The organism is Pandoraea sp. XY-2 (genome assembly GCF_004193915.1).
Lineage (GTDB): Bacteria > Pseudomonadota > Gammaproteobacteria > Burkholderiales > Burkholderiaceae > Pandoraea > Pandoraea cepalis.
This window is the reverse complement of the sequence record NZ_CP030849.1, coordinates 288,358-403,700: the sequence shown is the minus strand read 5'-3', so window position 1 is coordinate 403,700 and position 115,343 is coordinate 288,358. Positions and strand designations below refer to the sequence as shown.

Genomic DNA, 115,343 nt, shown 5'->3' with positions numbered 1-115,343 from the left:
TTTCGCTTTCACATCAAGGCATTTCGGGCGTTCACCGGCCATACGACGCCGCGCGCGGCACTGCCGCGCGATATCGCGCAGGCGCTGGGTGCGGGGGACGACGCAAGCGCAGGGCCAGATGGCCCGCTTGCGTCGCTTGGATCGCTCGCGCCGCACGACCTCCCCGCGGAACTTCGCGACGAACTCTGGCGACGCTATCTCGAAGCCATCGAGCCGTTGCGTCAGTGCGGGAGACTGGCGGCCATTCACTTCCAGTTCTCCCCGCGCGTGCAGAACGACCGCGCAGGGCGCGCGCAGGTCTTCGAGACCGCGCGTCGGCTCGATGGCGAACGGCACGCCGTCGAGTTTCGTCACCGTAGCTGGTTCGACACGCCGTCGCGCGAAGCCGCCACGCTGGCCATGTTGCGCGAGACAGGGGCGGCCCACACCATCGTCGACAGCCCCGGCGGATTCGACAACACCGTGCCTGCGGTCTGGGCGACAACGCGCGACGATCTGTGCGTCGTCCGCCTGCATGGCCGCAATGCCGCCGCCTGGAACCGACGGGGCGTCGCCGCCTCCTCGGGACGCTTCGTCTACGAGTACAGCGCGAGCGAGTTGATCGACATCTCGGCGCGCGTCCAGCGACTGGCCGCGACCGTCGACGACACGCACGTCCTCTTCAATACGAACCACGAAGATCAGGGGATGAAGAACGCGTCGGCGTTCGCGCGCACGCTCACGACGCTTGCGAGCGGCAACCTTTAGGGGTGCTGCGCGTCGTCGGTCGGCCGGGCGCTTGCCTTGAGCGACTTGCGCCATGCGGGCAGGTCGCCGAGTCGCGCGCCCTCCGGTACGGCACCGTGCTTGCCGGACCCGACGCGTTGTGCGCGATAGATGCCCGTGTGCCCCGAGCACAGATACGCCAGTACGCACGCAATCGCGGCATAGCCGCCGATCTGCGGGCCGAAGATTTCGATGGCCATCAACGTCGAGGCGATGGGCGTGTTGGCCGCGCCCGCGAACACGGCGACAAAACCGACGCCCGCGAGCACCGCCGCCGGCAACGTCAACACATGCGATAACGCGTTGCCCAGCGTCGCGCCGATATAGAACAGCGGCGTGACTTCCCCGCCCTTGAAGCCCGAGCCGAGCGTGACGACGGTGAAGACCGCCTTGCCGAGGAAGTCATACCACGGCAACGACGTATGAAACGCGTCGACGATGGTCGGGATGCCCAACCCGAGGTACTGCGGCGTGCCCAGCACTGTGGCCGCCACGGCGACCAGCAGCCCGCCGGCGAATGGGCGCAGCGGGGCGTAGGCGATACGCCGCTTCATGTAGGCCGACGTGGCGTGCGTCGCCTGTGCGAACGCCATCCCGGCGAGTCCGCACAACACCCCAGCGGCGGCGGCACTCAGCGCCCCGGTGATCGACATCGACGCGGCGAACGCGCCCGGCGCAATCGTGTACGCGGTGTGATGCACGCCCCAGGCGCGCGTAACAGCATCGCCCACGAGCGCCGCGACGAGGCACGGCAACAGGGCGTCGTAGCGCAGGCGTCCGATGGCGAGCACCTCCAGGCCGAACACGGCGCCGGCGAGCGGCGTGCCGAAAACCGAGGCGAAGCCTGCGGCGATGCCCGACATCAGCAGCACACGACGCTGCTCACCGGACAGACGGAAGACATGCGTGAGCTGGTCGGCCAGCGCGCCGCCCATCTGCACGGCCGTGCCCTCGCGCCCGGCGGACCCGCCGACCAGATGCGTGACAACCGTGCCGAACAACACCAGCGGCGCCATGCGCAACGGCACGACACGCCGCGGATCGTGAATCTCGTCGATCAGCAGATTGTTGCCGGCTTCGACGCTCGCGCCGAGCCGCAGATAGAGCCAGCCCACTGCGAAGCCGGCCACAGGCAGCAACCCGACCAGCCAGGGTGGACCAAGCGGGTCTCGGTCGCGAGATCCAGCGCGACAAGAAACAGGGCCGACGCACTGCCGGCCATGATGCCGACGAGCGCCGCGAGCGAACTGGCGCGTGCCGCGCGCGGCAACACGCCGAACAAGTCGCGCAAGGGAGAGTCTTGAAACATCTTCATGGTGTCCAACAGGGGGACGAGCGACGCCGTCGACAAATTGCCTGAACACTGCCGAGAATGAGAGAAACGCTCGCGCGCATAACCCGCAATCTCCCGGCACGCCAGGATCTTGCAGGCATCATCAGCCCCGGGGAGGGGCGGTTTGCGAAACGAACGCCGGAGGTATGCCATCTCCGTGAAGCAGCCGACATGCTATCAGGAAGCGCAAGCCCTAACAACGCGTGACATTCGATGCGCCGAAACGCCGGAGATATTCACGGCAGTCTTTGGCGAGCGTGCGACCGATTTCCTGCACTTGATGGGCAGCTACGACCCCGAGCGGGCGGTCGTCAAAGCCGGCACCGCAGTGCCCGATATCATCGCCAATCTCAACGACGCCACCCGTGCGTTGCGTCGCGCAACGCCCACGGCGCAGCGGATCCTTGCGCGCAATGCCAAACTCGACGTCGAGCCCTACATGCGTGAAAACGATTGGGACGCTGCCTGGCACCGTGACCCGCCGCAGCCGACAGGGTCGTACTGAATCGCCGAGCGCTGCGCCCGCGTCACTACCGGTACGATCCCTACCCTCAGGCGGCCAATGCCCGGCACTGACCGACGACACGCTCGAAGCACGCCGTCGCGAAATCGACCGACGCTTCGGTCGTAAAGCGCCCGAGGCTCACACGCACCGTGCGGCTCGCGGCGTCGTTGTCGAGACCCATGGCACTCAGCACGTGAGACGGCTGCCCCGACGCCGAGTTGCAGGCCGACGTCGACGACACGGCCAGGTTGCCGTTGAGCATGAAGGTGGCGAAACCCGGATGCCGCACCGTCAGGCTCAACGTATGAGGGATACGCTGCGCCGCCGCGGCGTTGTGCACGATGCCGTCGAGCCGCAGTACGCCATCGAGCAGGCGGCGACTCAGTTGCGCGATGCGCGCGTTATCGGTCGTCATGGCCTGCATGGCAAGCTCGCATGCCGTGCCCATGCCGACGATCTGATGCGTCGCCAGCGTGCCGGAGCGCAGGCCTCGCTCGTGACCGCCGCCATGCATCTGCGGGGCGATGCGCGTCATGACCTCCTGGCGCACGTATAGGGCACCGATACCCTTGGGGCCGTAGACCTTGTGCGCCGACATCGACATCAGGTCGATGCCCATCGCCTTGACGTCGATGGGGGTCTTGCCAAGCGCCTGCGCCGCATCGACATGCAACAACGCCCCGGCCGCATGCACCACCTTCGCGACGGCCGCCACGTCCGTCAGCGTGCCGAGTTCGTTATTGACGAGCATGACCGACACCAGTCCGGTGTCGGGCCGCAGCGCCGCCGCCACGGCATCGGCGGTGATCTCGCCCGTGGCCGACGGCGTCAGATACGTGACGGATGCGCCGCGCGATGCCAGACACGCCATCGTGTCGAGAATCGCCTTGTGTTCAAGCGCGCTCGTCACGAAATGTGCGCGCGACTGCCCGCGTTCCGCATAGCCTTTGAGGGCGAGATTGTTCGACTCGGTCGCGCCGGACGTCCACACGATCTCGGCCGCCTCGGCCCCAATGAGCGCCGCCACCTGGGCCCGCGAGTGCTCCACCAGACGGCGCGCCCTCACGCCCGCCGCATGCGAACTCGAAGCCGGGTTGCCGAAGACGCCGTCCACCCCGAGACAATCGGCCATGGCGGCAATCACGGCGGCATCCGCCGGCGTCGTGGCCGCGTAATCGAAGTAATGGAGTGGTTCTCTCTCGCGCATGATCGGCCCCGGATAAAAAGTGCACCGATCGTACGCGCCGCGAACGAGAAAAGGCTTGCGAAATCCCCCGTTGGCCGGACGATTCAGGCAAATTTCTTCCCAAAATTCAACGAAATCAGGAATTTTCTTCCAGGCGTGATTGAGCACCGTCGCTGGCTGGGAATCGCACCGTCACCTCGAGTCCGCCACCGGGCGCATCGCCGAGCGACACATCGGCACGATGCATCCGAACGATTTCCCTGACGATGGCGAGTCCCAGCCCGGAACCATCCGCAGTCTGGACCGCTTGCGGGGCCGAACCATCGTGCTCGCGGCGATAGAAACGCTCGAACACCGCCTCACGCTCGCACTCGGGAATGCCGGGGCCGTTGTCGATGACTTGCAGCACCGGCACATCGCCATCACACCAGGTGCGCACCGTGATGACAGCACCGTCGCCGGCATAACGAATGGCGTTATCTATGAGATTGCCGCACAACTCGGACAGCAACTCGCGCTGCGCCACCACCGGCACCGGCCCGTCATGCTCAAAGCCCAGATCGATCCCGCGCGAGCGCGCCACCGGCGACCAGTCGAGGGCCACGCTGCGCGCCAAATCGTCCAGCCGTAGCCGCACCATCGCCACCGGCGGGCCGCCTTCCGCCTCCAGACGCGACAGCGACAGCAATTGCCGAACGCTCTTCGCGGCCTGCTTCACCGCATGGTTGAGTCGCTCCACACGCTCACGCGCCCCGGCATTGAGCGATTCCCTGAGTGTGAGTTCAGACTCTGCCTGAATGATCGCGAGCGGTGTTTTCAACTGGTGCGCCGCGTCGGCGAAAAACCGTTGCCGCGAGGCCTGCATGCGGCCCACACGGCCCACATACTGATTGATGGATTCGACGAGCGGCTTGACCTCGGTCGGCAGATCGACATTGTCGAGCGGTGTCGTGTCGTCTTCATCGCGCGCCGCCACCTTGGCGGACAGCCGATTCAGCGGCCGCAGCCCACGCGTCACGCCCAGCCAGACGATGGCAAGCGCCAACACAACGAGCAGCACCTCCTGCTGCAGCGCGCCCGTAAGAATCTGACGCGCCAGTTCGTGGCGAGACTCCGTCGTCTCACCCACGACGATCCACACGACACGCGTCTGCGCGTTCGGCACGTCATGCACGGGCAGTTGCAGCGCTCCCATGCGCAGCGTCTCGCCGCGATACGTGGCGTCGTAGAACACCGCGTGGTACGGCCCGGGCACGAGTCGTACGGGGGGCATCGGCAGGTCGTGATAACCCGTCACCGCGCGGCCGCCCGCTTCACGAATCACGTAATAGATCTTGCCGCCGCGATCCGATTCGAACATCTCCAACGCCAGGTACGGCAGATTGACCTGCACCTCACCGTCGATCAGTTGCGTGCCCTCGCGAATCGACTTGATCGAAAACTCCAGCGACCGGTCGAACGCCGAATTGGCCGCTCTCATCGCGCGCTGATAGGTCAGCCAGGTGTCAAGCGCGAGCAACCCGAGCAGCGGGAACAATAGCCAGAGCGCCAGTTGGCGACGAAGATTAGGTTGCGACATGCAGGGCGACGTCAGACGCGCGGATCAGGCCGCAGGCGGTGCCACGCCCGCCTTCGCTTCGAGCAGATAGCCCAATCCGCGCAGCGTGACGATCGCCACACCGCTGCCTTCGAGCTTCTTTCTCAAGCGATAAACGTAAATTTCGATGGCGTCCGGATTCACGGATTCATCGATGCCGAAGAGCTTCTCCGAGAGCGCTTCCTTGTTGATCGCACGTCCGCCACGCACGATCAGCACTTCGAGCACGGCTCGCTCGCGCTTGGTGAGCGCCAGCAGTTCGCCGTCGAGACGGAAGCTGCGCTCGACGCCGTCGAACACCAGCGGTCCGCACGCCACATCGGCGCTCTCGTGATGCTGGGCACGACGGATCAACGCGCGAGCGCGTGCTTCCAGCTCATCGAGTTCGAACGGTTTCGAAAGATAATCGTCGGCCCCGAGGTTGAGGCCCTTCACGCGATCCTCTAGCGAGCCGTGCGCCGTGAGAATCAGCACGGGTACGCGGTTACGGCGCGCACGCAGTCGTCGCAGAATTTCGAGGCCATCCAGACGCGGCAGCCCCAGATCGAGAATCACGAGCGAATACTCCTGCGTGCGCAACACGTGGTCGGCAGCCTCGCCGTCGTGCATGCAATCGACGGCGAAGTGCGCCTGCGTCAACGCCTCGGAGAGCGATTTGGCCAGACTCGGATTGTCTTCGACAAGCAGGATGCGCATGAGACCTAGGGAAATCCATGACCCAAAAAAGGGGGCTTGGGCCCGCTTCGATACGAAATCGAAAGCGAATTGAAAGTTTCGGCAAATTACCATGCGCCACACGAAAACGACAAACCCATTCAAGGGGTCTTCCGGAGGATGACATGAAGCAACAGCAATCGCTTGGCGCGATGGTCGCGACCGCAGCGCTCTTCGCAGCCGCCATGCCCGCAGCCCATGCGCAGGTGCCCGCAGGCTATCCGGCGAACTATCAGGCCACGATCGACGCGGCCAGGAAGGAAGGCAAGCTCATCGTGTATTCGGTGACGGATACGGCGCTCGTGCGTCCGCTCATCAAGGACTTCGAGTCGCTGTACGGTGTGAAGGTCGAATACAACGACATGAACAGCACCGAGCTGTACAACCGCTACATCAGCGAGAGCGCGGCCGACAGTACCAGCGCCGACGTGCTCTGGAGTTCCGCGATGGACCTCCAGGTCAAGCTGGTGAACGACGGCATGACGGCGAGCTACGAATCGCCGGAATCCACTCACATTCCGCAATGGGCGCAGTACCAGAAGCAGGCCTACGGCACGACGTACGAGCCACTCGCCATCGTCTACAACAAGCGCTTGTTGCCGGCGAACGAAGTGCCGCAGACGCGCATGGAACTGATCAAGCTGCTGCACGCGAATCCGGCAAAGTTCAAGGGCAAGGTGACGACCTACGACATCGAGAAGTCAGGCGTGGGCTTTAACTATCTGACGCAGGACGCCCGCGTGAACCCGGAGGTCACATGGGAACTGGTGGCCGCATTCGGCGCGCTCAACCCGAAGCTGCAATCGAGCACCGGCGCGATGATGGAGCGCATCTCGTCGGGCGAGAACCTGATCGGCTACAACATCCTCGGTTCGTACGCGTTTGCCAAAGCGAAGAAGGACCCGTCCATCGGCTACGTTTATCCGCGCGATTACACGCAGGTGGTGAGCCGTCTCGTCATGATTTCGAAGAAGGCCAGGCATTCGAACGCGGCCAGGCTCTGGGTCGACTACCTGCTCTCGAAGCGTGGCCAGACCCTGCTCGCCAATCAGGCCAACCTGTTCTCGATTCGAGCGGACGTCGACGGCGAGACGTCGATGGCGAACCTCACGCAACAACTCGGCTCGGCGCTCAAACCGATTCCGATCGGTGCGGGCTTGCTTGTCTATCTCGATCAGTCCAAGCGTCTTGAATTCCTCAAGCGCTGGCAGCAGTCCATCAAGCGCTGAGCGGCACGCCGTCGCATGCGCTTCATGACTGACTTGAGCCGACGGGGCGCCCCCGCCCCGCGGTCATCGCGTCACCGGCAACACCCTTAAGTCCGGCGGCCGCATCGGCGGCCTGCCTCTCCCCAAGCCTTTCTCGATATGCGCCCCGCGGGGTGCAGGGAGACCCTCATGCTGTCATCTTCTACCGCTGAGCGCTCTGCGATGCCTGCGGGTCGTCCCGCTGCCGGGGCGGCACCTAACGTCGCGAAGCCCTGGCGCGCGCTCGCGGCCACTTCGCGCTGGCTGGTCATCGCCGTGCTCACCCTCGCCGTGCTGCTGCCGTTGTCGTTCATCGTCGTGCAGAGCCTGCTCTCGGCCCCATTCTTCGATGCCAACCGCACGTTCGGCATCGACAGTTACCGCTTCGTCTTCGCCGATCCCGACTTCTGGTCGGCGGTGAAGAACTCATTCATCATCGCGTTCGGGATGCTGTTCATCTCGATCCCGCTCGGCGGCATTCTCGCCTTTCTCATGGTCCGCACCGACCTGCCGGGCCGCCGCTGGCTCGAACCGCTGCTGCTCACGCCGGTATTCGTCTCGCCGATGGTGCTCGCCTTCGGCTACGTCGTGGCCGCCGGCCCCGTCGGGTTCTACGCCGTGTGGTTCCGCGAACTCACCGGCCTCGACGCCCCTGGTCGATTTACTCGATCTTCGCGATCACCGTGATCGTCGGGCTCACGCACGTGCCGCACGTGTACCTCTACTCATCGGCCGCACTCCGCAATCTTGGCTCCGACGTAGAAGAAGCGGCCCGCGTGGCAGGCGCACGACCGTTCCGGGTGGCACTTGACGTTAGCTTGCCGATGACCTTGCCCGCCCTGCTCTTCGCCGGCGTGCTCGTGTTCTTCCTCGGCTTCGAGGTCTTCGGTCTGCCGCTCGTGCTGGGCGATCCCGAAGGTCACCTCGTGCTGGCGACGTACCTGTACAAGCTCACCAACAAGCTCGGTGTGCCGTCGTATCACCTGATGGCAGCGGTGGCGATGTGCATCGTCGCGATCACGTTTCCGCTCGTGCTGCTGCAACGCCACCTGCTCAAACGCGCGAACAAGTACGTCACAGTCAAAGGCAAGGCGGGACGTCAGACCGTGCTGCCGCTGGGCGTGTGGCGTTGGGTCGCGCTGGCGATTGTCGGTGCCTGGCTGCTGGTGACGGTCTTCGTGCCGATCACGGGCATCGTGCTGCGCTCGTTCGTCACGCATTGGGGCGAAGGCGTGGTCTTGAGCGATGTGCTCACGCTCGCAAACTTCACCGAACTCTTCGAGCAAGACAATCTGGTGCGCGCCATCCTCAACACGCTGGGCATCGGTGTGATCGGCGGCGCCATCGCGGTCGGCTTCTACTCGCTCGTGGCATTCGCCGGACACCGACGCAACGACTGGGCCACGAAGCTGCTCGACTATCTCGTGCTGCTGCCGCGCGCCGTGCCGGGTCTGCTCGCCGGTCTGGCCTTCCTGTGGATCTTTCTGTTCGTGCCCGGACTGCGCGAACTCAAGAATTCGATGTGGAGCATCTGGGTGGCCTATACGGTCGTGTGGCTCGCCTACGGCATGCGTCTGATCCAAAGTGCGCTGCTCCAGGTCGGGCCAGAGCTGGAGGAGGCCGGACGCAGCGTCGGCGCCACGCGCAGCCGCGTGAGCCTCGACGTCACCCTACCGCTCGTGCGCTTCGGTCTGCTCGCCGCGTGGTTGCTCATCTTCATGATCTTCGAGCGCGAGTATTCGACCGCCGTCTATTTGCTCTCGCCCGGCACGGAAGTCATCGGCTCGCTGCTCGTGTCGCTGTGGGCGACCGGCGCGGTCGATCAGGTCGCCGCGCTCTCTGTCATCAACATCGCGATGGTCGGCGCCGGTCTGGGCGTGGCGTTGCGCTTCGGAGTCAAATTGCATGGATAAGCTCATCGTCGACAACCTCTTCCTGAGCTACGGCGCCAACCCCATCCTCAAGGGCGTGTCGTTCGAGCTCAAGGCCGGTGAAGTCGTGTGCCTGCTCGGCGCGTCGGGCAGCGGCAAGACCACATTGCTGCGCGCGGTGGCCGGGCTCGAACAGCCGTCGCAAGGCCGCATCGCCCTCGACGATCAGGTCTTCTTCGATGGCGCTCTGGGCATCGACTGCCCTGTCGAGCAACGCTCGCTCGGCCTGGTGTTCCAGTCGTACGCGCTGTGGCCGCATCGCACCGTCGCCGACAACGTCGGTTACGGCCTGAAGCTGCGCAAGGTCGGTGCGGCGGAGCGGCGCGAGCGCGTGCAGAACGCACTCGACCAGCTCGGTCTCGGTCATCTGGCAGCGCGCTTTCCGTTCCAGCTCTCGGGCGGTCAGCAGCAACGTGTGGCGATTGCGCGCGCGCTGGTCTATAACCCGCCCGTCATTCTGCTCGACGAGCCGCTCTCGAACCTCGACGCCAAGTTGCGCGAAGAAGCGCGTGCGTGGCTGCGCGAGCTGATCGTCTCGCTCGGCTTGTCGGCGCTGTGCGTTACGCACGATCAGACAGAGGCCATGGCGATGTCGGATCGCATCCTGCTGCTGCGCAACGGACGCATCGAGCAGGAAGGCTCGCCCGCCGAACTTTACGGCGCGCCGCGCTCGCTGTACACGGCGGAATTCATGGGAAGCAACAACCGGATCGATGCGACGGTGAGCGCCGTCGACGGCGATCTCGTCACCCTCGCGGGCGATGGCTTCGCCCTGCAAGCCCGGGCGCGCGACACGCTCGCACCGGGACAGGACGCGCAGGCTGTCATTCGCCTGGAGCGCGTACAGGTGGCGGACGGCCCGGGCCAAAACCGCGTGAGCGCACAGCTCGTCACGTCGATGTATCTCGGCGACCGCTGGGAGTACCTGTTCCATTGCGGATCGCTGCGCTTCCGGGCGTTCGGCCAGGTGGCACGCGAGCCTGGCCATCACTGGGTGGAATTTCCGGCGAACGATTGTTGGGCCTTCGCGCAGGCGCAAGCCTGACACGGGCACGCCGCCGCGTCGGCGCGCCCCCTGCTTTTCACGCGACGCGCGGGCGCTCTCCCGCGCAACACCACGAGAAACATAAGAGAGGAGACAACAATGAAACGAAGCAGTATCGGCCTGGCCGCGTTGAGCGCATTTGGCATGCTCAATGCCGGCCTGGCGCAAGCGGCATCGAACGTGACGATCTACGGGATCATGGACGCCGGGGTGGAATATGTGAATCACGCCAGCGACGCCGGTGGCGCGGCACGCGCCGTTTCCGGCGGCAAGAATACGTCGCGCTTCGGCTTCAAGGGCAGCGAAGACCTTGGCGGCGACCTCAAGGCCATCTTCCAGCTCGAGAGCGGCATCAGCCTCGTCAACGGTCAGTTCGACGATGGCCCCGGCGCGATCTTCGATCGTCGTGCGGTGGTTGGGCTCAAGCACAAGCAATGGGGCCAGGTCACGCTCGGTCGTACGTTCACGTCGACGTACGACTACATGCTTCAGTTCGATCCGATGGGCTACGCGCCGAACTACTCGTGGGCAACCAGTGCCACGGCCACCGGCGCACGCAAGGACGGACTGTTCTCGCGCTCGGCCAACGCCGTGCGATACGACGGCAATTTCAACGGGTTCAAGTTCGGCGCGTTGTATGGCTTCGGCAATGTGGCCGGCAGTACGAAGACCTCATCGAAGTACGACTTCGCTGTCGGCTACGAGAGCGGCCCGCTTGCGCTCGTCGCCACGTACGACCGGCAGAACGGCGCGGGCAGCAGCGTCGCGCCGGCCGACACGACCGACTACATCCAGGGAATTCATGCCGGCGCGAGCTACCGATTGGGTCATGCGAAAGTGATGGCGGGCTACCGGAACTACAAGAAGACGTTTGTGACGGCAGGCACCGCATCGCTGCGCAGCGACATGTACTGGCTGGGCGGGTCCTACGACTTCACGCCGGCATTTACGTTGTACGGCGCGATCTACCATCAGAACATCAAGGATGCGAGCGACGCGGATCCGACGCTGATCTCGCTGCGCGCGCAATACGCGATGTCCAAGCGCACCGCGCTGTACCTGTCTGGCGGTTACGCGTTCGCCAAACATGGTCAGAACGTGAGCCTGTCGCGCGACCTGACCGGTGCGGCCGATACGCAGGTCGGCGTCACCGCCGGCATCCAGCATCGCTTCTAACGCTTTTCCTCAACGACGGCCCGGCGCCAGTGGCGGGTAAGCCGCTTGCCGGGTCGTCGCCATTTTTTTCGTGAGGCGATCCCTCTCTTGCGTCAGGAGAGGGATTCGATATGCGTCGAGTGTGCGTAGACCTGGCCGAACCGATTGGCCAGGAAATCCGACAGGGCAATCTGTTCCTGACGCACAAAGCCGCGCTGCGGCAACTGCCCACCGAAGAACATGTCGAGCGCCGCGCAGATAGCCGATGCCGTGGTGATCTGAATCGCGCTGGCGCTGTGGCCGTTGTTGCGCTCGGCGAAGATTTTCCGCGCAAAGACTTCCTGCGTCAGCACCCCGCCGCGCAGACCGCTCACCACCACGAAGATCAGCACCACGTCCTGTAGCGTGCTCGGCACCGCGCGCCGGAGAATGCGCTTGATGGATTCCTGATCGTCCTTCAGGCGCAGTTCGTTGAGCAGCACCTTCATTAACGCCCCGTGGCCCGGATAGCGCACGGACTTGTAATCGAGATCGCGCACGCGTCCGCTGAGGGTTTCGCATAACGTTCCCAATCCGCCCGACGTGTTGAACGCTTCGTACTCCACGCCATCCAGTGAGAAGTGTTCCAGATCTTCCAGAGGCTGAACGCTCAGCCTGACCCCGTCGCGAATCGCTTCGCACGGCTGGCAGTACTCGTTGATGAGCCCGTCGACGCTCCACGTCAGGTTGTACTTCAGCGAATTGGTGGGGAATGCCGGCAACGCGCCGACGCGCATCTTCACGGAGTCGACCTGTTCGAAGGTGGCCGCGAGATGATGTGCCGCGATGGCGATGAAGCCCGGGGCCAAGCCGCATTGCGGCATCAACACGGTCGATGCGCCCTCGGCCAGTTGCTGAATCGCGTGCGTCGCCGCCACGTCCTCGGTCAGATCGAAGTAGTGGCACCCTGCTGCGACCGCGGCGGTCGCGGCGCTCGTGGCCATGGTGTAGGGCAGCGCGTTGACGACGGCGTCGTGCCCCGAGATGGCCTGTTGCAGCGTGCCAGCGTCGCAGTCGGTCAATTCGACGAACGCATGGGCATAGTCGCGCACCACCGTCGCCGCCTGTGCATTGCGGTCGAAAACCGTCACCCGATAGTCGCCGCTATCGTGCAACAGGCGCGCAATGGTCTGGCCGATGTGTCCCGCGCCAAGCAAGGCGATCTTCTTCATGGTCTTCCCCTCGAATGGAAACGTCGAACGGCAGGGCTGGCCAGCACCACGCCGAATCGATGGCTTCGACGTTTGTGCAAGCACCGCCACATCCATTCTAGGGAGAGTGTCGGATGATATGTAGCGTCATTTCGTCGAAATCTGTGATTTATCTGCCGAAATGACGAACATCATGACGAACTACGATTCTGTGGGCTGCCCGCCATAAGCAACGTCGGCCGGCTCGGCCTTGACGCAATGTGCTGCTCGGAGGAATGGGGAAGGAGGGGACGCGGTCGGGCACGATGCCCGCCGATCGCCAAAACGCGGTGTGTCAGTGAGTCGCTGTCGCCAAGCCGAGATACCCCTGGTAGCCCACATACAAGCCGACCATTACGATCAGGGCGCTGGAGAAATAGGGCGCCTTGCGCGCGAACTCACCGAAGCCGCTCCAACGTCTGGACACGTGTTTGACGCTGAGCGCGGCGAGCGTGCCGGAGGCCACCATGGTGAGCGCCAGTCCAATGCTGAAGCACAGCACCAGCCCTGCCCCCAGCGCGAACTTCTTGAGTTGAAGGCAAAGCAGTAGCACCGTAATCGACGCCGGGCACGGCACCAGTCCGCCCGTCAGACCGAACATGACGATCTGCCCGGTCGTGACGTCCCGATTCGCGAAGCGGCGCTTGATGTCGTCGGCGTGCGCCCGCTCGTGGGCGTCCTGGTATTCGTCCGAGGCCACCTCCAGGCCGCCATGCGAATGATCGTGCTCCGTGAACTCGACATCGTAGCCATGACGATGGAAGCCATGTTCCAGCAGCAGGCGCGCCTTGAACGCATGAGGCTCCGGAATCTCTTCGACAGACTCCAGATACCCGTCACGCGGCACAAACGTAAACGTTTGCTTGGCGCCTCCCGGACGCTCGGTCTCGAGTCGTACGTTATCCGCCGCCCAATCCTGACCGTGATTTCCTTGGCGAGACAAACGAAAGCGCGGAGGCACGTCCTCCTCGAAGATCGCCAGACGGACCAGACCGTGCCCCGTATCGATGACTCGCGTCTCATCATGCTCGTGGGTGTGGCCGTGGCTGTGATCATGGTCGTGGCCGTGGTCATGACCGTGGTGATGTTGATCGCGCCAAGTGCGCCAGACCATCCAGCAGGCGACGGCGACGATCAGCACCGCCGAGGCGATCTGAAAGTACGGTTCGGTCGCTTGCGCGTCCCAATTCCGGCCGAGATACAAGCCGCCTAACGCCACGCCCCAAACGACCGCCGTGTGCGACACCGTCGCCGACAGGCCGAGCAACACCGCTTGCCCAATCGTGCCGCGAATGGCCACGATGAACGCGGCCATCATCGTCTTGGAATGTCCAGGCTCGAGTCCATGGAGCGCCCCGAGCAGGATTGCGCTGGGGATGAAAAGCCACGCGTTACCCTGTTGAAGTAGGTTGGCGAAGTCGGCCATGTCGGAGAAGGTGCATAGTGTGGGTGCGCCAATATACTCCACCCCAGTATATTGGCGCCACTTTTTTCTACACGTTTCTCGCGTCGCTCCGCCCCTCGAGCCCTCGCAAGGGCGGGGGATTGCTCAGGCACGCGAAGACGAAGGGAGCGCTCTCGGCGACGTCGATGGAGACTGCGCGTCCGGCAGGCGATCACCGAACCGTCGCTGCAATTCCTCAAACGACACCAACTCACCGGCGATGGCGCTCGCGGCGACCGTCGGCGGACTGGCCAGCCAAACCTTGCCGGGTCCGGAGCGCCCTGGGAAATTCCGATTGATGGCACTGATCGTCACCTGCTCGGCGTGCGTCGACGACCCCGGGCCACAGTTCGCACACGCGCCGCATGCGGGCTGCAACAATTCCGCGCCCACCTGCTCGAACGCTTTCAGGTAGCCACGACGCTCGCAGTAGTCCCGAACGGCAACGGTCCCGAATTGCAGATACAACTTCACATGCGAGGGCACCGTCAGCCCGCGCTCCGCCGCCCATGACAGGACCGCATGGTAATAGTCGAAGTCTTCACGCTTGCCGGCGGTGCAGGATCCGCCATAGGCAATGTCGAAGCGAATCGGTCCTTCAGTGACGTCGGTGATCGGCACGCCGTTCCCGGGATCGCCCGGCCGCGCCACCATCGGGACGACCGCGCTGCAATCGATGCGAATGACGTCCGCGTAGACTGCGCCCTCGTCACTGTGCATCCAGTCTTCAATGACGAACGTCACCCCTCGGCGTTCGTGCAGGAATCGAACCGTTTCCTCGTCCGGCGCAACGATGCCGGTAAATCCGCCCAGTTCGGCGGTCATGTTCGTCAGCGTAGCGCGCTCGTCGGTCGACAACTGCTTGATCGCCTCTCCCGTGAACTCGAAGATCCTGCCCACGCCCGCGCCTGCCTTGATGCGGGGCGCCGCGAGCAGTTCGAGCACGATGTCCTTTGCCGTCACGCCCGCAGGAATCCGACCCACGAGATCGATGCGCAGCGACTCGGGCACCGTCAACCGCACGGCACCGGTGACCATGCTGTTGGCCATGTCCGTCGTTCCCACGCCGAACGCCACGCAACCCACCGCACCGCTATGCGGCGTATGGGAGTCCGTGCCGACCACGACCTGTCCCGGCAACGCATACGTCTCGGCCATGATGGCGTGCGAAATGCCTTCGGAGCCATTTCCATCCGACACGTCGGCGTCGCCGAGGTAGCCATGATGGCGAATGCCGTACTCGCGAACGAAGCCGCGATGCGCGTTCGACAAGTGGTAGACGCCGGTCATCAGCTCGTCCTTGCTATGCACCGGGCTACGGTTCGAATACGAGAGATGATCTTCGAAGGCGACGATTGACTGCGGCGCGTGGAGCACCGTCGGTTGCCCGAAGGCCACATGCAGCATGTGGGTACACATGCCCGTGTAGTACTCATGAATGAAACGCCAGTCGGCTCTCACGAATCCGCCGACGCCGGGCTGCAAGCCGCCGGCGACATCGTCGGTCACAACGAGATGACGCGACAGAATCTTCTCCGCGAGGGTCTGCGGCCTGGGCGACGTGTTCGCCATGGCGTAAGGGCGAACGTCGCGCATGCGCGCCTGGCCGTACTTGAGCAGGCCACCGTGCCTCAGAATCGCGGCAGCGAGTGTGTCACGCGGCGCCACCAGTTCCTCGATGTCGATCGCTTCACCCCGCTGGATTCGGTCGATGAGTCCGAAGTCCGTCGACGTGAACAAGCCGACGTTGTCGGCGTTCTGTCGATAGATGCGCTCGAAGCTTTCCGCGATGACCAGGACGATGCCCGCACGACGTTCCGCGACCGGACTGTGCTCGCGCGAGGAGCCTTTCCCGTAGCGTTTGCCAGCGACTGTCACGCTGAACCCGCCGTGCTTCACGCCGTCCGTGCCGATCGGTGTCCGCTCGCCGGCCTTCAGGCCGACGTAGGGATAGCGTCCCAGACGGTCGTCGTAATACGTCAGCACCGGAATCGGCGTGATCTCGTCGGTCGACACATCGTTGCGCAGCGACCCCGCCTGCGCAAGATTCAGTGTATGCCCTTGAAGCTGGGCATCGATCGTATCGGGGTCTTCGCTGAGGAAGAGAATGCGGCCTGGAATGTGAAGGTCGGTCATGCAGCGCTCCTGGTCCCGGAAATGTACCGAACGCTCACGCGATCCTGAAGTGCCGATTCATGCAGGTCGCCATCCCGATTTGCGAAGGCCCCGGCTTGCGCGCGCGACGCGCCTCTGACACATAGCTGGCGCGCCTTTCCCCGCAGATGGCAATGTCTGCCACAACGTTGGCAGGAATTGCCGCATTACGTCACTTTCGGTCTTGCGCACCGCATCCCATAATTTCCTCACGGCGCGAGCGACGCTTCGCTCCAGCGAGCCGGGTTGCCACCGCGGCACCGGCGTAAGACCGAAAGTCAGTGAGGACATCATGAGTCATGCCACCAACGCTACGCAATATATTCAGCCGCGAAGCTCGGTAAAGCACCTGCCCGTCAATTTGTTTGCGTCAGTCATGGGCATTTCCGGACTGTCGCTTGCGTGGCGTGGAGCACATCAGCTCTTCGGCGCCGATGTAGAAATCGCAGAGGGGATTGGCGTCATCGCCATTCTCACGTTCCTGGCCCTGTCAATCGGCTACGCCGTCAAGTGGGCGCGGTATCCCGCGGTCGTCAAAGCGGAATTCCATCATCCCGTCGCAGGCAACTTCTTCGGCACCATCACGATTGCGGTGCTGCTGCTCTCGTCCGTCGTCGGCTTCTACAGCGCGGCGCTCGGCGAAGTCATCTGGACCCTCGGATCCATTCTGACGATCGGTCTCGCGTTCGTTATCGCGGGTCGGCTCTTCCGAGGCAAGGAGGATCCGGCCCATGCGGCGCCGGCCTGGTTGATTCCCGGCGTTGCCACACTCGATATCGCCGTGGCAGGCGGCACGATGCCGATGGCGTGGGCGCACGAACTGAACATGTTTTCGATAGCAATCGGCACGATGATGGCGCTCGTGTTTTTCACGATGATCTTCTCGCGCGTGGTGCATCATGAACCGCTGCCGGTCGGCATGGTGCCGTCGCTGATCATCATGATTGCACCGTTCGAAGTGGGCTTCCTGGCGTACGTGAACGTCACCCACCACGTGGACATGTTTGCCGCCCTGCTCTTTTACTTCGGCCTGTTCCTGTTCATCTCGCTCTCGCTCAAGGTCTTCCGCCGGTCGATTCCCTTCGCTGCCTCGTGGTGGGCCGTCAGCTTCCCGATCGCGGCGCTGTCCAATGCGGCCATCAAGTACGCGGCCTACTCGGATACCTGGGTGCTCAAGGGGCTCGCCGGCCTTATCCTGGCCTTCCTGAGCGCTGCCATCCTCGTGCTCTTCGTGCGCACGTTGCACCGCCTGTTCACTCATCGACTTCTGGTCGGCTGAAATTGCCGGCTCTGCCACGGCGCCCTCTGCCCGGAGGGCGTTTTCATTTTGATCGCCCCTACGCTACATCGGTAATTCGCTATGTCTTGGATCGTGCTCAGTGTCGCTGGACTTCTGGAAATTGCTTTCGCCTTCGGGATGAAATGGTCGGCGGGGTTCAGCCGGCTCTGGCCAAGCGTCTATGCCGCCATCACCGGACTAGGCAGCATCTGGTTGTTGAACACTTCGCTCAGATCGCTCCCGGTCGGCACGGCCTATGCAGTTTGGACAGGGATTGGCGCAGCCGGAACGGCCGTTGTCGGCATGATCTTCCTCGGCGAATCCGCGTCGGTGGCGCGCGTGGTATGTATCGCGCTCATTCTGTCCGGCGTCGTCGGCTTGCGCATTACGGCCGGCGCAATTGCTTAGCTTCGCGCCAATCGATATCGGTACGCCGTGCCGACCGGCACGGTCCCACGAGGCGGGGCGACGCGTCGGTCGTATGCCGCTAAGCGGCCATCCGAAAGCGTCGGCGGTAGTCCACTGGGGAGACACTGAGCTTGCGCAGGAAGGCGCGCCGCAGTCCATTAGGATCGGCAAAACCCGTCAGACTCGCCACTTTCTTCAAGGGGTGTTTGGTTTCCTCAAGCAGTCTGCGTGCCGCATCGATGCGGGCGTCCTCGACGAACGATGCGGGGGTTGTGCCACATTCCTGTTTGAAGATGCGCGCGAAATTTCGCGCACTCATTCCGGCACGCTCCGCAAGCGCTTCGACCGATAGCGACTGGGACAGATTCTGAAGCACCCATTCCTGCACGTCGCGAATCGCGCTCTTCTCCGACACCTGTGCGCTCAGATGCGCACTGAACTGCGACTGCCCGCCGGGGCGCTTGAGAAACATGACGAACTGACGCGCGACCTTCATGGCGACGGCTCGCCCCAGGTCTTCCTCCACGAGCGCCAAGGCGAGGTCCAGCCCCGCCGTCACGCCCGCCGACGTGTAGATGCCACCGTCCCTGACGAAAATTTGGTCCGGTTGGACGTCCACCTTCGGGTACAGGCGGCTCAGGCGCGCCGTGTAATTCCAGTGTGTGGTGGCCTTGCGCCCGTCGAGCAAGCCCGCGCGCGCGAGAAGGAGCGCGCCTGAACAGACGGAGCCAATACGACGCGCCGTCTTTGCGTAACGCAGTATCCATTCACGGATGGCTGCATCGTCCTCCAGAAGCTGCATCGATGGACTGCCCGCAATCAACAGCGTATCGATATCCGCGCTGCTCGTGTCCAGTGTCGCGTCGGGTGTGATCCGCATCCCGTTGGACGCCAGCAACATGCCGGGCGTCGTGGAGACAATTTCAAACTGGTAGGTCGACGGCGCGCCGGCTTGTCGCGCCGCTTCGTGAAACACTTCCACTGGCCCGACAACGTCCAGCATTTGCACGTTTGGAAAGGTGAGCACAGCAACTTTCATGGCCGCGACCTGTAGTCCCGATGACATTCCAGTGTAGCTGCCTCGACCTTCACTCGCCAGAACGTGGCCGAGAATTCACGTATTCTGGCCGAGATGGAACGATCGCGCCGCGCCATGAGCGGATTGATGTCAGGGCTACGTCGCCCTGAATGACGCTCCCTGAATCGCCCCGAGGCGCGAATCGGAACAATGGATGTCGAGAGCATGCGCTGTCGGCGTAAAGACTCTCCGTCAGGAATCCCCACGCGCCGTGGCAATCCAAACACACACTCTCAAGAGACAGAGATACACCGCCGAGCATCAAGGCGACATTTCCGGCATTATGGAAATATTGGTTAGTCTCGGACTTGGCCACACTCACGATGCAACAAATCCATTCAACCGACGTTTGCGTCATTGGAGGCGGTCAGTCTGCACTGGCTGTCGCCTACTTCCTCCGCCGTGCCGGCTTGAACTACGTTCTGTTGGACGAGCAGCCCGCTCCCGGTGGCGCATGGCTGCAGGCATGGGATTCGCTGCGATTGTTCTCGCCGGCGCAATGGAGTTCACTCCCCGGCTGGCCAATGCCACGCAGCGAGAGCGAATATCCGTTGCGCGACGAAATCGTTCGCTATCTGACCGATTACGAACGGCGATATCAAATTCCGGTTCGACGTCCCGTGCACGTGACCTCTGTGAAGCGGGCGGATACGCGCCTGCTTGTCGAAACCAATGACGGCAACTGGTTGGCACAAACGGTGATTAGCGCCACGGGTACGTGGAAGAAGCCTTTCATCCCGTCTTATCCCGGGCAGGAACTGTTCCAAGGAGAGCAACTTCACTCAGCCCATTACCGAAATGCCGATGCGCTTCACGGCAAGAACGTCCTGGTCGTTGGAGGTGGCAACTCGGGCGCCCAAATATTGGCGGAGGTGTCGCAGGCCTGTAACGCGACATGGGTTACGGTAGACGAGCCACTTTTCCTGCCGGACGACGTGGATGGCAGAGTGCTTTTCGAGCGCGCGACGGAAAAGTGGAAAGCACAAAGCGAAGGCAGACCGGCCCCGGCACCTACCGGCGGTCTCGGCGACGTCGTCATGGTAAAGAGCGTAAAGGAAGCCAGGGCACGGGGTGTACTCCACTCGGTACGGCCGTTCTCGCGCTTCGTCGCAGACGGTGTGGTCTGGGCGGACGGTTCTCACTCGCCCGTGGATGTCGTCATCTGGTGCACCGGCTTCCGGCCAGCCCTGGACCACTTGGACGGGTTAGGGGTGCTCGAAAGCGACGGACGCGTAGCAACCGAAGGCACTCACGCCGTTCGCGAACCCAGACTATGGCTCGTGGGCTATGGCGAGTGGACAGGCTTCGCGTCAGCAACGCTCATCGGCGTGATGCGTAGTGCTCGAGACACGGCCAATCAGGTTGCCGAATACCTTGCATCAACTCGAGAACGGAGTAGCTCATGAAGGTCACCATCTACCACAACCCCGATTGCGGGACGTCGCGCAACACGCTGGCCATGATTCAGAATGCCGGTATCGAACCCGAAGTCATTGAATACCTCAAGAATCCTCCCACGCGCGACCAACTCGTCGATCTCATCGAACGGTCGGGCCTCTCGGTGCGCGAGGTCGTGCGCGAGAAAGGCACGCCGTTCGCAGCGCTGGGGCTGGGCGAACAAGGCGTAACGGACGACCAGCTTCTGGATGCGATGATGGCTCACCCCATCCTCATCAATCGGCCTATCGTTGCGACTGACCTCGGTGTGCGACTGTGCCGTCCGTCTGAGGTGGTTCTGGATATCTTGCAGGCGCCGCAACAGGGTGCCTTCACCAAGGAAGACGGTGAAGTCGTCGTCGACAGTGCAGGCAACCGCCTCATCAAGGGGTGATCAGCGAGTTCAGGCGCGCTACTGCTGCGGTGCGCCTGCCAGAATCCACGTTAGAACAACCTTGAGGTCGGCATCACCGATGCCGGCCATGAATCGCACGAGGTCGTATCAAAATGCGGCAGGCCGCGAATTCGCGGCCTGCCGGGTGACCTTACGACTGACGTTGATACCACTGTCGGGAAGCGTTCACCACCTTCACGACCGCAAGCATGAGCGGCACTTCAATCAAAACCCCGACAACCGTTGCCAGGGCTGCGCCTGACTTGAGGCCAAAGAGGCTGATTGCAGTGGCCACAGCCAGCTCGAAGAAGTTCGAGGCCCCAATCAGGCACGACGGCGCAGCGACCTCATGGGCGACACCGAGCTTGCGGTTGGCCAGATAGGCAAGCGATGCGTTGATGATGACCTGAATCAGGATGGGCACCGCGAGGAGCACGATAACGCCCGGTTGCTCAATGATTTGCTCACCTTGGAAAGCAAACAGCAGCACCAGCGTGAGCAGCAGCGCTGCAATGGAGAATGGCCCAATCTTGGCGAGTGCGCGCTGAAAGCCAGGTTCCCCTCCGGCCAGCAGCATCTTGCGAATGAGCTGCGCGATGATGACCGGGATGACGATATACAGCGCCACGGAAGTGAGCAGCGTATCCCACGGCACGGCAATGTTCGAAATGCCCAGCAACAGTCCGACAATCGGCGCAAACGCGAAGACCATGATCAGGTCGTTCAGCGCTACCTGCGAGAGCGTGAAGTATGGGTCACCTTTCGTCAGTTGGCTCCAGACGAATACCATCGCCGTACACGGCGCGGCAGCCAGAAGAATCAGGCCGGCAACATAGCTATCCAATTGGTCGGCCGGCAGCATCGCGGCGAACGCGTGCCGCACGAATACCCACGCGAGGAACGCCATCGTGAACGGCTTCACCGCCCAGTTGATAACGAGCGTGACGCCGATCCCCTGAGCTGGCTGCGAACCTTACCCAGCGAGGCGAAGTCGATTCGCAGGAGCATCGGGATAATCATCACCCAGATGAGGAGCCCCACCGGCAGATTGACGTGAGCGACCTCGAGCGCGGAAATCGACTGCACGGCGCCGGGCATCAGTTTGCCGAGCCCGATACCTGCGACGATGCACAAGGCAACCCACACGGACAGGTATCGCTCAAAGAACCCGATACCTCCCGCAGCGTTCTCCGACGGCGTATCGACGGTTTGACTGTCCGACATCCTTACTCCCCTTTCTCGCGCAACGACGTGCCGATGTTCTGCATCTCCTTCTGAACCGCCATACGGTCGAGCTTGTCGAGCGACACGTTTGTGAACAGTTCGATGCGCTTCTTGAGCTGCACGAAGGTCTTCAGGAAAGCCCGGCGCTTTTCCTCGTCGCTACCCTCGACCTGCGAAGGGTCGGGCACACCCCAGTGGGCCTTGGCCGGATGACCGGGCCAAATCGGGCAGACTTCACCTGCCGCGTCATCGCAAACGGTGAAAATGAAGTCGATGCGTGGTGCGCCGTCGACCGCAAACTCGTCCCAGCTCTTGCTCCGGAGCCCTTCAACGGAAATGTGCTGCGAGCGCAGCAACGCGATACCGTGCGGATTCGGAGCCTTCCCCGGATGGCTGCCCGCACTGTAGGCGACAAATCTGTCACCGGCCAGCGCGTTCAACGCGGCCTCCGCGAGAATCGAGCGCGCTGAGTTGTGCGTGCACAGGAAGAGGACGTTGTATTTGCGTTGTTCGGTCACGATAATTCTCCGCGGGTTGGGCCTGGCCGAATTAAATCTATATTTCCAATATAATCGAAATGTTGGCGTCCGACAACCGACTTGGGGACGGTAAGTCACCGGGCTGTTACCCCATTCACCGGGTCGGGCCATCGGAAGCAGCTCACGTGCCATAGCCATCGCGATAGGCTTAGAATGGTTGCTTAACCAATGCGACCCAGCATCATGAAGGAAAACGACGCAGTCAAAGCTCTTGCCGCCTTGGCGCAGCCTACCCGCCTTGCGGTTTTTCGCCTGCTCGTCACAGCCGCGCCGGACGGGCTCAGCGTTGGCGTGATTCAAGAGGCCCTCGGTCTCGCGAGCGCCACGTTGTCCTTCCACCTGAAGGAATTGGCCCACTCCGGCCTTATCACGTCGCGCCAGGAGGGGCGATTCATCTATTACGCACCGGCGATTGACCACATGAACAGGCTCATCGACTTCCTGACGGAAAATTGCTGCCAAGGTGCCGAGGCGTGTACGCCGAAGAAGACGGTCAAGTGCAAACCGAAGGCGGTCGCTGCCTGACCCTCCATGCACGAAGACAAGAAGATGGCCGCCTGATCAGGCGGCCATTTCGCATCTGCACGACGCTCAGCAGCAGCGGGACAAAATCGCGAAATTGACGCGCGGGTCTTCCAGTATCCACTTGGCATAGTCGCCCGTCAGCACGGTAGGTTCCGCGCCGAACAAGCCACTGTAAAAGCGTACGCTTTCGTCGAGGCGCGGCACGACAACATGTACGTGAAACCGCTTCATTTACATCTCCGCCACGCTGGAAGCGCGGCCACATTTTTCGGCCGCGCAACAGTTCTCCAGCAAAAAATCGATGAGCGTCTGCATGCTTTCGTAGTTCGCCCGGTAGATGACGTTTCTCCCCTGCGAATGGCCTTCGATAAGGCCCGCGTGGGTCAATTCCTTCAGGTGAAATGACAAGCTCGGGGCCGGCGTACCGAGCGCGTCGGCAATAGCCCCCGCGTTCATGCCCGCTGACCCGGCCGTCACGAGCAATCGGAACGCCGCGAGGCGCGACTCCTGAGCAAGCGCGGCGAGCGCGGTGACAGCACGCCTCGAATCAATATTGGCCACCGCTTACTCCACCTCTTCATGTTGCGGTGTTGCGTTCATCCCCATCGCGAGCGACGCCAAGTCTGCGTTCACATCGAGCATCCGCCCCTTCTCGGCTCGTTCGCTGTATCGGTCGACGAGGTAGTCCGCGCGCCCACGCAGCAACAGCGTGAACTTCACGAGCTCTTCCATCACATCCACAACGCGGTCGTAGTACGGCGACGGCTTCATACGGCCGGCGTCATCAAACTCATCGTAGGCCTTCGCGACCGACGACTGATTGGGGATGGTGAACATACGCATCCAACGGCCCAACTGGCGCAGTTGATTCACGGTATTGAACGACTGCGAGCCGCCACTGACCTGCATCACCGCAAGCGTGCGTCCTTGAGTCGGCCGGATCCCGCCCATCGACAAAGGCAACTGGTCAATCTGCGTCTTCAGGACGCCAGAAACCGTCCCGTGACGCTCGGGGCTGCACCAGACCTGGCCCTCAGACCAGATGGAGAGCTCGCGTAGCTCCTTGACCTTCGGATGGTCTTCAACGCCCGGTTCGTCCGGGTACGGCAACCCTCGCGGGTCAAAGATGCGCGTTTCAGCACCGAACCGTTGGAGCAAGCGGGCGGCCTCTTCCACGAGCAGCCTGGAGTACGAGCGCTGGCGCAGCGAGCCATACAAAAGGAGGATCCGCACCGGTGCGGCGCCTGGCATGCCAAGGCGTGCCGCGATGGACGTGTCGAGATATTCCGTCTTTGCAGCCGGAAAGGTTGTTCCGTTCGGGTCAGGGGGGTCATTGAATCGGTCCGTTGAGCATTCTATTGTTCGATATTTATGGAAATATCAAATAATTGCAAGTAGAATCGCCGAAAGTCGCCGTTCCAGACCAAGCAATCCATGGGAAGCGAGGGGACACCCCGGTATGGAACCCAACGCGTCGAGTTCGCCGCTGAATCAGCCGCGCTCAAGCCCTTCCCCGTCAAACGCGGAGAGCGGATTGGCGGCGACATGGGCTGGACTCGCACAGATACAAACGCCGCACTTCCATTTGGGTGTCGCGCTCGCGGCCTGACGTTTCACCGGAGTCAATCGCGATGGACAAACGTGGCATCACAATCCGACGGGCGGGGGCAAGGGACCTTCCTCAGATACGAGCGCTCCTGGCAAAGTGCGACTTGCCATGGGAGGACATTACCGAGCCGACACGGATAGCCTTTCTCGTCGCGACAACAAGCGGTGGGGAAGTCGTCGGAAGTGCCGGGTTGGAACCCTACGGTCCGGTCGGTCTACTGCGCTCGCTCGCCGTTAGAGCAAGCGTCAGAGGTATGCAGATTGGGCGTGCGCTGGTCACTGCGGCGGAAGCGGAAGCCCGGCAGCAAGCCATGGAAGCCCTTTACTTGCTGACCACCACAGCGGGCCCGTTCTTTGCCCGTGCGGGATACGTGATTGTGGACCGAAGCGCCGTGCCGCAAGCGCTACAGGCGAGTTCGCAATTCGCCAGCATTTGCCCGGCATCCGCGACCTGCATGTACAAGACATTGCGCGCGTAACGCCACAACGAGTCGCAACCGGGCACACGCTATTCTCAGCGCATTCTGAAACGCAGCCGAGATGTGTGGGGGGACGAGAGCACTCGCTCGGGAAGTTTCGCTTCAGCCTTATCCCATATGAACGTCCGGGATTTTTTCGTGGCCTAAAGCGAAACTTCTCCAAATGACTTAAGTGCAACTAATCGAAGTTGCCAAGCCATCCGCCAGCCCTTCCCGCCTCACTCCACCGTCACCGACTTGGCCAGATTCCGCGGCTTGTCGACATCGGTGCCGCGCGCACAGGCCGTGTGATACGCGAGCAATTGCAGCGGCACGACGTGCAGAATCGGCGACAGCTGGCCGTAGTGCTCCGGCATGCGAATCACGTGGATGCCGTCGGCGTTCGCGATCTGCGTGTCCGCGTCAGCGAATACATACAACTGGCCGCCACGCGCACGCACTTCCTGCATGTTCGACTTCAGCTTCTCGACCAGCGCATCACGCGGCGCGACCGTCACCACCGGCATCTCTTCCGTCACCAGCGCCAGCGGACCATGTTTGAGTTCGCCAGCCGGATACGCCTCGGCGTGAATGTACGAGATTTCCTTGAGCTTGAGCGCGCCTTCCAGCGCGATCGGGTAATGCAGCCCGCGCCCGAGGAACAGTGCATTCTCGCGACGCGCAAAGTCCTCCGCCCACGCGATGATCTGCGGCTCCAACGCCAGCACGCTGTGCAGCGCCGCCGGCAAGTGACGCAACTGCGTCAGATAGTCGGCTTCCTGCGCCGGCGTCAATCGCCCGCGCAGCTTCGCAATCGTCAGCGTCAGCAAGAACAGTGCCGTCAACTGCGTGGTGAACGCCTTCGTCGACGCCACGCCGATCTCCGTCCCCGCGCGCGTGAGGTAGTGCAGCGCCGTCTGACGCACCATCGCACTCGTGCCCACGTTGCAGATCGCCAGCGTGTTCGTCATGCCCAGCGACTGCGCATGTTGGAGCGCCGCCATCGTGTCGGCCGTCTCGCCCGACTGCGAAATCGTTACCACCAGCGTCTTCGGATTCGGCACGCTGTCTCGATAGCGATACTCGCTCGCCACTTCCACTTGCGTCGGAATCTGCGCCAGCGACTCCAGCCAGTACTTGGCCGTCAGGCCCGAGTAATAGCTCGTGCCACACGCCAGAATCAGGATCGAGTCGACGCTGCTGAGCACCGCTTCGGCCTTCTCGCCGAACAGCGTCGGCGAAATGCCTTCCACGCCCTCCATCGTGTCGCCGATCGCACGCGGCTGCTCGAAGATTTCCTTCTGCATGTAGTGACGATACGGCCCCAGCTCCACCGCACCCGTGTATGCCTGCACCGTGCGCACTTCGCGCTCGACGGCCACATCGTGACGGTCCACGATCTTCACGCCCTCAAGCGTGAGTTCGACGACATCACCCTCTTCCAGGTAGATGAACTGATCGGTCGTGCCGGCCAGCGCCAGCGCATCCGAGGCGAGGAAGTTCTCGCCCTCACCCACGCCCACGACCAGCGGCGACCCCGCGCGCGCGCCGACCACGCGGTGCGGCTCCTGCTTGCGGAACACCGCGATGGCGTAGGCGCCGTGCAGACGGCGCGTCGCCAGACGCACCGCGTGATACAGATCGCCCGCGGCGCCGTTCGACAGCAGGTGATGCACCAGGTGCGCAATGACCTCGGTGTCGGTCTGCGACACGAATTCGTAGCCGAGGCCGCGCAGTTCATCGCGCAGGCTCTCATGGTTCTCGATGATGCCGTTGTGCACCAGCGCCACGTCGTCGCGCGAGAAGATCGGATGCGCATTGTCCGTGATCGGCGCGCCATGCGTCGCCCAGCGGGTGTGGGCAATGCCCGTCTCGCCGCCCAGATGCGTCTGCGCCAGTTGCTCATCGAGATCCGCCACGCGCGATACGCTGCGCGCACGCTGCGGCACACCATCCTTCAATACCGCGACGCCGCACGAGTCGTAGCCACGGTACTCCAGACGGCGCAGCCCTTCGACCAACACCGGTACTACATTACGTCGCGCTACCGCGCCGACAATGCCGCACATATTCGTTTCCCTTCGTGCCAGAAACCCTGGCGCATTCGATCGGATTCAATCCGTTTTGACTCGCCGGCGCGCGCCTGTGCTTGCGACTGCTTCGCACGCCGGTCCATAACCGCCGATTTTACTGCTTCTGCTTGCGCGGACGGAGGTAACCCGTCTTCGCTTCCTGCGTCTTGCCGTTGAGCACCAACGAATCTTCCGGCGTGTCCTTCCACACCGTGGTGCCGGCGGCGATCGTCGTGCCGCGCCGCACCGTCACCGGCGCCACGAGCTGCGTGTCCGAGCCGATGAAGACGTCGTCCTCGATCACCGTGCGATGCTTGTTCGCGCCATCGTAATTGCAAGTGATGGTGCCCGCGCCGATATTGACCCGCGCGCCCACCGTCGAGTCGCCGACATACGCCAGATGGTTGGCCTTCGAGCCCTTCGCGAGCGACGCATTCTTCACTTCCACGAAGTTGCCGATGTGCACCTCGTCGGCCAGATCTGCGCCCGGTCGCAGACGTGCGTAGGGCCCCACGTGCGCGTCGGCGCCCACCACGGCGCCGTCCAGGTGACTGAACGCCTCGATGCGCGTGCCCGCGCCGATGGTGCAGTTGCGAATTACGCAGTTCGGACCGATGGTCGCGCCATCGCCAATTGTCACCTTGCCTTCGAACACACAATTCACATCGATCGAGACGTCGGTGCCGCACGCGATCTCGCCGCGCAGGTCGAAACGCGCCGGATCGATCAGGGTCACGCCCGCCGCCAGCAGCGCGCCCGCCGCATTGCGCTGGTAGTCGCGCTCAAGCTCGGCGAGCTGCGCCTTGTCGTTCACGCCGTTGGGCTCCCACGCGAAGGCCGGTTGCGTGGTGACGACCGGCACGCCGTCCGCGACCGCACACGCGATCACGTCGGTGAGGTAGTACTCGCCCTGCGCGTTCTGGTTCTTCAGACCGGCCAGCCACCCTTTGAGCGCGCGCGTCGGCGCCACGATGATGCCGGTGTTGATTTCGCGAATGGCCAGTTCGGCCTCGTTGGCATCTTTCTGTTCGACGATGCGCAGCACGTTGCCCGCCGCGTCGCGCACAATCCGGCCATACCCCGTCGGGTTGTCCAGATCGACGGTGAGCACGCCCAGCTTCTCGCTGCCCGCAGCGTCGAGCAGCGCCTGCAACGTCTCGGGGCGCGTGAGCGGCACGTCGCCGTAGAGCACCAGCGTCGGCACCGATTCGTCGAGCAGCGACACCGCTTGCTGCACGGCGTGTCCGGTGCCCAACTGCTGTGCCTGCTCGGCGAAATGCACGCCGTCGCCGGCCACTGCGTCGCGCACGGCCTCACCCCCGTGTCCGATCACCACGATGAGCTTGCCCGGCGTGAGCTTGCGTGCGGTCGCGATCACGTGCGACAGAAGCGGCCGGCCGGCCAGCGGCTGCAACACCTTGGGCAGCTTCGAGCGCATGCGCTTTCCCATGCCGGCGGCGAGAATCACAATATTCATGGTGTCGTGACGATTCGAAAGTGGAAGTTCGTGTGTCAGGGTCAGGCGAGCGCGCCGGTTTGTCCGGCAGGCCGCCTCGGGTGTCGATGCCGCGAATGAAGCCGCTCGCGATCAGTCGTCGAATTGCGTAATCCGGATGATGCCCGTGTCGTTCTCGTCGCCGCACGGCGCTTCGTCGAACGCAATATCGCCGAGCGGATCGGGCTGCCCCGTCGCGCGCAGATTCTTGAAGTCGTGAAGGTTCGTATCCATCAAATGCGACGGCACCACGTTCGACAGCGCACTGAAAATCGATTTGATGCGCCCGGGATGCTGCTTCTCCCACAGGCGAATCAGCGACTTCATCTCGGCACGCTTCAGGTTCGGCTGGCTGCCGCACAGCGTGCACGGAATGATCGGGAACTGCTTGTACTCCGCGTAGCGTTCGAGATCCGATTCGCGCACGTAGGCGAGCGGGCGGATCACCACGTTCTTGCCGTCGTCCGACTGCAGCTTCGGCGGCATGCCCTTGAGCTTGCCACCGTAGAACAGGTTCAGGAAGACGGTCTCGATGATGTCGTCGCGGTGGTGGCCCAGTGCCACCTTGGTCGCCCCGAGTTCGCCCGCCACGCGGTAGAGAATGCCGCGACGCAGGCGCGAGCACAGCGAGCACGTGGTCTTGCCCTCGGGCACCACGCGCTTGACGATCGAGTATGTGTCCTGATTCTCGATGTGGAAATCCACGCCGATGGAACGGAAGTAGTCGGGCAGCACATGTTCCGGGAACCCGGGCTGCTTCTGGTCGAGGTTGACGGCAACGATCGAGAAGTCGATCGGTGCACGCTCGCGAAGCTTGAGCAGGATGTCGAGCATGGCATAGCTGTCCTTGCCGCCGGACATGCACACCATCACACGATCGCCCTGCTCGATCATGTTGTAGTCGCCAATGGCCTGTCCCGTCAGACGGAACAGCCGCTTCTCGAGCTTGTTGTTCTCGAACGCGAGCTTCTGCGCTTTCTTCACGCTATCGGGGGCGACGTTTCCGGTCGCGACCAGCGGTGCGCCGGTCTCGGGCATGACGGCACTCATGTCAAACATCCTTCATCTTGAACACTTCGATGCCGACCGAGTGGCAATCGGGATAGACGTCGGGCTTCTCGGTCGACACGCCCACGGCGCGCACACGCGGATGCGCGAGCAGCGCACTCGCGACGTCGTCGCACAGGGTTTCCTGCAGGTGGATGTGGCCCAGCCCTACGCGCTTGGCAATGGTCTCGCGCATGAAGTCGTAATCGACCACTTCGTCGAGCTTGTCCGCCAAGGGCGTGCTCTCGGCGAGCGGCACGAACAGTTGCACATTGATCAGCACGCGCTGCTCGCCACGCTTCTCGTAATCGTGCACGCCGATGTTGACGAACACTTCATAGTCGCGCAGGAACATGCGACGGCAGTCCATCAGGCGAGGGTGGGAAAGAGCGCTATGCATTTTGAAAACTCTTAATGACAATCAACGAGACCGGTCGGCATCGGCCGGCTCGGTCAGAAATTTCACGTCACGCGATGAACTCGCGAGATGTTGCCCACCATCGACATACAACACGGTGCCGGTCACCGCAGGCGCGTCGGCCAGATACGCCACCGCCTGCGCGATGTCCTCCGGCGTCGACGATGCGCCCAACGGCGTGGCCGCATGTGCCGCCGCAAAGCCCGTCGGGGTCTGGTCGACCGACAGCAGCGTCACGCCCGGCGCCACGCCGACCACGCGCAAGCGGGGCGCGAACGCCTGGGCAAGCAACGTCGTGGCCACCGCCAGCGCGGCCTTGGACAGCGTGTACGACAGGTAATCAGGGTTCGGATTCGCCAGCTTCTGATCCAGCAGATTGACGACGACGCCTCGCCCCGACTCGCCCAATGCGGCATGCATCTCGCGCGCGAGCACGAGCGGTGCGCCCGCATTCACGCGCATGTGGCGCTCCAGCGCCTGATAGCCGAAATCGCCCGCGCTATCGTACTCGAAACGCGAGGCATTGTTGACGAGGCAAGCGGGCACGCCCAGCGCCTCGGCACACCGGCCGATGAGCCCGGCCGTGGCGGCTTCATCCGCCAGCGATGCCTGCAACGCGACCGCCCGGCGCCCCAGCGCCTCGATGGCCGCGACGGTCTCGAGCGCCTCGTCGTGCGAACGCTCGTAGTGAACCGCGACGTCCCACCCCACACCGGCGAGCCGCAGCGCGATCGCGCGGCCGATCCGACGCGCGCCACCCGTCACGAGCGCGACACGTGGCACCGACGGCACAGCCGGCGTGCAGGCGGCATCACCTGCGGCGGACGTAGGGCGTGGCGTCGATGCAACGGTCATGCGGCGAATTCCTGTCAGAGGGCGGTTGGGTCGATGCACTTCGGACGGCGATGGGCTTGGATCCATGCTCGGCGCCGTCGCTCGCGACGCCCTCGCGCGGCATCCATGCAGCGGACATGCACCGCAAACACTGGCGAAAACCGCGAAAAAACGACTGAAAATTGACGAAAACTGTCAAAAATCACCCAGAAATCGTCCGCAGACACGTCAATGCCAACCAAAGCAGCCAGCCGACAGTGTCTCCGCTACAATGCCCGCATGAATCAGGCCGCACCGAAACCCCATAGTTTACCCGTTCCCGAGCCGGACGCGCTCGAACACTCGCGCCGCCTCACGGCCTATCTTGCCGACGCCATCGACGCGGCCGGCGGCTGGCTGCCGTTCGATCGCTTCATGGAACTGGCCCTTTACGCGCCCGGCCTCGGCTACTACGCCGCCGGTGCCGCGAAATTCGGGCGCCTGGCCGCCGACGGAAGCGACTTCGTCACGGCGCCGGAGCTCACGCCGTTTTTCGCGCGCACGCTGGCCCGTCAGATCGGTGAGATCTTCGAACAGACGGGCGACGCACAGGTGCTCGAATTCGGCGCTGGGTCCGGGCGTCTGGCGGCCGACTTGCTGCTCGCGCTCGACGCCGAAGGCACGCCCTGCGAGCGCTACTCGATCATGGAACTCTCCGGCGAACTGCGAGCGCGCCAGCGCGAAACCATTGCCCGCGCCGCGCCGCATCTGCTCGATCGTGTCACGTGGCTCGACCGGTTGCCCGACGCCTTTCACGGCGTGATGCTCGGCAACGAAGTGCTCGACGCCATGCCGGTGCGCCTGTGGACACGCCGCCCGGACGACACTGGGCAGCCCGTCTGGTTCGAACGTGGCGTAGTGCGTACGCAAGACGGTTTCGCCTGGGACGCCCATCGCCATACCGGCCCATTGCCGCAGGCCCTCGACGCGCTGGCCGATCTGCCGCCGACGCAGGAATATCGGACGGAGACCCACGAAGCCGCCTCGGCATTCGTGCGCAGCGTGGCGCCCCTGCTCGCGCGCGGCGTCTTGCTGCTCGTCGACTACGGCTTTCCCGCGCGCGAGTACTATCATCCGCAGCGCGCAGACGGCACCTTGATGTGCCACTACCGCCACCACGCGCACGACGATCCGTTCTATTACCCCGGCTTGCAGGACATCACGGCTCACGTGGAGTTTTCAGGGATTGCCGATGCCGGCGTCGAAGCCGGTCTCGATCTGCTGGGCTTCACCTCGCAAGCCCGATTCCTGATGAACGCCGGCATCATCGAGCTGATGAGCGCACTCGATCCGTCCGATCCGAAGGTGTTCCTGCCGGCCGCCGCCGCCGCGCACAAGCTGCTCTCGGAAGCCGAGATGGGCGAACTCTTCAAGGTCATCGCGTTCGGTCGCGGCATGGACGAGTGGGCGGGCCTGCTCGGCTTCGCCACCGGCGACCGCAGCCACGCCCTCTGACACCCCTTCACCGCGAGGCCACACCGATATGTTTCGCTGGATGTTCACGATTTTCATCGCGATCTGCATCCTCTCGGCGGCCTCGCCGTGGCTCACCAAGCTCGGCATTGGCCGGTTGCCCGGAGATCTGCGCCTTCGCTGGCGCGGCCGCGAAATGGTGTTCCCGTTCGCCTCGACCGTCGTGCTCTCGCTCGTCTTCAATCTGCTGATCCGCCTCCTGTAGTCACTGGCGAGCGACGCAACACCTGTTGCAACATCCGCCAACCCCGCACGCGCCTCTCGGTTTCCCCCGGCGCCGCCAGCCCCCCGCTCCGCGCGTCCACCCGCAGCCCCGATCCGCCGCCGATCGTCGGCCCGACGCATGTCTGCGCGCGTCGCCGTCATCGCGGCGCGCCGGACGGCAGCCATCGCTAGGGTTAACTACGATTTGATCATTTGTTGCAAAAAAATTACTATGCAACAAATGATTCAATCACGAATCAAAGTGAGGCCATTTCAGGAGCAGGACATGATCAAGATGCGATTGACCGGGATGATGCTGGGCGTAGCGATGGGGTTCGCGACGGGAGCGGCGTTGGCGCAGCCCGCCTCGGAGACGCTGCAGAAGATCGAGAGCAGCGGTGTGATCTCGATTGGGCATCGCGAGTCGTCGATTCCGTTTTCGTACTACGACAACAATCACAACGTCATCGGTTATTCGCAGGACCTGTGCAACAAGGTCGTCGATGCGGTGAAGACGCGCCTGAAGAAACCTGACCTGCAAGTGCGCTTCATCCCCGTTACCTCGCAAAACCGCATTGCCCTCGTGCAGAACGGCACCGTCGATATCGAGTGCGGCGTGACGACGAACCTGAAGGCGCGCCAGGCGCAGGTCGATTTCTCGAACACCTTCTTCGTCGCGGGCACGCGGTTGCTCGTGAACAAGCACTCGGGCATCAAGGACTTCCCGGATCTGGCGGGCAAGCCGGTCGTGACCAATGCGGGCACGACGTCGGAGCGCATCCTGAACAGGATGAACAACGAGAAGAAGATGAACATGAGCGTGATCTCGGGCAAGGACTATGGGGAATCCTTCACCATGCTCCAGGGCGGTCGCGTACAGGCGTTCATGATGGACGATGTGCTGCTCGCCGGTGCGCGCACGATGGGCCGCAACCCCGACGACTGGGTCGTCACGGGCACGCCGCAATCGTTCGAAGCCTACGGTTTCATGATGAGACACGGCGACGCCGAGTTCAAGAAGCTCGTCGACGATACGCTCGCCGGCGTGATGAAGAGCGGCGAGATCAACACGATGTACAAGAAGTGGTTCGAATCGCCGGTGCCGCCGAAGCAGATCAACTTCAACTTCGCGATGAGCGAACAACTCAAGCAGATCTACGCGAATCCGAACGACAAGGCGTTCGAGTAAGCGACCCTCGTTTGTCGCGGGCATGCGCAGACGCGAACGTCTCGCATGCCCCGGGCGACTCAGCGCCCCTCGCCCCCAGCCCCGCCGCCTCGACGGCATCGATTCTTGCGGCTTGCACGGCGTCGCGAATCTTCACAGGGTTGTCGGCATACAGTCGCGCCACCGCGCCCGCATCGATGCTGCGCGCCGCGCCCAGCGCCGCCATCAACCGATCGCGTTGCGGATAGGGTGCCGTGGCGAAATCCCCGCCGCGTCCACGCGCATCGGCTTCGCAAGCCTGAAGTATCTCCACGAAGCGGTCGGGCTTGCGCAGGGCGTCGCACCGCTCCAGCAGACGCACGAGCGCCGCCGCGCCAAACTTCGGACTCGCGTGGATGTTGCCGTGCTCACGTGCCACGACCTGCGCCAGCTCACGGCAATCGACCGGCACGCGCAAACGCGCGCACAAGGGCTTGAGCAAGTCGACACTTCGTCCCTCGTGCCCGATGTGACGCGGCAATACGTCTTCAGGCGTCGTGCCTTTGCCGAGATCGTGCGTGAGGGCGGCGAAGCGTACCGGCAGCGAATAGCCCTGCGTCGCGGCGTAGTCGAGCACCATCATCACGTGTACGCCGGTGTCCACTTCGGGATGGAAGTCGGCGCGCTGCGGCACCCCCATAACCGGGCCACCTCGGGCAGGATGCGATCGATGGCGTCACATGCGCGCAAGACATCGAACATGCGCGACGGCCGATGCTCCATCAGCCCGCGTGAAATTTCCTGCCAGACGCGCTCGGCCACCAGCGCATCGACCTCGCCGTTGGCCGTCATCTCGCGCATGAGCGTGAGCGTCTCGTCGGCCACCGAAAAGTCCGTGAAGCGCGCGGCAAAACGGGCGCACCGAAGAATCCGCACGGGATCTTCCGCGAAAGCCTCGCCGACGTGGCGAAACAGCCTCGCCTCCAGATCGCGCCGGCCGCCATAGGGATCGACCAGTTGATCCGACAGACTGCCGTCGGGCATGACTTCGCGCGCCATCGCATTGATGGTGAAATCGCGTCGCACAAGGTCTTCTTCGAGGGTGACTTCGGGGGCGAAGTAGAACGAAAATCCGTGATAGCCGCGCGCCGTCTTGCGCTCGGTGCGGGCGAGCGCGTACTCGGCCTGCGTCTTGGGATGCAGAAACACCGGGAAGTCGCGGCCCACCGGTTTGAAGCCTTGCCGCACCATCTCCTCGGGCGTCGCGCCCACCACCACGTAGTCCCGATCCTTGACGGGCAAACCCAGCATGGCGTCGCGAATCGCGCCGCCAACCGCATAAATCTTCATGGACGCGCTTCGTAGTAAGCCACACGCTGCGTCTCGCCGCGTCCCGCAGCCACCCACGCCTGCACGGCCGCCACTTCGCGAATGCGATTGGCATACGCCTGTGCGCGCGCCGACAACGCGGGCTCGAACGTTGCGAAACGCATCACCACCGGGGCGTAGAACGCATCGGCAATAGTGAAGTCGCCAAACAGGAACGGGCCGTCGTGGCGCGCGAGGCAATCCTCCCAGATCGCTTCGATACGACGGACATCGGCAAGCACCTCATCCGTCGCGGATGCCCCCGGCCAATGCACGCCGACGTTCATCCACATATGCGTGCGCAGGGCGGTGAATCCGCTGTGCATCTCGGCACAAACGCTGCGCGCATGGGCTCGCGCTTCACGCGACTTCGGCCATAGCGGCAGATGCGGATAGCTCTCTGCCAGGTACTCGCAGATGGCCAACGAGTCCCAGACGGTAATGCCGTTATCGATCAGGCACGGGACTTTACCGGTGGGCGAATAGCGCAGAATCTGTTCACGTGAGTCGGGCTGCGCGAGCCAGACGTTGCATTCTTCGAAGGCGATGCCGAAGTGCTTGAGCACGACCCACGGACGCATCGACCACGACGAGTATCTCTTGTTGGCAATGATCAGTTGCATGAAGACGTTCCTTGCGCGCATGACGCATCGGGGAGTGACGCGCCGGATTGAAAAGAGTGAGGTGTCAGCGCCCCGCGTAACGCCGGTAGTCCGACAGACGACGCTCCTCGTTATCGCCGTCGAGATAATCGACGGCAATCTCGAGCCCATTCGGCGTAAGCCCGAGTTCGGGCGCCAGAGGGCCGCTCATGACGTTATCGACACGCATCGAATCGAGGTTGTCGCGCGTGATGATCGGCTCGCCCGGCAGCCTCTCGAAGAAAGCGGCCTGCAGGCGCGCGGCGCCCTCCGGCAATGGCAGGATCGGCCGCTCGCAGCCGCACGCGGCGCCCGCAAAGCGAACGAGTGCTTCGAGCGTGTAGACCTCCGGGCCGCCCAGTTCGTACGTCTTGCCAAGCGTGGCGTCGTTGTCGATCGCACTCGCGAAGGCCTGCGCCACATCCATCACGTAAATGGGCTGAAAGCGCGCCGTGGCGCACGCGAGCGGCACAAGGGGCAAACGCCGCTGCAGCGCCGCGAAGGTATTCAGAAAGTGGTCGCCCGGACCGAACACGACCGACGGACGAAAGATCGTGACGGGAATCCCCGTCGCTCGAATCGCAACTTCGCCGTCGCCCTTCGAGCGCTGGTACATGCTCGGGCCATTCGAATCGGCGCCCAGGGCGCTCATGTGGATGAGCCGCGCGATGCCCCGGTCGCTGCACGCTTGCGCGATCTTGCGCGGCAGCTCGACGTGTGCGCGCGCGAACGCGCGGCCATAGGGCGTGCCTCGGTCGCTGTGCAGAATGCCCACGAGATTGATGACCGCGTCGCTGCCCGCGATCACAGGCTCCAGCGCGCGCGGATCGTGCACGTCGCATTCGACGAGTTCCACACCCGGCAGCACGCCGAGCGCCTTGGCGGCGTCGACACGCCGCGTTGGCAGGCGCACGGCGTATCCCATCGACACCAGCCGGGCAACCAGATGGCTGCCGACGAAGCCGGTGCCACCCACGACACAAACGTTATGGCGCATGCGTCACCTCCGCGACATGACGGTGGGTTCGCGGCTCCGACCGCTGCCGGGTCACTGGGGCAGAATGATGCCGAGCCGCTCCTTGAGCGATTGCGGACGACCCGTGATCAGGGCCGAGTAGTACGTGGTGTTCGACAACACGTTCTCGACATAGGTGCGCGTCTCGTTGAACGGAATCGTCTCGGCGAAGATGGCCCCCTCGACCGGACGATCCAGCGTGGAGCGCCACGTGCGCGGACGTCCCGGGCCGGCGTTGTAACCGGCCGACGCCAGCACCGCCGAGCCGTCGAACTTGTTGTAGATATCCGCCAGATAGCTCGTGCCCAGACGGATATTCGTGTCGATGTCGTGCATCATGCCCGGCTGGTAATCCATGCCGATCTGCCGCGCGACCATCTTCGCGGTGGCCGGCATGATCTGCATCAGACCGCCTGCCCCGACCGACGAGCGGGCATTGATGATGAAGCGCGACTCCTGCCGGATCAGCCCGTAGGCCCACGCTTCGTCAAGATCGACGGCCGCGGCCAGCGGCTCCACCTTGTCGCGGAACGGCATCAGGTAGCGCAGCGCGAAGTCGTGTTCGACCTTCGTGCGATCGGCCGTGTTGACCGTGCGGTCGAACAGTTCGATCTGGTTAGCGTACTGCGCGGCGGCGAGCAACTGGCGGTCGGTCATGTTGCGCAGTTCCCAATTCCACTCGCGATTGCCTTCGAAACGCAAACCGAGATCGTAGAACTTCGCGGCGCGCCGGAAGCCGGCGTTCGCCCGGTTCGCATCGACCTCGGCCTGGGTGACGGTCGTGCGCGGTGGCAGCGACGTCTTGTTGCCCAGTTCCTCGTTCGCCAGTTGACCGTAGAAGTTGGGCTGCATGGCGATCTTCTGGAATTGCGCACGCGCCGCATCGCCCTTCCCGGCTTCGCGCAGTGCACGCCCGTACCAGTAAGTCCAGACACCGTCGTCGCGCAACGCCGCCGGCATCGCTTCAATACCGGTGCGCACGAGATTCCAGTCGCCCGCGCGCAGCGCCGCACGAATCTTCCACTCCTGCGCCGTCGCCGAGAGCTTGGCGTTTCCGGCCTGACGGTACCAGGTGATGGCCATCGGATTCTGCGACAACGCCCCGCGCATGCCGATGCTGCCCCAGCCGATGGCGCGCTCGTCCGGCGACAGACTGTCCGCGACGCTGGAGAAACTGCTCGCCGCCAGCATGGCGTCGCTGCGGGCCATGCGCACGACGGCGAGCAGCGTGAGCTGGCGCGACGCTTCCGAGCCGTCCACCCCACGGGCGAGGATCTGCGCCGGGCGCGTGGCGGCCAGGTCGAGCAGGCTGTCGTCCGGGCGCGCGGCGCCCAACGCATCGGCGATCTGCTTGCCGAGCGAGGTGTAGTTTTCCTCGTAGGCCAGACGGATCTGGTGCCAGACCTCCTTGCGCGGCAACTGGCCGCTCGCGGCCAGCGTATTGATCATGTCGACGCAACCCTCGCCGTAGTATTTCGGCGTGGTCAGCAATTCGGTGGCGGCCTGCGTGACATTTTCGCCACGCGCGGCACGCGACATCAGCGCGTAGCATTTGACCTGCGTGTCGTCGTCGAGCACGAACTTCGGATATTCGGCATCGAACGTCTGCCAGTCGTGGCGCTTGCCCAGCACCAGCAGCCAGTCGTTGCGCAGACGGTCAGCGATCGCCTGACCGTCATACGTGCGCAAGAAGGCGCGGATATCATCGTCGGGCGCATCGATGAGCGCCTTGCCCGAGCGGTCGAACATGCGCGGCTTGATCTGGAAGTACTGGACGTAAGACGGCACATCGTAGCCGGAGAGCATGGCCGCGAGCGCCGTGGCGCGTGGCGCGTCGTTGGCGCGGGCCGCTTCGCGCAGTTGCACGAAGATGTCGTCGGGCGAGCGCTGCGAAAGCTGATCGGCAGATACCGTTGAACGGCTTGCCGCCGAATGCGCCTTGGAACGACCGGTTGCCTGGGTCGTGCTGCAAGCAACGAGCGTGGCAGCGGTCAGGGCCAGCGCAACGGCGCGATATACTCGGGTCAAACGATCTGACATCTTCGGGGGAGCGTCGGGTAAAAAGTGAATCCAAGCATAGCACGGGACCCCGCCCAACCGGCGGCCCAAACGTCCGGAAATGGGACCGAATCGGTCGCCGGAAAGGCACGTTTGCGCAAGGCCTTGCTCGACACGCGCACCACGCTCGCCGGACGCGCCGGACGCGACGCCGCACTCGCCGCCCGGCTGGCCGATGAGCTGGCGCGTCGCGCGCCGCGCTGTGTCGGCTTTTACTGGCCGATCCAGGGCGAATTCGACGCCCGCGAAGTCATCTCGGCATGGCTCGCGCAGGCGTCGCCCAAGGGGTTGCGCCTGGCCGCATTGCCGGTCGTGACCGCCCCGGCCGCGCCGCTCGTCTTTCACCGCTGGACCCCCGATGCCCGCATGACGGAAGGCCGCTACCGCATTCCCGTGCCGCTCGAGGCCGACGTGCTCGTGCCCGACCTGCTGTTGATTCCCTGCGTGGGCTTTACGCGCGACGGCCTGCGACTCGGCTACGGCGGGGGGTTCTACGACCGCACCCTGCATTCGATGTCCCCGGCCCCGCAAACGCTCGGCATTGCTTACGACGCACTCGAAATCGAAGGTCTCACGGCCGAAGCCCACGATCTGGCGCTCGACGTCATCGTGACCGAATCGACCACCTTCACGCGCGCCGACGACAACCGTCACGAATCCAGGACCCCCTCGCCATGACAACGCTCAAGATCCTGCCGCTCGGCGACAGCGCGCTCGTGTGCGAAGCGGGCACCTCGCCCACGCTCGCGTCCCAACGCCGCGTCTGGCACACGGCGGCCCTCGCGAAGGATTGGCCTCACGTGCGCGACGTCGTGCCCGGCATGAACAACCTCACGCTGGTGTTCGACCCGTTGGCCACCGATATCGACGTGCTGAGCGAGCGCCTGCGTGACGCCTGGCAGACGCAGCCCGTCGCCGGGGAAGTCGGACGCGACATCGAGATCCCCGTGCACTACGGCGGCAAGCACGGCCCAGACCTGGCCGACGTGGCGAAACACGCACGTCTGCAACCGAAGACGGTCGTGCAACGTCATACCGCACCGGAATACATCGTCTACTTCCTCGGTTTCCAGCCGGGCTTCGCCTATCTGGGCGGGCTCGACGAGTCGATTGCCACGCCACGCCGGGCCGAGCCTCGCCTGTCGGTACCGGCGGGGTCGGTCGGCATCGGCGGCAACCAGACCGGCATCTATCCGCTCGCCTCCCCCGGCGGCTGGCAAATCATCGGCCACACGTCCAGCGCGCTGTTCGACCCCACCGCGACACCGCCCGCCTTGCTGGCGCCGGGCGACCGTGTGCGCTTCACCATCGCGAGTCTCGACCTGTGATCGATATCCTGCGTGCCGGCCTGCTCACCACGGTCCAGGATCTGGGCCGCTCCCGTCTGCGTGAATTCGGCATTGCCAGCGGCGGCGCCGTCGATGCGCTGGCCTGCGCCGTCGCCAACCGTCTTGCGGGCAACGACCCCAACGCCGCCACGCTGGAAATCACGATGGGGGCGTGCGTGTTGCGCTTCGCGAGCGCGACCCTCGTGGCGCTGGCCGGTGCCGATTGCCATGCCGATCTCGACGGCGTCCCCGTGTGGTCGTGGTGGCGCTTCCCCGTCGCGCGCGGTCAGACATTGACGTTGCGCCCGGCACGCTTCGGCATGCGCACGTATCTGGCCGTGGCGGGCGGCGTCGATGTCCCCGAGACACTCGGCTCGCGCAGCACCGATCTGGCGGCCGGCTTCGGCGGCTTCGAGGGCCGTGCCCTGCGCGACGGCGACCGCATCGCCATCGGGCAACCCAGCGCCGCCGCGCGCAAGGCCGCGCCGTTGGGGTACGTCCGCCGGTGTGGTTGTCCGATCCGCTGGCGCACCGCGTGCGGGTGCTGCCCGGTCCGGAATACGACGACTTCATGGCCGCCTCGCACAAGGGCTTCTGGGAGCATCCCTGGCACGTCACGCCCAACAGCAACCGCATGGGCTATCGGCTGTCGGGCCCGGAGCCGCTCGCGCGCAAGAAAAATCGCAACCACGATCTGCTCTCGCACGGTGTATTGCCGGGGGTGATTCAGGTGCCACCGTCGGGGCAGCCGATCATTCTGATGGCCGACGCCCAGACCACCGGCGGCTACCCGAAGATCGGCGTCGTGATCGGCGCCGATCTGTGGCGGCTCGGACAGGCGCGGCTCGGCAGCACATTGTATTTTTCGGAATGCAGCGGCGCCGAGGCGCGCGAAGCGCTGCACGAACAGCGACGCTATCTGGCCCAGATCGAGCGCGCGCTCGCGTGGCACGATCACGGCATTCTGACGACGTCGCGGCGGCCGGCCATTTCGCGCAAGGCCTGACGCCACGCCCGCGCATCGTCGTCCCCCGCAGGAGAATCCCGGATGAAAATCGATCTTAACGTCGACCTCGGAGAAGGTTGCAACTACGACGAAGCACTCCTCGCCCAGGTCAGCTCGGCCAATGTGGCGTGTGGCTGGCACGCGGGCGACGCGGGCACGATGCAGCAGGTGGTGCGCTGGGCGCTGGCGTGCGGCGTGGCCATCGGCGCGCACCCGAGCTTTCCCGACCGCGAAAATTTCGGCCGCACGGAAATGCAGCTTCCGCTGGACGACATCCGCGCGGGCATGTTGTATCAGATCGGCGCCCTCGCCGCGATAGTGCGCGCCCAAGGCGGCTGGCTCTCGCACGTCAAGCCGCACGGCGCGCTCTACAATCAGGCGGCGCGCGACCCGGCACTGGCCGAGACGATCGTCGAAGCCATTCGCGCGTTCGACACCGACCTGGCGATTTTCGGGCTGGCGGGCGGCGAGTTGGTGAAGGCGGCGCGGGCCGCCGGCATGCAGGCCGTCGATGAAGTCTTCGCCGACCGGGGCTATAACCCGGACGGCTCGCTGGTCAAACGTGGCACGCCCGGCGCGTTGATCGAGCGAGAGGAAGATGCGCTCGCCCAAACGCTGATGATGGTGCGCGAGCAACACGTGCGCGCCATCGACGGCACGCTCGTGCCGATTCGGGCGCAAACCGTCTGTCTGCACGGTGACGGCGAACACGCGCTCGACTTCGCGCGGCGCATTCGCGGCTTCCTGCTCGACGAAGGCATCGACGTCGCGCCGGTTCATCTGACCTGACTTCGCCGCCATCACAAGTCAAAAAAACGCCGTCCGAGGGCAGTTCAGATCCCCCGGACGGCGTTTTCATTTCGATGCCGGCAAGCATCAGCACCTGCGCGGCACAGCGTTAGCGCCAATTGTGCCGATTTTGCCGATCGCCGCTTGATCGCCGTTATTGGCCGAGCGTCGGCATGACGAGCGACGACGCGGCATTCGCCGGACGTCCCTCCGACCAGCGACGCGTGACCACCTTCGAGCGCGTGTAGAAGCGTACCGACTCGGGTCCGTAGATGTGTTGGTCGCCGAACAGCGAATTGCGCCATCCGCCAAACGAGAAGTACGACACCGGCACCGGAATCGGCACGTTCACGCCCACCATGCCGACTTCGATCTCGTCTTCGAAGCGCCGCGCGGCACCGCCCGACGTCGTGAACACCGCCGTGCCGTTGGCGTACGGATTACGGTTGATGAGCGCGATCGCTTCCTCCAGCGTCTTCACGCGCACCACGGCCAGCACTGGCCCGAAAATCTCGTGGCGATAAATCGACATCTCCGGCGTCACGTTGTCGAACAGGCACGGGCCGATGAAGAAGCCGTCGTCGCGCTGTGCGACCTTGAGGCCACGGCCGTCCACCACGAGCTTCGCACCTTCGCCGACACCGGCGTCGACATAGCCGCGCACCTTGTCGCAATGCGCGCGGGTAATCAGTGGCCCCATCTGCGCGACGGGGTCGGCACCGTCGCCGACCGGCAGCGACGTCGCGGCTTGCGCCAGACGCGCCACCAACGCGTCCGCCACGTCGCCGACGGCCACGGCCACCGAGATGGCCATGCAGCGCTCCCCCGCCGAACCGTACGCGGCGCCGATCAGCGCATCGACGGTGAAATCGAGGTCGGCGTCCGGCATCACCACGCCATGGTTCTTCGCGCCGCCGAGCGCCTGCACGCGCTTGCCGTGCGCCGACGCCGTGCTGTAGATGTATTGCGCGATCGGCGTCGAGCCGACGAACGACACGGCGTTCACGTCGGGATGCGTGAGCAGCGCATCGACCGCCGCCTTGTCGCCGTTCACGACGTTGAGCACACCGTCGGGCAGCCCGGCGTCCTTCGCCAGGCGCGCGAGCAACAGCGCCGCCGAGGGCACCTTCTCCGACGGCTTGAGCACGAAGGTGTTGCCGCAGGCGACGGCCATCGGGAACATCCACAGCGGCACCATCGCGGGGAAGTTGAACGGCGTGATGCCCGCGCAGACGCCGACCGGCTGGTGAATCGAATACGTGTCCACGCCCGTGCCCACCTGCGGCGCGATCTCGCCCTTGAGCAACTGCGGGATGCCCATGGCGAATTCGACCACTTCGATACCGCGCGTGACTTCGCCGCGGGCGTCGTCGAGCGTCTTGCCATGTTCCTGCGTGATCAGTTGCACAAGTGCTTCGCGATGCGTTTCAAGCAGCTCGCGGTACTTCATCATCACGCGGGCGCGCTTCATCGGCGGCGTGGCGCGCCAGCCGGGCAAGGCGGCACGTGCGGCGGCCACCGCACCGGCGACATCCGTCGCGCCGCCCAGGGCCACCTGACGGATAACTTCGCCGGTGGCCGGGTTCGTCACTTCGCCGAAGCGACAATCGGCTTCTCCAGACGCGACGCTTGCGCCGCCAATCCAATGCTCGATACGTTCGGTGCTCACTCGTTGATTCATGTCGATGTCCGTGAAAACGCTGTCGGTGGGCGAGCGTCCGCCCGAGGCGGGCGTTCGCCCTGACTGTCTGATGGATGGCGGGGCGTCGCGCGGCGGCCGCCCAGCCTTGCGGTGGATGTCGCTTACGCCGTCTCGCGAATGGCTTCCGCCACGATGCCGAACAACTCGTCGATCTGCGCTTCGCTGATGATGAGCGGCGGCGAGAACGCCAGGATGTCGCCCGTGTAACGCACCAGTGCTCCCTTCTCGAAGCACTTGACGAAGATTTCGTGCGCGCGTGCGCCTGGCTTGCCGTCGCGGTTGGACAGCTCGATGCCGCCGACCATCCCGAGGTTCCGGATGTCGATGACGTTCGGCAGATCGCGCAGACCGTGAATGACCTTCTCGAAATGCGGCGCAAGCGTTGCTGCGCGTTCGAAAAGGCCTTCACTCTTGTACAGATCGAGCGCGGCGCACGCCGCGGCGGCGGCCAGCGGATGACCCGAGTAGGTATAGCCGTGGAAGAACTCGATCGCGCCCGAGTTACCGGCGTCGACAATGGTGTCGTGCACGCCCGTCTTCACCGCGACGGCGCCCATCGGAACGGCGGCATTGTTCACGCCCTTGGCCATCGTCATGATGTCCGGCGTCACGCCGAAATACTGGGCGGCGAACGGCTTGCCCAGGCGGCCAAGTCCGGTGATGACTTCGTCGAAAATCAGCAGAATGCCATGCTTGTCGCAGATCTCGCGCAGCTTTTGCAGATAGCCCTGCGGCGGCACCAGCACGCCGGTGGAACCGGCGAGCGGCTCGACGATCACGGCGGCGATGGTCGAGGCATCGTGCAGCGTCACCAAACGTTCGAGTTCGTCGGCCAGATGGGCGCCCCAGGCCGGCTGCCCCTTCGTGAAGGCCGCTTCCTTGATGTTGAGCGTGTGCGGCAGATGGTCGACCGCCGGCAGCAGTTGCCCCGAATAGGCCTTGCGGTTCGGCGAGATGCCGCCGACCGAAATGCCGCCGAAGCCTACGCCGTGGTAACCGCGCTCGCGGCCGATGAGGCGCGTGCGCTGGCCTTCGCCGCGCGCACGATGGTAAGCCAGGGCGATCTTCAAGGCGGTGTCGACCGACTCCGAGCCCGAGTTCGTGAAGAAGATGCGATCGAGCCCCTGCGGCGTGATGGCGGCAATCTTGCTCGCGGCCTCGAACGCCTTCGGGTGTCCCATCTGGAACGTCGGCGCAAAGTCCATCTCACCGGCCTGCTGACGGATCGCCTCGACGATCTCGGTGCGGCAGTGGCCGGCGTTCACGCACCACAGACCGGCGGTGCCGTCGAGAATCTTGCGATTGTCCGACGACGTGTAATACATGCCCTCGGCCTTCACCAACAGACGCGGCGAGCTTTTGAACTGGCGATTGTTGGTGAACGGCATCCAGAACGCCGTCATGTCTAGATTCAGGTCTTTCATGTTCATCGCGGGTCTCCCCAGGGCTTGGCTCGGTCAGGACGTCCCGCGGCCCGCATCGGGATGCGCCACGGGTGGATGGGATCGATCCTACGAGAGGTCGACCGATACAGACATGTACAGTCACTCGGAAAATGTATATTCTGTATCGGTCAATCGTCTCAACTGTATTGGCAACAGCCAATGCCGCCCCGCCATCATGGTCCAGCCCCTCGCCTTTTCCCTGAACCGCGCCCAGCCGGAAGCCCTCGTCGACCAGATCGTGCGGGAGGTCGAGCGTGCGCTACAGCGTCAGACCCTGCACGGCGGCATGCGCATGCCGTCGATCCGTTCGTTGGCCAAGGCGCACGGCATCAGCACCTTCACGGTGGTGGAGGCGTACGACCGGCTCGTTGCGCGCGGCACGCTGGTGGCCCGGCGGGGCGCGGGATTCTTCGTCGCGGGGGCGGCCGACGCGCACGATACCGGGCCGGCCAGCCCGGGGGGCACGCTGGCCGTGGGTGCCGCCGCGAGTGAAGTCACCAATGCATGGCTGCTCTCCGAGATATTCGCGGACGACACCATCGCCGTGAAAAGCGGCTGCGGGTGGTTGCCCGACAGTTGGCTTGACGAAGACGGCCTGCAGGGTGCGCTGCGTTCGCTCGCGAAGGGGCCGGGCGCGCATTTCGCGCACTACGGGCATCCGTTTGGGTACGGAGCGTTGCGTCAATGGCTGGCGCGGCGTCTCGGCGAGTTGTCCATCGACGCGCCGCCTGAAAACATCGTGCTCACCCACGGCGCAACACAGGCGCTCGATCTGATCGTTCGCACACTGCTCAAGCCGGGCGACACTGTGCTGGTCGAGGCTCCGGCGTACTGTAACTTGCTGGCGGTGTTGCGTCTGGCGGGTCTGAATGTCGTGGGCATCGAGCGCACGGAGGCAGGTCTGGATCTCGCGGCGCTGGAACAGGCGGCGCAGACGCACCGTCCGCGCGCGCTGTTCGTGAATCCGGCGTTGCAGAATCCGTTGGGAACGTCGCTTACACCGGCGGCGGCGCATCGCATTCTGCAGTGCGCCGAGCAGCACGGCTTCTGGATCGTCGAAGACGACATCTATCGCGAGTTGGCGCCTGCGGGCACACCGTCACTGGCGGCGATGGATGGCCTGTCGCGCGTGATCTACGTGTCGAGTTTCTCGAAGACGATATCGCCGTCGGTCCGCGTGGGCTATCTGGCGTGTTCGCGCGATCTGGCGCATGAGATTGCGCGCAGCAAGATGGTCGCGGGCCTCACGTCCTCGGAAATCAACGAGCGCATCGTGCATGCGATTCTCACCGAGGGACGTCATCGCAAGCACATCGAACGTCTGTCGGATCGGCTGACGCGTTCGCGTGCGCGTCTCATCACGCAGTTGCAGTCGCACGGGGTGACACTGCTGGCGCAGCCGGAAGGCGGGATGTTCGTGTGCGGCAGCTTGCCGGAGACGGCGCAACCGGCGCGCGAGCTGGCCGAGGCGGCGCTGTCGGAGAGCATCATGTTGGCACCGGGCGAGTTCTTTCTGGCTCACAACGAGCCCTGCCACTGGTTCCGCTTCAACGTTGCCTATTCGGACGACGCGCGCCTGTTCCGCTTTCTCGATCAGGCGGCGGCGGGGAAGTTGGCGGCATGACGCTATGCGTCGGCCGATGGGATCTGGTGGGTGAGATCGCCGGTCGGCCGTCGACGACCAACCGACCAAGGCTCGCCAGCAATGTCAGCTTCGCCGTTACTTGGCAGCGCTGTCGACGAAGGCGGCAGTATACGTCTTCGACAAGTCGATGTCGGCCGCTTTCACCGCGGGCATGATCGCGGACAGCACCCTCAGCACGGCTTGCGGCCCCCCCGCAGGCATACGCCCGTCGCTCGTGAACATCGGCAAAAACGACTTCATCGAAGCAACATACAGTGCCTTTTTGCCGGTGTAGTAGTTGCGCGGCAACTGATCGACGATTTGCTCGGCACTGTGAGCATGGAGGTATCGCAGTGCGCCGACAATCGCTTTGACCAGCCTTCCCGTCTCGTCCCGATGTGTCTCGACCCACGCCGTGGGCATGTAAAGGCATGCCGCAGGATAGATGTCGCCGAGGGCATCACGCGTACCCGCTTCGGTGCGCAGGTCCACCAGCACTTTGGCCTCGCCCGTCAATAGCAGTTCAACCGCGGTAGGATCGGTCGTCATACCGGCGACGATCAGATGTTGCCGCATGGCGGAAATGAAAGTCTTACCGGCATCGACCGGTACCAGCCGATAATCGTCTCTATCAAGACCCACTTTGCTTGCAAGATATTGGGTCAGGAAATCTGTCGACGAACCGAGCCCGGTCACGCCTAACGATTTGCCCTGAAAGTCGATCAGCGAGCCAATCTTCTCTTGCTGGGTGGTAGAGACCAGCTCTACCTCGCCAGGCACGTCGGAGAACTGCACGACGGATTCGACTTCGATCCCCTTGCTTTGCAGATCGATTGTGTGGTCGTAAAAACCCGCCACGCCCTGTACCGATCCCGCGATCATCTCGTTCTCTGCATTGACCCCGGCCGGCTCCGTTACGACGGCGACATCCAGCCCCTGCTGCGAGAAGTAGCCAAGTCGTGTCGCCAATATCACTGGCAAATAGATGATCTTGTCCTCGCCGCCGACCATGATCGTAATCTTCTCGGCGGCTTGGACGATGCTCGCGAACGAACAGCATCCGACCAACATGACCGTCGTGACGGCAATACGCCTCAAAGTGCTCATGCTTTTTCCCGTGTACGCAATATAAAGTCTGGCGGCATCGCTGCAAGGCATGCAGTCTGTATCCGGGTGCGCGCTATGTTCCGCGTGCCGGAAACCGGACAACGGCACTGAGTCCGACGCCGCCCGGTCGGCTCGACAACTCAACGACACCGCCGCAAGCCTTTGCCGCCTCGTTGACAATGGCGAGGCCAAGCCCGAACCCGTTATTGTCGGAAACGTTTCCGCGGCTGAAGCGCTCGAAGACATGCGGCTTCAGTGTGTCCGGTATGCCCGGACCCGTGTCGTCGACCTGCAGAATTGCGTACGCGTCCGCGAGCCCTGCGTGGACGGTCACATTGCCGCCGCGCGGGGTGTAGCGCACCGCGTTATCCACAAGATTGAAAAGTAGCGCATGGACCAGGGCTGGGTAAGACATCACGCAGACGTCCGCGCTGCTTGAGCTCAACCCGAGATCGATGCCCCTGTCATCCGCCAGCAACGACAGGTCGACCAGTACCTGCTGCGTCAGCTCAAGCAGATTCACATTCTGACGCGGCAGATGGGTGCCGCGAGCGGCTTCCGCGTGGGAGAGACTCAGCAACTGGTTGATGAGATCCTTGAGACGCCGGGTACATGCCCTCACGGCGCGCAGCGTTTCCTTCAACTCGGGATCCACGGCAAGGTGAGCGGCGTAGTCGAGTTGTGTGCTGACAAGCGCGACAGGCGTGCGCAACTGGTGGGCCGCGTCTGCGACAAACCTCTTCTGTATGTTGACCTGTGCGGTCAGACGCGTTGCGTATTGGTTGATCGTCTCGACGATGGGTTGCAGCTCGCCTTGCAACCGCACCGTGTCCAGCGGCGTCAGATCGTCCGCTTCGCGCGCCTCCAAATCTCTGCGAAGCAACAAAAGCGGCCTCAGTTCGAGCGTCAATCCGACGATCATGAGCGCCAGCGCCACCGCGAGCAGCACCGACTCCTGAATGAGGACAGGCCGCCATAACGTGGCAATTAGACGGTGGAAGGCATTGTGGCCCTCGGCTACACTCACCGATACCGATATCGTGCGTCCGTTCCTGTATACGCGGCGCATCAATGTCACCATGCGCAGGCTATTGCCGCGGTACGTTATATCGCTATAAGAAGGCCCGCCATTATCCGGTGCAACGCCTTCGGGCAGATCCGGCCAGCCGGCGAGCAGTTCGCCAGGCGTTGCGCGCACCTGGAAATAAACGCGATCCCGCGCTCTTGAAGCGAACATCCTGAGTGCCGCCGGCGGTGTTTCTGCGCTCAATCGCTCGTCCTGCCAGCGCACCTGCCCGGCCATCACCTCGGCGGACGCGAGCAGCCGGCGGTCCTGAACCAGGCGCGCGGTGCTGCGCGCATTCTCCAACGACAGTCCGGCCATCAACGCCAATACCAGGGTCATGGGCACCAGAACCCACAGCAGCAGGCGAACGCGCAACTGGTTCATGTCGTTGCGCCGGCATCGCGCAACAAGTAGCCCAAGCCGCGCAGCGTGAGGATACGTGCCTGGGAGCCCGCAAGCTTGCGGCGCAGACGGTGCACGTAGGTCTCGATGGCGTTTTCGCTCGCCTCGCTGCCAAGATCGAATACCTTGACCATCAATTGCGCCTTCGTCACCGTCTTGCCTTGGCGCAACATCAGCGTTTCAAGCACATCGTGCTCGCGCAGCGTCAGTTCGAGCGGCAGGCCCGCTGCCCGGAACTCGTGGGTATCCAGATCGAACTGCAGATCGGCGCACTGCACGATCGATTGGCTGCTACGCCCCCTCCTCCGAATAAGCGCCTTGATGCGCGCAACGAGTTCCCTCAGCTCGAACGGCTTGTCCACGTAGTCATCCGCACCGTGATCCAGACAGTCGACCTTGGCGTCGACCGATGCGTTGGCCGTCACGACCAGCACCGGCATATCGTTACGCCGCCGGCGGATGTTGCGCAACACGCTACGCCCATCCATGCCCGGCAGACGAAGGTCGAGCAACAACAAATCGTACTGCGACTGCTCGATGTGATGAATGGCTGTCGAGCCGTCATGCACGCACTCGACAGTAAAGCGCTCTGCCTGCAATGCCTTGCTGAGCCAGAGCGCAAATTCCAGGTTGTCTTCTACCAGTAGTAGTTTCATCGAGCTATCCAACAGTCCACACCGAAACTGTGTCGGCAATCCGCCTCCGGTTGCGCAAAACAAGCGACAGGACAGCGGCGGGTCGCACGTAGCTGGACGAAACGTCGCTTGCAGAGATCACGAATCTCGCAAAGGACGGTGATCGATGATCCCGGGTTTCTCGGCTCGGGGATATTCGACTGGCCAAGCGACGTCGGACTTCAAGTCGTCTTGGCGAAGCCGCGGCTGGGGCGCGTTTCACCCGAGTGCCGCACTTGCGTCGAACGTTCGTCTCGCACAGTTTCCTCGCGGTCGCTCAGGCTGCGCCGATCAGGAGGTATCCGCGCAAGCGCAGACAGCTCCTGTCAGACGTCATTTTTTGCGGAAAAGGGCATTTGGCAGCAAATTACGTGCCCCTTCCGATTCCGGCAATCGGTTATTTCCCTCCCTTGGCTTCGCTCGCCAGCAGCGTATTGGCTTTGATCGCGAAGTCATTTGTGTACGTCGCATCGAGATTGATCGGTTTAACGATCTTGCCGGCCAGCTTTTCCACGGCGAGGACAGTCTCGGGGCCGCCCTTCGGCATCAGGCCATCCGGCAGAAACTGGCCCTTGTCCTGCTCGAGCGCTTTGATGTATTCATCCTTGCTCGACAGTTGATTGCTGACGAAATCCTTTGGCAGATGATCTGCGATCTCCGCGGCGCTATGCGTATGGATCCAGTGCATGGTGGCGACCATCGCGTTGACGACGGCCTGCGTTTCGACCGGGTGTGCCTTGACCCACTCGCCTCGCGCAAGCACGCTGGCCGTCGGCCAGTAGCCGCCCAACCACTTGTTGACGCCCGGACCGGTGGCAAGGTCGATCGCAGAGTAGCCGAGATGCATTTTCTCGACGGCGTTGACGGTCGGCTGGGTCGTCATTCCGCAGACGATTCGGTTGTGCTTGAGCGAACCGATCAGGGTCGGCCCCGCCCCAACGCCCACGCGGGTGAAGTCTTTTGACGTCAGGTGGTAGCGGGCAGCAAGGTAGAGCGTCAGGTCGTCGGTTCCCGATCCGACGTCGGTCACGCCCACCACTTTGCCTTTCCAGTCAGCCGGCGTCTTGACGCCGGCGTTGGTCGCACACATCTCCCGCTCGCCCGGCGCGCCGCTGAGCTGGACGATGCCGATCACGTTCTTGCCATGCTGCTGGAAATCGATGGTGTGCAGGTACCACGCCCCCGCCATCTCGACCTGCCCGGACACGACAGCGTCTTCCGCGCCCACACCGCCGGCCTGCTCCGTGCTCAGTTGCATGTCAACGCCGTACTTCTTGAAGAAGCCAAGATTCTGCGCGAGTTGGTACGGCAGATAGATCTGCTTGTCGATCCCGCCGATCATCATGCTCACTTTGGGTAGCGTGGCCGCCATGGCGTGACCGCTGATCAGGCCCACGGCGCACAGCACGCCCGCCAAAAGCTTTACTGCGTGTGATTTTTGCTTCATGACTCTCATCTCCTTGGATATTCGGGATTGCTCAAGGCGATCCCTTGTCGGTGGTTTCCACTCGTATTGCATAGGTTGGGCGCGGTCAAACGCCCGGCATGTTGCTATCGGCACCCGTTGGCGGCTGCCAGGAAAGCAGTCGCTTTTCCAGCATGGCCATCAACACTTCCGCGCTCAGCGCGACGACACCGATGATCAACATCGCGCCGAAGACACCATTGGCGTCGAACGTGTTCTGTGCCGTCGCGATCACCAGGCCCAGGCCTTGCTGCGCGCCCAGAAACTCGCCGACGATGGCCCCGATGATCGAGAAGCCCAAGGCGACGTGCAGGCTCGCGATAATCCACGTCATCGCGGAGGGGAAGACCACGTTCGCGATGACATCGAAGCGCGATCCGCCCAGAATGCGCACGTTGGCGATCAGGTTGCGATCGACGCTGCGCACGCCCTGGAACGCGTTGAAGAACACGACAAAGAACACGAGGACGGCGGCCAGCACTACCTTCGACGGCATGCCGAGCCCCAGCCACATGACGAGCACCGAGCCCAACACGATCCGCGGCAGCGCGTTGACGATCTTGATGAATGGGCCGACCACGTCTGCCAGATACGGGATCTCGCCCAACAGCACGCCGAACAGGATGCCGGACGTCACGCCTGCAATAAAGCCGAGGAGCGACTCTTCGATGGTGACCCAGATCTGTAGCCAAATAGAGCCGTAAGCTGTCCCGCTGCGAGCCCATTCAATGAGTCGAGCGACGATCCCGCTCGGCGATCCGAAGAAAAACGGGTCGATGACTCCCCAGTATGAAAACAGCTGCCAGCCGCCGACCAACAGTACGAACAGGGTCGCCCGCCCCAACCAAACGAGGTTCTTGCGACGCTGTGCCTTGCGTCGCGCGGCTGCCGCCACCGTCACCGAATCGCTCCCTGCTATCGCGCCGTTGAGCTTTGCGCTTGAGTTCGAGCTGGTCATGCTGCGGCCCCCCTGACCTTCGCTGCGGAGGTCGTTCGGGAATAGGCTTGCTCGACTTCCTCGCGCAGCGATTCCCAGATTTGTTGATAAAGATCGAGAAACCGCGGATGAAAGCGGATCTCCTGCACTTCGCCGCGCGGGCGCGGCAGGTCGATGTCGAACACCGCCTTGACGGTGGCAGGCCCGGCGGTCATCACCACGACGCGATCGGCGAGGGCGATCGCCTCCTCCAGGTCGTGCGTCACAAACAGGACCGACGGTCGGGTGCGCTCCCATAGCGTCAGCAATTCGTTGGACATGATGGCGCGCGTTTGCACGTCGAGCGCAGAGAACGGCTCATCCATGAGAAGCATGGAGGGTTTGTTGATGAGTGCGGCGGCAAGGCTGACGCGCTTGCGCATGCCCCCGGACAGCTGATACGGGAAGTAGTCTTCGAAGCCCGAGAGACCGACAATCCGCAGCCACTCACGCGCCTCGTCCATCGCGGCCTCTTTCGGGACGCCACGAAACGACGGCCCGAGCGCCACATTCTTCAGGATCGACTTCCAGGGAAGGAGGGCGTCGTTCTGGAAGACAAAGCCGGCACCGCCGGAAATGCCGTCGACGGCCTGGCCAGACACCTTGACAACGCCGGCGCTGGGTCGATACAGCCCCGCAGCCAGCGTCAAGGTCGTGGACTTGCCGCATCCGGTCGGCCCCACCACCGCGCAGAACATGCCCGGCTCGATGACGAGGCTGACATCGCGCAACACCGTTTTTTCGGTGCCGTCTCGCGTGGGAAAACGCTTCGTCACCCCGGAGAACTGAATACCTCCTTGCCCTGCTGAATTCGCTACCATCGCAAAACCTTATGTCGTGTACCCATCGACATCCGACCAAGTGGTGGACGCCGATGAGTGAATTGCAAAAATCTCACGCTGCCCACATCGAGCTCTCTTCGAACCCGTATCGGGCTACCCCTTCAGTGACCCATTGCCGAAAGGCAAGCACCGGCTTGAAAATTTAGAATCACTGAAACTTTCGAACACGCCGATCACCCATATAAATAGGACTCCTATCTTCATAGACTTGCAAAGCACTCGAATGACAGACTCCGCGCACCACTCAGATTTTTTGGCTACGAGAATCGCACTTAGCAAGCGCTGTCGGAAAAACGCATTGGCGTCGATTCTTCCGTCTGACTCGTCAACGTTCGATCAGAAATGCCAGATGCCGCCGGCCTCGATACGTTTCGCCGTCGCGGCAGACAGTCCCGTCGAGTTCTGGAACGTCTTTTGCCCCCACATCACCTCGATGCCCACGTCGACGGTGCGGAACGGTCGATAAATCAGGTTGAGGTGAACGGTCTTGGTAGTGACGGCGTTCTGCGGATCGGCGGGCAGGAACGATGCCAATCGCTGGTGGTTGTATCCGAATCCAATGTTCGAACGCAGCTTGTCGGTCCACCAATGCTGGAAGAACAGGCCTCCCCCAAGCTCGGGCTGAACCTGGACATCCGTGGCCCCCGTGGGATTCGCGGCCGTTCCGTTGTTGATCGCAAGCACGGAAGCCGTGTTGGCACCGAAATCGTCCGGAATGTATCGGCCCAATGCGCCGTACCAGATCTGGCCGCCGAAATTGTCACGACCATATCCGCCGCCCGCCTTCGGCAGATTGAATGTCGCGCCCATCAGCATCGCGCCCGCAAGCTTTGTCGTGCGCGATCCATTCTGGTCGGTAAAGCCGAGCTCGCGGGCAATCCCTGAAACCTGAAAGTGCCCCCAGTCGGCTTCGCGCTCGTATTTCACGCTCAGATCCGGGAACGGATTCGATTTCGTCACGGCCTCGATGTTGCCGCGCGTGTCCTGGTAGCCGGTCTGCGGGTTTTCCAGTGCGAACGACACGGCACTGCCTTTGCCGAGCGGCATCGTGTAACGGACTTGCGGCGTGCGCGCGGCCGGAAGACCTGCCTGTCCGGCGTTGTCGAACGTTTCGACCGCGTCCGGGTCGTCGATGAAGTTCGAATTCGCCATACCGACGAGGAACCCGCCAATCGTGCCGTAGGCGGTGACCACGCGAGCACCCCAGCTATTGTTCTGCAATGCCTGGTTGTTGTCGCCGCCCGAGACGAAGCCGTAGAAGTCGAGTCCGAAATTGGTGGTGATGTTGCCGTACGGGCTTGGCGTGCTGCTCCCCACGACCAGTCGTGAAACCTTGTCCTGGAAATGGAACGTACGCGCCGATTGCGCTCGGGCGTTGCTGCCGGCAGGATCCAGGTTGCCTATCGCAAACTTTGGTCCGAGATTTTCGGTGGGATCGTAAATGCCCTGAAAATTGATGAAGCCGCCAATACTGAGCGAGGTGTCGGTGCCCGGGACGATGAACGACCCCGGCATGGCGCCGCGACGGATGTACTGGTCCGAAATGCTCATCTGCTCGGCCTTCGTCGGCGGCAGACTCTCGGCCGGCGCTTGCGCCACGGATACCGCGACGGGATTCTTGGCTGTCTGGCTCTGCGCCATTTTCAACTGATCGAGCCGTACCGACAGATCGTGAATCTCCGCCTGGAGCTGGCTCATGTCATCGGCATGTGCCGCCGGCATCGCGCCGAGACCGGCAATTGCGCAGCACAGGACTTTCGCCGACAACGACTTGTCCAATTTCGAACGACGTTCTCGCCTCTTAGGTAACTTCGCCCACCGTTTCATCCGCTGTCTCCTGCATCTGATTGTTGTTCATGCAAACCCGCTCAAGGAAGCTTCGTGAGCAGTGAACGAATCTTAGGGAGGACTAGCTGTCAACTAGCTGACGCTGGCGGGACTGAATTGACGGTGTTTACCCGGGGCGGTGAGGAAGTGGGCGGCGTGGGGTCTGCGGTCTAAGTCCCCTGCGGCAATTGCCTTGGAGGAGACGCGTCGGTCCGTTCGAGCAAGGCGAGCCGGAGGCGCGCGTTGTCGTGAAATACCATACGGTTGCGTAGCACGTCCATACCCACGGCGATCACGTGACGATTCGACCCGGTGTCGAGCCGCATCCGAACCAGGCGTCCGTTGACGTGCACCGTGATGAAAGGATCGGTCTTGTGAACCGGATCGCCATACCGGATGGACGCTTCGAAAACCGGTTCAACCGACGGCCACGGCGCGCTGCATCGTTCGTGCGCCGCATGAGCCAGCAATGGCGCCGAGAGCATTTGACGCCGACCATCCCTGGCCGCCGCAAACGTCTCACGCCTACGCCACGCCCACGACCCCAAACCGCTCCCGATACGCCACCGGTGTCACGCCGTACTGACGTTGAAAGGCGCGCCGCAGGTTTTGTTCGTCGCCGAAGCCCACCCGTGCGGCGATGCGCTTGAGCGGCGCATCCGAATCGAGCAAGGCAAACCGAGCCGCCTCCAGGCGCATGCGCTCGACCGCCTTGGCCGGCGTCGACCCCGTGCGCGCGAGATAACTCCGCGCAAACGTGCGCGCGCTCATGTTCGCCTGCTCGGCCAGCCGCACCACCGACAGATCGCCATCGAGCCGTTCGGACATCCACGCATGCAAATCCCCGAACGGCGCTCCCGCCGCGACCTGCGCCTGTAACGGCGGACTGAACTGCGATTGCCCCCGGCGCGCTTGAGGAACACCACCAGCCGGCGCGCCGCCTGCAACGCGATATCCGCACCCAAATCGTCCTCGACCAGCGCCAACCCCAGGTCGATCCCCGCCGTAATCCCCGCCGATGTCCACACCGGATCCTCACGCACATAAATCGGATCGGACTCGACCCGCGCGTTCGGAAAGCACGCCTGCAACATCGCCGTGTCGAGCCAGTGCGTCGTCGCGCGACGTCCATCCAACAACCCCGCCGCCCCCAGAATGAACGCCCCCACGCACACGGAACACACGCGCCGCACGCGCGGCGCATAGGCGCGCAACCACTCGCCCACCTCACCCGGCACCGCCGGACGATGCGCCACGGCTCCGCCCACCGCGATCAACGTATCGACGGGCATCGCTTCGAGTGCGCGCATCGGTTCGGTATGCAACGTGATGCCCGACCCCGTCTCCACCGGCCCGCCGTGCTCGGACACCACCACGGTTCGGTACGGCGTCGCCTGCCCCAACGCAGCGAAGTTGCGGATAACGGCGTGAAACGCATCGAGCGGTCCGGCCAGATCCAGCAACACGAACGGCGGCACGATGAGAAAGGCAACGAGACGAGGTGGGTTCATGGTCACGAGAACATGGGGGCGTCAGGCCGTCGCGGGCGCCGCACGGCGCTTCGCGTCGACGGCATACCATACCGTCGCCAGCGCCGCGAGCGCGAGCAGCGGGAAGGTCGCCTGATTGATGGTGGCCCAGCCAAAGCGAGCGAGCAACTGCCCCGCGAACAGACTCGCGAGCGCCGTCCCGGCGAAGGTGATGAATTCGTTGGCAGCCTGCGCGCGAGCACGCTCCGCCGGACGATACGACATCGTGAGCAACGTCGTGCCGCCCACGAACATGAAATTCCAGCCCACGCCGAGCAACGCCAGCGCCGCATAGAAGTACGGCAGGCTCGTCGATGCAAGGGCGACGACCCCGCACAGGGCACTCATCGCAATGCCCGCCAGCAACACCGGCACCACACCCCAGCGCTTGACGAGATGCCCCGAGAAGAACGACGGCGCATACATTCCCACAAGGTGCCACTCGATGATGTGCGCCCCGTCGTCGATACTGTGTCCGCATGCCACCGCCGCGATGGGTGTTGCTGTCATGACGAACATCATCACCATGAAGCCGATCAGGTTGTTCGCCAGCGCCGCCACATAAATCGGCTGGCGCATGATCTCGCCGAGCGGTCTGGCCGGTAACGCGCCGGCGTCGCCGGTCGCACCGCCGACGGCATGCACCGGTAAATCGCGCAGCAATCCGACGAGCAAAACCAGCGATATCGCCGAGAGGATCGCCACGACGAGATACGAGCCCGCGAACGTCACCGGCGCGAGCCAGTCTTTACTGCCAGCCGCGAGCGCTGGTCCGATGACCGCGGCCAGCACGCCGCCGGTGAGCACGATGGAAATGGCGCGTGGCTTGTCTTCGAGCGGCACGACGTCGGCCGCTGCCAGCCGGTAATAGCGCGCGAATGCCTGAAACACCCCCACACATGCCGTCCCGCGCAGAACATCGCGAAGTGGCGCTCGTAGATCGCCATGACCGACACCAGCCCGCCGACCGTGCCGAACAATGCGCCCAGCGCGAAGCCGAGACGCTGTCCGATGCGCTGAATCAACATCGACGCAAAGATCGTGGTGATGGCGGATGCCACGGTAATCAACGAGAAGGGCAGCGTCGCATAACCTTTGTCGGACGCCAGCATGTAGCCGACGAGTCCCGTCAACGTCAGATCGACGGACAACCCCGCGGTGAATAGCGCCTGACACGCGGCCAACACCGCGGCATAGCGGCGGCCCATCGAACGATCGGGGCGCCCGGAATGCTTCTGGCGCCCGCTGGGTTCGGAATCCGTGGGGCGCGCGGCGCGCCCGGCAATGGCATCGGTCATGAGCGTGTTGTCGAACAAGTCGGAGAGTCGTCGGGAGCCCTCATCTTGCCGTCGGCCGGTTTGGCACGAATGCCAATCATGCATCAAAAAATGCCATCTCGTCGTCCTGCGTCCCGGGCGCCATTCAGTCACCGCGGCCAGCGACCTTCCCGCCGATCAGGCCACCGGATCGCGCCAACTCGGTGCGCACCAACTCGGCGCGCAGCCGCACCACGGTGCCCCGTTCGGAGGACGACACGCCGATCAACCACGGCGCAGAGCCCCATGCGTACGACGTGATCGACCCTATCGGTTCGACGCGACGGCGCTGCTTTCACGGGCCTGTGCGTGCTTTGCAACGTCCCACACTTCCCTTCGCGCGAATGTGCACCGTGACCTCGCATGCCCAATTCCGGCCATCGCTGGCACGGCCTTTGCGTAAGTCCCCCGGTACCGGATCGACCGGTCTAACCAGGAAAGGGGAAGACGTACCATGAAACGACGCACGCTACTCCAGATGGCGGCCCTCTCGGGCGCCGCATCGCTGACGGGCATGGCGCCCAACTTGTTCGCGCAGAGCAAGTCGCCCATCAAGGTCGGCATCCTGCACTCGCTCTCAGGCACGATGGCCATCTCGGAGACGTCGCTCAAGGATGTCGCGCTCATGACGATTGCCGACATCAACGCCAAGGGTGGCGTGATGGGCCGCCCGCTCGAAGCCGTGGTGGTCGACCCGGCGTCGAACTGGCCGCTCTTCGCGGAAAAAGCCCGCCAGTTACTCACCAAGGACAAAGTCGCCGCGGTGTTCGGCTGCTGGACGTCGGTGTCGCGCAAGTCGGTGTTGCCCGTCTTCGAAGAACTCAACGGCCTGCTCTATTACCCGGTGCAGTACGAAGGCGAGGAGATGTCGAAGAACGTCTTCTACACGGGTGCGGCGCCGAACCAGCAGGCGATCCCGGCGGTGGAATACGTGATGAGCAAGGAAGGCGGCGGCGCCAAGCGCTTCTTCCTGCTCGGCACCGACTACGTCTATCCGCGCACGACCAACAAGATCCTGCGCGCCTTCCTGCATTCGAAGGGCGTGGCCGACAAGGACATTCAGGAGGTCTACACGCCGTTCGGCCACAGCGATTACCAGACCATCGTTGCCAACATCAAGCAGTTCGCCCAGGGCGGCAAGACCACAGTCATCTCGACCATCAACGGCGATTCGAACGTGCCGTTCTACAAGGAACTGGGCAACCAGGGTCTGAAAGCGACCGACGTGCCGGTGGTGGCGTTCTCCGTGGGTGAAGAGGAACTGCGCGGCATCGACACGAAGCCCCTCGTGGGACACCTCGCGGCATGGAACTACTTCATGTCGGTGAAGAACCCGACCAACGACGCATTCAAGAAGGAGTGGTTCGCCTACGTCAAGGCCAAGGGCCTGCCCGGCGGCGACAAGCGCGTCACGAACGATCCGATGGAAGCCACGTTCGTCGGCATGCATATGTGGAAGCAAGCCGTCGAGAAAGCGGGCAGCGTCGACGTCGACAAGGTACGCACCGCGATGATCGGCCAGTCCTTCAAGTCGCCGGACGGCTTCGACATGGTCATGGACGGCAATCACCACCTGCACAAGCCGGTGATGATCGGCGAGATCCGCCCGGACGGTCAGTTCAACGTCGTGTGGAAGACCAAGACCACGGTGCGTGCGCAGCCGTGGAGCCCGTACATCGCGGGTAACGAAGGCAAGCCCGACAAGGTCTGACCCTCCTTCCATTCCCTGCGCCGGCGCCGGATCGACGGCCGCCGGCGCGCGCAGAGGTTTTGATGATAACGATAAGACGCTGGACCGCTGCCGCCCTTGTCCTGCTCTCGCTGGGCGCCGCGCTGACCACTCCCTCCCTGGCCCATGCCGCCGTCTCTGGCGCTGACCTCACGGCGCTCGCCGGCGACGACTTCGACGCCAAATCGCAAGCCATCGATCATCTCGTGTCCGACGGCTCGCCGCAGGCCGTCGCGCTCCTCAAGGCGCTGGCCGACGACACGGTCGTGACCGTGGGCGATCGCCTCGCCATCCAGGATGGGGAGAAGACCCTCGATCCGATCACAGGCGCCCCTATCAAGGGCGAGAACGCGGGTTCGATCACGCTCAACAACGTGCTGCGCGCCAAGGTCGATACGGCCGCCGCCGCCGGCGCCTTGCGCTCGCCCGATCACGACGCCCGGGCGAAAGCCATCGAGACGATGCTGCAAAACCCGTCGCCCGCGTTCAAGACGCTCATCGAACAGGCGCGCCAGAAGGAGACCGATCCGACGCTGCGCAAACGGCTCGACCAACTCTGGGCGCAAACAGCATTGCATGACACCGACGCGAAGAAGCGTCGTGAAGCCATCGATCTGATCGCCGCGGCGGGTGACCCGCAGATGCGCGATCTGCTGCTGCCCATCGTCGCGAAGCAAGCGGACGGCACCTACGCCGAGCCCGACGCCAACGTGCGCAGCGCCGCCGACATCGCCCTGACGAAACTGGCCGCGGCGCAGCGCCGCAGCGAGTTCTTCGGCACGCTCTTCGCCGGCCTGTCGCTCGGCAGTGTGCTGCTGCTCGCCGCGCTCGGCTTGGCCATCACCTATGGCCTGATCGGTGTCATTAACATGGCGCACGGCGAATTCCTGATGGTCGGCGCGTATGCCACGTACGTGGTGCAGACCCTCTTTCAGCGCTTCCTGCCGGGGGCCTTCGACGCCTATCTGGTAGCCGCCGTGCCCGCCGCCTTTCTCGTGGCGGCCGCCCTCGGTTTCGTGCTGGAGCGTACCGTCATCAAGCATCTGTACGGCCGCCCGCTCGAAACGCTGCTCACAACATTCGGTATCAGCCTGCTCATGATCCAGGGCGTTCGCACGTTGTTCGGCGCACAGAACGTCGAAGTGATCAATCCGTCGTGGATGAGCGGCGGCGTCGCCGTACTGCCCAACCTCATGCTGCCGTACAACCGCATCGCGATCCTGATATTCGCGCTGGTGGTCGTGGCGCTCACGTGGTCGGTGCTCAACCTCACGCGCCTGGGGCTGTTCATTCGCGCCGTCACGCAGAACCGGTCGATGGCCGCCTGCGTGGGCGTGAAGACGGGACGCGTCGACAGCTACGCCTTCGCGTTTGGCGCGGGGATTGCCGGCCTGGGCGGATGCGCGCTTTCGCAGATCGGCAACGTCGGCCCGGACCTCGGGCAGAGCTACATCATCGACTCGTTCATGGCCGTGGTGCTGGGCGGCGTGGGACAACTGGCCGGGACCATCGTCGGTGCGTTCGGCCTGGGCATCGCCAACAAGCTGCTCGAACCGGTGTGGGGCGCCGTGCTCGCCAAGATCGCCGTGCTGATCCTGATCGTGCTGTTCATCCAGAAACGCCCGCAGGGCATGTTCGCGCTCAAAGGGCGCAGCGCGGAGGCCTGAATGCAGACATCGAACTTCCTGCCCGAAGGGATCGCCCCTTCGATCTCGCTGGACGTGCCGGCGCGCGCCCGGCTCCTGCCGAAGCATGTCGCGCCCTTGCTGTTCGCGTTCGTGCTGGCGGTAACGATTCTCGTGCCGGTTTGCGCCCTGGTACTGCCGGCCACGCACCCGTTGCACCTGTCGGCCTACGCGATGACACTTGTGGGCAAGATCATGTGCTACGCGATCGCGGCGCTCGCGCTCGATCTGGTGTGGGGCTATTGCGGCATCCTGAGCCTGGGCCACGGCCTGTTCTTCGCGCTCGGTGGATATGCCATGGGGATGTACCTGATGCGGGGCATCGGGCGCGACGGCGTGTATCACAGCAACTTGCCCGACTTCATGGTGTTTCTCGACTGGAAGTCGCTGCCCTGGTACTGGACCGGTACCGAGCATTTCGCCTGGGCGATGTTCCTCGTCGTGGCGCTGCCCGGCGTGGTTGCGTGGCTCTTCGGGTACCTGGCCTTCCGCTCGCGCGTGAAGGGCGTGTACCTGTCGATCATCACGCAAGCGCTCACGTTCGCCGCCATGCTGCTCTTCTATCGCAACGAGACCGGCTTCGGCGGCAACAACGGGTTCACCGACTTCAAGCGCATTCTCGGCTACTCGATCACGTCGGCGAACACGCGCACGGTGCTGTTCCTCGTGACGTTCGTCGTACTGATCGGCGCCTTCCTGCTGTGCCGCGCGCTGGTCGTCTCCAAGTTCGGCCGCGTGGTCACGGCCATTCGCGACGGCGAATCGCGCGCCATGTTCCTCGGCTACCGGCCGCTGAGCTACAAGCTGTTCGTGTGGACGTTGTCCGCCATGCTGTGCGGCGTTGCGGGCGCACTTTACGTGCCGCAGGTCGGCATCATCAACCCGAGCGAGATGGCGCCGGTGAACTCCATCGAGATGGCGATCTGGGTCGCGATCGGCGGACGCGGCTCGCTGGTGGGCGCGATTGCCGGCGCGTTCCTCGTCAACGGTGCGAAAAGCTTCTTCACGGCTTACTTCGCCGAGTACTGGCTGTTCTTCCTCGGCGCGATGTTCGTGCTCGTGCCCCTGCTGCTGCCGCAGGGCGTGATCGGCCTCGTCGCACAACTGTCCCGCAAGCGCACGCTGCACTCGCCGGCCGCCGCCGAAGGCGATGCGCCGCACCCTGCCACCGGAGACCGCGCATGAGACCCGACATCGACATCAGCTGGCAGATCGCCGACGCACCCGATGCATCCGTCACCGTCAGCGGCGACGCTACCGGGATGTCGCATCTCGTGGTGCCGGGAGAGATCGACACGTCGCACGGTCTTATCCTGTACCTCGAGAACATCTCCGTATCGTTCGACGGCTTTCGCGCCCTCAACGACCTGTCGCTGGCGATCAAGACCGACGAGCTGCGCTGCGTCATCGGCCCGAACGGCGCGGGCAAGACAACGATGATGGACGTCGTGACGGGCAAGACCCGCCCCGATGCCGGCCGCGCCTTCCTCGGCCAGACGCTCGACCTCACCCGGCTCGACGAGCCCGCTATCGCGCAGGCGGGCGTTGGCCGCAAGTTCCAGAAGCCCACGGTGTTCGAACATCACAGCGTGTGGGAGAACCTCGAACTCTCGTGTGCGGGCGACAAACGCTGGTTCCGCGCACTGTGGGACATGCTCACGCCGACCATTCGACGCCGCATCGAGGAAGTGCTCACGCTCACGCACCTGGAGCATCAGGCACATGTGCGTGCGGGCCAGTTGTCGCACGGCCAGAAGCAGCGCCTGGAGATCGGCATGTTGCTCATGCAGCAACCGCAACTCCTGCTGCTGGACGAACCCGCCGCCGGCATGACCGACGAGGAGACCGCGCAGCTCGCCGAGTTGCTCAACCGGCTGCGCGGGCATTGTTCGATGATGGTGGTCGAGCACGACATGGCGTTCGTCGCCGCCCTCGCCGGCGAGACGGGGCTCGTGACCGTGATGGCCGAAGGGCGGGTGCTGGCGGAAGGCACGCTCGATGTCGTGCAACGCGACGAGCGCGTGATCGAATCGTATCTGGGACGCTGACCATGCTGGAAATTCACGCACTCAATCAGTACTACAGCGGCAGCCACATTCTGCGCAACGTGGAGTTCACCGTGCCCGACGGTCAGCTCACCGTGCTGCTCGGGCGCAACGGCGTGGGCAAGACCACATTGCTCAAGTGCCTCATGGGCGTGGTGCCGGTGAAATCTGGCAGCATCGCGTGGCGCGGCACTGCACTGACGTCGGCCCCTCCGTACGCGCGCGTGGCGCATGGGCTGGCGTATGTACCGCAAGGTCGCGAGATCTTCCCGCGTCTTACTGTCGAAGAGAATCTGTTGATCGGTGCGGCGAGCCGTCCCGCGCGCGAGGCCAAGCGCGGCGTGCCCGAGCACATCTACGAACTGTTCCCCGTGTTACGCGATATGAAGCAGCGGCGCGGCGGCGACCTGTCCGGCGGGCAACAACAGCAACTCGCCATCGGACGCGCGCTCATGAGCGACCCGCAACTGCTGATCCTCGACGAGCCGACCGAAGGCATTCAACCATCGATCATCAAGGACATCGGGACAACATTGCGGCGTCTGGTCGACGAACGCGGCATGACGGTATTGCTGGTCGAGCAGTATTACGACTTTGCCCTGCAACTCGCGGATCACTATCGCGTGATGAGTCGGGGCGCCATCGTGGCGAGCGGCCTGGGCAAGGACATGGAAGCCGACGGCGTACGGCATCAGGTGACCGTGTGAGACAGAGGCGGCAGGTTTCGATGTCGCGCGCTGGCGGCGCATGCTAGATTCGCGCCATCCATAGCCGAACGATTTTCATGAATTCTCTGCACACGCCCAGCGCCGGCTGGCACGCCGCGCTGACGCTCGGCTTCGCCCGTCACGGAGCACGCACCGTTCTCGCCACGCGACGCCACCACGGCCCGCTCGTCGTCCAGAAGTCGCTTCATCCGGAAGGCCCCGGCATTTGCCATGCCGTGGTCGTGCATCCGCCCGGCGGGATTGCGGGCGGCGACACGCTGTCCATCGACGTCGAAGTCGGTGAGAACGCGCACGCGGTATTGACCACGCCCGGGGCGACCAAGTGGTACAAGTCGCAAGGCCGATTCGGGACGCAGGACATCCGCCTCAGCGTGCGCGACGGCGCGAAGCTCGACTGGTTGCCGCTCGAGAACATCGTGTTCGAGCATGCGGATGCGCGCCAATGCATCACCGTGAAGCTTGGCGAGAACGCGTCCGTCATCGGCTGGGACGCCACGTTGCTTGGCCGTCAGGCGGCGGGTGAGCAGTGGACGCACGGTCAATGGCACGCGCGCTTCGAACTGCGCGATGCGACGGATCGTCTGCTGTGGGCGGAACAGGCCGTGCTCGACGCCGACGATGCGCAACGCACCGGTACCACCGCGCTCGCGGGCTTCCCGGTCTTCGCCACGCTGTGGGCCGTCGGTGCCGCTTGCACACGCGAGCTGGCCGAGTCGCTCGCCCAAGGCCTGCCGTTCGACGACACGCTGCGCGCGGGGATCACGTGCCTGCCGGGCAACGTGCTCGTGCTGCGCGTGCTCGGACACGACATGGAGACGGTACGGCGGTTGCTGGTCTCGCATTGGCTGACGCTGCGCCCGCTCGTTCACGGCGTGCCCGCGGAGCCGCTGCGACTCTGGGCGACGTGAGACGGCTTCCCTCCCGTCACGCGCACCACACGCACCACACGCACCACACGCACCATAACGGTGACGCGCACGATGCCGCGTCACCCTCGCCGGCCCGATTTCGCACCAATGCTGGGCTTCCCTCCCCGTTTTCGCCACTTCCCGTTGTCGTCGCCATTGCCGTCGCCGTAGCCGTCGCCACGGCACGTTGCGCGTGCGTGCGCCCCATCCCATCAGCCTCGTGACCCGAAGCATTGCCGGGCACGATTCCTGCTAGATCACTGTATCGACCGGTCAGACCAGATGTGCCGGCCGCCGGAACACTCCTGTTACCGGAATGCTTCGCCCCCTGATCCCCGAGGTTGCCTCTATGCTGCCGTTCATTCGTAGTGCCTTCTCTCACGACACCGTTGCCGCCACGCTCGGCGCACGCGCACGGACCCGTCGCGCTTTCACCACGCTGATGCTGGCCGTGAGCGCAATCACCGTCTTCGCCGTGGCAGTGCCGCGCAGCGCGCATGCCGACGGACTCGACGACATCGTCAAGCGTGGCACCCTGCGCGTGGCCGTGCCGCAAGACTTCCCGCCGTTCGGCTCGATCGGCGCCGACATGAAGCCGGTCGGCTACGACATTGACGCTGCCGCCTTGCTCGCCAAGGGCATGGGCGTGAAGCTGGAACTGGTGCCGGTGACGAGCGCCAACCGCATCCCCTACCTCACGACGAACAAGGCCGACCTGGTGATCTCCAGCCTCGGCAAGAGCGCCGAGCGCGAGAAGGTCATCGATTTCTCGCAAGCGTATGCGCCGTTCTACAACGGCGTGTTCGGGCCCAAGGATCTCGCGGTGTCCAAGCCCGCCGATCTGTCGGGCAAAACCGTCGGCGTGACGCGCGGCGCCGTCGAAGACATCGAACTCTCGAAGATCGCCCCGGCCGACGCCACGATCAAGCGCTTCGAAGACAACAACGGCACGATCTCGGCGTTTCTCTCCGGGCAGGTGCAACTAGTCGCCACGGGCAACGTCGTGGCCGCGGCCATTCTCGCCAAGCACCCGCCCAAGTTGCCGGAGCCGAAGTTTCTCATCAAGAACTCGCCGTGCTTCGTCGGCCTGAACAAGAACGAGCCGCGCCTGCTCGGCAAGGTCAACGAGATTCTCGCCGCTGCGAAGAAAGATGGCGCGCTGAGCAACATCTCGCAGAAGTGGCTCGGCATGCCGCTGCCGACGAATCTCTGATCTTGGCATCCCGCCCCTCGCGACTCCTCACCGGCTTCACATGCATTACGTTCTCGATTTTGCCGATCTGCGGCAATACCTGATGCTCTTCGTGCGCGGCGCCGCGCTGACGGTTGTGCTCACGGCCGTGTCCACGGTCGTGGGCGTGAGCGTCGGCGCGCTGTGCGCCGTCGCCCGCGAGGAAGGCGCGGTGTGGCTCAAAGCCATTACCGGGCTGTACGTCGAGCTGATCCGCAACACGCCGTTCATCGTGCAGCTCTTCTTCATCTTCTTCGGACTGCCGAGTCTTGGCATTCATATCGACGAGACGACCGCCGCCGTCCTCGCCATGAGCGTAAACCTCGGCGCATACGCCACCGAGATCATTCGCGCCGGCATGCGCGCGGTGCCGCGCGGTCTGTCTGAAGCGGGACTGTCGCTCGCCATGACGCGCGCTCAGATCCTGCGTCATGTGATCTTGCCGCAGGCGTTTGCCAAGGTGTTCCCCGCACTCGCCAGCCAGATCGTGATCGTGATGCTGGGGTCGGCCGTCGTCTCGCAGATCTCCGTGCCCGATCTGTCGTACGCCGCCAACTTCGTGCAGTCGCGCACGTTCCGGGCGTTCGAGAGCTATCTGATCGTCACCGCCGTGTACCTCACGCTCGCGATCGCACTGCGTCGTGTGCTGATGCGCTGCGCACGGCGCCTCTTTCGCGGCACGGTCAACGTCAAGGCAGGTGCCCGATGATCGAGTTCTCGACGTGGGACATGCTGCGCGGCCTGCTGCTCGCGGCACGCTGGACACTGGCACTCTCGGCCATCGCCTTCGTCTGCGGCGGCGGCGTCGCCCTGATGTTGCTTGTCGTGCGCGTTGGACGCGTTTCCTGGGCAGCACGCGCCGTGGCGCTGTATATCGAAGTGTTCCAGGGCACGCCGCTGCTCATGCAGTTGTTCCTGGTGTTCTTCGGCTTGCCGCTGCTCGGCCTCGACGTCTCGCCCTGGGTCGCGGCGGCCGTGTGCCTCACGCTCTACACGAGCGCCTATCTCACGGAGATTTGGCGCGGCTGCGTCGACGCGATTCCGCACGGCCAATGGGAGGCCTCGTCGAGTCTCGCCATGCGCTTCGGCGAGCAACTGCGTCACGTGATCTTGCCGCAGGCGCTGCGCATTGCCATCGCGCCCACGGTCGGCTTCTCGGTGCAGGTCGTCAAGAGCACGGCGCTCGCGTCGATCATCGGCTTCGACGAACTCACCAAGACCGGCACCATGCTCACCAACGCGACGTTCCAGCCGTTTACCGTGTACGGCCTCGTCGCGCTGTTCTACTTTGCTGCCTGCTATCCGCTGTCGCTGTGGGCGCGTCATCTCGAAAGGAAACTCCATGTCGCTCATTGAAGTCAGGGGCATGCAAAAGCGCTTCGGCGAAACCCCGTGCTCAAGGGCATCGATCTGGACGTCGAGCGCGGTCAGGTCGTGTCGATCATCGGCAAGAGTGGGTCGGGCAAGAGCACATTGCTGCGCACGCTCAACGGCCTGGAGCGGTTCGACGCGGGCAGTGTCGCCGTCGAGGGCGTGCACGTCGGCGCGCGCGACACCGATCTGCGCGCCCTGCGTCTGAAAGTCGGCATGGTGTTCCAGCAGTACAACCTGTTTCCGCATCTGTCGGCCGGCGAAAACGTGATGCTCGCGCAGAAGGTGGTGAAGAAAACGCCTGGCGCCGAAGCGCGCGACGTTGCCCGCGCCATGCTCGACAAGGTGGGATTGGCCGACAAGTTCGACAGCTATCCATCGCAGCTCTCGGGCGGTCAACAGCAGCGTGTGGCGATCGCCCGCTCGCTCGCCATGCGTCCGGCCGTGATGCTGTGCGACGAGATCACCTCGGCGCTGGATCCCGAGTTGGTCGCCGAAGTGCTTGGGGTGCTTGAAAACCTTGCCGCCGAAGGCATGACGCTGATTCTCGTCACGCATGAGATGCGCTTCGCCCGTCATGTGTCGGACCGCGTGGTGTTCATGCATCAGGGCAAGATCTGGGAGTCCGGCGCGCCGGAAACCCTCTTCACGCAGCCGTCGACACCGGAATTGCAGCGCTTTCTCTGCCAATGACGACGCCAATGACCGACACTTGCCGCCGCGTCGTTTCGCACAGTTTTGGTGCGCGCCACGCAGACGGCAAAACCCAGTGGCGCGGACAAGGGCGTGCGCCTATGATGTGCGGCAACGGCGACCGCCCCACGACCCTTTCGCATTGACGTTCCCCCCGTTCACGATGAAGCTCACTCCACGCGAAAAAGACAAGCTGCTCATCTTCACCGCCGCCTTGCTCGCCGAACGTCGGCGTGCGCGCGGGCTGAAGCTGAATTACCCGGAGGCCGTGGCCTTCATCAGCGCCGCCCTCATGGAAGGCGCGCGCGACGGACGCACCGTGGCCGACCTGATGCATTACGGCACCACGCTGCTCTCGCGCGACGACGTGATGGAAGGCGTGCCCGAAATGATTCCGGACATTCAGGTCGAAGCCACGTTTCCGGACGGCACCAAGCTCGTCACCGTGCACCACCCGATTCCCTGAAGGGCGCACGCGCGGAATGCCCCTCGTGCAGTGGCGGCCATCGTCGCCATTCGCGCTCGTTCATCGTTGTCCTTCGATTCGAAACCGTTTCTCTGTCGTCGACAATCCCATCTTAAGGACGTCTCATGTCAGTGGCCCGCCTCCCGAATGCCCATGATGCCCATGAAGTGACCGTCGCGTGCGCGGCGGATGCTTCCCCGGCCCCCAGTCGCACGTACCGTCGCGTCGTGCGTGTGACGACTGGCCTCGCGCTGCTCGCCGCATCGAGTCTCGCGCTCGCACACCCCGGTCATCCGGGCCATGACGCGGCGGGCAGTTTCGTCGCCGGTTTCGTGCATCCGCTCACCGGTGCCGATCACCTTTGCGCCATGATCGTGGTTGGCTTGTGGAGTGCGCTCACGTCGAAACGTGTCTGGCTCGCCCCGTTGGCTTTCGTCGCCATGCTTGCCGCAGGCGGGTTGCTCGGCATGGCGTATGGCGCGGGGCTGCCGGGCGTGGAGCCGATGATTGCCGTCTCGCTGCTCGTGCTGGGACTCATGCTCGCGACGCGCGCGAAGCTGCCCGGCGCAGTGGGGGCCGCCGTCGTCGGCGCGTTCGCGATCTTCCATGGGGTGGCTCACGGTGCGGAATTGCCGGCCGAGGCGAGCGCCATGCATTACATGGCAGGCTTCCTGCTTGCGACCGGCGTGCTGCACAGTCTGGGCATCGTTGCCGGCGTTGCGCTGCGTCGCCGTGCCGCGTGGTTGCCGCGCGTGCTCGGAGCGGGCGTGCTCGCCTACGGCGCGGCGCTGCTCGTCGCGGCGGCCTGAGCGGCCAAGATTGCGCGCATCCTTCAATTCCTCCAAGAGACGCTCATGATTCCCGGAGAACTGTTGCCCGCCGCAGGTGACATCACGCTGAACGAGGGTCGCCCGACCCTCAGCGTGAGCGTTGCCAACACCGGCGATCGCCCGATCCAGATCGGCTCGCATTTTCACTTCTACGAAGTCAACGACGCGCTGCAATTCGACCGCGAAGCGACGCGCGGCTTTCGCCTGAACATTGCGTCCGGCACCGCGGTGCGCTTCGAGCCGGGGCAACAACGCACGGTCGAACTGGTCGCGCTGGCGGGGGACCGACGCGTCTTCGGCTTCGCGGGTCGCGTGATGGGGGCGCTATGAAGATTTCACGCCGCGCCTATGCGGAAATGTTCGGCCCCACGACGGGCGACCGGCTGCGGCTCGCCGACACGGAACTCATCGTCGAGATCGAGCGCGACTATACGATCTACGGCGAAGAAGTGAAGTTCGGCGGCGGCAAGGTGATTCGCGACGGCATGGGCCAATCGCAGCGCACGCGCGCCGACGTCGTGGATACCGTCATCACCAATGCCGTCATCATCGACCACTGGGGCATCGTCAAAGCCGACATCGGACTCAAGGACGGGCGGATCTGGGGCATCGGCAAGGCGGGCAATCCGGACATCCAGCCCGGCGTGACCATTCCACTGGGCGGCGCGACGGAAGTGATCGCCGGCGAAGGCATGATCGTCACGGCAGGCGGCATCGACTCGCACATCCACTTCATTTGCCCGCAACAGATCGACGAGGCGCTGTCGTCCGGCGTGACCACGCTGCTCGGCGGCGGCACCGGGCCGGCGACCGGCACGAACGCCACCACCTGCACGCCGGGGCCGTGGCACCTGGAGCGCATGCTCCAAGCGGCCGACGGCTGGCCGATCAACCTCGGCTTTCTCGGCAAGGGCAACGTCAGCCAGCCCGCCCCGTTGATGGAGCAGATCGAGGCCGGCGCGATCGGCTTGAAGCTGCACGAAGACTGGGGCTCCACGCCGGCCGCCATCGACGCCTGCCTGTCGGTGGCCGATGCGACCGATACGCAGGTCGCCATCCACACCGACACGCTCAACGAGGGCGGCTTCGTCGAAGCCACCGTTGCGGCCATCAAGGGCCGCACGATCCACACGTACCACACCGAGGGCGCCGGAGGCGGTCACGCACCGGACATTCTCAAAGTTTGCGGCGAGGCGAACGTGCTGCCGTCGTCCACCAACCCGACGCGGCCGTACACCATCAACACGCTCGACGAGCATCTCGACATGTTGATGGTCTGCCATCACCTCGATCCGGCCATCGCGGAAGACATTGCGTTCGCCGAATCGCGCATTCGCCGCGAAACGATTGCCGCCGAAGACATCCTGCATGACCTCGGCGCACTGTCGATGATCTCGTCGGACTCTCAGGCCATGGGGCGCGTCGGCGAGGTCGTCATGCGAACTTGGCAGACGGCGCACAAGATGAAGGTACAGCGCGGCGCGCTCGGCACCGACTCGGCGCAGGCCGATAACTTCCGCGTCAAGCGCTACGTGGCGAAGTACACGATCAACCCGGCGATCACACACGGCATGGCCCATGAGATCGGCTCGGTGGAGGTCGGTAAATGGGCCGACCTGGTCCTGTGGGAGCCGGCGTTCTTCGGCGTGAAGCCGTCGCTGATTCTCAAGGGCGGCATGATTACGTCAGCGCTCATGGGGGACCCGAACGCGTCCATCCCGACGCCTCAGCCGGTGCACTATCGCGAAATGTTCGGCGCGCGCGCCGGGGCGCTGGCGCGCACGTCGCTCACGTTTGTGTCGCAGGCGGCGTACGATGGCGACGTGGCCGGCCGCTATGGACTGGCCAAGCGCATCGTGCCGGTGCGCAATATCCGGCAGGTGACCAAGGCCAACATGATCCACAATGACTGGCTGCCGCATATCAGCGTCGACCCCGAGACCTATCAGGTGATCGCCGACGGCCAGTTGCTGACCTGCGAGCCTGCGAGCGTGCTGCCGATGGCGCAACGTTACTTCCTTTTCTGACCTATGTCGCAAGCCCCCGAATCGCCCCCCTCGGCGGACAACGCCGCCCCTTCGACGACGCTGCGTCGCGTCGAGAAGCGCCTCGAGGCCGGACGCCTGGCTGCGCCGCTCATGCGGCGTGCCCCGGCGCTCGTGCTGCCGTTCGATGCGCGCAGCAAGAGCCGCCTGCGCGCCACGCTGGAGACCGGCGAAGACGTCGCCCTGTTCCTGCCGCGCGGCACTGTGCTGCGTGGCGGTGATGGCCTCGTGGCCGACGACGGCGGCCTCATTCGCGTGGAAGCCGCCCCGGAGACGGTGCTGCTCGTAACGGCCGCCACGCCGCTCGCGCTGACCCGCGCGGCATACCATCTCGGCAATCGGCATACCCCGGTCGAAGTGGGCGATGGTTATCTCAAGCTCGAGTACGACCCGGTGCTGCGCGACATGTTGCTGCGACTGGATGTCGACGTTGCCGAAGCGCTGATGCCGTTCGAACCCGAGGCGGGCGCCTATGGCGGTGGGCACAAGCATGGTCACGATGCGACCTTCGCCGAAGATTTGGCGCTCGCCCAGCGCGTGTTCCATGAGCATCATGGCCATTCGCACGACCAGGGTCATGACCACGACCAAGATCAAGGGCATGGGCATGGGCATGGGCACGCGCATTCGCACGATCACAACCACGACCACGGTCATGTTCACGGCCCGGGGTGCCATCACGATCACTCGCCGGCCCACGTGCATGACCCCGATTGCGCCCACTCGCCAAGTCACGTGCACGACCCCGATTGCGATCACTCGCCGGCTCACGTGCATGGGGCTGATTGCGCGCACTCACACGCCCACGACGTTCCTCGCGACCATGTCCATGCGCACGGCCCAGATGGCGTGCATGATCATGCCCGCGCACCGGACGATGCACCTCTTTCTGTGAGTTCGACCAATGACGGCAAGTCTGGCCAGACCGCTCACTGAAACGGTTGCCGCCGCGTCGCTGCAGTCGCTCGCCGCGCTGCTGCATCTCGCCTCCCCGGCGCTGCCCATCGGCGCGTTCAGCTATTCACAAGGGCTTGAAGCCGCGGTCGAACACGGCATCATTCACGATGCCCCGAGCGCCGAGCGCTGGATTGCCAGCCAGCTCGACGGCGTGTTCACGACCGGCGAGATGGCGCTGCTTGCGAGGCAGTGGCGTCACTGGCAATCGCGGGACATGGCATCGCTCGTCCGCGTGAACGATTGGCTGCTCGCGACGCGCGAGGCGGCCGAGTTGCGCGCGGAAACCGAGCAGATGGGGTGGTCGCTCACGCAACTGGCGATCTCCCTCGAATGGGGCGACGCGATACAGCGGGAGCACCTGTCCTCGCTGCGTCCGATCGCGTTGCCAACGGCCTTCGCCTTCGCGGCGCTGACGCATGGCGCTCCGCTGCTGGACACGCTCGTCGCTTACGCGTTCAGTTGGCTTGAGAATCAGGTGGCCGGCGCGCTCAAGGCCGTGCCGCTCGGACAATTGGCCGCACAACGGGTGATCGTGGCATTGCGCCCTCGTGTGGTCGATGCCGCGCATCGAGCCGCGTCGTTGCCGGAAGACCGGATCAATACCTTTTCCCCGGCGCTCGCCATTCTCGCGTCGCGTCACGAAACACAGTATTCACGCTTGTTCCGTTCGTGAGGCACGATACGTCGCGTCCTCGACTTTCGTCATTTCGTCATTTCGCTATTTCGTCACCTCTCCTTTTTTCCGCCACCCACGACATTCGCCATGACGACTTCTGCCAACGCCCGTCGTACCAAGAAGAATCCGCCGCTGCGTGTCGGCATCGGAGGCCCGGTCGGCTCCGGCAAGACCACCCTGACCGAGATGCTCTGCAAAGCCATGCGCGAGCGCTACGATCTCGTCGTCATCACCAACGACATCTATACGAAGGAAGACCAGCGCCTGCTCACGGTGGCCGGCGCGCTGGCGCCCGAGCGCATTCTCGGTGTCGAGACGGGCGGGTGCCCGCATACGGCCATCCGGGAAGATGCGTCGATCAACCTCGAAGCGGTCGAGCGCATGCTCGAACGCTTTCCCGACGCCGATGTGGTCTTCATCGAATCGGGCGGCGACAACCTCGCCGCCACGTTCAGTCCCGAACTCTCGGATCTCACGATCTACGTGATCGATGTGGCCGGTGGCGAGAAGATACCGCGCAAGGGCGGCCCCGGCATCACCAAGTCCGATCTCCTCGTCATCAACAAGACCGACCTTGCCCCCTACGTCGGCGCATCGCTGGACATCATGCGTGCGGATACGCAAAAGATGCGCGGCATGCGTCCGTTCGTCATGGGGAACATGAGGGAAGGCAAAGGCCTTCAGGAGATCATCCGTTTTATCGAGGCGCGAGGGATGCTGGCTTGAGGTCATGCACGAAGCCGCCGGCCGGGGATACGTCAGTCGTGGAACGGGTAGTCCCTGGGCGGCCAGGGACGACTGACGTTGTGTAATGACAGGATGGTGACCGCGTTCTCCTTTAATCGATAGATGAGTTTGTAGCGTTTATGGGGCACCAACACCCGGGTGTTCCCCGCCCTGTGCGGACGCCCCATCGCCGGAAAACACCGCAGATGCCTAAGCGCGCGCTCCACGGACACATTCAGGTTCAAGGCTGCGCTGGGGCTGGCATTCGACAACTGGTTCCAGAGGATAACGCGTTCGCGCAGGGCATATTCCGACCAACGAATCGTCACACTCACAGCGAATCCAACAGCCTCCGACGATATTCGGCGAACTGGGCGCTGACCACCTCATCAGGTACCGTGCGCCCGGCGTCGGCGTCCCGCAGCCCCAGTAGGATGCCCACAAACTCGTCGACGTGGATCTCGCTGGGGTCATGCGGGAACTCGAAATACGCTTCATTGAGGTCGACGGAGCATCCGGTCTTTACGACCTCGCTGGGCAGCTTGCGGCCGGCGGCCACGTCGGCAAGTCCACGGATCGTTGCGTCGTAGAGAATCTGCGCTTCTTCTTCAACGCTGAGCGTGTAATGCTCTTTGGGCTCAACGGGCTCAGACGGCTCAGACGGCTCGAAAGACGTGGAGGGAATGGCATGCACCGGCGCTTGGCGCGCGGCAAGATCGGCGCTTTGATCGACAATTGGCATCGTGACTCCTGACAAGGATTTGGGCGGGGGCCACTCACACGAGTGTGACCAAATTAATCGTCAGGGATGGGGGAGTCAATCGGGTGGGATTGTTTCTCGGGCGATTCCTAGCCGGATCGCCCGCCTGTCTCAGGTCCGTTTCAGACTACCGCTGCGCCACGGAAAATCCATGCTCCCGCAGCAGTTGCAGCACCCCATGCGGGCCGCCGAGATGGAGCGTGCCGATGGCGACGAAGACCGGCTTGCCCGGGTCCGCCAGAAACAGCATGCGCGCCAGAAAACGTCGATTGCGCGAGTACAGAATGCGCTCGTCGATGGCATCGGCCAGTGCCACGTTGCGCCGCACCTGTGCCGCCTTGCTCTGCGACCAGTCGAACACCAGCTCGGCATCCCCGGCCCGCCACAGGCGATGCAACTCCTCGACCTGCGCCGTTGCCGTTTTGGGTGTGAGCACCAACTCCTGCGCCAGTAGTTCGTTCTGCTGGGCCGACGACAGTCCGGTGAAGGCATCCATCTGCTCTGCCAGCGATTCGAGACCGACGATGCGACCGCGATAGATGTTCTCCAACTGGTTCTCGGTGCCGTACTCCGTTTGCAGATCGGCCCCCATCGAATCCAGCGTCTCGACGAGCAGCGCCGCCAGCCAGGGGCGCATGTGACGAATCTCGGCCAGCATCGCCGGATTGCCCTTGAGACGCGCGCGCAGCTTACGCCACAGCGGCCCCGGGATCAGCCTCGGCAGACAGGCGCGTGAGCACATGCCGTACTTCTGCACGTCGTCCTGGGACATCGTCAGGTCGTCGGGCGACAACTCGAACGCCACCACCGACGACACGCGCAGCGCATCGACCACGACTTTGCGAAATGGGTAGTCGTCCGGCTTGCCGACGTGCAGGGTGCCCATCACGTAGATGGTCATGTCGCCCTTGCGGGCTTCGTAGAACGGGAGATTGGCGCCAGGCGGCGATTCGCCCGGCTCGGGCACGACCAGCGGCAACGTTCGCGGCGCCACGGCTTGCGGCGTTACGATCGACGCCGCGTCCAGCGTGATGGCGAACGTCATCAGCAGGCAACCGAGCAGCCAGCCGGCCAATGCAGCGCCCCGACTCACATGCGTCGCGCGTGGTGGTCCACCCAATCTCGTCATCCCTCAATGTCTTCAACCCGATGGCACGCCACCAGACGCTCGTCGAGCTTGCGCAGTTGCGGCACTTCTTCGCGGCAACGGTCTATCGCGTACGGACAGCGCGGCGCAAACGCACACCCCGGCGGTGGCCGCAGCGGCGAGGGCAACTCGCCGGTCAGCGCCATCTTCACGCGCCGCTCGGCGGCCTTGATCGCCGGCGTCGCCGACATCAGCGCCTTGGTGTACGGATGCAGCGGCTTGCCGAACACGGCGGCCTTGGGGCCGTGTTCGACCGCCCGGCCGAGATACATCACCATGACGTCGTCGGCCACATGCTCGACCACGGCGAGATTATGCGACACGAATACGTAACTCGTCGCGTATCGGTCCTGCAAATCCATGAAAAGATTCAGGATCTGTGCCTGAATTGAGACATCCAGGGCCGAAACCGGCTCGTCCGCGACCACGATGGCCGGCGACAGGATCATCGCCCGGGCAATCGCCACCCGCTGCCGCTGCCCGCCAGAGAACATGTGCGGATAGCGCGCCACATGTTCCGGACGCAGCCCCACCGTGCGCATCATCGCCGCGATCGTCTCGCCGCGTTCGGCACGGCTCGCCGAGGTGTTGATGGACAGCGGCTCGTCGAGCGCCTGCCCCACCGTCTTGCGAGGGTTGAGCGACGCATACGGGTTCTGGAACACCATCTGGATCCGCGTGCGCAGCGGCGCCAGCGCCCCCGCCGACGCCGCCGTGGTCTCGGTCGCGTCGACCACGAGTCTGCCGGACGTCGGCGCTTCGATCAACGTCAGCACCCGCGCCAGCGTCGATTTGCCGCACCCCGACTCGCCGACCACGGCCAGCGTACGACCGGCGGCCAGCGAGAACGACACGCCGTTGAGTGCCTTGACCGTGGCCTGCGGGCGCATGAAGCCACGATTGACGGCGTAGAAGCGCGTCAAATCGTGGGCGGCGAGCACCACGCGGCTGCCGTCGCGGCCAGCTTCATGTGCGGCCGGGGCCTGCGGCACTCCCGGAGGTGTCGCGAAAACGGTTTCACTCATTGCGCTCCTCCTGTCGTCCGTTCGTCCGCCACCGCATGCGGCAGCGGCTTGAAACATCGCACCTGGGGCGAGCCCGACGCGTTCGGCCCGACGTAGGGCTTCAACGCCGGGGGCACCGTGCGGCAATGGTCGTCGGCATACGGACAACGCGGCGAAAGCAGACAGCCCGTCGGCCGATCGTCGCGCCCCGGCACCATGCCCGGCAACGTACGCAGTCGCCGCACGCCCCGGTTGTGCTCGGGAATCGCTGCGAGCAACGCCTCCGTGTAGGGATGATGCGGGGCATCGAACAGCGCCGGCACCTGCTGGTTTTCGATCACCTGCCCCGCATACATGACGGCCACCCGGTGCGCGACTTCGGCCACCACGGCGAGATCATGGGATATCAGCACGAGCGCCATGCCGTGATCCTTCTGCAATTGCAGCAGCAAGGCCATGATCTGCGCCTGGATGGTGACGTCGAGCGCGGTGGTCGGCTCGTCGGCAATGAGCAGCTTCGGGCGACAGGCAATCGCCATCGCAATCATCACCCGCTGGTTCATTCCGCCGGAGAGTTGATGCGGATACGCGCCGACCCGGTTCGCGGCATCCGGAATTTCGACCTGCTCCAGCAACTCGACGACGCGATCGTGCAACGCACGTCCGCGCAGCCCCATGTGGCGGCGCAACACCTCAGCGATCTGATAGCCAACGGTGTAGCTCGGATTCAGGCTGGAAAGCGCGTCCTGAAAGATCATCGACACGTCGCGGCCGACGATGCCGCGCCGCTCGCGCGCCGACGCGCGCAGCAGATCGCGTCCGTCGAAGCGTACTTCGTCGGCGCGTACGCGGCCTGGCGCGTCGACCAGCCCCATGAGCGCGAGCATCGTCACGCTCTTGCCCGAACCGGATTCGCCGACCACGCCAAGAATCTCACCCTGGCCGACGTCGAGGTCAATGCCCTCGACAGCGCGTGCGCCGTCGAAGTCGACCGAAAGATTTCGAATGGAGAGCAGGCTCATGCGATTCGCTTCAGTTTGGGGTCAAGTGCGTCGCGCAGGCCGTCGCCGACCAGGTTGATGGCGAGCACCGAGATGACGATCGCAAGTCCCGGCAGCGTCACAATCCACCAGGCACTTTCCATGTAGTCGCGTGCGGAGGCGAGCATCGAGCCCCACTCGGCGAGCGGCGGCTGCACGCCCAAGCCGAGAAAGCCGAGCGCCGCCGCATCGAGAATGGCCACCGAAAAACTCAGCGTCGCCTGCACGATGAGCGGCGCCGCGCAGTTCGGCAACACCGTCGAGAACATCAGTCGCAGCGTGCCCGCCCCGGCCATGCGCGAGGCAATGACGTATTCGCGCTGCAACTCGCCGATCGCCGCCGCGCGCGTCAAACGCACATACGCCGGCAACGTCACGATCGCGATGGCGATGGTCGTGTTGGCGAGGCCCGGGCCGATCACGGCGACCACGGCCACGGCCAGCAACAGCGACGGCAACGCCATCATCATGTCCATCAACCGCATGATCGGCGTGTCGAGCCAACGTGGAAAGAACGCCGCCAGCAGCCCCAGCAGAATGCCCGGAATCAGCGAGAGCACCACCGACGACAGGCCGATCCAGAACGACAGGCGTGCGCCATAGATCAGACGCGAGAGAATGTCGCGGCCTGCCTCGTCGGTCCCGAGCAGGAACTGAAGGTTGCCGCCGTCGAACCAGGCGGGCGGAATCTTCACGAAGTCGCGATATTGCTCGATGGGGCTGTGCGGCGCGATCCATGGCGCGAAGATCGCCGCCACGAACATCGACAACAGCACGATGGCCGCGGCCGTTGCACCACGGTTCGCGGTGAAGCTGCGCAGGAACTCCCGGAACAAACGCCCACGAGGCGTGGCCGTCACGGCGGCGGGGGACGGCAGCGTAGCCGGTGTATCGCTCATGATTGACGTTCCTCAATGCCGGATGCGCGGGTTGACGACGCCATAAAGCACGTCGACCAGCAGGTTGACCAGGATCACGCCCGTTGCGATGAGCAAAATGCCGCCCTGCACCACCGGATAGTCGCGTCGCAGAATGGCATCGATCAGCCATTTGCCGATGCCGGGCCACGAGAACACGTTCTCGGTCAGCACCGCACCGGCGAGCAGCGCGCCGACTTGCAGACCGATCACGGTGATGACCGGAATCAGCGCATTGCGCAACGCATGCACGACGATCACGCGCCACGGCGAGAGTCCCTTCGCACGCGCCGTACGGATGTAGTCCTCGCGAAGCACTTCGAGCATGGCCGAGCGCGTCATGCGGGCAATCACCGCGAGCGGCACGGTGCCGAGCACAATGGTGGGCAGAATCAGATGACTCACCGCGGAACTGAACGCCCCTTCGTCGCCCGAGAGCAATGTGTCGATGAGCATGAAGCCGGTAATGTGCGGCACATCGTACTCCACGCCAATGCGGCCGGACACGGGCGTCCATTGCAGGTAGACGGAGAAGAACATGATGAGCAGCAGGCCCCACCAGAAAATCGGCATGGAGTAGCCCGTGAGGGCCGCGCCCATCGTGGTGTGGTCGAGCATTTTGCCGCGCCGCAGCGACGCCGCCACGCCGGCGGGCAAGCCGACGGCGAGCGCGAAGATCATTGCGCACAGGGCAAGTTCGAGCGTCGCGGGAAAGCGGGCGAAGAACTCGTGAAGCACCCCCTCGTTGGTGACGATGGAGCGCCCGAGGTCACCTTGCGCCGCGTGCTTCAGATAGACGAAATATTGCGTGGTGAGCGGCTGATCGAGACCCAGGCGCTTCATCGCCTCGGCATGCATGACAGGGTCGAGATTTCGCTCGCCCACGAGCACTTCGATCGGATCGCCGGGAATCAGGTGAATGAGCGCGAACGCCAGGACAGTGATGCCGATGAACGTCGGGATCACCATGCCCAGTCGTCTCATGACGAATCTCAGCATAGGAGGTTTCCGTGGGGGCTTCGCGCACCGCCCATCCCCTGTGCGGGGACGGATGGCGCTATGCCGCGTGAATCAATCATGGACGATCCTTTGTCCTGTTGCGGCAGGCGGACTCGGGCGCGGCGGCCGAGTCTGCCTGCGTGATACCGGGATGGCGACGGATGGCGACAGGTAGCGACCGACACCCGGCGTCAGCCGGATGCGGTCATCAACGCGCCACGCCGGGTGCCTTACTCCAGCGATACGCCAATGAAGCTGTTGCGGCCGAACGGGCTCAGCTTGAAGCCCTTCACGTTCGTGGCCATCGGCTTGTACTGCGTGGAGTGCGCGATGGGCGAGAACGGCAGTTGTTGCGCGAAGATCTCCTGTGCCTGCGTGTAGAGCTTCGTGCGCAAGGCGACGTCCGTGGTCTGGCGTGCTTGCTTGATGAGATCGTCGAACGGCTTGTAGCACCACTTCGAGAAGTTGTTGCCGTTGACCGAATCGCAGCCGAGCAATACGCCGAGCCAATTGTCCGGATCGCCGTTGTCGCCGGTCCAGCCAATGAGCAACGCGTCGTGCTCACCCGCCTTGGCGCGCTTGATGTACTCACCCCACTCGTACGTGACGATATTGGCCTTCACGCCGATCTTCGCCCAGTCGGCCTGAATCATCTCGGCCATGAGCTTGCCGTTCGGGTTATACGGACGTTGCACCGGCATGGCCCACAGCGTGATTTCCATGTTCTTCACGCCCGCCTTCTCAAGCAGCGCACGGGCTTTCTCCGGGTCGTAGCCGGCCGACTTGATGTTCTTGTCGTAGGACCACTGCGTCGGCGGCATCGGTGCGCCGTTCGACAACTGTCCGGCCGAGCCATAGACGGACTGGAGAATCGCCTTCTTGTTGATCGCCATGTCGAGTGCCTGGCGCACTTCCACACGATCGAGCGGCTTCTTCTGCACGTTGTACGCCACGTAGCCGAGGTTGAAGCCGACCTGGTCCGGCATCTTGAGCTTCGACGCCTTGCCCTGCGCCGCGATCTCGGCCTTGATCGCATCGACATCGGCCGGGCGCGGGTAGGTCGTGATCTGGCATTCGTTGCGCTTGAGCTTCTGAATGCGAACGTTGGCGTCGGTCGTGATCGCGAAGATCAGCTTGCTGACCTTCGGCGGCAGACTCGTGTTCCAGTATTCCTTGTTGCCATCGAAGCGCAGCGTGGCGTCTTTCGTATAGCTGCGGAAGATGAACGGCCCGGTACCGACCGGCTTGAGCGCGATTTCACGAGCGTTGTTCGCCGCGAGCAGCTTGTCGGCGTACTCCTTCGAGAGGATCGATGCGAACGGCATCGCCAGGTTCTGAAGGAACGGGGCGTCGACCTTCTTCAGCACGAAGCGAACGGTGTACGGATCAACGACCTCGATGTGGTCGATATCAGCCTGCAGCCCCATGTCGACGAAATACGGAAACTCCGTCGGATAGGCCTTGCGGAAGGGCATGTCGCGATCGCCCATGCGATCGAAGGTGAACTTCACATCCTCGGCGTTGAAATCACGCGTCGGTTTGAAGTACTCCGTGGTGTGGAACTTGACGCCCTTGCGCAGATGGAACGTGTAGATCTTGTTGTCCGGCGAGATGTCCCACGACTCCGCGAGTGAGGGCATCACGCCCGTCTCGCCCGCCTTGAACGCGATCAAGCGATTGTAGATGGCGTCGGCAGGATCGAAATCGGTGCCGGTGGTGAGCTGGCCCGGATCGAAGCCGGCCGGGCTGCCCTCGGAGCAGTATACGAGGGTCTTGTTCGGGATTTCGACAGCGGCGGCGGGCCGGATCACGGCCACACCGGCAAGCAACGTCGCAGCCAAAAGCAAACGCAGGGTGTGAGTCTGTTTCATAGGCTCCTCGGGATCGGGTGTGATGCCCGGCAACGGTCTGTCGCCGAGCCTACCGGGGATATTACTGAAGCTTCCCCCGTGCTACAACACGCCAAATCCCTAGCAAACCGCCTATTTGTGGTGTTTTTGATTAGGAAATCACTGAATTGTGATTAGAATTGACTTCCCATCCGCCCTACCGGTTGGCAAACGATTTCGCTACTCGTTACAGGCCGAGTCGCTGCCACATCGCCTTGGTGGCCGACGCCGCGTTGAGGGTATAGAAGTGCAACCCGGGCACGCCCTGCGCGAGCAGCCGTTCGCATAGCGCCGTCACCACATCGAGCCCGAAGGCGCGAATCGAGTCGCGGTCGTCGCCAAAGCCTTCGAGACGCTTGGCAATCCAACGCGGCACTTCAGCACCGCACATCTCCGAGAAACGCATCATCTGCGAATAGTTCGTGATCGGCATGATCCCCGGCACGATCGGCACGTCGACACCGAGACGCGATGCATCGTCGACGAAACGGAAATAGGCATCCGCATTGAAGAAGTATTGCGTGATGGCCGCATTCGCCCCCGCCTTCACCTTGTGGGCGAAATGCTCGAGGTCCAGGCGCGGCGACTTCGCCTGCGGATGGTACTCCGGGTAGGCCGCCACCTCGATGTGGAACCATTCGCCGGTTTCGGCACGAATGAACTCGACCAGCTCCGACGCGTAACGAAACTCGCCGATTTCCCCCATCCCCGACGGCAGATCGCCGCGCAGCGCCACGATGTGGCGGATGCCGTGTTGGCGATACGTCTGCAGAATCTCGCGAATGTTGTCCTTGGTCGAACCGACGCAAGAAAGGTGGGGGGCCGCCTCCACGCCTTCGCGTTGGATTTCGACAACCGTATCGAGCGTACCCTGCTGCGTGGAGCCGCCGGCACCGAACGTCACCGAGACAAACTTGGGACCGAGCGGGAAGAGTTGCTGGCGCGTGGCGCGCAGCTTCTCCGCGCCCTCCGCCGTCTTCGGCGGGAAGAATTCGAAACTGAAGGAAGGTTGCGTCATGATCGTTCTTTTATCGAGAGAGTCGTTCATGCCGCGCGCGTCGCGTGCACGAAGAACTCCCGGTTGCCGTCACCGCCAGCGATAGGACTGTCGAGCCATGCGGCTACCGTCAGTCCCAACGTCTCACAGGCGGTGCGGATTTTTGTCTCCACTTGCGCATATTGCGCGGCATCTCGCACCAGGCCGCCGCGGCCAATGTGCTCACGCCCCACTTCGAACTGCGGTTTGACCAGCATCAGCAAATCGCCGGTCGCGCCCAGCAGCGGCGCGAGCGCGGACAACACGAGCGTGAGCGAGATGAACGACACGTCCCCGACGATCAGATCGAAGCCCGCCTCGGGGACAGCCACCATCGCCGGTGCCGGGTCGCCATGTCCGCTGCGCTCTAATTCATGCTGCGCCAAATGCGCATCGAGCATCTCACGCGACAGATGCCGCGCGTTGATCCCTTCGAGCGATACGAGCCGCGGCTCGCGCGCCAGACGTTGATGCAGTTGCCCGTGACCGACGTCGACCCCGACCACCCGCGCCGCCCCCGCCTGCAAGAGGCAGTCGGCAAAGCCGCCGGTCGACAACCCGACGTCGAGCGCAACGCGGCCGGTGACGTCGAGCCCCGTTTGCGCCAGCGCACCGGCCAGCTTCAGCCCGCCGCGCGACACGTAGCGGTCCTCGCCGGGCAAGCCGTCGGCGGCGGCACGCACTTCCAGATCTTCGTCGCTCGCCACGACCTCGCTGGCTTTCTTCACGACCGTTTCGGTGCCCGCGTAATAAACACGTGCGGCATCGATCAGACGTTGCGCGGCGGTGCGCGATGCGGCCAAGCCTCGGGCGACGAGGGCTTGATCGGCACGAAGGGCTTGCGACATGACAGCGAATTTCCTGCAATACAAGGTCGACGACGACGCGTCGACCGTTACACGTTGGTAGCCCGGTCGCCGCCGAACACCAGCGCCGACAGAATCCACGAGATCAGGCTGTAGAGCAGCGAGCCGAAGAGCGCCGCCCAGAAGCCCGAGACTTCAAAGCCCTTGACGACATGCGCCGCCAGCCAGAACAACAGCGCGTTGATCACGAAGATGAACAACCCGAGCGTGAGCACCGTGACCGGCAACGTCAGTACGACGAGCAACGGCCGGAGAAACGCGTTGATCAGACCGAGCACGATCGCAACGACCAGGGCCGTCCCGATGCCCTTGAGCTGAATGCCTGACACAACGTGCGGCAAAACGAGAAGTGCGATGGCATTGATGAGCCAAATCAGCAGCAGACGCATGGCAAGCTCCGAAGAACAGGCCGATGCGGGAGGTCAGTCCCGGCACCGGCAGTGACAAAACCCAACGCGGCGGCGTACGATGCCGCCGCGCAAAACCGCTGCCCGTCACCCGTGCCTTGCAGCGCACTGGCGACGGTCGGTAAGACACGTTATTGATCGGTAGCGATCGCTACCGATCAATAACGGTAGTGCGCCGGCTTGAACGGACCGTTCTTGTCAACGCTGATGTAGTTTGCCTGATCGTCGGTGAGCACCGTCAGTTCGGCGCCGATACGTCCCAGGTGCAGGCGCGCAACCTTCTCGTCCAAATGCTTGGGCAGCACGTACACGCTGTTCTTGTACTTGTCGCCATGCACGAACAGCTCGATTTGCGCGAGCGTCTGATTGGTGAACGAGTTGCTCATCACGAACGACGGGTGGCCCGTGGCGCAGCCCAGGTTCACGAGGCGGCCTTCCGCCAGCAGGATGATGCGCTTGCCGTCCGGGAAGATGATGTGATCGACCTGCGGCTTGATGTTTTCCCACTCGTACTTGCGGGTCGACGCCACATTGATTTCCGAATCGAAGTGACCGATGTTGCACACGATGGCCTGGTGCTTCATGGCCGCCATGTGGTCGTGATCGATCACGTGGAAGTTGCCCGTGGCCGTCACGAAGATGTCGGCCTTGTCGGCGGCGTATTCCATCGTCACCACGCGGTAGCCTTCCATCGCGGCCTGCAACGCGCAGATCGGATCGATTTCCGTGACCCACACCGTGGCGCCCAGACCGCGCAGGCTTTGCGCGCAGCCCTTGCCCACGTCGCCGTAGCCCGCCACGAGGGCGATCTTGCCGGCGATCATCACGTCGGTCGCGCGCTTGATACCGTCGACCAGCGACTCGCGGCAGCCGTACAGGTTGTCGAACTTCGACTTGGTGACCGAGTCGTTCACGTTGATGGCCGGGAACGGCAGCGTGCCGTCCTTCTCCATCTGATACAAACGGTGCACGCCCGTGGTGGTTTCTTCGGTCACGCCCTGGATCTGCGCCAGGCGCTTGCTGTACCACTGCGGATCGATGGCGATGTGGCGCTTGATCGATGCGTACAGCGCGACTTCTTCCTCGTTGGTCGGATTGCCGACGACCGACAGATCCTTCTCGGCCTTGCTGCCCAGAATCAGCAGCAGCGTGGCGTCGCCGCCGTCGTCGAGAATCATGTTGGCGAACTCGCCGTTCGGCCATTCGAAGATGCGGTGGCTGTATTCCCAGTATTCGTCGAGCGACTCACCCTTGAAGGCGAACACGGGGATCCCGGCGGCGGCGATGGCCGCCGCGGCGTGATCCTGCGTCGAGAAGATATTGCACGAGGCCCAGCGCACTTCGGCGCCCAGGGCGGTGAGCGTCTCGATGAGCACGCCCGTCTGGATCGTCATGTGCAGCGAGCCGGCGATGCGCGCGCCCTTGAGCGGCTGGCTGGCCTTGAATTCGGCCCGCGTGGCCACCAGACCCGGCATCTCGCTCTCGGCGATGGTCAGCTCTTTGCGGCCCCAATCGGCCAATTTGATATCGGCAACATGGAAATCGGAGAATTTTGAATCGACTACGGCGTTCATCACGCCTCCTTTCTCTAAAAGACTAGATAGTTGGGACGTGAGCGCCGTTCTTGGGGCCCACACGCCATGCGCTCCGGAAGTAACCGGCGGCCGGCGGGGCCAATAGGAAGGATCTTGAGCCTGGCAGCACCATGGCTGTCGCAACGCTCCTCAAGACCCCGGCATTGTAGCAAAACTGATGCGCGCCGTCGGGGCAAGGGCGACGCCCGAAGGGATATTTTTCGAGGGGGAGACGCGAACGGCACGGCACCCGTGCCGACCGGCCGTCAGATGGGCAGATGGGCGAGCAACGGCGCGGCAAAGACCATCACGATGCCGTTGATCATCATGACGAGACTGGCCACGACACCCTCTTCGCTGCCGATCTGGCGCGCCTTGGCGGTGCCGAAGCCGTGGGCCCCCGCGCCGAACGGCGCGCCGCGCGCCATGCGGGTGCGCAGCGGCAACCACGACAGCAGCGCCTCGCCGAGCAACATGCCGATGAACCCGGTGATGATGACGAAAAGCCCCACCAGATCGCGCGAGCCGCCAACCTTGTCGGAGACCGCAAGGGCAAACGGCGTCGAGATCGACCGGGCGAGCAGGCTGCGCGCCATCTCGGGGGCAGCTCGAACAGGCGGGCAAGCACGAAGGAACTGCCCACGGCCACGACCATCGCGACGAGAACACCGACGATCAGTGCAAAGGCATGCCGGCGAATGATGTCGCGATGCTCGTAGATCGGTACGGCAAACGCGATCGTCGTCGGGCCAAGCAGCCACACGAGCCAGCGCGAGTCTGAGATGTACGTCGTGTACGAAATGTCGCCGCCGACCATCACGGCGATGAGCAGGACCGGCGCGAGAATGGCCGGGCCGAGCCACACCTTGCCGAAACGCGCATAGAGACGCTTCGACACGTAATAGAAGACGACCGTGAGAACGAGCAGCAGGAGCGCCGTATGATTCATGGCAAGACCCGGCAAGCGCCAGCAGGATTGGGCACCGCTGCGACAGCGGCGGCTTGGCACACGTCACGCATCAGCGGGCATCGTGCGCGTGCGCACGGCGAACGAGGGCACGCTTGAGATGACGCTCGGCGCGGCAGGCCAGATCGACCGCCAGCGCCGTCGAGACCATCACGAGCACCGTGCCGACGCCGATCACGGCGAGCAATTGCAGGCCCTCCTGACGCAGCAGATCGGTGTATTGCATGACGGCCGCGACCATCGGCACGAAGAAGAGAATCATTTCCGCCAGAAACCAGTCAGCACCGCGCTTGATCTTCTCCGTCTTCAGCACACCGCTCATGAGCAGTGCCACCACGGCGAGCAGCCCCAGTACGCCACCCGGCAGAGGGAGATGAAAATGACGCGATGCAGCATCCGCCACCAGATAGATACCGGTGAGCAGCGCGATCTGCCAAACCACGTCCACCACGCCCTTGCTACGGCGATACATACGGCTGGCAATCATCTTGGTCATGGCGGGCTCCCGGGTGTGGCATCAATATGAGACCGAGTATAGGAAGCACCGCAACATAAATATAATGAATTAGAATTATCAAATCGATTCCAAATTGGAATAATTTAAGTATTAACCCTAATGGTGCGTGAGAAAGCCATGCAGGACGGGGCTTTTCAGCTGATGGCACCAATTCGGTGCACAAGAGAGATCCAAAATGGAACTGCGCGCGTTGAGAGGATTTGTGGAAGTCGTGCGACAGCAGAGCTTCACGGCGGCGGCCGAGGCGCTGTTTGTCACTCAGCCGACCGTGAGCAAGATGGTCAAGGCGCTGGAAGACGAGTTGGGTACGCCGCTGATGTTGCGCGAGGAGCGCGGCATGGGCCGCAGGCTTCAGTTGACCGATGCGGGACGCGTCGTCTTCGAGCGCGGGCAGGATGTGCTCGCCGCTTACGCGCGCCTGCAGCAGGAGGTGGCCGATCTCGAGACGGTCGCGCGCGGCGAATTGTCGATCGGAATTCCGCCGCTCGGCGGCGACTTGTTCATCCCGGTGATCGGCGCGTTTCATCAGCACTACCCGGATATCGAGATGAAGCTCTTCGAAACCGGTTCGCGTGCCATCGAACAGGCGTTGCTGGCCGGCGACATCGAATTGGGCGCCGTGCTGCTGCCGGTCGATCCCACGATTCTCGACGTGCTGCCCGTGTGCCATTACCCGTTGCGGTTGATTGCACCGCGCGATTCACGCTGGGAAGGCCGCGCCTCCATCGGTCTGGGCGAGTTGCGCGACGAACCGTTTGTCTTCTACGGCGAGGGATTTGCCTTGTCCGAACTGGTCATCACCGCATGTCGTCGCGCGGGCTTCACGCCCAAGATTGCGGGACGCTCCAGCCAGTGGGACTTCATTGCATCGATGGTGGACAACGGCGTCGGCATTGCCTTGCTGCCCGAGCCCTTCTGCGCGCGGCTCGACCCGAAACGCTTCGTGATCGCGAACGTGCGCGACCCCGAGATTCCGTGGGATCTGGCGATGGCGTGGCGGCGCGACTCGTATCTGTCGCACGCGGCGCGACGCTGGCTCGCGCTCGCGCGCGACCTACTCGGCCCGGGCGGCGACGGCGAGGCCAAGGCGGCCATCGCCGGCGGCGCGCGGCGCACGTGACATCCAGCCAACGTCGACACCCCTATGCCGACGGCACGCCGTCCCCGACCATCGCAGGTCGTCCAACACGATCCGGTGATTGCGGTATCCTTGCCGCTGACCTTTTCCCTTGCCGCGTGAGCGCGGCGCATCGACACTCATGCGCATCATTACCGCGAATCTGAACGGCGTGCGATCGGCCGCCAAAAAGGGCTTTTTCGAGTGGTTCGGCAATCAGGACGCCGACATCCTGTGCGTACAGGAAATCAAGGCGCAGTTGCCGGACATGACGCCGGACTTCCTCACGCCCCACGACTACCAGGGCTACTTCCATTACGCGCAGAAGAAGGGCTACAGCGGCGCGGGCGTCTACGTGCGGCGCGAGCCGGACGACGTCGTCGTCGGCTGGGGCAATGCGGAGTTCGATGCCGAGGGCCGCTATGTCGAAGTGCGTTACGGCAACCTGTCGGTCATTTCGGTGTACATCCCGTCGGGTTCGAGCGGTGAGGAACGACAAACCGCCAAGTTCCGCTTCATGGCCGACTTCATGCCGCACCTGCTCGCGCTCAAGGCGGCGGGACGCGAGGTCGTCCTGTGTGGCGACGTGAACATCGCGCACAAGGAAATCGACATCAAGAACTGGAAGGGCAACCTGAAGAACTCAGGCTTCCTGCCGGAAGAGCGCGCCTGGCTCACCCAGTTGTTCGACGACCACGGCTATGTCGACGTCTTCCGCACGCTCGACCCGCGCGCCGATCAATACACGTGGTGGAGCAATCGCGGACAAGCGTATGCGAAGAACGTCGGCTGGCGCATCGACTACCAGATCGCCACGCCCGGCATTGCCGGCAAAGCCAAGACGACCTCCGTGTTTCGCGACATCAAGTTCAGCGACCACGCGCCGCTCACGGTCGACTACGATCACGCGCTGTAATCCAGACGCCCAAGGGGCCGGCACGCTCGTGCCGCGCCCGAGCCATATCATCACAGCGAAGGCGACGAAGGGGGCCTGCCCCTCGCGTCAGCGCGACCCGCTTGCCGCGGGCACGCCATCGCCATCGTCATCGTCGGCCCCCCAGGGGGCGACCTTCGGCAAGAGCAACATGCCGGGTACGGCCAGCACCGTGCAGATGAGGAAGAAGGTCACCCAGCCCACGCCGTCGACGATATACCCGGTGCCCGCGTTCGCGAACGTGCGTGGCACCGACGCCAGACTCGTGAACAGCGCGAACTGCGTCGCCGTGTAACGCGGGTCGGTTGTACGGGCGATGTAGGCGGTAAACGCCGCCGTGCCCAACCCGGCCGTGAACGCTTCGAAGGCGATCACCGCGCCCAGCCCCGTGACGACCGGCCCTGCCTTCGCCAGCCACGCGAAGCCCAGCACCGACACCAGTTGCAGCACGCCGAACACCCATAGCCCACGGTTGATGCCGAGTTTGATCAGCCAGACCCCGCCGATGATGCCCCCGCCACGCTCGCCCACAGGCTCGTCGCCTTGGCGACCACGCCGATCTGCGTCTTCGTGAATCCCAGATCCAGGTAGAACGACGTGGCCAGCGACGTCGCCATCGAATCGCCCAACTTGTAGAGAAAGATAAACGCGAGCACTAACAGCGCCTTTGCCCAGCCGCCGCGCGTGACGAACTCGTGAAACGGCTCGACCACCGCCTCGCGCAGCGTCTTCGGCGGCGTACCGCGAATCGCCGGCTCCTTGACGACGAGCGTCATCACGATGCCTGGCAGCATGAACGCCGCCGTCGCGAAGAACACCTGCGACCACGGCAGATGATCGGCCATGATGAGGGCCAGCGACCCCGGCACGAGTCCCGCCACCTTATAGGCATTCACATGCATCGCCGTGCCGAGACCCTGCTCTCGGTCGGACAGCAACTCGCGCCGATAAGCGTCCAGCGAAATGTCCAGACTGGCGCTGAAGAACGCCAGCGCGGCCGCGAGCGCGGCAATCGTCATCAGGTCGCGCTGCGGCGAATACGTTCCCATGAGCGCCACCACACCGGCCACCAGCAGTTGCGTGACGAACATCCAGCCGCGTCGCCGTCCCGGCTTCCATCCGAACACGTTGGGTGCGAAGCGATCCATGAGCGGCGCCCACAGGAACTTCCACGTGTACGGAAACTGGATGAGGGCGAACAGGCCGATGGCCTTGAGGTCCACGTGCTCGCTGCGCAGCCATGCCTGCACCAGGTTGAGCAGGATGAACAGCGGCAAGCCGGAGGTGAAACCGAGAATCACGCAGATGAGCATCCGCGTGGGGTGGAAGACGCGCCCGTCGTCGGGCGGCAGCGAATCGGTCATGGAAAGGACAGTTGGGGCCAGCCGCCCGCGGTGCACGGCACCCGGCCCCCTTTGCCTTCACCCGCCAGGGGCCCGGCGCTTCGCTGCCCCGTTAGCTGCCGTCGGTTCAGGAACGCTTGACGCGATAGACCGCAAGACTACCACGCCAGTTCGCGCCCACGGACACGAGTCGCCCGTTATGCAGCACGGCCCGATCGAGAATCTGCACACCGACGTCCGGGGCCAGCGCCTCGAAGTCCTTGATGGTCAGCACGCGCACGTTCGGCGTGTTATGCCACTGGAACGGCAGGCTCTTCGACACCGGCATGCGTCCCTGCAACACCGACAACCGGTGCGGCCAGTAACCGAAGTTCGGGAACGACACGATCGCTTCGCGGCCGACCCGCACGGTCTCGCGCAGGATGTCCGCCGTGCGGTGAAGGGTCTGCAAGGTCTGCGACAGGATGACCGTATCGAAGCTCTGATCCTCAAAGAGCTTCAGCCCGTCTTCCATGTTTTGCTGGATGACGTTGATGCCGCGCTGCGCCGAGGCCAGCACACCGGCGTCGTCGATCTCGACGCCGTAACCGCTCACATCGAGTTCGTCGATCAGCAGACGGAGCAACGAGCCGTCGCTACACCCGAGATCGAGCACCTGCGACGACGGTTCGATCCATCGTGCGATCACCCGGAAGTCGGGCCGCTCGGCCAGCGACGCCGAAATGCGGCCGCGCGACGCTGCGAGCGCCGCCGCCTGGGCGCTGTTCCCCGGTACCGTGGACTGACTCATACCCCGACCTCCTGGGCGATACGTTCGTAGTAGGCGCGCACCAGGTTGTGATAGCGCGCATCGGTGAGCAGGAAGGCGTCGTGCCCGTGCGGCGCGTCGATCTCGGCGTAGCTCACGGTACGGCGCGTGTCGAGCAGCGCCTTGACGATCTCGCGCGAGCGCGCGGGCGCGAAACGCCAATCGGTCGCGAACGACACAATCAGGTACTTGGCCGTGGTGTGCGACAACGCCTTCGCCAGATCGCCACCCACGGTGCGGGCCGGGTCGAAATAATCGAGTGCGCGCGTGATCAGCAGATAGGTGTTGGCGTCGAAGTACTCGGCGAATTTGTCGCCCTGATAGCGCAGGTACGACTCCACCTCAAACTCCACGTCGAAGCTGAAACGATAGCCGTCGTCCTTTGCGTTGCCGTCGCCCTTTACGCCGTCGGCCATCACCTCGGCACGGCGCAGCGCGCGGCCGAACTTGGTCGCCATGTCCTCGTCGGACAGATAGGTGATGTGGCCGATCATTCGCGCCACGCGCAGCCCGCGACGCGGCACCACGCCATGCGCGTAATAGTTGCCGCCGTAGAAGTCCGGATCGGAAAGGATGGCCGAGCGCGCCACTTCGTTGAAGGCGATGTTCTGCGCCGAGAGCTTCGGCGTGGAGGCGATCACCAGACAATGCCCAATGCGCTCCGGATACATGATGCTCCACGCCAACGCCTGCATGCCGCCGAGACTGCCGCCCATCACCGCCGCGAACTTGTGGATGCCGAACGCATCGGCCACGCGCGCCTGCGCATTGACCCAGTCTTCGACGGTCACGACGGGGAAGCGGGCGCCGTACGGTGTGCCCGTGGCTGGGTCGAGACTCATCGGCCCGGTCGAGCCGAAGCACGAGCCGAGGTTGTTCACGCCGATGACGAAGAAGCGATTCGTGTCGAGCGGCTTGCCGGGCCCGACCATGTTGTCCCACCAGCCGATGTCCTTGGGATTGTCGGCGGCGATACCGGCCACATGATGCGACGCGTTGAGCGCGTGACACACCAGCACCGCATTGCTGCGATCGGCGTTCAATTCACCGTAGGTCTCGACCATCAGGTCGTAGCCGGCGAGCATGCTGCCGTTCTGCAGTGCCAGCGGCTCAGCGAAGTGCATCCGCTGCGGTGTGACGATTCCGATTGAAGATTCCATAACTCCCTTTCCGAAACATGCCGGGGCCGGCGCCCCAGTCGACAAGGGTCGACGGACGGCGTCCTGAAGCGTTCTGTGCGGGAAAAGGGGTCGACGGAAAAACGGCGGCGTGCGCGCACGACCTCTTTAGCCGCATTTTTAATGAATGCCCTCTGCCGGGGAACCCCCAGTCAGAGTCATTCGCGCGCCCGCAAGCGAGTCACCAAATCGGCGCGCCAATCATCGCGTCAAGACCGGTCAAACGTACGTCGGCCTCGGCGCGGGAAGCAAAAGTATAACGTAATCCGCGCCGTCGGCGCAGACTTGGGATCTTAGCGCAGGAGCGCGGCGATCTGGGGCTCGGCCCCCTCGACCGGCGAGCGCTTGAAGCCGCTCTTGGCGAAGCGATGCCAGCGGCCGAGCACGTAGGACACGAGCAGGTTGGCGCGCGAGTTGGCATCGAACGTCTCCGGCAGCGTGCCCTGTGCACACGCCAGACGCAACACCTGGCGCAGCGACGCCTCGATGCGGTCGAGCAACTGGTTCATGCGCTCCTGCAAGCGCTCGTGTTCGCCGACCAGCGCTTCGCCGGTCAGCACGCGCGTCATGCCGGGGTTCTTCTCGGCGAACCCGAGCAGCATCAGCACGATGGCGCGCGCTTGCGTCACGCCGTCCTGATCCTGCGCGGAGATCTGGTTGATCAGACCGAAGATGGTCTGTTCGATGAACTCGATCAGACCCTCGAACATCTGGGCCTTGCTCGCGAAATGGCGATAGAGCGCCGCTTCTGAAACGTCGAGACGCGCGGCGAGCGCGGCCGTGGTGATCTTTTCGCCCTTGGGCGTCTCGAGCATGGCGGCGAGCGTCTGCAACACCTGCACCCGGCGCTCACCCGGCTTGGGGCGGGTTGTCTTCACCGGCGCGGGCACGGCCTCAAGCGCATCGGCGGCGCCGTAACCGGCACCGCTCGAAGAGTTTTCCTGCTGCATCGTCTGGTCGTTATCGGTAGGTATTTTTGGGTCGGGCGGCTCGGGCTGCGCGTCTTGCACCGGCCCCGGTCGCAAGGCGCGCCCGTAACTCGCGCAGAGATTGTACTTTGATATCCACATAGTGTGGGCGCCCACTGCGCGGCATGGCATCGCCAAGACTGTTTCTGGCCGGCAGATGCCCCGTGATCCAGACCGTCTTGATACCGAAATGCCGGAGGTGCTTGAGGTGGGAGCGCGTGTCTTCGACCAGCCACGTCCGATACGGCGCGAGGCCCTCGCGCACCAGCAGCCGACGCAACATGATCGCATCCGGTTTGGCGCGCCAGGCCCGGCGGTCCGCCATGTCCTCGATGCTCACGCAGCGCTCGAAATGTCGGCGAATGCCCAGCGCCTCGACAATCGGCAGGGCGTAATGCGCGGGCGCATTGGTCAGGAGAATCTTGCGCCCGGGCAAGCCGGCGAGCAGGCGGGCGATCCCGCGCTCGGCGCGCAGCACCTCGACCAGCGGTGGCAGCTCGTGCACGCGCGCCAGAAACTCGTGCGGATCGATGGCGTGATGCTTGATGAGGCCGAGCAGCACGGCCCCGTACTTCGCCGTGTAGTCGGTGCGCAGACGATTGGCTTCGTCGGGCGGCAGCCCCAGCTTCTCGACGATATAGGCCGTCATCGCGCGATTGATGCGCGGAAAGATCGCGTGCGACGCGCGATGCAGCGTGTTGTCCAGATCGAACAGCCAGACCGGACCGCGCGTGCCGTGTTCGCTGCGGGCGCGGGGCGCCCGGCGTCGCCGGCTCAGAACGTGAGAAGAAGACACAAAGATAGCGGATTCATGCGAGGAGATACGGGGAGATGGTCACCGCGCCCCGACAATCGCCCTTCCTGTCGCAGAACACGGTGCCGCCATGACTAGACACGATGCTAGCGCGCGAATCCCGCTTTGACAAACCTGGGGGGCGCAGCACCGCCTCACCAGGGGATCGTCCCCCCCGGAACGATCCCCTCGCTTGAACAGCACGCGATGCTGCGCGTTCTGGCGTTGCGCTGACGTCTTGATGACGTCTCCACGACGTCTTCCGTCTTGTCGCCAGCGCGACCGATCAGAACGTGTGCTGAATGCCCAGCATCGTGCCGAACTGGTTGCCCCCCGTGGCGACCGAGCCGCCGGCGGCAATCGCCACCGCGCCATTCTGGCTGTTCGCCACCCAGCCGACCAGGCCATACAGCGACGTGCGCTTCGAGAGCGAGTAGGTGGCGCGGCCGATGAGCATCGTCGCGTTGGCACGGCTCTTCAACTGGTAGCGAATGGCCTGCGCGTCGAACGCCCAGGTGATCGTCGGCAGATAGGTCAGGCCAATGAAGTAGATGTCCGAGCGCAGCGAGGCGGCGTCGGCGCTCACGTTGCGGTGAATCCAGCCACCGCCCACGCGTCCCGTCGACCACTTGTAGTACGCGTTGATGACCGAGTGCGAATCGGTGTAGTGCGAGCTGGTCAGCGGTGCCGCGGCGCCGGTGTTGCCGCGCATCTGGTCGTAAGACGCCGAAATACCAAAGTTCTGGTAGTCGTAGCCGATCAGGCCGGTGAACTGCTTGCAGGCCTGATAGTTGCCGGCAACGTTGCCCGCGCAGTTCGTGGCCGACGGGCCGCCCGCGGCCGAGCCATCGCGCCCGAAGCTGTAGGTCGCGCCAAGCGTCACGCCGGAGAATTTACCCATGTAGCCGATGGCGCTGTCGCTACGCGCGCTGGCGATGTAGGGATCAATACTGGCCAGCGAGAAGATCGACGGTCCGATCACGTCGGCGTTGCCCGTCACATAGAACGTCATGTTGTTCTGGCGGCCAAGGAGCACCGTGCCCCAGTCGCCCGCGAGACCCACGTTGGCCTGGCGGCCGAACAGACGTCCGCCGTAGTTCAGGTTACCCGTCCCCGGCTGGAAACCGCTTTCCAACGTGAAGACGGCTTTCAGGCCGCCGCCCAGATCTTCCGCGCCCTTGAGGCCGAAGCGCGACGGCACCTTGCCCGTGAGCGTCGGCTCGCCGATGAAGCTGCCGCCCGTGGCGGCGTTGTTGTAGTAGGCGATGCCGGTATCGACGATCCCGTACAGCGTCACGTTGCTTTGCGCGTGCGCCAGGCCCGCCCCCAGCAGCAGGCCAGCGGCCAATGCATGTTTCACTTTCACTTCTGTCCCCTTGTTTTTGAAATACACAGCAACTACAGACTTCAACCTCCGGACCGTTGGCAACCTCGCCGGCCCAGACTTTTGCAAGACGGCATGCTGGCCGCCTCGGGTACTGCCCTTGGAACCACCGCCCTGACTGCGCCCTCCGCCGGGTTCAAGTGCATGGATGGCGCGACGTGCGGTGCTGATTTTTCCTCACGCGTCGCGTACGAAAGTGAAACGCGCTTCGCGGCGGGCAATGCGCCAGCCCTGCGCGGTCCGCACAAACGTGTCCTCGAATTCCCCCATCACCTGAGGGCCCTGTGCCGGACGTCCGAACGGCCCCGGCACATCGTGTGCCGAGCCGCTCCAGAGCAGCACCGTGCAACTGCCGATTGCGCGCGTCGGCGCCGTGACATCGATCAGCACGTTGCCTACGAGGTGCCGCGTGAGCCGATCCACCGGACGCTGCGCATAGGCGGCCGCAATGGCGACGGGGCCAATGAGCGCGTCGCCGTTGGGGCGCACGAGCACCCCCGTCTCGGCAAACAGCGCGGCGAGTCCCTGCGCGTCGCGCCGGTCGTTGCAGGCGACGAAGCGCATCACCAGGTCGTGGCAAGCCTGTTTGGCCAGCAGGGCGTCGAGCGATTGCGGGTCGACGCCTGGCGTCAGGTCCTGATCGGCGGCATCGTTCGTCATGCATCGCGCCCCTCGGTGGGTGCGGTGTCAGACGCGGGCCGTGCCAGCCAGGTTCGCATGGCCTGCGCCACTTCCTGCGGGCGCTCCATCGGACTCATATGGCCACTGTGTTCTATGACGTGCAGCACGCTCCCCGGGATGAGCCGCGCCATCACTTCGTGACGCGCGAGCGGGCTCCAGGTGTCCTGCCGGGCGCACAACACGAGCGTCGGACAGCGAATGCCGGCCAGCAGCGACGTTGCATCCGGTCGACCGAGCAATGCATGAATCTGGGCGGCAAACTGATCGGGGTGGCTGCGCTCGATCATGTCGAGAATCGCGCCGAACAGCGGCGTGCCGATCTGGTCGGGATGCACCATCCCGGTCGCCCATACCTGCCCCATCGCCCGCATGCCGGCTTCGCGCGCGCGAGCGAGCAAGGCGGCGCGTCCGGCACGTTCCTTCTCGGCCGCCTCGCCGTCGGGCAGCGCCTGATAACCCGTGTCGAGCAGCGCGAGATGCGTGACGCGATGCGGTGCGCGACGCACCACCTCCAGCGCCACGCGTCCGCCCATCGAGTGCCCTGCGAGGGCGAAGCATGGCGCGGCGGTACTTGCCAGCACGTGATCGGCCATCGCGTCGATGGTGTCGAGCATGCCCCACGTGGGAACGCGGCAATCGTATTGCGGCAGCGCTGCGGCGGTGGCCGCCCAGGCCACGTGATCGCAAAGCAAGCCGGGGAGCAGGAGCAACGGGGAACGTTCGACACTCATGGCTTTCCTCCCTGCGGCCAAGCACGATTCGGTATGCACACCTCGCCGTCGAAGAGCCAGCGCGCCGTGCGCAGCAGGCCGGCGCCGGCAACGTCCGGCGCACCGTCGGCATCGACGCCAAGCGCGAGGCGCACGGTGAATTCGCCCGTCGGATGTTCGATGGCGAGCAACGGCGCGTCGTTGTCCGGCACCACGGCCATCGCGTGGCAAACGGTGCCCGGCAGCGCGGCAGCCGTCGCCACGCTGACGGCCGCCAACACGCCGATGGACGAGTGGCAACGATGTGGAATGAAACAACGTGTCGCGAGGGCACCGCCGGCCCTCGGCGGCGCGACGAGACACATCTTGGGCACTGTGCGCGAACGCACGTCGCCAAGATGCATGCGCGGGCCGACAGCCAGTCGAATTGCCTCGATCCGGTCGCGCATCGCCCGAAACGCTGGCGCCGAGTCGAGCTGCTCGCAAGACTCCGCGCCAGTGATGCCCAGGTCCGCCGCGCGCAGGAGCACGAGCGGCATGCCGTTGTCGATGCATGTCACCGTGATGCCGTCCACGACATCCTGACGCTGCCCCGTCGGGAACAGCGCACCGCAGGAGGAACCGGCCGTATCGCGAAACATCAACGGAATCGGAGCGGCCGTTCCCGGCACACCGTCGATGGCCACGTCGCCGTCGTACTTCACCATGCCGCGCGGGGTCTGCACGGTGGCCACCGCCACCTGCCCCGTATTGAGCATGTGAATGCCGACGTCCGTCACATTACCCGGTGCGCTCACGAGCCCCCGCTCGATCGCGAACGGCCCCACCCCGGCGAGCAGGTTGCCGCAGTTCTGTCCGTAGTCGACCCGCGCTTCGTCGACCACGACCTGGGCAAAGAGATAGTCCACGTCGGCGTCGGGCCGCGTGGCGCGCGAGACGATGGCGACCTTGCTCGTGAGCGGATTCGCACCGCCCATGCCGTCGATCTGACGTGCATCGGGCGAGCCCATCGCCGCGAGCAGCACGGCGTCGCGCGCAGCGCCCTGCGCAGGCAAATCCTCGGCGAGGAAATACAACCCCTTCGAGGTGCCGCCCCGCATGACGGCCGCCCGGATACGCGTTTGCGAATGCGTCACGTCGCGGTCCTCATTCGCCTTGCAGCTCGTCGAGCGAATCGACGTAGCGCAACCCCTTCGCGGCAAGGCGTTCGCGCATCTTGTAATAGTCGAGCCCGAGCGTGCCGCCCGCGAGCACACCGCGCTTGTAGGTTTCGTCGGCGCCGCGTGCGGCCGCCGCCTGGGCCACGGCCTCGGCGTTCGCGAACGGCACCACGACCACGCCGTCGTCATCCGCGACGATCACGTCGCCCGGGTTCACGATCTGATGGGCGCACACGACCGGCACGTTGACCGAGCCGAGCGTCTCCTTGACCGTGCCCTGTGACGAGATGGCCTTCGACCACACCGGAAACCGCATGTCGGTGAGCGTGCCGATGTCTCGACAGCCCGCATCGATGACGAGGCCGGCGACACCGCGCGCCTTCATCGACGTGGCGAGCAGGTCGCCGAAGTAGCCGTCGTCGCAAGGCGAGGTCACGCCGACCACCACGATGTCGCCCGGCTGCGCCTGCTCCACGGCAACGTGCAGCATCCAGTTGTCCGAGGGCGGCGCGAGCACCGTGACCGCGCTGCCGGCCACCGCAGCGCCGGCGTAGATCGGGCGCAGGTACGTGGCCATGAGGCCGAGCCGGCTCTGCGCTTCGTGCACCGTGGCGCTGCCTGCGCTGCGCAGCACGTCGAGCGTGGCGGCATCGACACGGGGAATCTGACGAACGACGACGCCGCGGATCATGACAGTTGCTCCGTCACGACCGGTGTGAGACGCATCAGGCCCTCCGCGTACTTGATGTCGCGCGCGGCGGCGATGCCGATGTTGCGCTTGGCCTGCACGCCGCGTTGCAACGCCACGCGCGTGTAGTAATCCCACAAGTGCTCCTGCCCCGCCATGCACTCGATGGCGGCACGCTTCGTGTCCCACACCGGCGTGATATCGACGAAGGTGTTCGGAATCCACTCGCACTGTTCGGTCTGATGCGGCTCGAACGCGAGCACCGCCGGGGCACCGATGATCGTCTCGCCCGGCTTGTGGCCCTCGGCCTGCGCAATGACGCGGGCTTCCTGCGTCACATGCATCGCCAGCGGGTGATCGAAGTTGTACGGGTCCTTCTCGGAATGGCTCAGCACGAACGACGGTTGCAGCTCCCGGTAGATGTCGACGAGCCGGAAGAGCGTCTCGTCGGACACGCGCATCGGGTAGTCGCCGATATCGAGGAATTCGATTTCCGCGCCGAGAATATCGGCCGCGCGCTGCGCTTCTTCGCGACGCGCGACCTTGACCTTCGCCTCGGTCATGTCCGCGCCCTTGCGCCAGAGCTTGGCCGACTCGCCACGCTCGCCGAAGGACAGGCACACGACCTTCATGCGATAACCCTGCGCGACATGCGTGGCAATCGTGCCCGCCGCACGCCAGACGAAGTCCGCCGAATGGGCGCTGACCACAAGGCCGGCCAATCCGCCGGTGAGGGATTTCTGTAATGTGTTCATATGCTTGACGTCAATACGTGTTGTGCTGTGCCCGTTCAGGCGCTTTCCAGGCCGACCAGCGTGCCGAGCAGTTCCGGCGATGCGGCCAGTTCGCTGCTGCGTCCCGCCCAGACCTCGCGGCCCCGGTCGAGCACCAGTGCGCGGTCCGTCAGCTCCAATCCCAGTTCCGCGTGCTGCTCCACGAGCACCACGCCCATGCCGCCGTCCGCGCGCAGCTTCCAGAACGCATCGACCAGTTGATCGACGATCACCGGTGCTAGCCCTTCGAACGGCTCGTCGAACAGCAGCACGCGCGGATTGCCGATCAACGCGCGGCCGATGGCCAGCATCTGCTGCTCGCCGCCCGAGAGTTGGTTGCCCAGGTTGCGACGCCGCTGGTGCAGGCGTGGGAACAGGTCGTACACGCGATCGAGCGTCCAGGCGCCGTCGGCCGTCCCCATCGCGGACACCTGCAGGTTTTCTTCGACGGTGAGCGACTTGAAGATCTCGCGTTCCTGCGGCACCAGCGCCAACCCGGCGCGTGCTCGCTTGTACGCCGGCCACGACGAGATGTCGTCATGGCGATAACGCACCACGCCGCCGTGGCGCGTGGTCAGTCCCAGCAGGCTGAGCAGCAGCGTGCTCTTGCCCACGCCGTTGCGACCGAGAATGGCGAGCGCTTCTCCCGACGCCAGACGCAGGCTCACGTCTTCGAGCACAATGGTCTCGCCGTACCCGGCGCTGAGCCCGCTGGCTTCAAGCACGATGTCAGTCATGATGGCGACGCCCCAGATAAATGTCGCGCACGCGCGGATCGCGGCGCACGTCGTCCTTCTCGCCTTCCATCAGCACCGCGCCTTCGACCAGCACCGTGATGCGGCGCGCGAACCGGAAGACCAGATCCATGTCGTGTTCGATGACCATCACCGCCACGTCTTCGGGCAAGCGTTCAAGCAATTCGAACAGCTTGCGGCCCTGCCCCGACGGCACCCCGGCCACGGGTTCGTCGAGCAGCAGCACCTTGGGATCGAGCGCCAGACCGAGTGCGATTTCGACCTGACGACGTTGGCCGTAGGCCAACTCGTCGATGCGCTTGCCCGCGAGATCGAGCATGCCGAGCGCGCGCAAACGCTCCGCCGCTTCCTCCACGAGCGCCGGACGGCGCGCGAGCGGCTTGCCGATGCGAGCGTCGAGGCCGCCGCGCGCCGTGAGGGCGAGCGCAACGTTCTCGGCCACGGTGAGCGTGTCGAATAGCGTGTTGAGCTGGAACGTGCGCGCCAGCCCGAGCTTCACGCGCTGGTGCGACGGCATCGACGTCACATCGGTGCCGCCCACGCGCACCACACCGGCGTTCGGCTTGAGCACGCCCGTGAGCAGATTCATCAGCGTGCTCTTGCCAGCGCCGTTCGGGCCGATCAATGCGTGTCGCGCGCCCACGGGCAGCGACAGGCTGACGTTGCGTGTGACGTCGAGCTGGCCGAAGCGCTTGGACAACCCCTGAATGTCGAGTGCGGCGCTCACGGCGTCACCTCCTTGTCCGTGGTCGTTGCCTGGGTGTTGCCGACGGTGTGCGTCACGCTCGCGCGCGGGTCGCGACGCCGCGCACGGGAGACGCGAGCGGCAAAGCGATCCACCAGTCCGATCAGACCGTCGGGCGCGAAGCGCACCACGACAATGAGCAGCACGCCGAGGGCGGCGAGCCAGTTCGTCGGGTCGATGGCGGCGATGCGATCGGACAACACCATGAAGACGATGGCACCGAGGGCCGCGCCATAGAGGCGTCCGGTGCCGCCCAGGGCAAGCATCACGAGCACGTTGGCCGACAGCGTGAACGACAGTGTGTCGAGGGCGACGATATTGTTGACCTGTGCCGAGAGCGCGCCCGCTACGCCGGCCAGGGCCGCGGCGAGGGTGTAGAGCATCAGGCGACGCAAGCCGACGCGTACACCGAGCAGCGACATACGCGTGGCGTTCTCGCGAATGCCCTTCACGGTCAGACCGAACGGCGAGTTCACGAGGAATTGCGCGAACAAATACACGACGAGCAGCACGGCGAGTGCGTAAAGATACGCCGTATGTCCATAGATATCGAACTCGAACTTGCCCAGCACCGGCGCGACGGTGTAGCCCGTCAGGCCGTCGTCGCCCATCGTGATCGACTTCGCGACGTTGCCGGCCTCATAGAGCAGCGTGGCGCACACGAGCGTGAGCATGATCTGCGTGAGCCCACTCACCCGTAGCACGACGATGCCGGTCACGAGCCCCACCAGTGCCGCTACCGCGGCACCCGCTACCAGCCCGAGCAGCGGGTCGGGCGAGACGTGCAGCGCGAAGAGACCGGCCGCGTAGGCACCGCTGCCGAAGAATGCCGCGTGCCCGAGTGTCTCGATGCCGCAATAGCCCTGCACGAGATCGAGCGAGAGCGCAAAGATGATCATGATCAGCACGCTCGTGGCGAGCGCGAGATACAGATCGGCGAAGAGGTAAGTGGCAACGGCGGCGAGAAGCAACACCGCATCGAGCGCACCGAGACGTTTGCGTCGCAGCGCGGGGACAACGTGCGCCGTGCCTGCGGCCGGCGGCAGCGGATTCTTATGAGACATCATGACCCTCCGCTCAGGCGCGCCCGACCAACCCTTGCGGGCGGATCAGCAGAATGGCCAGCACGGCCAGGTAAATCATGAAAGCGCCGAGCGCTGGCACGTAATAGCGACCCAGCGTGTCGATCAGGCCGAGCAGCAGGCCTGCATAGAGCGAGCCGCGCAGACTGCCGAGACCACCGGCCGCCACCACGATCAGCACGAGCACCAGATACTTCAGACCGTAATAAGGCTCAAGCGGCAGGATCTGGCTCGACAGCGCGCCGCCCAGTCCGGACAGCCCGCATCCGATGGCAAATGTGATCGAGAACACGAGCGGCACGTCGATGCCAACGCAGCGCGCCATGCGCGGGTTGTCCACGGCCGCGCGCAACTTCGCACCGAACGGCGTGCGCTCCAGCCCCCACCAGATGCCGAGGGCCACGACCGCGCTGCACACCAGGGCGAAGATGCGATAGACGGACACGGAGAATGCACCGAAGTCCCATGTGCCGCGCAGCGCCTCGGGAATGGGAATCGACTGCAGCTCGGTCCCGGCGAGATGCTTGGCCAGCGCACAGATGATGAACGCGAGCCCGATCGTCATGAGCAGCTGCCCCAGACCGTTGGCCGTGTAGACCCAGCGATACAACGTGCGTTCGAGCACAGCACCGAGCACCATGGTGCCCGCCACCCCGACGAGCAACGCGGCGAAGAAATCGAGCCCGGCACGCTGCATGGCCCACAAGGTGAAATATCCGCCGATCATGGCGAAGGCGGAGTGCGCGAGATTGACCACGCGCATTACGCCCAGCGTGACCGTGAGACCCACGGAGATGAGGAACAGCAACATCCCGTAGGCCACACCGTCGATCGACAACGACAGGAAAGTGGCAAGCGATTGCGTCATGACGAATTACCGAACGAACTGAGCGACAACGCCTGCGTTACTTGGCGGCCACTTGGGGGTGGCTCACATGCCACGGCTCGACCACCGACTTGAAGGTCTCGATGGGCTTGTTGCCCAGCTTTCCGTCGATGTTCTCCACCCGGCGGATATACACGTTCTGCACGATCTCACGCGTCTTCGGATCGATCGACACCGGACCCCGGGCGCTCGTCCAGGCGAAACCCTTCACCGCGGCGATCGCCTTGTCGCCATCCTTCTTGCCCTTCGTGGCCTTGATCATCTGCGCGATGACGGTCATCGAGTCGTAGGCCGACACCGAGGCGATCGACGGCAGCGCCCCCGGACCGTACTTCGCTTTGTAGGCCTTCACGAACGAGGTGTTTTCCGGCGACGTCAGGTACGGCGAATAATGCAGGGCGGTAATCGTGCCGATTGCGCTGTCGCCGATGGCCGGCAAATCGGACTCCATCGTCTCCGTCGTTGCGAAGAGCTGGATACCCGCTTTGTCGAGTTCGCGCTCCTTGAACGCCTTGACGAACCCGGCTGACATCGGCCCCACCGGCATGAACAGGAAGAGGGCATCCGGCTTGGCATCGCGAACACGTTGCAGATAACTCGAAAAATCGGTCGTGCCGAGCGGCACCTTCACTTCGGTGGCAATCTTGCCGCCCGCCTTCTTGAACGTCTCGCTGTAGGCGTCGATCGCGTCGTAGCCCGGCGCGAAGTCGGCCACCACGATGGCCGCATTCTTCACGCCCTTGCTGGCGGCGTACTCCACGAGCGGCACGCTCACGGCCCACTGCGTGAAGCCCGTGCGCACGAAATACGGCGACTTGAGCGTCACGCTGGACGTGCCCGAATTGCCAATGACGAGCGGCGTCTTGGTCTGCGTCGCCACGTCGGCCATGGCCAGCACGTTCGGCGTGAACGAGCCGCCGAACAGGTACTGCACCTGATCGCGCACCACCAGCTCCTGCGCCAGCTGACGCGTGCGTTGCGGATTCACGCCGCCTTCGTCACGCTCCAGGATCACGAGCGTGTCGTCGCCCACTTTGCTCTTGTGCTGCTCGAGCCACAGGTTGACGCCGCGACGATACTCCGTGCCCCACCAGGACGCCGAGCCGGAGAACAGCCCCAGCATGCCGACCTTGATTTCCTCGGCACGCGCCAAGACAGCGGTGAATTGGCAAACACTCGCAAGTGCTACAGCAAGCCACAGATGGCGCTTCATCATGGTGTCGTCTCCTCGTCGGCGTCGAGCGCCGCTCCGTCTTTTCGATGTGGCGCGCCGGGGGGCGAGCCTTTTCAAGGTATGGGAAACAGCTTAGGCAGCCGAGCGCGGCGCGTCGAATGAAACTCCCGCGTCGAGCGTCGCGTTTTTCGTATATCCCCGAGATTTCCCTTACGTGACGGGACGCATTTCGCGAGCGAGATTTCGCAGTGCGAGACGTTTTGCGTTCCCATGGTGGAACGCCCGCCGCGAAAGGCGCGGCGGGCAGGCGTCACGGCACATTTCAAGTCGAATGACTCGGAAGGAAGAGAACGCGTCGACACATGCAAGCCATGGCGAAATCAGCGAATTTCGCCGCGCTCGCGAACCGTATCGCGAGCCTGACACGCGTCTTACGTCGGATGCTGCATTGTCGGGGCCATCGCGCGCAACTCGTCGAGCAATTGCTCAGCAGCCGGGGACAGCAAACCGTCGCGCCGCGTGGCGACACCGATCGCACGACGTGCATGCTGCAACGGCACCGGTACGACGGCCAGCTCGCCGGTGCGCAGCTCTGACGTGATCTGCACCGGCGAGAGCAACGCAAGCCGGTCGCTCGATGACAATAGCCCGCGTACCACCGGTGAACTGCTCGCGTGCACCTGCGTACGCGGTAATGCCAGACCTTCCGCATGAAACACGCGCTCGAAGACCCTGCGCGCGGGCGTGGAGGGCAGCGGACTCACCCAGCCGTACTCGGCCAGTTCCGCAAGCGTGGGCGTGCGGCCCGGCGACAGGCATGGGTGATCGGCACGGGCGACCACCGACAGGTGATCCTCGAACAGCGCCTCCTGGCGAATGTCCGGCGGCACGTCGCTCGCTCGCAAGGCACCGACGATCATGTCGACGTCCGCCTGTCGCAACTGGCGAATCAGGGCTTCGTAGGTTCCGTCCACCACCGTCACGTTCAGATACGGCGACTGGTACAGCAGACTGTCGATGGCTTTGGGCAGCAGGAAGCCGCTGGACAGCGGCAACGCGGCCACGATCACGGTGCCTTGCTGACGCCCCCCGAACGGCGCGAGTTCGTCTTCGGCAATCGCCAGCTCGGCCAGCGCGCGCTTGACCGGGCCGAGCAACGCCTGCGCCTCGTCTGTCAGACGCGTGCCGCGCGGCGTGCGTCGAAACAGCTTGATGCCGATCAGATCTTCGAGCTGATCGAGATTGCGCTGGATGGTCGGCTGAGAGCATTGCAGGCGGCTCGCCGCGAGCGGCCCGCTACCCAGCTCCGCGACCGCGATAAAGCTAGTGAGTTGCTGCGGGGCGACGACCGCCGCGAAGCGACTTGCCGCCCGCGCGCCACCGTCGGCCTGCGACGCCGTGGCGGCAAACGCCTCGCGATACCCGTTGGCCAACTCCGTGAGTGCACGCGAGGCGCGCACGCCCAGGCGCTGGCCAGCCGCGTTCGGCGTCAGACCGCGTCCACTGCGGTGAAACAGCGGGAAGCCCAGCGCCGACTCGATGTCGGAAATCGAGCGTGCGACGGCCGACTGCGAGAGATGCAGCATGCGCGCCGCACGCGCAACCGAATCGCATTCCAGCACGGCGACCATCGCGCGCAGGCCACGCAATTTTCGACACAGGAGCGTCGCCTCGTTGCTCTGCGGCGTACGACTCCACGTGCCGCGCTCGTGACAGGCGAGCTGAGGGGCGGCCAACGGTGTGGTCAGGCTGATGGAAGTGTCGATGGACATGCGCGGTGCGTCGCCGGGCTCAGCGCAGGGTCGGCACGCGACGCGTGGCCATGAACTCGTCGAGCGTCTCGCCGCGCATGAGCGCATAGACTTCGAGGTTCGTCTTGCGCACCACGCGAGCGAATTTCTCCAGCACGAAGAAATTCACGCCGTGACGCACGAGGCCAAGCCAGTCCTGCGCTTGCACCATCGCCTGTTCGTCGGCGGTCAGACCAGCGGCGGTCATCGCGGCAACGGGGTCGCCGAGAAACGTCTCGCGATTGTCGGCGCGAATCATGTGCCAGAAGAAGCGATTGAGCTTGAGCGTGCGATGGCTCACGCGCAAGTCGAACGCGTACGTGCCGGTGATCGCGTCGATGCCTTCGAGCTGCGGATTCATGCGGCGTCCTCCTCGTAGAGGGCGACGGTCATGGCCGTCGTCGTCGCCAGGTAGTAGTTCAGATGCAGACGCTTGATGCGCGGGCCCAGCGCACCGCGCATCGACAGCCACATGATTTGCTCGACGCTCTCGGCCCCGCCGCGCTCGACGTAATCCACATGCCTGAGTTCGGTCAGCGTCTCGGGCTGATGTTCGAGCAACGACAGGAATTCGCGATCCCACGCTTCGTCGTTGTAGCCCGCGCGCTCGCCGTGGATCTGGTGCGAGAGACCGCCCGTGCCCACCACCACCACGCGCAGATCTTCCGGATACGACTCGATGGCGCGGCGCACGGCCTGGCCTAGGCGATAGCAGCGGCGCCCCGTTGGCAACGGATATTGCAAAACGTTGATGGCGATCGGCACGACCGTTCCCGGCCAGTCCGGCTTGTGCGGCCACAGCAGCGGCAGCGGCGACGCGCAGCCGTGATCGATGGGCTTGTCCTGAAAAACGGTGATGTCGAACTCGTCGTTCACGAGCGACTCGGCAATGTGTGCCTGCAGCGCGACGTCGCCCCGAATCGGCGGCAACGGACGCAGCCCGGCCCCTTCGTCGGCGATCGGGAACGAGTCACCCACGCCGAGCGCGAAGGTCGGATACATGTCGAAGAAAAACGTGGTCGCGTGGTCGTTGTAGAAGAACACCAGCACATCGGCCTGCTTCTCCGCCAGCCACTTCGCCACGGGCTCGTAGCCCTGGAACAGCGGCGCCCACGCGGGATCCTGCTGCTTGCCCTTGTCGTACGCCACGCCGATGGTCGGCACATGCGACGTACCGATCCCCCCAATGATCTTTGCCACGTGAAGTCTCCGTCGTTTGTCTTGTCATGCGTGGGCGATGCCATGCGATCCCCCCCGTTATGCTGCGGCGAGTCTATACGGGATCCCATATGCACATAAAGCAGGGTATTTACTGATGCAATGTCTTATTATGGGATCCCATAATAAAAAAGCCGGGGCTGGAAGCCTCCAGAATGACCGGCACGGATTTCCGCCATCGAAAGGAGACGCATGCTGCATCCCACGCCCACCACGGTTCAGTTGCGCGAGATGATTCTCAAGGGTGAGCTTGCGCCGGGCGAGCGTCTCGCCGAAGCCAAGCTCGCGGAGCAACTCGGTGTCTCGCGCATGCCGGTGCGGCAGGCATTGCCGGTGCTTGCCGAGGAAGGCCTGGTCGTGCGTGCCGGTCAGCGCGGCTACGCGGTGCGAGCGCATACGCGTGAGGAAAGTGTCGAGGCGCTGCATCTGCGCGGCGCGCTCGAAGGTTATGCCGCGCGTCTGCTCGCCGAAAAGGGCGCAAGCGCCGAGCTGCTCAAGCAGTTGCGCGACCTGTTGGCCGAAGGCGACGCCCTGCTCGCCGACCATACGATGACGGCCGAAGTACAGATTGGTTACGCGTCGCTCAACGCGCGCTTTCATGACCTGCTCGTCGTCGGTGCGCGCAATCCGCTGCTCGAAGGCTTCGTCGCGCGCTGCAATCTGGTGCCTTTCGTCGCGCCGCGTACGGTGGCCTTCGGACACAAGGACCGACGCCAGTACGCCGACATCATCGCGTACGCGCATCGCCAGCATCACGCAATTGTCGAGGCGATTGCCGCCCGTCAGCCCGATCGCGCCGAGTTCATGTGCCGCGAGCACATCGTCACCCAGGAGCACAGCATGGGCGCGCAGTTGCTCTGACACGCGCCCCTCGACTTCATCCCGAGCATCCTCTATCGACACGAGAGCGCGCCCGTCGACGGCGCGCCAAGGAGACAAACGATCATGTTTCTTAAAAATACCTGGTACGTCGCGTGCACGCCGGACGAGTTCGCCGACAAGCCATTGGGCCGCAAGATCTGCAACGAAGCGATGGTGTTTTTCCGGGAAGCCAACGGCAACGTCGCTGCCCTGGAAGACTTCTGTCCGCATCGCGGCGCGGCGCTGTCGCTGGGCTTCGTCAAGGACGGCCACCTCGTTTGCGGCTATCACGGCCTGACGGTCGACGGCGGCGGCAAGTGCACGAAGATGGTCGGCCAGCGTGTCGGCGGCTTCCCGAAAACGCGCGCATATCCGTGCGTGGAGCGTTACGGCTTCGTGTGGGTCTGGCCGGGCGACGCCGCGCTCGCGAATCCCGACGAAATTCCTCACCTGGAATGGGCGGTGAGCGATCAGTGGGCTTACGGCGGTGGCCTGTATCACATCAAGTGCGACTATCGACTGATGATCGACAACCTGATGGACCTGACGCACGAGACCTACGTGCACGCGACGAGCATCGGTCAGGACGAGATCGAGGAAGCCCCGCCGAAGACGACGGTCGAGGGGGACAGGGTGATCACGGCGCGCCATATGGAGAACATCAAGGCGCCACCGTTCTGGGCAAGCGCGCTGCGCGCGAACGGCCTGGACGACCAGGTGCCGTGCGACCGCTGGCAGGTGTGCCGCTTCACGCCGCCAAGTCACGTGATGATCGAAGTCGGTGTGGCACACGCGGGTCATGGCGGTTACGACGCCCCGGCCGACAAGAAGGCCGGCAGCATCGTCGTCGACTTCATTACGCCCGAGACCGACGAATCGATCTGGTACTTCTGGGGCATGGCGCGTAACTTCAAGCCCGAAGATGCCGAGCTGACCGCCGCGATCAAGCGCGGCCAGGGCGGTATCTTCGCCGAGGACCAGGAAGTGCTCGAAGCCCAGCAACGCAACCTCTCGGCGTATCCGGAGAAGAAGATCCTGAAGCTCAACATCGACGCCGGCGGCGTGCAGTCGCGCAAGGTGCTCGATCGGCTGATCGAGGCCGAACGGGCCGGACGGGGGAACGTGGGCAGTCTGGGGAACGCGGAGAACGCGGCATGAAGGTCCGGCTCGCGAGCAAGCGCGATGTCGCCACCGACATCTGCGAATTCGAATGGGTGAGTGTCGACGGCAACCCATTGCCGGCCTTCACCGCGGGTGCGCACATCGACGTGCATGTGGCCGACGGGCTTGTGCGGCAGTACTCGCTGTGCAATGCGCCTGGTGAGACCCATCGCTATTGCGTGGGCGTACTGCGCGACCCGGCGTCGCGCGGCGGTTCGACCGCCATGCACGCGCTCACGCCCGGCACGACGGTGGAGATCAGCGCGCCGCGCAATCACTTCCCGTTGGTGGAACACGCCACGCACAGCATCCTGCTTGCCGGAGGGATCGGCGTGACGCCGATTCTGTGCATGGCCGAAGCGTTGTGCGCCCGCGGCGCGTCGTTCGAAGTGCATTACGGCACGCGGGAACCGGCGCGCACGGCGTTTCGCGATCGTTTCGCGCGCGACGATCTCGCGGCGAAGACGCGTCTGTACTTCGACAGCGAAGGCGAGCGGGCCGATCTCGACGCGATCCTTGCGCAACCGTCCGGCGGCAAGCACCTGTATGTCTGCGGCCCGGCAGGATTCATCGATGCCGTGCTGGCGCGCGCAGAAGCGGCGCAGTGGCCGGAAGGCAATGTGCATCGCGAGTACTTCGCCGCACCGGTACCGTCGGACACGGCGGGCGACAAGGCATTCCAGGTCAAGCTGCATTCGAGCGGCCGCGTGATCGACGTGAAGGCGGGCGAGACCATTGTCGCGGCGCTCGCCGCGCACGGGGTGGAAGTGCAGATGTCGTGCGAGCAAGGCGTGTGCGGCACGTGCCTCACGCGGGTGATCGACGGCACCCCGGAGCATCGCGACGTCTATCTGACCGACGACGAGCGCGCCGCCAACGATCAGATCCTGCCGTGCTGTTCGCGTAGCCAGTCGCCCTTGCTGGTGCTCGATCTGTAACGCATCCTTGTCCTCACCGAAGGAAATCGCCCCGCTTCGCATCGCGAGCGGGGCTGACTTTTTTTGATGACCTGACCGCGTCGCGCGCGCCATCGACGTCTCTACGTCGTGGGCCTCACAGCACCCGGGCCTTCGTCTCCCGGACGAGGAACGTCGAGATCAGCGCCATCGCGGCGAGCACGAGGAAGTAGACGATGACCGGCCAGATGTGGCCATGGCTCCAGGCAAGCAGACTCGCCGCGATCATCGGTGCGAGTCCGCCCCCCAGCACGGTACCGATCTGCTTGCCGAGCGACACGCCCGAGAAGCGCACACGCGTATCGAACAGTTCCGAGAAGAAACTGCCTTCGGGGCCGAACATCATCGGGTGAATCAAGCCCGCGCCGATCACGATGGCGAGCACAACCAGCGCCGCCTCCTTGCTGCCCAGCATCAGGAAGAACGGATAGATGAAGATCGCCGTGGCAGCCAGCCCCAACAGGAACATCGGACGGCGGCCCAGCTTGTCGGAGAGCATGCCGAACATCGGGATCGTCAACATGGCGAGCAGATTGGCGTACAGCACGCCGTCGGCCATCATGTTGCGCGGCAAGCCGAGCGTCTTGGTGCCGTAAGACAGCGAGAAAATCGCCACGAGGTAAAAGAAGCTCGTCTCGGCCAGGCAGATGAAGAACGTGACGAGCGTCGGCCGCCAGTAATGCGTGAGCACTTCCACGACCGGCACTTTCGCGATGTCGCGATGCTGCTCCGCCGCCTTGAAGCTCGGCGACTCCTCGACTTTCAGACGCACGTAGGTGCCCAGCGCCACGAGCAGCAGGCTCACGAGAAACGGCACGCGCCAGCCCCACGCGAGCAGATCCTTTTCGGGCAGGCGAGTAATCAGCACGATAGCGAGCGACGCGCCAACGATCGACGTCGGCCCGGCGGCCTGGATCAGTCCGCCGAACAGGCCGCGCAGGTGCGCGGGGGCCCCCTCGACGGTCATCAGCAACCCGCCGACCGACTCGCCGCCGAGCGCAAATCCCTGAACGAAGCGCAACGTCACAAGCATGATCGGCGCCCACATGCCGACCTGATCGTAGGTCGGCAACAGACCGATCATCGTGGTGGCCACGCCCATCAGAATCAGCGTGAACAGCAGGATCGACTTGCGCCCGATGCGGTCGCCGAAGTGCCCGAACACGATGCCGCCGATAGGCCGCGCAAGGAAGCCCACGGCGAACGTAGCGAATACGGCGATCATGCCGGTCATCGCGTCGAGCTGCGGGAAGAACAGCCGATCGAACACGATGGGTGCGAGAAAGCCGTAGACGAAAAAGTCATACCACTCGATGGCGGTACCGAAGCAACTGGCCGCCACTACGCGGCCGAAATTCGCCGTCGCGCCGGCGGTGTTCGCTTCGGAGTGATGCGCGTCGCCGGCCTGCGTGTGGCCGGACGTGGCGCCGGCTGTCGCCGGCGCAGTCTCAAACGGTTGTGACACGGTTGTCTCCTCCGGCCGTCTGTTCCGGTGTCCCGGCTGCGGCGGTATGGTGGTCCTGCATGACGTCATCGGTGCGCTGGCGACTGGACGTCGCTCAGAACGGGTAATGACGCGGGGTGGTCTGCACCGTCATCCAGCGCAAATCAGTGAATTCGTGAATGCCGGCTTTGCCGCCGAAACGTCCCCAGCCGCTCGACTTCACGCCGCCGAACGGCATCTGCGCTTCGTCGTGCACCGTGGGACCATTGATGTGGCAGATGCCCGATTCGATGCGCCTGGCCACGCCCATCGCGCGGGCGATGTCGCGACTGAACACGGCGCACGACAGGCCATAGGCGTTGTCGTTGGCGCAGGCGATGGCGGCTTCGTCGTCCTTCACGCGCACAATGCCCTTGACCGGACCGAACGACTCTTCGCGGTAGATTTGCATGTCCGGCGTGACGTGATCGAGCAACGTCGCAGGCATGAGCGTGGTGTCGGCACGGCCGCCACACAGCAGCGTTGCGCCCTTGGCAAGCGCATCGTCGATCAACGCATTGCAGCGCGCCACGGTCGCCATGTCGATCACCGAGCCCAGCACGACCGGGCCGTCGCGCGGATCGCCCAGCGGCAGTGCGCGCGCCTTGGCGGCGAGCTTGTCGACGAAGACGTCGGCGATCGATTCCGCCACCACGATGCGCTCCGTCGACATGCAGATCTGGCCGGAGTTGGCGAACGCGCCGAACGCGACACCGCTGACGGCCGCGTCGAGATCGGCATCGTCGAGCACAAGACACGGCGCCTTGCCGCCCAGCTCCAGCACCGCCGGCTTGAGATGCTCGGCGCACAACGTGGCGATGATGCGGCCGATGCGCGTCGAGCCGGTGAAGTTCACGCGACGCACGGCAGGCGCCGCGATCAGCGCTTCGACGATGGCGCCCGCGTCTTTCGGTGCATTCGTGATGAAGTTCACGACGCCCGGCGGCAGACCGGCTTCGTCGAGCGCATCGGCAATCAGGCCGTGCGTGGCCGGGCACAGCTCCGAGCCCTTGAAGACGACGGTGTTGCCGCAGGCGAGCGGCAGCGCGAGCGAGCGCACGCCGAGAATCACCGGCGCGTTCCACGGCGCGATGCCAAGCACCACGCCGGCGGCCTGACGCACGCCCATCGCGAGGCTTCCCGGCACATCCGACGGAATGATCTCGCCGGCGATCTGCGTCGTCATGGCGGCGGCTTCGCGCAGCCCCTGCGCCGCCAGATGCACGTTGAAGCCGGCCCACAAACCGGACGCTCCCGTTTCCGCCGCCATGGCCGCCTGAAACGCCTCGATCTTCGCTTCGAGCCGGTCGGCGGCCTTCATCAACAGCGCGCGCCGTTCGCCGGGACCGGTGTTCGACCAGGCGGGGAACGCGTCCCACGCCGCGCGCACCGCGGCACGGGCGTCGTCGACCGTGGCGGCGGGGGCGCGCGAGGCGACCTCGCCGTCCAGCGGATTGCGTCGCTCGAACGTGGCGCCGTGCGTGGCGCCGACGCGCTTGCCGGCGATCAGCATCGTCAGCGCTTTGGGGTCTTGCTGGGCTTGCATGGTGTTTTGTCTCCTGACTCGGTAGTTCGTCTCGGGATGGCACACGCCGTGCGTCATGTCACCACGATCTCGACAAGACGCGTCTCGCCGCTCGCGAGTGCCTGCAACAGGACGCCGTGCAACTCGCCGCCCTGCGCGACGCGCTGTGCGCGCACGCCCATGCCTTCGGCCAGACGCACGAAATCCAGATCGGGCAGATCGGTCCCCTGCACCGGATCGGCGGGGCCGAAGCCGAACGACGGCGCGAAGTCCTGCAACGCGGCGTAGCGCTGATTATTCAGGATAACGAACGTGATTGGCAGCCTGGCTTGGGCCGCGCTCCACAAGCCTTGAATCGAGTACATCGCGGAGCCATCGCCAATCAGGCCGATGACGCGCCGCCCGGGATGCGCCATCGCCACCCCGACGGCCGCGGGCATCGAGTAGCCGAGACCGCCGCTGTTCATGGTGTAGAACGTGCCCGGCTGCGAGAACGGCAGGTATTGCTGCATGACAGAGCGCGCGCTCGGCGCCTCCTCGACGACGATGTCGTGCGCCGCGCGCACGCTCGCGAGCGTTTGCAGTGCGAAGGCCGTCGACATGCGCTCGCCTGCCGCGTTCGGCAGCGCCACCGGCGGCATGCTGCGCGGCGGCGGCAACGCGCGCTCGCCGGGGAGCTCACGCGCGAGCAAGGCTTCGACACCAAGTCGCACGTTACCGACGACGGAGGCGCCGACCGGCGTCCACGCGGCCACGCCCGGATCTTCGATCAACTGGAACAGCGAAGCGCCCTCGGGCACGTGCGGCCCGGTCCCTTCCACGTGATACGTGAACGCCGGGGCGCCAATCACAAGAATCAGATCGTGACCGCCCAGCAGATCGACGATCTTCTCGCGCATCGGCGGCAGGAAGCCGGCAAACAATCGGTGATCTTCCGGGAACGCGCAACGCGCGGACATCGGTGCGGTGAAGACACGCGCGTGATGCCGCTCGGCCAACGCGCGCACGGCATCAAACGCCCCCGCGCGGTCAATCGACGAGCCGACCACGAATACCGGACGCAAGCATGCGTCGAGCGCCGCCCCCAGTTGAGCAAGTGCGAACGGATCGGGCTGCACCCGCGTGCTCACCTGACGCGGCGGCAACGCCTCGGCCGGCCGGTCCCAATCATCGACCGGAATGGAGACGAAGACCGGTCCCTTCGGCTCCTGCATGGCGATGTGATAGGCGCGGGCCAGCGCCATCGGCACGTCTTCGGCTCGCGCCGGCTCCAGACTGAACTTCACGTACGGTTGCGGCAGCTCGGTCGCACGCACCGACGCGAGGAACGGATCGAACGGGAGAATCGAGCGCGCCTGCTGTCCAGCCGTCACGATGAGCGGCGTCTGGTTCTTGTAGGCGGTAAAGATGTTGCCCATCGCGTTGCCGACACCGGCGGCCGAGTGCAGGTTGACGAACGCCGCGTTGCCGCTCGCCTGCGCATAACCATCGGCCATGCCGACAACGACGGCCTCCTGCAGGCCCAGCACGTACTCGAAGTCCGGCGGGAAGTCGCGGAACAACGGCAGCTCGGTCGAACCGGGATTGGCGAATACCTTGGTCATGCCATGGCGACGCATCAGATCGATGACCACCTCGCGAACCGTCAGGGTCTGAGGGTCGCCGGCGCGCTGGCCGGCACGAAGTTCTCGGCTGTCTTTCATGGGGGCTGTCGTCTCCTGCCACCGTCGACGGGCGAACGCGTGACGGCGGGCGATTGTCGTAGCTCGGGCCGCGCGATCAGGTGCGGGTCT

At 64.2% G+C, this 115,343-nt stretch carries 98 protein-coding genes, 13 pseudogenes and 2 riboswitches (1 of these 113 running past the window's edge); of the genes and pseudogenes, 42 read left to right on the top strand and 69 right to left on the bottom strand.

Annotated elements, in window-relative coordinates:
• On the top strand, positions 1–747 hold the 3' portion of the coding sequence (locus DRB87_RS01755; protein ID WP_130024637.1) for a DUF72 domain-containing protein. It extends 204 nt beyond the left edge of the window; only the last 747 of its 951 coding nucleotides appear in the window; the start codon falls outside the window, past its left edge; its stop codon occupies positions 745–747.
• Here the strand turns inward: DRB87_RS01755 and DRB87_RS01750 are convergent.
• Positions 744–2,080 (bottom strand): annotated as a pseudogene (locus tag DRB87_RS01750) (voltage-gated chloride channel family protein). The gene DRB87_RS01755 and the pseudogene DRB87_RS01750 overlap by 4 nt on opposite strands.
• Before the next feature lie 105 nt (positions 2,081–2,185).
• Positions 2,186–2,264, bottom strand: a riboswitch (Fluoride riboswitch).
• Positions 2,265–2,378: 114 nt separating this feature from the next.
• Between DRB87_RS01750 and DRB87_RS01745 the strand changes: the two are divergent.
• The gene (locus DRB87_RS01745) at positions 2,379–2,603 is read left to right on the top strand and encodes a hypothetical protein (protein WP_130024636.1); all 225 of its coding nucleotides are present in this window, start codon (positions 2,379–2,381) and stop codon (positions 2,601–2,603) included.
• A 49-nt stretch (positions 2,604–2,652) separates the two neighbouring features.
• Here DRB87_RS01745 and DRB87_RS01740 read toward each other — a convergent pair.
• The 3 genes and pseudogenes from DRB87_RS01740 to DRB87_RS01730 all read right to left on the bottom strand — a co-directional run.
• Positions 2,653–3,810 (bottom strand): annotated as a pseudogene (locus DRB87_RS01740) (cysteine desulfurase family protein); the annotation flags it as partial.
• A gap of 115 nt (positions 3,811–3,925) precedes the next feature.
• On the bottom strand, positions 3,926–5,368 hold the full coding sequence (locus tag DRB87_RS01735; protein WP_130024634.1) for a sensor histidine kinase: 1,443 nt from the start codon (positions 5,366–5,368) through the stop codon (positions 3,926–3,928).
• Between the two features lie 24 nt (positions 5,369–5,392).
• Positions 5,393–6,082, bottom strand: a complete 690-nt coding sequence (locus DRB87_RS01730) for a response regulator (RefSeq protein WP_130024633.1) — start codon at positions 6,080–6,082, stop codon at positions 5,393–5,395.
• A gap of 170 nt (positions 6,083–6,252) precedes the next feature.
• Here DRB87_RS01730 and DRB87_RS01725 point away from each other — a divergent pair, with 170 nt between their 5' ends.
• From DRB87_RS01725 to DRB87_RS01710, 4 genes and pseudogenes are all read left to right on the top strand, one after another.
• Entirely contained in the window at positions 6,253–7,329 is a 1,077-nt protein-coding gene (locus DRB87_RS01725; protein ID WP_370363915.1) for an ABC transporter substrate-binding protein, read from the top strand.
• A 168-nt stretch (positions 7,330–7,497) separates the two neighbouring features.
• Positions 7,498–9,260: pseudogene (locus DRB87_RS01720) on the top strand (ABC transporter permease).
• Positions 9,253–10,323, top strand: a complete 1,071-nt coding sequence (locus tag DRB87_RS01715) for an ABC transporter ATP-binding protein (RefSeq protein WP_130024631.1) — start codon at positions 9,253–9,255, stop codon at positions 10,321–10,323. Before DRB87_RS01720 ends, DRB87_RS01715 begins: the two are co-directional and overlap by 8 nt.
• 99 nt (positions 10,324–10,422) lie before the next feature.
• Positions 10,423–11,499, top strand: coding sequence for a porin (locus DRB87_RS01710; RefSeq protein ID WP_130024630.1), 1,077 nt, complete (start codon positions 10,423–10,425; stop codon positions 11,497–11,499).
• Positions 11,500–11,591: 92 nt separating this feature from the next.
• Here DRB87_RS01710 and DRB87_RS01705 read toward each other — a convergent pair whose 3' ends face one another.
• The 3 genes from DRB87_RS01705 to DRB87_RS01695 all read right to left on the bottom strand — a co-directional run bounded on the left by DRB87_RS01705 (position 11,592) and on the right by DRB87_RS01695 (position 16,287).
• Entirely contained in the window at positions 11,592–12,689 is a 1,098-nt protein-coding gene (locus DRB87_RS01705) for a saccharopine dehydrogenase family protein (RefSeq protein ID WP_130024629.1), read from the bottom strand.
• 313 nt (positions 12,690–13,002) lie between these two features.
• Positions 13,003–14,133 carry a nickel/cobalt efflux protein RcnA gene (locus DRB87_RS01700; protein ID WP_130024628.1) on the bottom strand — a complete coding sequence of 377 codons (1,131 nt, stop codon included), beginning with the start codon at positions 14,131–14,133 and terminating at the stop codon, positions 13,003–13,005.
• Between the two features lie 123 nt (positions 14,134–14,256).
• On the bottom strand, positions 14,257–16,287 hold the full coding sequence (locus DRB87_RS01695) for an aconitase family protein (RefSeq protein WP_130024627.1): 2,031 nt from the start codon (positions 16,285–16,287) through the stop codon (positions 14,257–14,259).
• Positions 16,288–16,597: 310 nt separating this feature from the next.
• Between DRB87_RS01695 and DRB87_RS01690 the strand changes: the two genes are divergently transcribed.
• Positions 16,598–17,584: an SLAC1 anion channel family protein gene (locus DRB87_RS01690; protein ID WP_130024626.1), complete on the top strand. Its 987-nt coding sequence runs from the start codon at positions 16,598–16,600 to the stop codon at positions 17,582–17,584.
• Positions 17,585–17,665: 81 nt separating this feature from the next.
• Complete coding sequence (locus tag DRB87_RS01685; RefSeq protein WP_130024625.1) at positions 17,666–17,992, top strand: multidrug efflux SMR transporter; 327 nt, start codon at positions 17,666–17,668, stop codon at positions 17,990–17,992.
• 79 nt (positions 17,993–18,071) lie between these two features.
• Here the strand turns inward: DRB87_RS01685 and DRB87_RS01680 are convergent, their stop codons facing one another.
• Positions 18,072–19,031, bottom strand: coding sequence for a GlxA family transcriptional regulator (locus DRB87_RS01680; protein ID WP_130024624.1), 960 nt, complete (start codon positions 19,029–19,031; stop codon positions 18,072–18,074).
• Positions 19,032–19,393: 362 nt separating this feature from the next.
• Between DRB87_RS01680 and DRB87_RS01675 the strand changes: the two genes are divergently transcribed.
• Entirely contained in the window at positions 19,394–20,476 is a 1,083-nt protein-coding gene (locus DRB87_RS01675) for an ArsO family NAD(P)H-dependent flavin-containing monooxygenase (RefSeq protein WP_130024623.1), read from the top strand.
• The gene (gene arsC / locus DRB87_RS01670) at positions 20,473–20,901 is read left to right on the top strand and encodes an arsenate reductase (glutaredoxin) (protein WP_130024622.1); all 429 of its coding nucleotides are present in this window, start codon (positions 20,473–20,475) and stop codon (positions 20,899–20,901) included. Before DRB87_RS01675 ends, arsC begins: the two co-directional genes overlap by 4 nt.
• 151 nt (positions 20,902–21,052) lie before the next feature.
• Here the strand turns inward: arsC and arsB are convergent.
• Together arsB and DRB87_RS01660 are read right to left on the bottom strand one after the other, a co-directional pair.
• Positions 21,053–22,125 (bottom strand): annotated as a pseudogene (gene arsB, locus DRB87_RS01665) (ACR3 family arsenite efflux transporter).
• A 2-nt stretch (positions 22,126–22,127) separates the two neighbouring features.
• A complete protein-coding gene (locus DRB87_RS01660; protein WP_130024621.1) occupies positions 22,128–22,643 on the bottom strand; it encodes an arsenate reductase ArsC in 516 nt (171 codons plus the stop codon).
• 204 nt (positions 22,644–22,847) lie between these two features.
• Here DRB87_RS01660 and DRB87_RS01655 point away from each other — a divergent pair, with 204 nt between their 5' ends.
• On the top strand, positions 22,848–23,189 hold the full coding sequence (locus DRB87_RS01655; RefSeq protein ID WP_130024620.1) for a helix-turn-helix transcriptional regulator: 342 nt from the start codon (positions 22,848–22,850) through the stop codon (positions 23,187–23,189).
• Positions 23,190–23,264: 75 nt separating this feature from the next.
• On the opposite strand, the pseudogene DRB87_RS01650 reads toward DRB87_RS01655, so the two are convergent.
• The 3 genes and pseudogenes from DRB87_RS01650 to arsH all read right to left on the bottom strand — a co-directional run.
• Positions 23,265–23,420 (bottom strand): annotated as a pseudogene (locus tag DRB87_RS01650) (glyoxalase/bleomycin resistance/dioxygenase family protein); the annotation flags it as partial.
• Entirely contained in the window at positions 23,421–23,741 is a 321-nt protein-coding gene (locus tag DRB87_RS01645; RefSeq protein ID WP_130027663.1) for a helix-turn-helix transcriptional regulator, read from the bottom strand.
• A gap of 12 nt (positions 23,742–23,753) precedes the next feature.
• Positions 23,754–24,548 (bottom strand): arsenical resistance protein ArsH, encoded by a 795-nt coding sequence (gene arsH / locus DRB87_RS01640; protein WP_255501474.1) that lies wholly within the window; start codon positions 24,546–24,548, stop codon positions 23,754–23,756.
• A gap of 272 nt (positions 24,549–24,820) precedes the next feature.
• On the opposite strand from arsH, the gene arsN2 reads away from it, so the two are divergent.
• Positions 24,821–25,276, top strand: coding sequence for an arsenic resistance N-acetyltransferase ArsN2 (gene arsN2, locus DRB87_RS01635; protein ID WP_130024618.1), 456 nt, complete (start codon positions 24,821–24,823; stop codon positions 25,274–25,276).
• A gap of 218 nt (positions 25,277–25,494) precedes the next feature.
• Here the strand turns inward: arsN2 and glmS are convergent, their stop codons facing one another.
• The 5 genes from glmS to DRB87_RS01610 all read right to left on the bottom strand — a co-directional run bounded on the left by glmS (position 25,495) and on the right by DRB87_RS01610 (position 31,142).
• Positions 25,495–27,324, bottom strand: a complete 1,830-nt coding sequence (glmS, locus tag DRB87_RS01630; RefSeq protein WP_130024617.1) for a glutamine--fructose-6-phosphate transaminase (isomerizing) — start codon at positions 27,322–27,324, stop codon at positions 25,495–25,497.
• 118 nt (positions 27,325–27,442) lie between these two features.
• Positions 27,443–28,804, bottom strand: coding sequence for a bifunctional UDP-N-acetylglucosamine diphosphorylase/glucosamine-1-phosphate N-acetyltransferase GlmU (gene glmU / locus DRB87_RS01625; RefSeq protein WP_130024616.1), 1,362 nt, complete (start codon positions 28,802–28,804; stop codon positions 27,443–27,445).
• 111 nt (positions 28,805–28,915) lie between these two features.
• Positions 28,916–29,860 (bottom strand): tRNA 2-thiocytidine(32) synthetase TtcA, encoded by a 945-nt coding sequence (gene ttcA / locus DRB87_RS01620; RefSeq protein WP_130027662.1) that lies wholly within the window; start codon positions 29,858–29,860, stop codon positions 28,916–28,918.
• Between the two features lie 13 nt (positions 29,861–29,873).
• Positions 29,874–30,269 carry a dihydroneopterin aldolase gene (locus DRB87_RS01615; protein ID WP_130024615.1) on the bottom strand — a complete coding sequence of 132 codons (396 nt, stop codon included), beginning with the start codon at positions 30,267–30,269 and terminating at the stop codon, positions 29,874–29,876.
• A gap of 21 nt (positions 30,270–30,290) precedes the next feature.
• Positions 30,291–31,142, bottom strand: a complete 852-nt coding sequence (locus DRB87_RS01610) for an SDR family oxidoreductase (protein ID WP_240756140.1) — start codon at positions 31,140–31,142, stop codon at positions 30,291–30,293.
• A 258-nt stretch (positions 31,143–31,400) separates the two neighbouring features.
• On the opposite strand from DRB87_RS01610, the gene DRB87_RS01605 reads away from it, so the two are divergent.
• The 3 genes from DRB87_RS01605 to DRB87_RS01595 all read left to right on the top strand — a co-directional run bounded on the left by DRB87_RS01605 (position 31,401) and on the right by DRB87_RS01595 (position 34,026).
• Positions 31,401–32,615 carry a class I SAM-dependent methyltransferase gene (locus DRB87_RS01605; RefSeq protein WP_130024614.1) on the top strand — a complete coding sequence of 405 codons (1,215 nt, stop codon included), beginning with the start codon at positions 31,401–31,403 and terminating at the stop codon, positions 32,613–32,615.
• A gap of 28 nt (positions 32,616–32,643) precedes the next feature.
• Positions 32,644–32,838: a DUF2905 domain-containing protein gene (locus tag DRB87_RS01600; RefSeq protein ID WP_017235747.1), complete on the top strand. Its 195-nt coding sequence runs from the start codon at positions 32,644–32,646 to the stop codon at positions 32,836–32,838.
• A 294-nt stretch (positions 32,839–33,132) separates the two neighbouring features.
• Positions 33,133–34,026 carry a glutamate/aspartate ABC transporter substrate-binding protein gene (locus DRB87_RS01595; protein WP_206100096.1) on the top strand — a complete coding sequence of 298 codons (894 nt, stop codon included), beginning with the start codon at positions 33,133–33,135 and terminating at the stop codon, positions 34,024–34,026.
• Positions 34,027–34,108: 82 nt separating this feature from the next.
• On the opposite strand, the pseudogene DRB87_RS01590 reads toward DRB87_RS01595, so the two are convergent.
• The 4 genes and pseudogenes from DRB87_RS01590 to DRB87_RS01575 form a co-directional block, all read right to left on the bottom strand.
• Positions 34,109–35,334, bottom strand: a pseudogene (locus DRB87_RS01590) (multifunctional CCA addition/repair protein); the annotation flags it as partial.
• Positions 35,331–35,975 carry a glutathione S-transferase family protein gene (locus DRB87_RS01585; RefSeq protein WP_130024612.1) on the bottom strand — a complete coding sequence of 215 codons (645 nt, stop codon included), beginning with the start codon at positions 35,973–35,975 and terminating at the stop codon, positions 35,331–35,333. The pseudogene DRB87_RS01590 and the gene DRB87_RS01585, both read right to left, overlap by 4 nt.
• 64 nt (positions 35,976–36,039) lie before the next feature.
• Positions 36,040–36,990, bottom strand: coding sequence for a complex I NDUFA9 subunit family protein (locus DRB87_RS01580; protein WP_130024611.1), 951 nt, complete (start codon positions 36,988–36,990; stop codon positions 36,040–36,042).
• A gap of 51 nt (positions 36,991–37,041) precedes the next feature.
• The gene (locus DRB87_RS01575) at positions 37,042–39,048 is read right to left on the bottom strand and encodes a lytic transglycosylase domain-containing protein (RefSeq protein WP_130024610.1); all 2,007 of its coding nucleotides are present in this window, start codon (positions 39,046–39,048) and stop codon (positions 37,042–37,044) included.
• Between the two features lie 24 nt (positions 39,049–39,072).
• On the opposite strand from DRB87_RS01575, the gene DRB87_RS01570 reads away from it, so the two are divergent.
• The 4 genes and pseudogenes from DRB87_RS01570 to pxpA all read left to right on the top strand — a co-directional run bounded on the left by DRB87_RS01570 (position 39,073) and on the right by pxpA (position 42,189).
• The gene (locus DRB87_RS01570) at positions 39,073–39,744 is read left to right on the top strand and encodes a 5-formyltetrahydrofolate cyclo-ligase (RefSeq protein WP_370363339.1); all 672 of its coding nucleotides are present in this window, start codon (positions 39,073–39,075) and stop codon (positions 39,742–39,744) included.
• The gene (gene pxpB, locus DRB87_RS01565; protein ID WP_130024608.1) at positions 39,741–40,394 is read left to right on the top strand and encodes a 5-oxoprolinase subunit PxpB; all 654 of its coding nucleotides are present in this window, start codon (positions 39,741–39,743) and stop codon (positions 40,392–40,394) included. Before DRB87_RS01570 ends, pxpB begins: the two co-directional genes overlap by 4 nt.
• A pseudogene (locus DRB87_RS01560) lies at positions 40,391–41,400 on the top strand (biotin-dependent carboxyltransferase family protein). Before pxpB ends, DRB87_RS01560 begins: the two are co-directional and overlap by 4 nt.
• A gap of 42 nt (positions 41,401–41,442) precedes the next feature.
• Positions 41,443–42,189, top strand: a complete 747-nt coding sequence (gene pxpA, locus DRB87_RS01555; RefSeq protein WP_130024607.1) for a 5-oxoprolinase subunit PxpA — start codon at positions 41,443–41,445, stop codon at positions 42,187–42,189.
• Positions 42,190–42,343: 154 nt separating this feature from the next.
• Here the strand turns inward: pxpA and DRB87_RS01550 are convergent, their stop codons facing one another.
• Both DRB87_RS01550 and DRB87_RS01545 read right to left on the bottom strand, forming a co-directional pair.
• Entirely contained in the window at positions 42,344–43,870 is a 1,527-nt protein-coding gene (locus tag DRB87_RS01550) for a CoA-acylating methylmalonate-semialdehyde dehydrogenase (protein ID WP_206100055.1), read from the bottom strand.
• Between the two features lie 122 nt (positions 43,871–43,992).
• The gene (locus DRB87_RS01545) at positions 43,993–45,321 is read right to left on the bottom strand and encodes an aspartate aminotransferase family protein (RefSeq protein ID WP_130024606.1); all 1,329 of its coding nucleotides are present in this window, start codon (positions 45,319–45,321) and stop codon (positions 43,993–43,995) included.
• Between the two features lie 190 nt (positions 45,322–45,511).
• On the opposite strand from DRB87_RS01545, the gene DRB87_RS01540 reads away from it, so the two are divergent.
• Entirely contained in the window at positions 45,512–46,960 is a 1,449-nt protein-coding gene (locus DRB87_RS01540; protein ID WP_130024605.1) for a PLP-dependent aminotransferase family protein, read from the top strand.
• A gap of 96 nt (positions 46,961–47,056) precedes the next feature.
• On the opposite strand, the gene DRB87_RS01535 is transcribed toward DRB87_RS01540, so the two are convergent.
• From DRB87_RS01535 to DRB87_RS01495, 9 genes and pseudogenes are all read right to left on the bottom strand, one after another.
• A complete protein-coding gene (locus DRB87_RS01535; protein WP_130024604.1) occupies positions 47,057–48,067 on the bottom strand; it encodes an ABC transporter substrate-binding protein in 1,011 nt (336 codons plus the stop codon).
• A gap of 73 nt (positions 48,068–48,140) precedes the next feature.
• Positions 48,141–49,517 (bottom strand): sensor histidine kinase, encoded by a 1,377-nt coding sequence (locus DRB87_RS01530; protein ID WP_130024603.1) that lies wholly within the window; start codon positions 49,515–49,517, stop codon positions 48,141–48,143.
• Entirely contained in the window at positions 49,514–50,191 is a 678-nt protein-coding gene (locus DRB87_RS01525; RefSeq protein WP_130024602.1) for a response regulator, read from the bottom strand. Before DRB87_RS01525 ends, DRB87_RS01530 begins: the two co-directional genes overlap by 4 nt.
• A gap of 415 nt (positions 50,192–50,606) precedes the next feature.
• Positions 50,607–51,656 carry an ABC transporter substrate-binding protein gene (locus DRB87_RS01520; RefSeq protein WP_130024601.1) on the bottom strand — a complete coding sequence of 350 codons (1,050 nt, stop codon included), beginning with the start codon at positions 51,654–51,656 and terminating at the stop codon, positions 50,607–50,609.
• An 85-nt stretch (positions 51,657–51,741) separates the two neighbouring features.
• Positions 51,742–52,632 carry an ABC transporter permease gene (locus tag DRB87_RS01515; protein ID WP_130024600.1) on the bottom strand — a complete coding sequence of 297 codons (891 nt, stop codon included), beginning with the start codon at positions 52,630–52,632 and terminating at the stop codon, positions 51,742–51,744.
• The gene (locus tag DRB87_RS01510) at positions 52,629–53,471 is read right to left on the bottom strand and encodes an ABC transporter ATP-binding protein (protein WP_130024599.1); all 843 of its coding nucleotides are present in this window, start codon (positions 53,469–53,471) and stop codon (positions 52,629–52,631) included. Before DRB87_RS01510 ends, DRB87_RS01515 begins: the two co-directional genes overlap by 4 nt.
• Positions 53,472–53,828: 357 nt before the next feature.
• Positions 53,829–55,259, bottom strand: coding sequence for a DcaP family trimeric outer membrane transporter (locus tag DRB87_RS01505; protein ID WP_240756139.1), 1,431 nt, complete (start codon positions 55,257–55,259; stop codon positions 53,829–53,831).
• Positions 55,260–55,844: 585 nt separating this feature from the next.
• Positions 55,845–56,830, bottom strand: a pseudogene (locus DRB87_RS01500) (GlxA family transcriptional regulator).
• Between the two features lie 21 nt (positions 56,831–56,851).
• A pseudogene (locus DRB87_RS01495) lies at positions 56,852–58,056 on the bottom strand (MFS transporter).
• A gap of 622 nt (positions 58,057–58,678) precedes the next feature.
• On the opposite strand from DRB87_RS01495, the gene urtA reads away from it, so the two are divergent.
• The 17 genes and pseudogenes from urtA to ureG all read left to right on the top strand — a co-directional run bounded on the left by urtA (position 58,679) and on the right by ureG (position 74,254).
• A complete protein-coding gene (urtA, locus tag DRB87_RS01490) occupies positions 58,679–59,875 on the top strand; it encodes an urea ABC transporter substrate-binding protein (RefSeq protein ID WP_369751579.1) in 1,197 nt (398 codons plus the stop codon).
• Positions 59,876–59,937: 62 nt separating this feature from the next.
• The gene (gene urtB / locus DRB87_RS01485) at positions 59,938–61,560 is read left to right on the top strand and encodes an urea ABC transporter permease subunit UrtB (RefSeq protein WP_130024597.1); all 1,623 of its coding nucleotides are present in this window, start codon (positions 59,938–59,940) and stop codon (positions 61,558–61,560) included.
• A complete protein-coding gene (urtC, locus tag DRB87_RS01480; protein WP_130024596.1) occupies positions 61,561–62,763 on the top strand; it encodes an urea ABC transporter permease subunit UrtC in 1,203 nt (400 codons plus the stop codon).
• Positions 62,760–63,626 (top strand): urea ABC transporter ATP-binding protein UrtD, encoded by an 867-nt coding sequence (urtD, locus tag DRB87_RS01475; protein ID WP_130024595.1) that lies wholly within the window; start codon positions 62,760–62,762, stop codon positions 63,624–63,626. Before urtC ends, urtD begins: the two co-directional genes overlap by 4 nt.
• Before the next feature lie 2 nt (positions 63,627–63,628).
• Positions 63,629–64,330 (top strand): urea ABC transporter ATP-binding subunit UrtE, encoded by a 702-nt coding sequence (urtE, locus tag DRB87_RS01470; RefSeq protein WP_130024594.1) that lies wholly within the window; start codon positions 63,629–63,631, stop codon positions 64,328–64,330.
• 77 nt (positions 64,331–64,407) lie between these two features.
• Positions 64,408–65,259 carry an urease accessory protein UreD gene (locus tag DRB87_RS01465; protein ID WP_130024593.1) on the top strand — a complete coding sequence of 284 codons (852 nt, stop codon included), beginning with the start codon at positions 64,408–64,410 and terminating at the stop codon, positions 65,257–65,259.
• Positions 65,260–65,701: 442 nt separating this feature from the next.
• Positions 65,702–66,472 (top strand): transporter substrate-binding domain-containing protein, encoded by a 771-nt coding sequence (locus tag DRB87_RS01460; RefSeq protein WP_130027659.1) that lies wholly within the window; start codon positions 65,702–65,704, stop codon positions 66,470–66,472.
• Positions 66,473–66,512: 40 nt separating this feature from the next.
• Complete coding sequence (locus DRB87_RS01455) at positions 66,513–67,199, top strand: amino acid ABC transporter permease (protein WP_130024592.1); 687 nt, start codon at positions 66,513–66,515, stop codon at positions 67,197–67,199.
• Positions 67,196–67,846, top strand: coding sequence for an amino acid ABC transporter permease (locus DRB87_RS01450; RefSeq protein WP_130024591.1), 651 nt, complete (start codon positions 67,196–67,198; stop codon positions 67,844–67,846). The genes DRB87_RS01455 and DRB87_RS01450 overlap by 4 nt, the downstream gene beginning before the upstream one ends.
• Positions 67,833–68,554, top strand: a pseudogene (locus DRB87_RS01445) (amino acid ABC transporter ATP-binding protein). Before DRB87_RS01450 ends, DRB87_RS01445 begins: the two are co-directional and overlap by 14 nt.
• Before the next feature lie 163 nt (positions 68,555–68,717).
• Positions 68,718–69,020, top strand: coding sequence for an urease subunit gamma (locus tag DRB87_RS01440; RefSeq protein ID WP_017234023.1), 303 nt, complete (start codon positions 68,718–68,720; stop codon positions 69,018–69,020).
• 233 nt (positions 69,021–69,253) lie between these two features.
• Positions 69,254–69,829 (top strand): HupE/UreJ family protein, encoded by a 576-nt coding sequence (locus tag DRB87_RS01435; RefSeq protein ID WP_130027658.1) that lies wholly within the window; start codon positions 69,254–69,256, stop codon positions 69,827–69,829.
• 45 nt (positions 69,830–69,874) lie between these two features.
• Complete coding sequence (locus tag DRB87_RS01430; protein ID WP_130024590.1) at positions 69,875–70,180, top strand: urease subunit beta; 306 nt, start codon at positions 69,875–69,877, stop codon at positions 70,178–70,180.
• Complete coding sequence (gene ureC, locus DRB87_RS01425; RefSeq protein WP_017234020.1) at positions 70,177–71,877, top strand: urease subunit alpha; 1,701 nt, start codon at positions 70,177–70,179, stop codon at positions 71,875–71,877. The genes DRB87_RS01430 and ureC overlap by 4 nt, the downstream gene beginning before the upstream one ends.
• Before the next feature lie 60 nt (positions 71,878–71,937).
• A pseudogene (gene ureE, locus DRB87_RS01420) lies at positions 71,938–72,594 on the top strand (urease accessory protein UreE); the annotation flags it as partial.
• A gap of 205 nt (positions 72,595–72,799) precedes the next feature.
• The gene (locus DRB87_RS01415; protein ID WP_130024589.1) at positions 72,800–73,525 is read left to right on the top strand and encodes an urease accessory protein UreF; all 726 of its coding nucleotides are present in this window, start codon (positions 72,800–72,802) and stop codon (positions 73,523–73,525) included.
• A gap of 90 nt (positions 73,526–73,615) precedes the next feature.
• Complete coding sequence (gene ureG, locus DRB87_RS01410; protein WP_130024588.1) at positions 73,616–74,254, top strand: urease accessory protein UreG; 639 nt, start codon at positions 73,616–73,618, stop codon at positions 74,252–74,254.
• A 32-nt stretch (positions 74,255–74,286) separates the two neighbouring features.
• On the opposite strand, the gene DRB87_RS01405 is transcribed toward ureG, so the two are convergent.
• The 14 genes and pseudogenes from DRB87_RS01405 to DRB87_RS01340 all read right to left on the bottom strand — a co-directional run bounded on the left by DRB87_RS01405 (position 74,287) and on the right by DRB87_RS01340 (position 87,356).
• On the bottom strand, positions 74,287–74,589 hold the full coding sequence (locus DRB87_RS01405) for a type II toxin-antitoxin system RelE/ParE family toxin (protein WP_165385220.1): 303 nt from the start codon (positions 74,587–74,589) through the stop codon (positions 74,287–74,289).
• Positions 74,586–74,996 carry a hypothetical protein gene (locus DRB87_RS01400; protein WP_130024586.1) on the bottom strand — a complete coding sequence of 137 codons (411 nt, stop codon included), beginning with the start codon at positions 74,994–74,996 and terminating at the stop codon, positions 74,586–74,588. The genes DRB87_RS01405 and DRB87_RS01400 overlap by 4 nt, the downstream gene beginning before the upstream one ends.
• 145 nt (positions 74,997–75,141) lie before the next feature.
• The gene (locus tag DRB87_RS01395) at positions 75,142–76,107 is read right to left on the bottom strand and encodes a TraB/GumN family protein (protein ID WP_130024585.1); all 966 of its coding nucleotides are present in this window, start codon (positions 76,105–76,107) and stop codon (positions 75,142–75,144) included.
• 32 nt (positions 76,108–76,139) lie between these two features.
• Positions 76,140–77,186, bottom strand: a complete 1,047-nt coding sequence (locus tag DRB87_RS01390) for a dipeptide ABC transporter ATP-binding protein (RefSeq protein WP_240756136.1) — start codon at positions 77,184–77,186, stop codon at positions 76,140–76,142.
• On the bottom strand, positions 77,183–78,187 hold the full coding sequence (locus DRB87_RS01385) for an ABC transporter ATP-binding protein (protein ID WP_130024584.1): 1,005 nt from the start codon (positions 78,185–78,187) through the stop codon (positions 77,183–77,185). Before DRB87_RS01385 ends, DRB87_RS01390 begins: the two co-directional genes overlap by 4 nt.
• Complete coding sequence (locus tag DRB87_RS01380) at positions 78,184–79,104, bottom strand: ABC transporter permease subunit (RefSeq protein WP_130024583.1); 921 nt, start codon at positions 79,102–79,104, stop codon at positions 78,184–78,186. The genes DRB87_RS01385 and DRB87_RS01380 overlap by 4 nt, the downstream gene beginning before the upstream one ends.
• A gap of 12 nt (positions 79,105–79,116) precedes the next feature.
• Positions 79,117–80,121 carry an ABC transporter permease subunit gene (locus DRB87_RS01375; RefSeq protein WP_130024582.1) on the bottom strand — a complete coding sequence of 335 codons (1,005 nt, stop codon included), beginning with the start codon at positions 80,119–80,121 and terminating at the stop codon, positions 79,117–79,119.
• Positions 80,122–80,351: 230 nt separating this feature from the next.
• Entirely contained in the window at positions 80,352–81,992 is a 1,641-nt protein-coding gene (locus DRB87_RS01370) for an ABC transporter substrate-binding protein (RefSeq protein WP_130024581.1), read from the bottom strand.
• Between the two features lie 205 nt (positions 81,993–82,197).
• A complete protein-coding gene (gene metF / locus DRB87_RS01365) occupies positions 82,198–83,028 on the bottom strand; it encodes a methylenetetrahydrofolate reductase [NAD(P)H] (RefSeq protein WP_017234009.1) in 831 nt (276 codons plus the stop codon).
• 26 nt (positions 83,029–83,054) lie between these two features.
• The gene (locus DRB87_RS01360; RefSeq protein WP_130024580.1) at positions 83,055–83,894 is read right to left on the bottom strand and encodes a TlyA family RNA methyltransferase; all 840 of its coding nucleotides are present in this window, start codon (positions 83,892–83,894) and stop codon (positions 83,055–83,057) included.
• Positions 83,895–83,941: 47 nt separating this feature from the next.
• Positions 83,942–84,301 (bottom strand): phage holin family protein, encoded by a 360-nt coding sequence (locus tag DRB87_RS01355; RefSeq protein ID WP_017234007.1) that lies wholly within the window; start codon positions 84,299–84,301, stop codon positions 83,942–83,944.
• A gap of 176 nt (positions 84,302–84,477) precedes the next feature.
• Positions 84,478–85,893 carry an adenosylhomocysteinase gene (gene ahcY, locus DRB87_RS01350; RefSeq protein WP_130024579.1) on the bottom strand — a complete coding sequence of 472 codons (1,416 nt, stop codon included), beginning with the start codon at positions 85,891–85,893 and terminating at the stop codon, positions 84,478–84,480.
• Between the two features lie 32 nt (positions 85,894–85,925).
• Positions 85,926–86,051: riboswitch (S-adenosyl-L-homocysteine riboswitch) on the bottom strand.
• 108 nt (positions 86,052–86,159) lie between these two features.
• Positions 86,160–86,842: pseudogene (locus DRB87_RS01345) on the bottom strand (LrgB family protein).
• 70 nt (positions 86,843–86,912) lie between these two features.
• The gene (locus DRB87_RS01340; RefSeq protein WP_017234004.1) at positions 86,913–87,356 is read right to left on the bottom strand and encodes a CidA/LrgA family protein; all 444 of its coding nucleotides are present in this window, start codon (positions 87,354–87,356) and stop codon (positions 86,913–86,915) included.
• A gap of 196 nt (positions 87,357–87,552) precedes the next feature.
• On the opposite strand from DRB87_RS01340, the gene DRB87_RS01335 reads away from it, so the two are divergent.
• The gene (locus DRB87_RS01335) at positions 87,553–88,497 is read left to right on the top strand and encodes a LysR family transcriptional regulator (protein ID WP_017234003.1); all 945 of its coding nucleotides are present in this window, start codon (positions 87,553–87,555) and stop codon (positions 88,495–88,497) included.
• Between the two features lie 139 nt (positions 88,498–88,636).
• The gene (locus DRB87_RS01330; RefSeq protein ID WP_130024578.1) at positions 88,637–89,410 is read left to right on the top strand and encodes an exodeoxyribonuclease III; all 774 of its coding nucleotides are present in this window, start codon (positions 88,637–88,639) and stop codon (positions 89,408–89,410) included.
• Between the two features lie 87 nt (positions 89,411–89,497).
• On the opposite strand, the pseudogene DRB87_RS01325 reads toward DRB87_RS01330, so the two are convergent.
• From DRB87_RS01325 to DRB87_RS01235, 19 genes and pseudogenes are all read right to left on the bottom strand, one after another.
• Positions 89,498–90,792: pseudogene (locus DRB87_RS01325) on the bottom strand (AmpG family muropeptide MFS transporter).
• A 106-nt stretch (positions 90,793–90,898) separates the two neighbouring features.
• Positions 90,899–91,561: a methionine biosynthesis protein MetW gene (gene metW, locus DRB87_RS01320; protein WP_240756135.1), complete on the bottom strand. Its 663-nt coding sequence runs from the start codon at positions 91,559–91,561 to the stop codon at positions 90,899–90,901.
• A complete protein-coding gene (locus DRB87_RS01315) occupies positions 91,558–92,739 on the bottom strand; it encodes a homoserine O-acetyltransferase (protein WP_130024577.1) in 1,182 nt (393 codons plus the stop codon). The genes metW and DRB87_RS01315 overlap by 4 nt, the downstream gene beginning before the upstream one ends.
• A gap of 311 nt (positions 92,740–93,050) precedes the next feature.
• Positions 93,051–93,707 carry a nucleoid occlusion factor SlmA gene (slmA, locus tag DRB87_RS01310; protein ID WP_017233998.1) on the bottom strand — a complete coding sequence of 219 codons (657 nt, stop codon included), beginning with the start codon at positions 93,705–93,707 and terminating at the stop codon, positions 93,051–93,053.
• A 10-nt stretch (positions 93,708–93,717) separates the two neighbouring features.
• Positions 93,718–94,521: an HAD-IA family hydrolase gene (locus tag DRB87_RS01305; RefSeq protein ID WP_017233997.1), complete on the bottom strand. Its 804-nt coding sequence runs from the start codon at positions 94,519–94,521 to the stop codon at positions 93,718–93,720.
• Positions 94,522–94,804: 283 nt separating this feature from the next.
• On the bottom strand, positions 94,805–95,884 hold the full coding sequence (locus DRB87_RS01300; protein ID WP_370363321.1) for a porin: 1,080 nt from the start codon (positions 95,882–95,884) through the stop codon (positions 94,805–94,807).
• 195 nt (positions 95,885–96,079) lie between these two features.
• Complete coding sequence (locus tag DRB87_RS01295; RefSeq protein WP_130024575.1) at positions 96,080–96,562, bottom strand: nuclear transport factor 2 family protein; 483 nt, start codon at positions 96,560–96,562, stop codon at positions 96,080–96,082.
• A complete protein-coding gene (locus tag DRB87_RS01290) occupies positions 96,559–97,314 on the bottom strand; it encodes an alpha/beta fold hydrolase (RefSeq protein ID WP_130024574.1) in 756 nt (251 codons plus the stop codon). The genes DRB87_RS01295 and DRB87_RS01290 overlap by 4 nt, the downstream gene beginning before the upstream one ends.
• Positions 97,311–98,429, bottom strand: coding sequence for a 4-oxalomesaconate tautomerase (locus DRB87_RS01285; RefSeq protein ID WP_130024573.1), 1,119 nt, complete (start codon positions 98,427–98,429; stop codon positions 97,311–97,313). Before DRB87_RS01285 ends, DRB87_RS01290 begins: the two co-directional genes overlap by 4 nt.
• Before the next feature lie 10 nt (positions 98,430–98,439).
• Complete coding sequence (locus DRB87_RS01280) at positions 98,440–99,144, bottom strand: 4-carboxy-4-hydroxy-2-oxoadipate aldolase/oxaloacetate decarboxylase (protein WP_174966518.1); 705 nt, start codon at positions 99,142–99,144, stop codon at positions 98,440–98,442.
• Positions 99,141–99,896 carry a PIG-L deacetylase family protein gene (locus DRB87_RS01275; protein ID WP_130024572.1) on the bottom strand — a complete coding sequence of 252 codons (756 nt, stop codon included), beginning with the start codon at positions 99,894–99,896 and terminating at the stop codon, positions 99,141–99,143. The genes DRB87_RS01280 and DRB87_RS01275 overlap by 4 nt, the downstream gene beginning before the upstream one ends.
• A gap of 35 nt (positions 99,897–99,931) precedes the next feature.
• Positions 99,932–100,651, bottom strand: a complete 720-nt coding sequence (locus tag DRB87_RS01270; protein WP_130024571.1) for an ABC transporter ATP-binding protein — start codon at positions 100,649–100,651, stop codon at positions 99,932–99,934.
• The gene (locus tag DRB87_RS01265; protein WP_130024570.1) at positions 100,644–101,396 is read right to left on the bottom strand and encodes an ABC transporter ATP-binding protein; all 753 of its coding nucleotides are present in this window, start codon (positions 101,394–101,396) and stop codon (positions 100,644–100,646) included. The genes DRB87_RS01270 and DRB87_RS01265 overlap by 8 nt, the downstream gene beginning before the upstream one ends.
• Positions 101,393–102,481, bottom strand: a complete 1,089-nt coding sequence (locus tag DRB87_RS01260) for a branched-chain amino acid ABC transporter permease (protein WP_130024569.1) — start codon at positions 102,479–102,481, stop codon at positions 101,393–101,395. The genes DRB87_RS01265 and DRB87_RS01260 overlap by 4 nt, the downstream gene beginning before the upstream one ends.
• A 10-nt stretch (positions 102,482–102,491) precedes the next feature.
• Entirely contained in the window at positions 102,492–103,364 is an 873-nt protein-coding gene (locus tag DRB87_RS01255; RefSeq protein ID WP_017233988.1) for a branched-chain amino acid ABC transporter permease, read from the bottom strand.
• Positions 103,365–103,401: 37 nt separating this feature from the next.
• Positions 103,402–104,598, bottom strand: coding sequence for an ABC transporter substrate-binding protein (locus DRB87_RS01250; protein WP_130024568.1), 1,197 nt, complete (start codon positions 104,596–104,598; stop codon positions 103,402–103,404).
• 389 nt (positions 104,599–104,987) lie between these two features.
• A complete protein-coding gene (locus DRB87_RS01245) occupies positions 104,988–106,328 on the bottom strand; it encodes a LysR family transcriptional regulator (protein WP_130024567.1) in 1,341 nt (446 codons plus the stop codon).
• Positions 106,329–106,347: 19 nt separating this feature from the next.
• Entirely contained in the window at positions 106,348–106,707 is a 360-nt protein-coding gene (locus tag DRB87_RS01240; RefSeq protein WP_130024566.1) for a protocatechuate 3,4-dioxygenase, read from the bottom strand.
• A complete protein-coding gene (locus tag DRB87_RS01235; RefSeq protein WP_017233984.1) occupies positions 106,704–107,546 on the bottom strand; it encodes a gallate dioxygenase in 843 nt (280 codons plus the stop codon). The genes DRB87_RS01240 and DRB87_RS01235 overlap by 4 nt, the downstream gene beginning before the upstream one ends.
• Positions 107,547–107,756: 210 nt before the next feature.
• Between DRB87_RS01235 and DRB87_RS01230 the strand changes: the two genes are divergently transcribed.
• The 3 genes from DRB87_RS01230 (at position 107,757) to DRB87_RS01220 (ending at position 110,524) form a co-directional block, all read left to right on the top strand.
• Entirely contained in the window at positions 107,757–108,425 is a 669-nt protein-coding gene (locus tag DRB87_RS01230) for a GntR family transcriptional regulator (protein ID WP_130024565.1), read from the top strand.
• Positions 108,426–108,509: 84 nt separating this feature from the next.
• Complete coding sequence (locus DRB87_RS01225; protein WP_130024564.1) at positions 108,510–109,583, top strand: aromatic ring-hydroxylating dioxygenase subunit alpha; 1,074 nt, start codon at positions 108,510–108,512, stop codon at positions 109,581–109,583.
• On the top strand, positions 109,580–110,524 hold the full coding sequence (locus DRB87_RS01220) for a PDR/VanB family oxidoreductase (RefSeq protein WP_130024563.1): 945 nt from the start codon (positions 109,580–109,582) through the stop codon (positions 110,522–110,524). Before DRB87_RS01225 ends, DRB87_RS01220 begins: the two co-directional genes overlap by 4 nt.
• Before the next feature lie 115 nt (positions 110,525–110,639).
• On the opposite strand, the gene DRB87_RS01215 is transcribed toward DRB87_RS01220, so the two are convergent.
• The 3 genes from DRB87_RS01215 to mdlC all read right to left on the bottom strand — a co-directional run bounded on the left by DRB87_RS01215 (position 110,640) and on the right by mdlC (position 115,253).
• A complete protein-coding gene (locus DRB87_RS01215) occupies positions 110,640–112,007 on the bottom strand; it encodes an MFS transporter (protein WP_130024562.1) in 1,368 nt (455 codons plus the stop codon).
• A 94-nt stretch (positions 112,008–112,101) separates the two neighbouring features.
• The gene (locus DRB87_RS01210; protein WP_130024561.1) at positions 112,102–113,571 is read right to left on the bottom strand and encodes an aldehyde dehydrogenase; all 1,470 of its coding nucleotides are present in this window, start codon (positions 113,569–113,571) and stop codon (positions 112,102–112,104) included.
• 53 nt (positions 113,572–113,624) lie between these two features.
• Positions 113,625–115,253, bottom strand: a complete 1,629-nt coding sequence (mdlC, locus tag DRB87_RS01205; protein ID WP_130024560.1) for a benzoylformate decarboxylase — start codon at positions 115,251–115,253, stop codon at positions 113,625–113,627.
• Positions 115,254–115,343 lie beyond the last annotated feature (90 nt).

Bases quoted from the DNA above. Each gene is read 5' to 3' on its own strand.
- DRB87_RS01745 (WP_130024636.1), top strand. From the start codon at position 2,379: ATGGGCAGCTACGACCCCGAGCGGGCGGTCGTCAAAGCCGGCACCGCA.
- DRB87_RS01735 (WP_130024634.1), bottom strand. From the start codon at position 5,368: ATGTCGCAACCTAATCTTCGTCGCCAACTGGCGCTCTGGCTATTGTTC.
- DRB87_RS01730 (WP_130024633.1), bottom strand. From the start codon at position 6,082: ATGCGCATCCTGCTTGTCGAAGACAATCCGAGTCTGGCCAAATCGCTC.
- DRB87_RS01725 (WP_370363915.1), top strand. From the start codon at position 6,253: ATGGTCGCGACCGCAGCGCTCTTCGCAGCCGCCATGCCCGCAGCCCAT.
- DRB87_RS01715 (WP_130024631.1), top strand. From the start codon at position 9,253: ATGGATAAGCTCATCGTCGACAACCTCTTCCTGAGCTACGGCGCCAAC.
- DRB87_RS01710 (WP_130024630.1), top strand. From the start codon at position 10,423: ATGAAACGAAGCAGTATCGGCCTGGCCGCGTTGAGCGCATTTGGCATG.
- DRB87_RS01705 (WP_130024629.1), bottom strand. From the start codon at position 12,689: ATGAAGAAGATCGCCTTGCTTGGCGCGGGACACATCGGCCAGACCATT.
- DRB87_RS01700 (WP_130024628.1), bottom strand. From the start codon at position 14,133: ATGGCCGACTTCGCCAACCTACTTCAACAGGGTAACGCGTGGCTTTTC.
- DRB87_RS01695 (WP_130024627.1), bottom strand. From the start codon at position 16,287: ATGACCGACCTTCACATTCCAGGCCGCATTCTCTTCCTCAGCGAAGAC.
- DRB87_RS01690 (WP_130024626.1), top strand. From the start codon at position 16,598: ATGAGTCATGCCACCAACGCTACGCAATATATTCAGCCGCGAAGCTCG.
- DRB87_RS01685 (WP_130024625.1), top strand. From the start codon at position 17,666: ATGTCTTGGATCGTGCTCAGTGTCGCTGGACTTCTGGAAATTGCTTTC.
- DRB87_RS01680 (WP_130024624.1), bottom strand. From the start codon at position 19,031: ATGAAAGTTGCTGTGCTCACCTTTCCAAACGTGCAAATGCTGGACGTT.
- DRB87_RS01675 (WP_130024623.1), top strand. From the start codon at position 19,394: ATGCAACAAATCCATTCAACCGACGTTTGCGTCATTGGAGGCGGTCAG.
- arsC (WP_130024622.1), top strand. From the start codon at position 20,473: ATGAAGGTCACCATCTACCACAACCCCGATTGCGGGACGTCGCGCAAC.
- DRB87_RS01655 (WP_130024620.1), top strand. From the start codon at position 22,848: ATGAAGGAAAACGACGCAGTCAAAGCTCTTGCCGCCTTGGCGCAGCCT.
- arsN2 (WP_130024618.1), top strand. From the start codon at position 24,821: ATGGACAAACGTGGCATCACAATCCGACGGGCGGGGGCAAGGGACCTT.
- glmS (WP_130024617.1), bottom strand. From the start codon at position 27,324: ATGTGCGGCATTGTCGGCGCGGTAGCGCGACGTAATGTAGTACCGGTG.
- glmU (WP_130024616.1), bottom strand. From the start codon at position 28,804: ATGAATATTGTGATTCTCGCCGCCGGCATGGGAAAGCGCATGCGCTCG.
- ttcA (WP_130027662.1), bottom strand. From the start codon at position 29,860: ATGCCCGAGACCGGCGCACCGCTGGTCGCGACCGGAAACGTCGCCCCC.
- DRB87_RS01615 (WP_130024615.1), bottom strand. From the start codon at position 30,269: ATGCATAGCGCTCTTTCCCACCCTCGCCTGATGGACTGCCGTCGCATG.
- DRB87_RS01610 (WP_240756140.1), bottom strand. From the start codon at position 31,142: ATGACCGTTGCATCGACGCCACGCCCTACGTCCGCCGCAGGTGATGCC.
- DRB87_RS01605 (WP_130024614.1), top strand. From the start codon at position 31,401: ATGAATCAGGCCGCACCGAAACCCCATAGTTTACCCGTTCCCGAGCCG.
- DRB87_RS01600 (WP_017235747.1), top strand. From the start codon at position 32,644: ATGTTTCGCTGGATGTTCACGATTTTCATCGCGATCTGCATCCTCTCG.
- DRB87_RS01595 (WP_206100096.1), top strand. From the start codon at position 33,133: ATGCGATTGACCGGGATGATGCTGGGCGTAGCGATGGGGTTCGCGACG.
- DRB87_RS01585 (WP_130024612.1), bottom strand. From the start codon at position 35,975: ATGCAACTGATCATTGCCAACAAGAGATACTCGTCGTGGTCGATGCGT.
- DRB87_RS01580 (WP_130024611.1), bottom strand. From the start codon at position 36,990: ATGCGCCATAACGTTTGTGTCGTGGGTGGCACCGGCTTCGTCGGCAGC.
- DRB87_RS01575 (WP_130024610.1), bottom strand. From the start codon at position 39,048: ATGTCAGATCGTTTGACCCGAGTATATCGCGCCGTTGCGCTGGCCCTG.
- pxpB (WP_130024608.1), top strand. From the start codon at position 39,741: ATGACAACGCTCAAGATCCTGCCGCTCGGCGACAGCGCGCTCGTGTGC.
- pxpA (WP_130024607.1), top strand. From the start codon at position 41,443: ATGAAAATCGATCTTAACGTCGACCTCGGAGAAGGTTGCAACTACGAC.
- DRB87_RS01550 (WP_206100055.1), bottom strand. From the start codon at position 43,870: ATGAATCAACGAGTGAGCACCGAACGTATCGAGCATTGGATTGGCGGC.
- DRB87_RS01545 (WP_130024606.1), bottom strand. From the start codon at position 45,321: ATGAACATGAAAGACCTGAATCTAGACATGACGGCGTTCTGGATGCCG.
- DRB87_RS01540 (WP_130024605.1), top strand. From the start codon at position 45,512: ATGGTCCAGCCCCTCGCCTTTTCCCTGAACCGCGCCCAGCCGGAAGCC.
- DRB87_RS01535 (WP_130024604.1), bottom strand. From the start codon at position 48,067: ATGAGCACTTTGAGGCGTATTGCCGTCACGACGGTCATGTTGGTCGGA.
- DRB87_RS01530 (WP_130024603.1), bottom strand. From the start codon at position 49,517: ATGAACCAGTTGCGCGTTCGCCTGCTGCTGTGGGTTCTGGTGCCCATG.
- DRB87_RS01525 (WP_130024602.1), bottom strand. From the start codon at position 50,191: ATGAAACTACTACTGGTAGAAGACAACCTGGAATTTGCGCTCTGGCTC.
- DRB87_RS01520 (WP_130024601.1), bottom strand. From the start codon at position 51,656: ATGAAGCAAAAATCACACGCAGTAAAGCTTTTGGCGGGCGTGCTGTGC.
- DRB87_RS01515 (WP_130024600.1), bottom strand. From the start codon at position 52,632: ATGACCAGCTCGAACTCAAGCGCAAAGCTCAACGGCGCGATAGCAGGG.
- DRB87_RS01510 (WP_130024599.1), bottom strand. From the start codon at position 53,471: ATGGTAGCGAATTCAGCAGGGCAAGGAGGTATTCAGTTCTCCGGGGTG.
- urtA (WP_369751579.1), top strand. From the start codon at position 58,679: ATGGCGCCCAACTTGTTCGCGCAGAGCAAGTCGCCCATCAAGGTCGGC.
- urtB (WP_130024597.1), top strand. From the start codon at position 59,938: ATGATAACGATAAGACGCTGGACCGCTGCCGCCCTTGTCCTGCTCTCG.
- urtC (WP_130024596.1), top strand. From the start codon at position 61,561: ATGCAGACATCGAACTTCCTGCCCGAAGGGATCGCCCCTTCGATCTCG.
- urtD (WP_130024595.1), top strand. From the start codon at position 62,760: ATGAGACCCGACATCGACATCAGCTGGCAGATCGCCGACGCACCCGAT.
- urtE (WP_130024594.1), top strand. From the start codon at position 63,629: ATGCTGGAAATTCACGCACTCAATCAGTACTACAGCGGCAGCCACATT.
- DRB87_RS01465 (WP_130024593.1), top strand. From the start codon at position 64,408: ATGAATTCTCTGCACACGCCCAGCGCCGGCTGGCACGCCGCGCTGACG.
- DRB87_RS01460 (WP_130027659.1), top strand. From the start codon at position 65,702: ATGCTGGCCGTGAGCGCAATCACCGTCTTCGCCGTGGCAGTGCCGCGC.
- DRB87_RS01455 (WP_130024592.1), top strand. From the start codon at position 66,513: ATGCATTACGTTCTCGATTTTGCCGATCTGCGGCAATACCTGATGCTC.
- DRB87_RS01450 (WP_130024591.1), top strand. From the start codon at position 67,196: ATGATCGAGTTCTCGACGTGGGACATGCTGCGCGGCCTGCTGCTCGCG.
- DRB87_RS01440 (WP_017234023.1), top strand. From the start codon at position 68,718: ATGAAGCTCACTCCACGCGAAAAAGACAAGCTGCTCATCTTCACCGCC.
- DRB87_RS01430 (WP_130024590.1), top strand. From the start codon at position 69,875: ATGATTCCCGGAGAACTGTTGCCCGCCGCAGGTGACATCACGCTGAAC.
- ureC (WP_017234020.1), top strand. From the start codon at position 70,177: ATGAAGATTTCACGCCGCGCCTATGCGGAAATGTTCGGCCCCACGACG.
- DRB87_RS01415 (WP_130024589.1), top strand. From the start codon at position 72,800: ATGACGGCAAGTCTGGCCAGACCGCTCACTGAAACGGTTGCCGCCGCG.
- ureG (WP_130024588.1), top strand. From the start codon at position 73,616: ATGACGACTTCTGCCAACGCCCGTCGTACCAAGAAGAATCCGCCGCTG.
- DRB87_RS01400 (WP_130024586.1), bottom strand. From the start codon at position 74,996: ATGCCAATTGTCGATCAAAGCGCCGATCTTGCCGCGCGCCAAGCGCCG.
- DRB87_RS01390 (WP_240756136.1), bottom strand. From the start codon at position 77,186: ATGAGTGAAACCGTTTTCGCGACACCTCCGGGAGTGCCGCAGGCCCCG.
- DRB87_RS01385 (WP_130024584.1), bottom strand. From the start codon at position 78,187: ATGAGCCTGCTCTCCATTCGAAATCTTTCGGTCGACTTCGACGGCGCA.
- DRB87_RS01380 (WP_130024583.1), bottom strand. From the start codon at position 79,104: ATGAGCGATACACCGGCTACGCTGCCGTCCCCCGCCGCCGTGACGGCC.
- DRB87_RS01375 (WP_130024582.1), bottom strand. From the start codon at position 80,121: ATGCTGAGATTCGTCATGAGACGACTGGGCATGGTGATCCCGACGTTC.
- DRB87_RS01370 (WP_130024581.1), bottom strand. From the start codon at position 81,992: ATGAAACAGACTCACACCCTGCGTTTGCTTTTGGCTGCGACGTTGCTT.
- metF (WP_017234009.1), bottom strand. From the start codon at position 83,028: ATGACGCAACCTTCCTTCAGTTTCGAATTCTTCCCGCCGAAGACGGCG.
- DRB87_RS01360 (WP_130024580.1), bottom strand. From the start codon at position 83,894: ATGTCGCAAGCCCTTCGTGCCGATCAAGCCCTCGTCGCCCGAGGCTTG.
- DRB87_RS01355 (WP_017234007.1), bottom strand. From the start codon at position 84,301: ATGCGTCTGCTGCTGATTTGGCTCATCAATGCCATCGCACTTCTCGTT.
- ahcY (WP_130024579.1), bottom strand. From the start codon at position 85,893: ATGAACGCCGTAGTCGATTCAAAATTCTCCGATTTCCATGTTGCCGAT.
- DRB87_RS01340 (WP_017234004.1), bottom strand. From the start codon at position 87,356: ATGACCAAGATGATTGCCAGCCGTATGTATCGCCGTAGCAAGGGCGTG.
- DRB87_RS01335 (WP_017234003.1), top strand. From the start codon at position 87,553: ATGGAACTGCGCGCGTTGAGAGGATTTGTGGAAGTCGTGCGACAGCAG.
- DRB87_RS01330 (WP_130024578.1), top strand. From the start codon at position 88,637: ATGCGCATCATTACCGCGAATCTGAACGGCGTGCGATCGGCCGCCAAA.
- metW (WP_240756135.1), bottom strand. From the start codon at position 91,561: ATGAGTCAGTCCACGGTACCGGGGAACAGCGCCCAGGCGGCGGCGCTC.
- DRB87_RS01315 (WP_130024577.1), bottom strand. From the start codon at position 92,739: ATGGAATCTTCAATCGGAATCGTCACACCGCAGCGGATGCACTTCGCT.
- slmA (WP_017233998.1), bottom strand. From the start codon at position 93,707: ATGCAGCAGGAAAACTCTTCGAGCGGTGCCGGTTACGGCGCCGCCGAT.
- DRB87_RS01295 (WP_130024575.1), bottom strand. From the start codon at position 96,562: ATGACGAACGATGCCGCCGATCAGGACCTGACGCCAGGCGTCGACCCG.
- DRB87_RS01290 (WP_130024574.1), bottom strand. From the start codon at position 97,314: ATGAGTGTCGAACGTTCCCCGTTGCTCCTGCTCCCCGGCTTGCTTTGC.
- DRB87_RS01280 (WP_174966518.1), bottom strand. From the start codon at position 99,144: ATGATCCGCGGCGTCGTCGTTCGTCAGATTCCCCGTGTCGATGCCGCC.
- DRB87_RS01275 (WP_130024572.1), bottom strand. From the start codon at position 99,896: ATGAACACATTACAGAAATCCCTCACCGGCGGATTGGCCGGCCTTGTG.
- DRB87_RS01270 (WP_130024571.1), bottom strand. From the start codon at position 100,651: ATGACTGACATCGTGCTTGAAGCCAGCGGGCTCAGCGCCGGGTACGGC.
- DRB87_RS01260 (WP_130024569.1), bottom strand. From the start codon at position 102,481: ATGATGTCTCATAAGAATCCGCTGCCGCCGGCCGCAGGCACGGCGCAC.
- DRB87_RS01255 (WP_017233988.1), bottom strand. From the start codon at position 103,364: ATGACGCAATCGCTTGCCACTTTCCTGTCGTTGTCGATCGACGGTGTG.
- DRB87_RS01250 (WP_130024568.1), bottom strand. From the start codon at position 104,598: ATGATGAAGCGCCATCTGTGGCTTGCTGTAGCACTTGCGAGTGTTTGC.
- DRB87_RS01245 (WP_130024567.1), bottom strand. From the start codon at position 106,328: ATGTCCATCGACACTTCCATCAGCCTGACCACACCGTTGGCCGCCCCT.
- DRB87_RS01240 (WP_130024566.1), bottom strand. From the start codon at position 106,707: ATGAATCCGCAGCTCGAAGGCATCGACGCGATCACCGGCACGTACGCG.
- DRB87_RS01230 (WP_130024565.1), top strand. From the start codon at position 107,757: ATGCTGCATCCCACGCCCACCACGGTTCAGTTGCGCGAGATGATTCTC.
- DRB87_RS01225 (WP_130024564.1), top strand. From the start codon at position 108,510: ATGTTTCTTAAAAATACCTGGTACGTCGCGTGCACGCCGGACGAGTTC.
- DRB87_RS01220 (WP_130024563.1), top strand. From the start codon at position 109,580: ATGAAGGTCCGGCTCGCGAGCAAGCGCGATGTCGCCACCGACATCTGC.
- DRB87_RS01210 (WP_130024561.1), bottom strand. From the start codon at position 113,571: ATGCAAGCCCAGCAAGACCCCAAAGCGCTGACGATGCTGATCGCCGGC.
- mdlC (WP_130024560.1), bottom strand. From the start codon at position 115,253: ATGAAAGACAGCCGAGAACTTCGTGCCGGCCAGCGCGCCGGCGACCCT.